Here is a 115,343-nt window from a genome sequence, read left to right as displayed (position 1 = left end):
TTCTTTAACAGCAGTCAATACTTCTTGAACTGCGTTTGCACGGCCTTCTAAGATGGCGTCAGCGATGCCACGTGCGTAGAGGGTTACAGCCTTGCTGGAGTCATCGTTACCAGGGATGATGTAATCAACACCCTCTGGCGAGTGGTTGGTATCCACAACAGCGATCACTGGAATACCAAGCTTGTTAGCTTCTGTAATGGCAATCTTGTGATAGCCAACGTCCACTACGAAAATCGCATCTGGAACGCCATTCAAATCCTTGATACCGCCAAGTGCTTTTTGCAACTTGTCGAGATCACGATCGTTTGTCAAAGCTTCTTTCTTGGAAAGCTTTTCCCAGTCGCCAGCTTCTTTAGCAACTTCCATATCTTTCAAACGCTTCAGAGAACCTTTAACAGTTTTGAAGTTGGTGAGTGTGCCCCCCAACCAACGGCTGTCGATATAAGGCATGCCAGCACGAGTTGCTTCTTCAGCAATGATCTCGCGTGATTGACGCTTAGTACCAACAAACAAAATCGTGCCACGATTAGCAGCAACTTGTTTTGCAAATTTCAGGGCATCCTGAAACATTGGCAATGTTTTTTCCAAGTTGATGATGTGGATCTTATTGCGATGACCGAAAATAAATGGGGCCATCTTTGGGGACCAGAAGCGCGTTTGGTGACCAAAATGGCAACCGGCTTCCAGCATTTGACGCATTGTTACTGACATAACTTCTCCTAAGGGTTGGTTCTAAAGTTGAGTCCTAGCTGCGCTAAAAAACGCCACCCTGGAAGGCTCAACTCGCGATTTCAAGTCCAAAACAGACCTGAGACCAAAATTATAGCTTAAATATCAAGGCTCTAGCCAGCCCAAAAAAGGCTGGACAAATAGGTAAAGGCACCAGAATCGACCTTAGGATCCCCAAAATTGATATGTTTGCCTAATTTTTAGGCAATCTAGATAAGCCAAGGTCACCCAAGTCGTTGATAATCAAGGCATGAATAGTGTATTTACCGCAGAAAAAGACATCCTTGGGATGCGCGAGGCCGGTCGCCTGGCCAGCGAAGTTTTAGATCATGTAGCACCCCACGTCAAAGCAGGGATCACCACTGGTGAGTTGGATCGCATTTGCCATGAATACATGCGTGATGTCCAAAAAACCATCCCCGCTCCATTGAACTACCAACCTCCCGGTTATCCACCCTTTCCCGCGTCGATCTGCACCTCAGTGAACGACGTGATCTGCCACGGAATTCCTGGCGACAAAGTTCTCAAGAGCGGTGATGTTGTGAACTTAGATATCACCGTCATCACTCCTGATGGTTATTACGGTGACACAAGTCGCATGTTTATGGTCGGTGAAGTTTCAGTAATGGCTAAACGACTGACCCAAATCACTTTTGAGTGCATGTGGCTTGGCATTGCTCAAGTGAAACCCGGTGCGTCGCTTGGCGATATTGGTCACGTCATTCAAACGCATGCTGAAAAAGCGGGTTACTCCGTCGTGCGTGAATATTGTGGTCATGGCATTGGCAAAGTGTTTCATCAAGACCCACAAATTCTTCACTATGGCCGCCCAGGCACTGGTGAAAAATTACAAGCTGGCATGACCTTCACGATTGAGCCCATGATTAACGCAGGTAAGCGAGATATCCGTACCATGCCAGATCAATGGACAGTCAAGACAAAAGATCGCAGCCTCTCTGCACAATGGGAGCACACTTTATTAGTCACCCAAACTGGTGTTGAAGTGCTCACTTGGTCTGAGGGTAGCAACCCTCCTCCAGACTGTGTGGAAGGTCTTGTATATAGACCAACAGCCAGCGCTTAAACCTATGAGTTCCTCGCAGACTGCAAACAAAATTACTGATGCAGCAGGTCTGCGTGCCGCCCGCGAACTAGCATATGCAGAGTTCAAAAATACTCAAGCTGTTGGTAAGCTCACCAAACAGCTAAGCAAGTTCACCGATCAATTACTCACCCAACTCTGGAATAACTGTGGCCTCAATAATGAGGCTACTCTAGTTGCTGTCGGGGGTTATGGTCGAGGAGCTTTATTTCCCTATTCTGATATTGATATCTTGATTCTTTTGCCAGCAGATGAAAAGCTAGTTCAATCGCTGTCTAAAAAAGTAGAGCAATTTGTAGCCAGTTGCTGGGATACCGGTCTTGAGATTGGATCTTCAGTCAGAACGGTTGCAGAGTGCCTGTCTGAATCCGAACAAGACATCACCGTTCGCACATCCCTACTTGAGGCACGCTTGCTCTGTGGAAAGAAGCAGCTTTTCAAAGAGTTTGCTACTGCCTATGAGGCTGCAATGGATCCAAAGGCTTTCTTTCAGGCTAAGCAGGCAGAGCAAATTCAGCGGCACTACAAATATCAAAATACACCCTACTCTCTTGAGCCTAACTGCAAAGAGAGTCCCGGTGGATTACGCGATCTCCAGGTTATCTCTTGGGTGAGTAAAGCGGCGTTGCTAGGCGATACCTTTAAAGATCTCAATGAAGCGGGTCTAGTCACCCAACGCGAACTCACAGAACTCAATCGTAATCAACGTTTTCTAGAAACACTACGAGCCAATTTGCATTTGCTAGCGGGTCGACGCCAAGACGTGATTGCATTTGACTTGCAGGCGCCGCTCGCTAAATCTATGGGTATCGAAACGGATTCTTCGCGCCAAGCGAGCGAAGCCATTATGCGTCGCTACTACTGGGCAGCAAAGGCCGTGACACAGTTAAACGACGTACTCTTGCAAAATATTGAAGCGCTGTTATTCCCACAAGAATCCAAAACCACCCACCCAATTCCCGGTGAAGGTAATGAACACTTCATTGAAAGACAAGGTGTATTGGATATTACGGATCCACAGCTCTTTCAAAAACATCCCGAGCAAATATTACGCACCTTCCTGGTGTTCGCGCAAACTGCTAACGTCAAAAGTCTCTCGGCAACGATTTTTAGAGCCCTCTATAACGCCCGCCAGAAGATGGATGCGAAGTGGCGCGCAAATCCCATCAATCGCGCCCTGTTTATCGAGATTCTCAAGCAGCCAGAAGGCGTAAGCCGTGCGTTCCACCTCATGAATCGCAGTAGCGTTTTAGGTCGATACCTGCCCGCCTTTAGAAGAATCGTCGGACAAATGCAGCATGACTTATTTCATGTATACACAGTCGATCAACATATTTTGATGGTGCTTCGTAATGTACGTCGCTTCATGGTCGTTGAACATACTCATGAATTTCCTTTCTGCAGCAGCTTGATTGCTCACTTTGAAAAACCATGGCTACTCGTTATTGCCGCACTCTTCCATGACATTGCCAAAGGGCGTGGCGGTGATCACTCGCAGCTTGGTAAAGCAGATATGCGCAAGTTTGCCAAAGAGCATGGCCTAGATAAAAAAGATACCGAACTCTTGGTATGGCTAGTTGCTGAGCATCTCAATATGAGTCAAGTCGCTCAAAAGCAAGACATCACCGACCCAGATGTGGTTCGCGCCTTTGCTAAGAAGATGGGTGATGAACGCCATCTCACAGCGTTGTACTTGCTAACAGTAGCCGATGTCCGCGGTACCAGTCCTAAAGTTTGGAATGCCTGGAAAGGCAAGCTCCTGGAAGATCTCTATCGTGCAACCTTAAGGGTGCTTGGTGGCGCCAAGCCTGATGCTTCATCAGAGCTAGCTCAACACCAAGAAGAATCCAAAGCAAAACTACGCTTGTATGGCATCAATGACGAATCTTATGAGGGACTGTGGAAGCAATTAGACGTTGCCTTTTTCCTGAGACAAGATTCATCGGATATTGCCTGGCTAACACGCCACCTCTATAACAAGGTTGATAGCGATCAACCGATTGTCAGGGCTAGACTTTCCCCAATTGGCGAGGGACTACAAGTAGCGGTCTATGTTAAAGACCAAGAAGATTTGTTTGCCAGAATCTGTGCTTATTTTGAACGCCATGGTTTCTCCATTTGGGATGCTCGCATTCACACGACTCGCCATGGTTATGCCTTAGACACCTTCCAGATATCTGGAAGCAATCTCGTGGATGAGGGTGGTAGCTACCGTGACATCATTCAGTTAGTAGAGTTTGAATTGACTGCTGCATTAACGAATGCAGCTCCGTTGCCGACTCCCAGTATGGGTCGTTTATCCAGACAATCGCGCACCTTCCCAATTAAGCCGCGCGTTCACATGGTTCCGGATGAACGCGGTCGTTATTACACCTTAGCTCTCTCCGCAAGTGACCGTACCGGCCTGCTATATACGATCTCTAGAGTACTCGCAAAGCATCAAGTCTCGATTCATACTGCGAGGATCAATACACTTGGTGAGCGAGTAGAAGATATATTGCTACTGGATGCAGCAAACTTAGGCAAGAATCCGAAACTGCAAATCCAACTAGAGACGGAATTGCTTGAGGCTTTAGGGGCCTAATTCAGCTTAGATAAAAGCCATCTCTTGATGAGAGTGCTCGTACTTCTCCATCCAAGCTAGACCAGCAGCAGTATTTTTGAGGGGCTTGTATTCACAACCAATCCAGCCCTTGTAACCAATCTTATCCAAGAAGCCAAACAGGAAGTCATAGTTAATTTCGCCGGTACCTGGCTCGTTACGCCCAGGGTTATCTGCTAATTGAATATGCCCAATTCTATGAAGATATTTTTGGATAGTATTGGCTAGCTCGCCTTCCATGCGCTGTGCATGGTAGATGTCATATTGCAAATACAGATTATCTGCACCTACCTCATCCATGATTTCAATTGCTTGCTGAGTTCTCGATAAATAGAATCCAGGGATATCGTAAGTATTGATAGGCTCAATTAAGAGATTGAGATTTGCTTTCTTTAGCTGTTCTGCTGCATAACGTAAATTACCAACAAAAGTATCGCGCAGTATTTGAGGATCAACACCAGCCGGAGCCTTGCCAGCCAAACAATTGAGCTGCTTGACGTTTAAGAAGGTAGCATATTCAATCGCTTTATCTACACCCGCGCGAAACTCTGCTACACGATCAGGGTGACATGCAATGCCCCTCTCGCCGGCATCCCAATCGCCCGCTGGTAAATTATGCAAAACCAATTTCAGCGCATAAGTATCCAAACAAGATTTGATTTCCTCTTTAGCAAAGGCATAAGGGAATAAAAACTCAACAGCCTTAAAACCACCAACTCGAGCAAGCGCAAAGCGATTTAAGAATGCATCTTCTGTAAAAAGCATGCTGAGATTGGCGGCAAAACGAGGCATCTAATACTCCCTTAATTAATCAAGCTATGATTGCAAAACTGCTACTGGTGCATCTTCGATCGATTTAGCAACAGGCTCGAATTCATTAACACTATCAATCTCTGTGCCCATGGCAATATTGGTTACTCGCTCAAGGATGACCTCAACAACGACTGGCACCTTAAATTCAGCAATCCAAGCTTCCGCCTGAGCGATAGCAGGCGCCAATTGATCTTCACGCTCTACTCGAATGGCTTTGCATCCAAGGCCTTCAACAACTTTCACGTGATCAACACCATAGCCTTTTACAATGCCAGCGCTTTCAGGAATATTGACGTTATCAAAGGCTAACTGCACACAGTAATCCATGTCAAAGCCACGCTGAGCTTGACGAATCAAACCAAGATAACTGTTGTTAACCAAAATTTGGATGAATGGCAATTTAAATTGCGCACCAACGGCGAGCTCTTCAATCATGAACTGAAAGTCATAGTCTCCTGAGAGCGCCACAATCTTGCGAGTTGGATCAGCAGCACGTACACCCAATGCAGCCGGCACTGTCCAACCCAAGGGACCAGCTTGTCCGCAGTTGATCCAATGACGTGGCTTAAATACTTTTAAGAATTGGGCGCCAGCAATCTGCGATAAACCGATAGTGCTGACATAGGTCACATCTTCACCAAAAGTTTGGACCATCTCTTGATATACGCGCTGTGGCTTCATTGGTGATTCATTGAAGTTTGTCTTGCGCTGGTAATCAATCGAATTCTTTCTGCCTAGGCACTCAGCCGCCCACTTCGTTCTATCTTTTAACTTACCGGCCTTTTTCATCTCTGCAGCCACTTCGATAAACAAGGCTAAGGCAGCTTTCGCATCGGATACGATGCCAAAGTCAGGGGTAAAGATGCGACCGATCTGGGTAGGCTCAATATCGACGTGTATAAATTTACGGCCCTTGCAATAAACCTCTGTGGAGCCCGTGTGACGATTTGCCCAACGGTTACCAATACCCAAGACAAAATCACTCGCCAACATAGTGGCGTTGCCATAACGATGCGATGTTTGCAAACCAACCATACCAGCCATCAATGGATGGCTATCTGGAATAGAACCCCAACCCATTAGTGTTGGGATCACTGGAATGCCAGTAATTTCTGCAAACTGAACTAAAAGATCTGAAGCATCAGAATTAATAACACCACCACCAGAAACAATTAATGGCTTCTCTGACTCATTGAGCATCTCGAGAGCTTTCTCAATCTGCTTGCGGGTTGCTTGAGGCTTGTAGGCAGGCAAAGGCTCATAGGTATCAATATCAAACTCGATCTCGGCCATTTGCACATCAATTGGCAAGTCAATCAATACCGGCCCTGGACGACCTGAGCGCATCAAATGGAAAGCCTGCTGAAAAACCCTAGGAACCAATGCAGGCTCGAGAACGGTTACAGCCATTTTGGTTAACGGTTTAGCGATTGACGCAATATCAACTGCCTGGAAATCTTCCTTATGCAATTTGGCGCGGGGAGCTTGGCCAGTAATACATAAAATTGGAATGCTATCTGCCTGCGCCGAATATAAGCCGGTAATCATGTCTGTGCCGCCTGGGCCTGATGTACCAATACAAACACCGATATTCCCTGGAGCGGCTCTTGTATAGCCTTCTGCCATATGGGAGGCGCCCTCTACGTGTCTAGCCAATACGTGAGCAATCGACTGACGCTCTCGCATTTGGGCATACAGAGGGTTAATTGCAGCTCCTGGTACGCCAAAGGCTTGGGTAACACCCTCCTTTTCCATCACCAACACTGCTGCCATTGCTGCCTTCATCTTTGCCATGAACTCATCTCCTCATATAGGTATGGACGAATCATCCTCAAATTCAGGACAATTGAGAACCTCACCCTATCTATATCTAGTATTCCGCCATGGAATAGTGTAAAAATTACCTATCGCCACCAGAAAACCTCTCAATGGACCGCGTACAAGGCATATCCCTCTTTATTCGAGTAGTGGAAACAGGCTCATTTAGCAAGGCTGCTGAAGACCTGGGCATCACACAGCCAACGGCTACCAAGTTTGTTGCGTCAATGGAAAAGCGCTTGGGGGTATTACTGCTGCACCGCAGCACGCGTGGAGTGACCCCAACCGAAATTGGGAAGATTTACTACGAAAAATGTAAATTAATTGCCCGTGAAATTGAAGAAGCCGATGATCTTGCCTCATTAATGCAATCAAAGGTTCGAGGCAGGCTCACCATTAGCTCTTCAGTGGCTTTTGGGCGCCGGGTTCTGACGCCTTCAATTCTTGAATTTATGTCGCAACATCCTGAGCTAGAGGTGAATCTCAATATGGATGATCGATATATCAACCTAGTCGAACAAGGCGTTGATTTAGCGATCCGCATGAGGCGACTGCCAGACTCTTCCTTAGGCTCAAGATTTTTGGGCACCAACCCCTGGGTATTGGTCGCCACACCTCAATACCTCAGCGAGCATTCTGTTCCCGAGGTTCCTGAAAATGTTCAACAACACCAAGCGCTCATCTATTCAACCGTACAGGCTGACCATCGCTGGAATTTCACCGACAATTCTGGTCATTCAGAATCGATTGAGGTTAAGGGGCCGTTTACTTCAAACAATCTTTCATCCATCCTCTCGGCAGCAAGGGCAGGAATGGGCTTAGCTGCACTACCCTGCTATGTAGCGCATCAGTCTATTAAAGATGGAGTACTAAAACCCATCCTTGAAGATTGGACATTACCAAGCCAAGAAATTCATGCCGTGTTTTCCTCCCCCAAGCATGTACCAACTAAAGTAAGTCGATGCATTGATTGGCTACAAGGTCAATTTAAAGGGGAGTGGTGGAAGGGCTTGCCCGCGGGTAAGTCTGAATAAAAAATCCCGCCATGAAGACGGGATAGAAAAAAGTACTGCAGGACTTTGGTTGAACTAATGCTCAAGGGCAAGCTCAGGCAGTGCTAATCTGCCTTGCGAGGATTGAACCTTAGTATTTAAGAGTTTGGTTAAGGCAAACACCGTACTTAAACACGGTGTCAGGGTGTTGGTAATGCGTCCAAGCTCAATCACCGAGCCCAGCAATGCATCAATCTCTAAATTATTACCAGCTTCGAGATCTTGAAGCATCGAGGTTTTATGTTTGCCAACTTTTTCTGCCCCAGAAATACGCCTCTCAACATCAACCCGAAATACAACACCCAATTTCTCAGCAATCGTCTGCGCTTCTAACATCATGCAGCGCGCCAGATCCTTAGTGAGAGGATTTCTGCAGATTCCCTCAAGGTGTTCATGGGTGAGAGCGCTAATTGGGTTAAAGGTCATATTGCCCCAGAGTTTTAACCAAATTTCGGAACGGATATCTTCCAATACAGGCGCCTTAAAGCCAGCGTCAGTCATCATCTGAGAAATCTTTTGAATACGTTCAGATTGAGAGCCATCTAGCTCACCAAGCGGAAAACGATTGCCCTCTACATGGCGAATAACGCCTGGAGACTCTGCATAAGTGGCCGGATAGACCACGCAACCGATGACATTTCGTGGATTAATTTTTTTCATAATCTGGCCACCAGCATCTACCGTCTCGATCGGAAAATCTTTGAACTCACTTTCGAGATTTTGGAAGTACCACCAAGGAATGCCATTTTGCATTGGGATCAATACAGTTTCAGGACCCATAATGCTGGCCAAATCATCAATGATTGGCTCAATTTGATGTGCTTTGACAGCCAACATAATGACATCGGGCGTATCAACATCGCGTATTTTTTCTACTGCTGCGACCCGAGCAATAATGGGGCGAGGCTCATCTTCCATGTGAAGCGTAAGGCCATCTCTTTGAATAGCCTCTAAAGTTGCGCCTCTAGCAACAACCGTTACTTGATTACCGGCTCTCGCTAATTTAGCGGCTAAATAACCGCCAATTGCTCCACCACCTCCTATGACGCAAATTTTCATACAGCCTCCTCACGATATAAAAAATTAGATTAGAGGCATCTTCCGCAAAGTATTCAGAATTGTGAATATCAGGGACGCTATATGACATATTCCTGGTGAGAATATAGAGGTTTTTTAATAACTAGGAATCACTCCATAGTTTTCCTGCTGTTGCCCAATCAGACTTTTTTACATCCTGATAGATCACATCAACAGATGCTGCACTGCAACCCATAATCTTTACAGCAGCCTCTGTGATGGCTTTAGCGTATTCACGTTTAACGTCATCGCTACGTCCTTCAAATAATTGCACCTGAATTAATGGCATTCTCTTTTCTCCCTTAGGTATCCATAAAAGCGCGTTGATATGCAGGCCATTCTAGCTGACCCTCATCATCCCCATCGCTGCAAAGTTGCCTGTAAGTTAACTCACAAACTTTTTCTTCTGGCTGAATATGATTCATATTAGGTTCAGCCATCAACTGTATTTTGCAAGCCTTATCAAGCACATCCATTAAGTAAAAAGCCTGCTGAATTGAAGAGCCACAAACAATGCTGCCATGGTTATGCAGAAGGATTGCTTTTTTATTTCCTAAGCCCTCTATTAAAGAACTTTGTTCTTGAGACGATAAGGCTAGTCCCTGATAGTGGTGGTAGGCAATATCTTGATAAAAACGCAATGCATGTTGTGAGATTGGCAACAGTCCTTTTGCTTGGGCTGATACAGCAATGACAGCGTCTACGTGAAGATGCAGAACACACTGCGCATCAGGTCGTGCAGCGTGAACTGCGCCATGGATTGCAAATCCTGACTGATTCACGGGGCCCTCGCCTGCCAATATCCGACCCTGAAGGTTAACCTTCACTAAATTTTGAGGGGTCACTTCATTAAATCGCAAACCAAACCGATTCAATAGATAGGCGCCATCCTCTCCAGGTACCGAAGCTGATATGTGGGTATATATCCCATCATCCCAATTTTTTAAATACGCCAGTTGATAAGCTGTCGCTAAATCGATGCGAACTTGTTTTTCTTGATCAGATATAGACCCAAGACTAACCCAGTCCTTTGAATCTAGCTGAAAGTTGGAATGTAATGAGTTCATTTGTAAAACCCTACTTCAATAAATCGAGCATTGCCGCTTCATCAATCACTGCGACACCGAGCTCTTCTGCCTTAGTAAGCTTGCTGCCTGCATCGACTCCAGCCACAACATAATCGGTTTTCTTTGAAACTGACCCAGCAACTTTAGCCCCTGCCTTTTCCAAAAGGTCTTTAGCCTCATCACGAGTCAATGTTGGAAAGGTTCCTGTCAAAACAAACGTTTTACCTGCTACTGCCGCACTGATCACCTTTTCCTCTACAGAAAGTTGCATACCCGAGGCAAGGAGTTGCTCGATGACCTCACGGTTATGGGCCTCTTGCATAAAACTCGTAATTGAATCTGCCACCACAGGACCAACGTCTTTAACCGTCAGCAGATCTTCCGTATCAGCATCCATCAGAGCATGCATGGATTGATAGTGATTCGCTAAATCCTTAGCAGTCGTCTCGCCCACATGACGAATACCTAGAGCGAAGATGAATCTGGCTAAAGTGGTATTTCTAGATTGATTAATCGCCTGAATCAGATTGTCGGCAGACTTATCACCCATCCGATCAAGGTTGGCTAAAGCGGTAAATCCAAGTCGATACAGATCGGCTGGTGTCCTCACCAGATTTTGATCGACTAATTGATCGACAATCTTCTCGCCCAGACCCTCAATATCAAGGGCCCTTCTATGGGCAAAATGAATAAGTGCTTGTTTACGTTGCGCACCACAAAATAAACCACCACTGCAACGTGCCACTGCTTCATCAGCTAAGCGCTCTATATGCGAATCGCAGACTGGACAATTGACTGGCATCACAAATTCTTTTGCATCGCTAGGTCTACGATCTTTAATCACAGAAACTACTTCAGGAATGACATCTCCCGCCCTGCGGACTGAGACCGTATCACCAATGCGCACATCTTTGCGCTTGACTTCATCTTCGTTATGCAAGGTTGCATTGGTAACAGTAACTCCACCAACCTCTACCGGCGCCAATCTAGCTACTGGAGTAATCGCGCCCGTACGTCCTACTTGGACATCAATACCAAGAACCGTCGTAAGAGCCTCTTGAGCGGGATACTTGTGAGCCAGGGCAAATCTTGGGGCCCGAGAGACAAAGCCCAACTTTGCTTGCTCTGCAAATGAATTGACCTTATATACAACGCCATCAATGTCATAAGGCAAAGAATCGCGCTTAAGCCCAATTTCGTCATAGAAGGCCAAAATCTCTTTTACAGAATTCAGAACGCGACGCTCTGAGCAGACCGGTAATCCAAGCTCAACATAAGCGTTGAGTAACTCTTCATGCGTTTTGGGTAACCATGGCTGTGGCTCCAATGCCCCTAAGCCATAGGCAAAGAAAGACAGTGGTCTTTTAGCTGTGATTTTGGAATCTAACTGGCGCAAACTTCCTGCAGCAGCATTGCGTGGGTTAGCAAACTCCTTTTCGCCCAACTCTGCAGCCTGTCGATTCATCTTTTCGAAGTCTTTGAGATACATAAAGACTTCACCGCGAACCTCCAAAACCTTCGGAATATTTTTACCAGTGAGCTTTAGGGGAATAGCGCGAATCGTTTTGATATTAGCAGTGACATCTTCACCGCTCGCACCATCACCACGAGTGGCCGCTCTGACTAAGGAACCATTTTCATAGCGCAGCGAGATGGCCAAGCCATCAAACTTAAGTTCACCCGCATAAGCAACATGATCTATATGCAAACCTTCACGGCAACGACGATCAAAAGCAATGAGCTCTGCCTCCTCAAACGCGTTATTGAGTGAAAGCATCGGCACTTCATGTGTCACTGAATCGAATTCTTTAAGAGCTGTGCCGCCAACCCTTTGAGAGAGGGATTCAGGTGTAATCCACTCTGGATGAGCTGCTTCAATTTCTAATAACTCACGATACAAGCGATCATATTCAATGTCAGGAAGAAGCGGATTGTCCAACACATAGTAGGCATGCTCTAAGCGAGCAAGCTCAGTCTGCAAGAATGCGTAACGCTCCGCTAAATTTGTCGGACTATTAGACGACAAGGTAATGTCCTAGCTAAAGAGTCTGCTAGCTGTGGAAGATCCAGCGGGAATGCCGGATTTCTCGAGATTGGCATAGAGGCCATCAAGATGCTGACGAATGCTAATTACTGCAGCTTCGCTCAAATTAATACCATTGTCATCAACCAAGCGGCCATGGGCTGCTTGCGCAATCTCAATGCCCTCGCCCAACATTCTCTCAAAGGCGCGCTCTTCTTGCGCAACCAATGGAACCTCAAGGAGCAAAGTCAACTGCGTTACTGGCTTGTTAGGATCCAAATCTGCACTATTGAAGACCAATGTGCCATTGCTATAGAACTCGTATCCACGTCCGTTACGAGATAATTTGAATCCACGTTGACGCATGAGTGCATCAAAATTACCCCAAGGACATGATTCATCAAAGAGCACATTGATACTGAGTTGAATATCACTTTCAGCAGCCATTGCATCAAGCTCTTTGGCGCTCTCCAGCATCGTATTGACACTAGGCATATCAATTTGAGAGCCCAATGTATCGGCAAGGGCTTGAGCACGTGAGCAAAAATCAGAGAGCTCCAATACACCGATAGCGCCACGACGACTTGCCAACTGAATAGCTAGCTGTAAGTCAGAATAGGTAGATTCTGGGTGCAATTCTTCCCAGTCTTCAGCTACATCGATATTGGCATTCAAGCCTTCACACATCCAGCGAGCAGAAGCCTGGGCTTGCAAGTCTGTCCAAGTATTGATTTCTTCAAGAATCTCAGCACCGCCAATAGCCTCATCAAAGCGTAATGTAATCACGCAGTCGATGCGAGGATCAATCGCAAACTTTTCTGGGGCGGAGCTTGCTGCCGATAGTGATGAGCCAAAACTCGGTTCGGCGCGCTCACTAGAATCAGCATCTGAAAACCCTTGACCAAAACTCGGCTCGCGGGCAAAGCGCTCATCAACAGAATATGCTGCCTGCTCTTTTGCCTTACGGCGTGCACGCGAGTATTTGAAATTAAAAATAGCTACTGATATCAAAATCAGTAGCCCAATAGCGGCCAACGCAAACTGTAAATCAGACAAACCTAACATCGTCATGATTTGTTCTACGTACACTTAGGCGGCCTCCACCATCGAAACAGCAGAAGAAATATCCACTGCAACAATACGGGATACACCTTGCTCTTGCATGGTGACACCAATCAACTGATGGGCAATTTCCATGGTGATTTTGTTATGAGAGATAAACAAAAACTGTGTCTTATCTGACATTTTGGCGACTAGATGGGCATAGCGCAAGGTATTTGCATCATCCAATGGAGCGTCAACCTCATCGAGCAAGCAGAATGGCGCTGGATTTAGCAAGAAGAGTGAGAAGACCAGAGCAATCGCAGTCAATGCCTTCTCACCACCAGAGAGCAAGTAGATACTGCTGTTCTTTTTGCCAGGAGGCTGCGCCATTACCTGAACGCCGGCATCCAGAATTTCTTCACCAGTCATCACCAATTCAGCATGACCACCGCCAAATAATTCTGGGAAGAGTTTGCCAAAGTGGCCGTTGACCTGATCGAAGGTGCCTTGCAATAAATCGCGTGTTTCAGCATCAATCTTGGCAATCGCATCGGTCAAAGTCTGCATTGCTTCGTTTAAGTCCGCAGATTGTGCATCTAAGAACTGTTTACGCTCACGTGAACTTGATAACTCATCGAGTGCAGCCATATTGACTGGACCTAGAGATTGAATCTCAGTATTTAAACGATTTACTTCAGTCTGCAATGCTCCAACTTTGAGATCAGGGCTAAAGTTTGCTTCAAGCGCGGTCAAGTCAGCTTCCGCATCAGCCAACAAAGTAGCAAATTGCTCAAAGTTCAAGCGAGCAGCCTGTTCGCGCAGCTGCAGATCGACTACTTTGTCACGCATGGGCTGCAAACTACGCTCAACCTGCATGCGTGCTTCATCAGCCTCGCGCAACTGATGCAATAAAGCATCTTGTTCAGTACGTGCATTGGCCAAAGCAGCTTCACGAGCGCTACGAGCTAGCAACAATCCTTGCAATTTGTCTTGCGCTTCTTCATCACTTAAAGACTCTAACTCTTGAGTAGCTTGATCATGCTTATCTTGAATCTCCATGATCTGTGTGCGCGCCGTGCTTTGATCACGTTGTAAGTCTGCAATGCGCTGCTGCAATGAACGAGTTGCAAAGGCAGCTTCTTGCGCAGCCATTTCAGCTACACGCAAAGATTCACGTAAATGATCGCGCTCCCGGGTAGAAATCTCGAGTTTTTCTTGAGCAGACGCCAGTGCTTCTTGCAGGCCCTGCTTTGATTCTTCAGATTGAGCTAACTCTGTAGCCGATTGTTCTTGAGTTTGACTTAATTGCACTCCTTGCTGACGCAACTCAGTCAATTCATTTTGAATTTGTGCAGCACGCTGACTGTATTGCTCTTCAGCTTGGGTTAACTGCATTCTCTCTACTTCAAAGCCATGAGCCTCTTGAACCGCCTGCTCTGCAGCAACTCGTGCTTGTTCTGCAGCCTGATGCGCTGCTTGGTAGTTAGCAACACACTGATCTAACTCGCCTTGTAATTCACTTTGCATGAGCTTTTGAGCGCGCAACTGCTTCTCAAGGCTTTCCATTTCTTGGGCACGCGCCAACATACCTGCTTGCTCAGAATCAGCTGCATACAACTGAACGCCTACGCGACTCACTAGGTGACCTTGTTGAGTAACAAATGCGCCACCAGCTGGTAATTTTTCACGGCGATGTAAAGCATCTTCAAGACTTGAAGCAATATAAATATTGTCTAACCACTCTTGTAATACGGAAGTGAGTCTTGGAGCGCCAGCGCTTTGAACCCGACTTAATAAGGGTGTGAAATCTGCTGGAGCAGAGGTATGCGCAGGGGTAATCTCTTCGGTAAGCAAAATTGCCAAACGGCTTGGAGGCGCATCATTGGCCAATGCCAAAGTTTCTTGCACACTCTTTGCAGTGACAGCAGCTAAGCGCTCACGCAATACTGATTCCAAAGCAGCCTCCCAGCCGCTCTCTACCTTGAGCTCTTGCCAAAGACGCTTACTTTCTTTGAGACCCTTACTTTCTAGCCATGGACCAATCTTGCCTTGCGCTTGCACGCTGGCTTGTAACGCAGTCAATGCGGTGAGTTTTGCTTCGGTTTGCGCTAAATCTTGATTAGCGGTCTGAATTTTTTGTTGGGCAGCATTACGTGCTTCATCCGCAGCAGGCACTCGTTGCTGTGTTTCGCCAGCGCGCTGCTTAGATTCCTCCACCTTGCGCTGAGCCATAGCATGACGATCAATCGCCATACTCAAAGCTTCAGCATCTGGCCGACGCATGCCATCAAGCTCACCTGTTAAGCGAGCTTCGCGCCCCTTGAGCTCATCGGATTGCGCAGACATTGCACGAATACGTTCACCCAAACTAGCAAGACGCTGTTCAATAGATGCCAAACTATCGCGCGCAGTATTTAAATCACGCGCAGCAGTTTGATAAGTCTCTTCACGACTTGGCATTTGTTCTTGCAAGCCAGTGAGATCCACTAATAATGTTTGTTCTTTTTCAGCCGCCAATGAAAGCTCATGTTCAGTAGTGCGTTGTGCTTGCGCAGCATCTGTCTCTTGCACAGTCCAGCGCTGTAGTTGCGCTTGCAAATCTTGAGTTTGCTGCTGCAAACGTTGACGTGCTTCTTGGACATAATGAATCTGTGACTCGACCTGACTGACATCAGAGTTTGTTTGATACAGCTCACCTTGCGCTTCAGAAACTTTATCTTGTAATGCGTACTGTTGAGTCCGCATCGTTTCAAGCTCAGCCTCGGCGTGACGTAGCTTGGCGGTCTGCTCTTCCAGGTTCACTTGGGTATCACGGATGCCATTAGCATGGCGCTCTTGCTCTTTACCAGCCTCAGTCTGACGCACAAACCACAACAACTGTTGTTGCGATTTCATCTGGGCTGAGAGCTCTGCGTGACGCTCAGCAACAGTCGCTTGTTTTTCTAAGCGAGTGAGTTGTTGATCAAGCTCACGCAGAATATCTTCAACGCGCGTTAAGTTTTCTACAGTGTCTTCTAGACGTGAAGCAGTTTCTTTGCGACGCTCTTTATATTTAGAAACACCTGCAGCCTCTTCCAAGAACACGCGCAACTCTTCAGGCTTTGCTTCTAGGATTCGATTGATCGTTCCTTGACCAATAATGGCGTAACCTCTTGGCCCCATACCAGTACCCAAGAAAATATCTTGAATATCTTTGCGGCGGACCACTTGGTTGTTGACGTAATAACTAGAATTACCGTCACGAGTCAAAACACGTTTGATACCTAATTCTGTAAAAGCACTCCACTGACCTTGAGCACGTCCTTCAGAATTATCAAAAATGAGTTCTACGCTGGCACGACCAGATGGTTTGCGTAAACCTGAGCCATTAAAAATAACGTCTTGCATGGACTCACCACGCAACTCACTGGCGCGGGATTCACCCAAAACCCAACGTACAGCGTCAATAATGTTCGACTTTCCGCAACCGTTAGGGCCTACAACACCAATTAATTGGCCAGGCATTTCAAAATGGGTTGGGTCAACGAAAGACTTAAAGCCGGAAAGTTTGATGGATTTCAGTTGCACGGCGTACTTTGCAGGGAAAAAGGGGGTTCAAATAAAGGGGTAAAAATTTACATCTAAAGTGGGAAGATGATAGCAAGCTTGAGGGTACTTAGACGTGTTTTTGCCCCATCGATATAATGATAAATCTACCTCCAGGGACAAAATCCCTTAACAATCTGATAGTTAACTGAAAAGCATGAGCCAATCACCACAAAGCATCATTGAACAAGCCTGGGAAAACCGCGCAGACCTCTCACCAAACAGCGCCCCTGGGGACGTCCGAAGCGCCGTAAATGCGGTCTTAGAAGGCCTAAATGCAGGCACCATTCGCGTCGCTGAGCGTCGCTCTGTCGGCAAGTGGGAGGTAAATCAATGGGTTAAGAAAGCTGTATTGCTTTCTTTCCGCCTAGAAGACAACATTCCCATGAGCGCTGGTGGCTACACCCAGTTCTATGACAAGGTTCCCAGCAAATTTGAAGGTTATACCGCCGCTGACTTTGCAGCTGGTGGTTTCCGCGTTGTTCCCCCGGCAGTTGCCCGTCGCGGCTCCTTTATTGGCAAAAATGCTGTTTTGATGCCTTCCTACGTCAATATTGGTGCTTATGTAGGCGAAGGTACGATGGTCGATACCTGGGCAACCGTGGGCTCTTGCGCCCAAATCGGTAAAAACGTTCACCTCTCTGGCGGTGTTGGTATTGGCGGCGTTTTAGAACCAATCCAAGCAGGCCCAGTGATTATTGAAGATAACTGCTTTATTGGCGCCCGCTCTGAAGTTGTTGAAGGTGTGGTCATTGAAGAAAACGCTGTTCTCTCTATGGGCGTCTATATTGGCCAAAGCACCAAGATTTATGACCGTGAAACCGGTGAAGTCCATTACGGTCGGGTTCCAGCAGGCTCAGTTGTCGTTCCGGGCTCATTACCTTCTGCTTGTGGCAAATACAGCCTCTATGCAGCCATCATTGTGAAAAAGGTGGATGCGCAAACGAGAGCGAAAACTGCCATCAACGAACTTCTCCGCGACTAACAATCTATGAGCGCCACCCTCGAGCTTACTGAAGCTCTGATTGCTTGCCATTCCGTAACACCGGCTGATGGTGGCTGCCAAGATTTAATTGCTAAACGTTTACAGGAGATTGGTTTTCATACTGAGAGCGTGATTAGTGGGCCAAATGATTTTCAGGTTACCAACCTATGGGCGATCAAAAAAGGAAAAGCGGGCGATCAAGGTAAGGTCTTAATGTTTGCCGGCCATACCGATGTTGTGCCCACTGGCCCCCTTGAAAAATGGACAAGCAATCCATTTACACCAACGATTCGTGATGGCAAGCTCTATGGTCGCGGCGCGGCTGATATGAAAACTTCGCTGGCGGGTTTTGTAGTGGCCACTGAAGAATTTATTACCAAGCATCCAGATCATCAAGGGTCCATTGCCTTCTTAATTACTAGTGATGAGGAAGGCCCGGCAAATGACGGCACCGTCATCATGTGTGAGCGTTTGCAAAAACAGGGTCAGCGCTTGGATTATTGCGTCATTGGTGAGCCTACTTCCGTTGATCAATTAGGTGACATGATTAAGAACGGTCGTCGCGGCTCTTTATCTGGCAAGGTAAAGATCAAAGGCATTCAGGCGCATATTGCTTACCCTCACCTAGGCGCTAACCCAATTCATTTGTCGGCTCCAGCTATCACTGCCTTAGTAGAAACAGAGTGGGACAAGGGAAATGAATATTTCCAGCCAACGAGTTTTCAGATCTCTAATATTCACGCTGGCACGGGCGCAAATAACGTCATCCCCGGCGAACTTGTGATTGACTTTAATTTTCGCTTCTCCACTGAGAGCAAACCTGAGCAATTGCGTGAACGACTTGAGAGCATCCTCAAAAAGGCTGGCTTGGATTTTGAGATTGACTGGGTACTAGGTGGCAGCCCCTTCATTACGGGCGACGGTGACCTTGCCGGTGCCTTGCGCAAAGCCATTAAAGCTGAAACCAAAGTTGACACCGAACTCTCTACTACTGGCGGTACTAGTGATGGTCGTTTTATCGCCAAGATCTGCAAAGAAGTTGTAGAGTTTGGGCCACTCAACGCGACAAGCCATAAGATTGATGAGTGCGTCATTGTTGATGATGTAGAGCCGCTCAAAAATATCTATCGCAAAACACTTGAGCAACTGATTGCTTAAGCGCACGCCTACTTTTTTCTTTTTTAATCCACATTACTTCCATCATGGACCCTGAGCCTTCACAAGCCTATTCAGTTAGTCAGTGCATTGATCAAATTGCACAAAAACTTGAAGCAGAAAATTTGCATTATGGACATGGTGCTATCGACGCACAGAGTGAAGCCCTGTGGATTACCAGCAAGCAACTCGACCTCAGCCCTGCAGATACACTTGATCATCTAGAGCAAATGCTCTCGGAAGGCCAATACCAAAATGCATTTCTTATTGCGCAACAAAGAATAGATACTCGTAAACCACTAGCCTATCTATTGGGGGAAGCTTGGTTAATGGGTATACCGTTTTTCTGTAGTGAGCAAAGCATTGTGCCGCGCTCATGGATTGCCGAACTCATTGTGGACGGATCACTCGAGCCTTGGTTGCCAGCTGGTGGCAAAGCATTGGATCTTTGTACAGGCAATGGTTCCTTAGCAATCTTGTTGGCACTTTCTTGCCCAGATATTCATGTGAGCGCCTGCGATATCAGCATGCCAGCCTTATCTGTAGCAGCGCGTAACGTGGATCGTCATGGTTTGAGTTCACAAGTAGAGCTACTAGATGGTGATCTTTGGGATGCATTGCCAGAACCCAATGAAGACAATTTGTTTGATCTGATTATTTGCAACCCGCCTTACGTCAATGCAAACTCTATGAGCGCCCTACCAGCTGAATATCAAGCTGAACCAGTATTAGCACTTGCCGGCGGTGATGACGGCATGGATCTGATTCGTAAAATTATTGCGCAGGCTCCAGATTACCTCTCAGAACGTGGCGCTCTCTTACTGGAAATTGGTAATGAGTATGAGAACTTCAAGAAAGCTTTCCCGCAAATCCCAGTCATTTGGATGGAAGTGTCTGCTGGGGAAGAACAAGTGCTTTTAATTCAAGCAGAAGATCTTCGATAAAGCAGTTATCAAATACTTAACTGAGTTCTGCTGCAGCTGCGATTGCCTGATCAATTCGCTCTACTGGTATCACCTTTAAGCCTGGGATCTTCGTCTTCGGCATATTCGCTTTTGGAATAATGGCAACAGTAAAGCCAAGCTTTGCAGCTTCTTTAAGGCGCTCCTGACCACGCGGGCATGGACGAATTTCTCCAGCTAAACCGACTTCACCAAATACGATGAGCTCTTTAGGTAAAGCGCGATTACGGATCGATGACTGTATTGCTAACAACACCGCCAAGTCAGCAGCAGGCTCTGAAATTTTGACGCCACCAACTGCATTTAAAAAGACGTCTTGATCAAAACATGCGACACCAGCATGACGATGCAATACCGCTAGCAGCATGGCCAAACGCGCTTGCTCTAAACCAACTGCTAAACGACGGGGATTGGGAACATGTGCCGTATCAACGAGTGCCTGAATTTCTACTAAGAGGGGTCTGCTGCCTTCTTGGGTAACCAATACACAAGCACCTGGCACCATTTGCTCATGTTGCGACAGGAAAATAGCAGATGGATTGGTGACGCCACGCAGCCCTTTTTCAGTCATTGCAAAAACGCCAAGCTCATTGACCGCTCCAAAACGATTTTTAATCGAGCGTACTAAACGGAATGAAGAGTGGGTATCCCCCTCAAAGTACAAAACGGTATCCACAATATGCTCAAGGACACGGGGGCCAGCTAGGTGACCATCTTTAGTGACATGACCCACCATCAATACACAAATGCCGCTGGACTTAGCAGCTCTGGTTAATTGAGCGGCACACTCACGAACTTGTGCAACAGAACCTGGAGCCGAACTCAATACTTCCGAATACAAAGTTTGAATGGAATCGACCACTAATACTTGCGGCTTCACAGTATCCATAATGGAGATCAACTTCTCCAACTGAATTTCTGCCAAGACTTCTAGTTGAGGCGCATCCAACGCAATTCGTTTTGCACGTAATGCGATTTGCGCAGCCGATTCTTCGCCACTGCTATAGAGCACATTCATGCCCGCAGAACTCATCTCCGCCAAGGCTTGCAATAACAAAGTAGATTTACCAATCCCTGGATCGCCGCCCAATAGCACCACACCACCAGGCACTAGACCGCCACCTAATACACGATCAAACTCTTCTACGCCCGTGCTAAAGCGTGGTAAATCTTCTGCAGTAATAGCAGAAAGCTTTTGCCGCGGCAGGGATTGCGCTAAGCCTTGAAACCGAGAATTTGACGTGGTCTCTGGCAAACCCTCTTCCATGGTGTTCCATGCCTGACAAGATGGACATTGACCCTGCCACTTTGCAGATGTGCCGCCACATGATTGGCAGATGTAAACCGTTTTGACTTTAGCCAAGAGATACCCAGTAAATTAATTAATCAAGCTGTGTGCCAGCTTTATTTTCTTGCGCACGCTTAGGGGCGTCCTTGCGACGCTGCTCTAGATCGGCCGCTCTTGCAGCTGCAGCTTTTTGCTTTTCCTCAAACTCACGTTGATTATCAACGCGTTCTGCAGCCTTGAGGGGCGAAGCACGCTCAGCAGCGCGCTTTAGATCTTCTTGATCTTTAATGCTCTTACGTAAATTGCGTTGCACTTCATGCAAAGCACGCTCTTGTTCGCTAATAGGATCAATCTCTTTGCGGTACTCTGCTCTAGCACTTCGCAAGCAATAGTTCACCCAGTAGTTTTGATAGCAATCAGAAGAAGCTTTACCCCAGCGATACTTGGCCCACTCTCTCTGCAGCTCCAGTTCAGACTCAATCTTGTCTAATTTAGCTAACTCAGCCTCTTCTGCTGGTGTAGCTAAAGCAATGCCGCTCAAAGAAGTAATGACCAAAAATATTCCAAGGAATACTTTAGATCGCAAAGGAAGATGCTTTCTCAAATCTCTACCTTCGCGCCCAACTCAACCAAGCGGTTTGCCGGAATCTTAAAGAAGTCTGATTGACGGCCTGCATTCTGATACATCCAGCAGAACAAGCGCTCACGCCATAGCGCCATACCTGGAATTTCAGTAGAAACAATCGTGTCACGCGACAAGAAGAAAGACGTATTCATCATGTCAAACTTCAGATCAGAGGACTTCTCAATCAATTCAATAATCTGGCCCATATCAGGAGTCTCGTTGAATCCATATACAGCGCGGACCACATAAATTCCGTTACCAAGATCACGTAAAGTAATCCGTTCTTCATCTTTGACGTAAGGCACATCCCAAATACTCACTTTGAGGAAGAAAACTCGCTCATGCAGAACATGGTTGTGCTTGAGGTTATGCAAGAAAGAAACTGGCAGATAGTCAACGTGGGCGGTCAAGAAAATCGCAGTACCCTCAACACGGTGAGGCGGATGCATCATCAGAGCCTCAATAAAGCTCTTCAATTCGATGCCGTTGCTCATCGCATTCTGACGCAAGATCCTGCGACCCTGATACCACGTCATCAAGAATATAAAGCAAACTGCGCCCAATAAAAGTGGGAACCAGCCACCTTCCATAATCTTGAGCAAGTTAGCCGTTAAGAACGCAAGGTCAACCGCCAAGAATGCGCTAATCACAAGAGTTACCAGAATAGGATTCCAGCGCCAAACCACACGCATCACAATGGCTGCTAAAAAGGTGGTCACAATCATTGTCGTTGTTACTGCAATGCCATAGGCTGCCGCCAAATTCTCAGACTTCTTAAAAGCCAACACCACAACAATCACTAAAACCAATAAAACCCAATTCACTAGCGGCATATAAATCTGGCCAATCTCTTTATCAGAGGTATGGCGCACTTTCATGCGTGGAACAAAACCTAACAAGATAGCTTGACTGGTCATTGAGAAGGCGCCAGATATCACAGCTTGCGAAGCGATCACGGTTGCAGCAGTCGCCAATAACACCAATGGAAAAACAAATCCTTCAGGCACCATTAAGAAAAAGGGATTGCTAATGGTTTCAGGGTTATTTAAAAACATTGCACCCTGACCAAAGTAGTTCAGCAGCAAACAAGGCATCACAATAAAGAACCAACCCATACGAATAGGCTTCACACCAAAGTGACCCATGTCAGCATACAAAGCTTCGGCGCCAGTCAATACCAAGAAAACAGCCCCCAATACAATAAAACCTTGCAGAGCATGCTCATGCATAAATTGAATGGCATATATCGGATTGATAGCAGCAAAGATGGCGGGGTGCTGCACCACCTGATGCAACCCCATTAAGCCAATCACCACAAACCAGACAACCATGATTGGACCAAACAACTTACCAACCACATCAGTTCCAGTTTTTTGAATCAAGAAGAGCGCCACTAAGATGGCAATAGTGATGGGCACAACGAAGCGGGTGAGATCTGGAGAGATGACTTCTAGACCCTCCACGGCAGAAAGCACTGAAATAGCGGGAGTAATAATCGCATCACCATAAAACATACAGGCACCAAATACTCCAGCCATGATGATGAGTAGAGAACGCTTTGAGCCCGTTGGAGCCGTTCTTAATGCCAAAGCCATGAGCGCCAAAATACCGCCCTCACCATGATTGTTTGCGCGCATCACAAACAACACATACTTTAGCGAAACCACAATCGTAAATGCCCAAAACACCATGGAGATCACTCCATAAACTGCCTCTGCAGAAAATGGAATGCCGTGCTCAGGACTAAAACATTCTTTCAGCGCATATAAAGGACTGGTGCCAATGTCACCAAAGACCACGCCAATGGCAGCAAACATCAAAGCAACCGATGCACCATTTTTATGATGGTGTGGCTGGCGAGATACCTCGACCGGCCTTAATAATGATGATTCTGAAAACTCCGGATTGCTTACGGACATAAATAAATCCCAAGGTGATGTTGCGTGGCAATATGTTACTCCTTCTAGAGGGTCTTCAAATTTGGAATTTCTGTCAAAAAACCGCTTTTTTATGCGTCTTTCGCAGGAATACCTCGACAGGAGGGCCCGAAAAATGGTAGAATTTCAGCTTCAGACGCGGGGTGGAGCAGTCTGGCAGCTCGTCGGGCTCATAACCCGAAGGTCGTAGGTTCAAATCCTGCCCCCGCAACCAAGAATTACGTACTAAGCCCTTAATTTTTAAGGGCTTTTTGCTTTTATAGGGCTCGAAAGCTTCGACCCAGCCTCAGCTTGGTCAATATTACGATGCCAGAGACGTCCTATATCGCGCCTTAAAAAACGGATTAAAGTCCCGGCACCCTTTGTAAAAGTCCAAATTTGCGCGCCCGTCTTTGGCGTTTGATGAAAAGGGATCTGCATACCTTCATAACGTGCAGTAACGGTCGGATGCGGATGGCCATAACGATTGCGATATCCATTTTGAGCAAAAGCAATATCCGGTCTCAATTTCGCTAATAGATCAATTGACGAAGAAGTTTTACTACCGTGGTGTGGCGCCATAAAAATCAATTCTCTTTCATCTAATGCGCTTAGTGTTTGCGAATCAAGGCGATCAGTCATTTCTGCTTCGCCCTGTTTCTCTACATCCCCAGTTAACCAGATCGAACTATTTTTATTGCGCACCTCTAATACACAACTCATTTCATTAGGCTTCATCGAATATTGATTCTCAAAAAGCGTATCTTCATTTGGATGCCAAATTAAAAACTCCACCTCATCCCAAATCCAGTACTGACCATAACGGCATGGAATACTTGGAATGCTGTTGAACTGTAAATTTTTTAGTAATGGGTTATTACCTGGCAATGACCCCATCATTGTGTCAAACCCAACCTGCTTCAGTAGCGAGGCTGCCCCGCCCACATGATCACTATCACTATGACTAATTACCATACGATCGATTCGATCTATACCCCTGCCGCGCAAGTACGGCAGCAGGACACGTTGCCCAGCATCATCTTTTTTACCCTGTATCGGACCAGTGTCATAAAGCAATCTCTTATTAGCAGTCTCAATAAAGACCGCTGTGCCCTGCCCAATATCAAATACTGTTGCCCTAAACTCTCCAGATCTAAGGGTCTGGTACTCCAAATTAGCCAACGGGATAAAAAATAATAGGGAAGGCAGTAAAGCGAGTAATCTTGATGGCCAAGAATGGGAAAGATCTCCAGGGCGGATGGCATAAATAATCCCAATCCCCGAAATGAATAACATCCACCATACTGGTTGACTCGACCAAACTACCGCCCAATTCCAATGAGCCAACCACTCTAATATCACGGCCAGGTATTCCATTGATGCATGTGCCGGCAATAAGAGCCAGCGGCCAATAAATTCTGGGAGTAAGGCGCCAGCAATTGCCAAGGGGGTCACAACATAACTCACCAAAGGAATCGCAAATGCATTGGCGATTGGCGAGAGTACCGATACCTGATAAAACCAATACAAAGTAAAAGGGAGTAGTGCAATGGTTACCACTGCCTGTACACGACAAGCTTCACGTAGTGCCTGCAAGATTCGATTTGACCAATGCACCTCCAACTCTTTTCCAGTGGGGATACCCAACAATCCAGAAGAATCTTTCATCGCAAAGAGAATGGCGGCGACCGCTCCAAATGAAAGCCAAAATCCTGGCGTATAAGGTGCCATTGGATCAATGACTAGAACAAATGCGAGCGCCCACCACCAAATATCGAATGATCTTGGATTTCTGCCAGTCCATAAAGCAAAGGCAACGACGCCGACCATATACATCGTTCTTTGCGCCGGTATCTGAAAGCCTGCTAACCATGCGTAGATGAATGCCGTGATAAAACCTGAGGCTGCTGCTACTTTACTCAACGGAATGATAAGTGGCCATGCGCGACGCCGCCAGATAAATCCAGCAATCGACGCCCCAATACCTGCCAACATCGTGACGTGTAAGCCCGAAATAGAAATGAGGTGGCCTATACCGGTTGCATTAAATACCCGCCAGTCATCTTGCTCAATGGCATTTTGATCTCCCATCACTAGCGCAATAATCACGCCGGCATAGCGCGCATCACCTGGCAAGAGTGAACGAATCTTTTCACGTAATTTCCAACGTGCTAACTCCATGCGCAACTCAAATTCGGTCAGACCAATATCAATTGTTTTCAACAATTTGCCAGATCTAACGGATCCACTAGCACCAAAATCCTGATGAAATGACCAACGCTCAAAATCAAAGGTATAAGGGTTTAAAGATCCATATGGTCTCTTGAGCTTGACCTTCAAATTCCAGCGCTGCCCTGGGATTATTTGAGGAATCTCTTCATTGCTTCTCCATGCAGGCTGCCAACTTAGATAGATTCTTTTAGGAAATACACTGATCTTTTCTTTGCCATTCAAAAGATAGCTAATCTCAAATGCAAACTTGGCGCCCGCAGAACTACTTTGTGGAAGAGCGACAACTCTTCCTTCAGCACTGAGTTCTTTGCCCTCTAAATCCTCGGCAAGAATATTTGCCAGTCGCCTATCTGCATAGTTTGCATTCCAAGCAAAGCCCACAGTGAATAAAAGAAGACAAATAAAAATATATCGAAGCCCTCTGATTTGAGGGCCTAGGTATAAAGCCAGCCAACACAAGAAGCTCACAAATAAGCATGCGGGTAGCCATAATGTTGGAACTTGTGGCAAAAATAAAAGAAATGATCCCCCGGCGATGAACGCCGTAATTGCTAAGCGCAAGGGCCTAAGAAGCTAAAGCTAAGTTTGGATTGCCAGTACAGAGAGCCGACCAATGTAGCAATATCTGCACGACATTATCCCGGCCCAAAGAAGAAAATAAATTCAGCTCAAGCAAACGTACCCGACTCACTAGCAAGATATATATCCTGAAAACTATTTACGCAAACCTAAATTTGTGCCAAGTTTTTCATAAAGAAGAACTTGCTGTTTCACAAATTGCTCCGTTTCAGATGGAGAACGAATTGCTGGAATCGCTCCCGCTGTTTTATTGGCTCCCTCCCACGCTGGGTCTTGAGCCACCTTCTTTAATACTTCAGTCCACTTATCCACTACCTCTTGGGGCAATCCTGGTGGGCCAAATAAACCACTCCATCCCGTGGCTTGCTCAAATTGATTTAATCCCAACTCGCGACTAGAGGGAATATCAGGGAAATCTTTTAGTCTATCTGGCGTAGATACCATCAAACCACGCATACTTCCGCCCTTAATTTGGCCCGCTAAAGTAGTCATCGTGTTACAAACAAAATCGACTTGATTTCCCAGTAAGGCAGCACTACTTTCACCAGCGCTTTTATATGGGATCATCGTAGCCGCTGAAGAAGGCAGGTTTGCTGCATTGAGCAGTATTTCGACGGATAAATGCTGAGAAGTGCCTGCACCAGCGGTTGCATAATTGAGCTTGCCTGGATCAGAGCGCAAAGCGTTAAGCAGATCCTTCATGTTTTTATAAGGTGAGTCGCTTTTGACAACACACACCATAGGATTTAAATCTAACAAAGTAATGAAAGTAAAATCATTCCACTTGTAGGGGGTTTTGCTGTCGAGTGCCGGCACAATAGCCTGAGAACCTACTCGTGAGATCAGCAAGGTATAGCCATCGGGCGGGCTATTACGAACCTTTAGCGAACCAATTGTTCCTGATGCGCCTACGATATTCTGAACAATCAAAGGTTGATTCATCAACTTAGTTGCTACTGCAGCCAAGTTTCTGCCTGAAAAATCGCTATCTCCGCCTGCGGTATAGGGGGCAATTAAAGTAATCGGCTTATTGGGGTAGCCTTGCGCACTAAGACCTAGCGAAACAAAATTTAAAGCTGCAAAAATGAGCCCAAAAATCGAAAGCTTAAGACTCAAAGCATTATTCATTATCTTGCGCAGATTATCGAACATATCATCACACCCCAAGTAGATTTTCAGTTTTTAAAGCGTATTGAGCTCAACACTAAGCTGAGTCCCTGGAACAATAATTCCGCCGCGATCACCCTTGGTAGTAGAGCCCCAACGGGGAACGTAATAATCAGGAAGCGACCGTGCGTTATCAGGAGCAATCCATAATCTGAGCAAATGACGATGGCGCTCAGGCTCTGGCCAATTTTCAAAATCACTTCTTGAATGAAGTATTTGATGGTTATTCAATATTTGAATGTCGCCAGGCTCAAACTCCATAGACAACACAACCTTTCGCTCCGCCAATATTTCATCCATCAAATCCATGACTTCAATCTGTTGACTCGTTAGCCTAGGAGCATCTGGAAAGTTCATTTGTGCTGCGTCGATATATTGACGTATGTAGGTACAAGTTAATTGATCTTCATACCAAGTAAAAATTGGCATGCTGTACCAAGGCTCATAACCATCGGGAATCTCGCCTCTCCTATCCGTTGGATAAGGCATAAATAAAGCCTCTACTAAATCTGGGCGCCTATGCGAAACCTCGTTATACAAGCTAATAGAACTGGCAATATAAGACTCCCCGCCCGACTTGGCCTTTTGAAGACAAAGTAAGGCCACTAAATCTGCAGAATCCGTATGAAAATCTAATTTTTTATTGGTTTGATAAAAGCGGACATCTTTATTCTTGATATCAACACCTTGATCTTTAACATGTCCCAATAAATGTCCCTTTGCATTACTACTACGCAAACTTCCAATATGAGAACCAATACCAAGATAAATGGTGGCAGACAATTTAAGCTCTAGCTGATCAACAGGCAATCCTCTGATCAACAAAAACCCGCGCCCAAACAGTAATTCATTTGAAAACTCTTTTATCTTTTTGGATAAAGAGGGTATTGGGAACAGTTTTGGAGAAATCTGCTCTAGCGGCTTATTCAGTGACAAAAAATAATTCCCCGCCTCTATAAGCTCGCGAATTTCATCTTGAGTCCACTCCAGAATCCAGGATGTATCCTTTTGTAACTCTTGCCCATTCCATGCGGCAGGCCCAACAATCGCTTTAGGTAGTTGCAACTTCGGTATCAGATCATTCATCTACATTCCCAAGGAGAATCATTTGCTAATCAATATAAACTAACTAGCAGAATACTAAAGTCTCTTTTTTTGAATTGTTAGTAGTTCCCCTTACTTTTCATGAGGAGGCAACGAAGGACAACTTAAGGATTTTGCTTTTATCTACTGAAAACATTACTGCATCGCAATAGCAAGCAAGAATGAGCGCCTGCAAACCATGACCGCACCCTAGGAATTTGAGCTCAGACTCGAGGATTGTGAGTGCCCCGCTTTAACCAGCCTAACTAATTAAAACGCTTATCTGCGCAAAGAGCCGACCAACGGGGCAATACCTCCATAGCATTGCACCAAGCTGCTGAGGCGAATTCAGCATCGCTTATGCCACGAATAGCGGCCAACTCTTTTGCAATACGAACCACAAAGGCGGGTTCATTAAATGGGATGTCCTCTTCTCTGAGCCAAGCCGGCGGTATATCCGGAGAGTCCGTCTCAGTAACGATGCTATCAAGCGGCAATTCAGTTAAGAGTCTGCGAATCTGCAATGCACGCTCATACGTGGCTGCACCACCAAAACCCAACTTAAAACCGAGTTCAATAAACTGCTCAGCTTGCTGAAAGCTGCCATTGAATGCGTGCGCAATTCCACCAGGAATTTTGCGACGTCTAAGCGCCTTTAAAATAGTGTCTTGTGATCTACGCACATGCAAGATCACTGGTAACTGATACTTCTGGGCCAAGTCTAACTGCGCATGAAAAAAAAGTTCTTGTTTATGCGGGTCTAAACCTTCTACAAAGTAATCCAAGCCAATCTCGCCAATACCTACAAACCTTCGATCTGAAAGTGATTGATTGATTTGTTCTTCCAAGAGAGCAATATCTTCTTCGCGCGCTTGATTGGTATACAGGGGATGAATGCCTAAGGTATAAACCAGTCCAGGAATCTCATAGCTAAATTGGGTAGCCAACTGTCTAACGTGCTGGCAATCAGAAGCTTTGACTGCGGGCAATAAAATAGCTTGCACGTTCTTTTCTTTAGCGGCGGCAATAATTGATGGCAACGAGCCTGAGAACTCTGGTGCATCTAGGTGACAATGAGTATCAATCCACATGGGATGCTTTACTGCGCGAATGTCTTGAGAACTCCGCGCCCTAAGTGCAAGATACGATCGCAGCGTTTAGCTCGTACAGGATCATGCGTCACGATCACAAAGGCTGTACCCTGTTCGCGAGCAATATCGAGCATCAGATCAAACACGCCATCAGCAGTTTCAGTATCTAAGTTGCCAGTGGGCTCATCTGCTAATACACAAGCAGGATTACCCACCAATGCTCTTGCTACTGCTACACGCTGACGCTCACCACCAGATAATTCACCTGGGGTATGTAATTCACGATTCGCCAAACCAACGGCTTTCAGCATCTTGCTAGCGCGCTCCATCGACTCATCGTTACTTAAACCGCGAATGCGTAATAGCAATGCAACATTCTCCACGGCGCTGAACTCATCTAAGAGATGGTGGAATTGGTAAATGAAGCCTAAACTTTGGTTACGGAGGCGATCAAGCTTGGCAACCGATAGTTGATTGATATTGGCGCCGTCTAATAAGACTGAACCAGCGCTAGGAGTATCAAGGCCACCCAAAAGATGTAACAAAGTACTCTTACCAGATCCTGAGGAGCCCACAATGGCAACCTTCTCGGAAGGCGCTACCTCTAAGTCAACAGACTTAAGCACCTCTACTGCGGTTGCGCCTTGACCATAGGTTTTAGCCAAACCTTTAGCAATCAGAACCTTATTCATATCTGAGGGCCTCCGCAGGTTGCACCTTGGCGGCGCGACGGCTTGGATACAGAGTGGCCAGTACGGATAAGCCAAAAGCCATTAATCCAACTGTCACTACATCACCTAAGCGCACATCTGAAGGCAACTCACTAATAAAGTACACCTCACGCGGCAAGAAACGCACACGGAAGATAGCCTCAATAGCGGGAACAATCACATCAATATTGAGTGCAATGAGTAAACCAAGGCCAACGCCAGCCAAAGAACCTAACAAGCCAATGGCTAAGCCTTGTACCAAGAAAATTCTTTGAATTAAACCTGGGCTCGCGCCCATTGTTCTCAGAATCGCAATATCAGCCTGCTTTTCATTAACGGTCATCACTAAGGTAGAGACCAAATTAAAGGCAGCTACAGCAATGATCAAGGTCAGAATGATGAACATCATCTTCTTTTCTGTTTGAACCGCAGTAAACCAATTTCGATTTGAACGGGACCAGTCAGTAATCCATAGTGCTTGAGGCACAACGGCAGCTAACTCATTAGCAACCTCAGGGGCACGTTGCATGTCATCAACCTTGACGCGTAGACCAGACGGGTCACGCAAGCGCAGCAAGGCTGCCGCATCCTTCCAATGCATGATAGCCAATGAACTATCGTATTCATAATGGCCGCTATCAACAATACCCACAACTTGAAGGGTTCGCATCCGAGGCATTGCACCAGCTGGCGTTAAATCACTCTCAGGAACAATCAAATTAATTCGATCTCCGACATGAGCGCCAACCAAAGATGCTAGTTGCGCCCCCAAGGCAACGCCAAAACCACCTGGCTTAAGATCATCAATACTTCCAGCAATAAATTGTTTTGGTAAATCAGAAACCTTGCCTTCTTCACTTGGCAAAATTCCGCGAATCGCAACACCACGCATCATGTTGTCTCTTGCGAGTAGACCTTGCGAACTCACCATGGGAGCAACTCCAACTACGTGAGGCTGACCTGCAACTTTTAAAGCCAGTGGCTCCCAATTCGCTAAGCCATCAGGTGCAGTAATTTCTACATGGGAGAGAACGGAGAGCATGCGGTCACGGACTTCCTTCTGGAAACCATTCATCACCGATAAAACCACAATCAGAGATGCAACGCCTAAAGCGATACCTGCAGTGGATATCCCAGAAATAAAGGAAAGGAAGCCGTCACGCTTACCAACCGTCTTACGACGCTTGGAACGGGTATAGCGTAAGCCAATTTCTAGCTCAATCGGAAGTCTCAACATAGCCACAGTTTAGACAATTGCCAGGGCAAACTGATGGAATAGTTAAATGCCACCTAAAATCAGGGAAATGACTGCAAATATGAACTCCCTCCAAAGCACCCCACGGCGCTTTACCCTGATGCTATCGGGAGAGGATGCCTTGGATACTCATGCGATTGGAAGCCAGCCGCTAAAAGGACTTCCCCACGAGTGCTTCTTACTGGGAGATTTGACTCCAATCGCACCAGTTCTTCTCCTCGGCCAGTCAACTCTGCAAGTAAATCCAAGCCAAGAAATTGTTTGCCTACAGCCCGTTCATCTGCACGCTACGCGTGACCATCTCATTTTGATGGGTCAGAATCAGATTGATCTGACCGAAGCTGAATCTTCAGAACTTCTGAAAACTGCCCTTCCCTTGATTGAAGAAGATTTTCAGAATTCCATTTTATTTCATGATAAACATTACTGGTTTATCCCAGCAGGCTCATTCGCAAGTTTGGCAAGCTATAGCGTTGATCAAGCGCATGGTCGCAATATTGATTGGTGGATGCCCCGTGATACCCATGCAGAAGGTATTGCAAAACATTGGCGCAAGTTACAAAATGAAATTCAGATGCTCTGGCATATCGACCCAGTCAATGAAGCACGAGAGCAACGCGGCCTCCCCACTATCAACTCTCTATGGATTAGTGGTATTGGCAAACTTAATGATGTTCATGTACCTCAAGTAATCAGGGGATCACAACAGATCTATGGTGAACACCCTTTGCTGGCCGGTATTGCGAAGTACTTAGGTATTTCGCATAACTCAAGCATTCAAACGGAAAGCCTAGCAGGCGCTTTTGCATGGCTAGATCGCCCAGAGACAATATGGCATGAGCTAAGTCATGCCCTTACCCATCAAAAGATTGATCAATTGCTCCTCATTGATTTTCCGAATGGAAAAGTGCGTGAGCGCATCTTGACTGCGAAAGATCTGCATAAAAAGTCTTGGGCCTTTTGGAAAAAAGTCGAACCGCTTACCTGGAAAGAAATCATTTCTTCATGAGTCTTTTTTCCCAACGTCCTTTTTCTGAGCGAACTGCCACTTGGTTACAACAAAGTGGCTTACATCCCTTGCTCGCGCGTCTATATGCTGCGCGCGGTTTGGAATCTCCAGATGAACTCTCGTTGGAACTCAAAAATCTACTTTCACCCACTGAACTGAAAAATTGCATCACTACTGCAAGTTTGCTCGCAGACATTCTTGAGAGAAAAGAGCCCATGCTCATCGTTGCAGACTATGACTGTGACGGTGCCACAGCTTGTGCAGTAGGGTTGCGGGGCTTAAAAATGCTAGGTGGAGTAGACACCCCCATTCAGTTTCTGGTACCTAATCGCTTTACGATGGGCTACGGCTTAACCCCCGAAGTTGTTGAACTCGCAGCACAGCAAAATCCCAAACCTAAATACCTTATTACCGTTGATAACGGTATTGCGAGCGAAGCGGGCGTAGAACGCGCCCGTGAACTTGGCATGGAAGTGATTGTTACTGACCATCACCTTCCTGGCGATCGCTTACCAAAAGCTACTGCAATCGTTAATCCTAATCAGCCAGGCTGTAATTTCCCCAGTAAAGCGCTTGCTGGTGTAGGTGTGATGTTTTATGTATTAGTCGCACTACGTGCAGAGCTACGCAAGCGCGGAAAATTTACCAACGAGACTCAACCTAAAGTTGAGAATCTCTTAGATCTGGTTGCACTAGGTACTGTTGCGGATGTTGCGCAACTCGATCGCAATAACCGCGTATTAGTTTCCAATGGCATCAAACGTATTCGTGCAGGCATCTCCCAACCCGGTATACAAGCTTTGTTTCAGGCAGCGGCGCGTGACCCTCGTAAGGCAAATACTTTTGATCTAGGTTTTGCGATCGGCCCCAGACTCAATGCTGCTGGGCGTCTAGCGGATATGACCTTAGGGATCCGTTTATTGTTGACTGACAATACAGATGAAGCAATGAACTTGGCGCAGGAACTTGATCGCATCAACCGTGAACGTCGCGTGATTGAAACAGGGATGCAAGAAACGGCGCTTGCTCACCTCTCAGAATACCAACTTGCAGGAACAATGGCGCAACGAACCAGTATCTGCCTATGGAATCCAGAGTGGCATCAAGGTGTCGTGGGCATTGTGGCTTCACGCCTAAAAGAACGCTTTAACCGCCCTGCCATTGTCTTTGCTCCTGATGGCAATACTGGAGAAGAATTGCGTGGCTCTGGAAGATCGTTAACGGGCTTTCATTTAAGGGATGCACTCGATATGGTTTCTAAGCTCGAGCCCGGCCTCATTCTGAAATTTGGTGGTCATGCAATGGCAGCGGGCCTTACGATTCGTAAACATGATTTTGAGAAGTTTGATGCCTGCTTTCAGGAAGTGGCAAATACCTTATTGACTGATGAAATCCTCGAGCGGCGCCACCCCCATGATGGCGCCCTGCAGCCTTCAGAATTTACTCCCGAGATAGGCGACCTCCTCGCAGAAGAAATCTGGGGTCAAGGGTTTCCACAACCGGTTTTCTATGGGGACTTTGAGATTACTCAGCAAAGCCTCATGAAAGAGAAGCATTTACGCTTGATGGTACGCCCTCTAGGATCCGATGCCTCAAAAAATACATTAGCAGCCAAGCCGTTGACAGCCGTCTGGTTCAACCGCACCCAAAGCCTGCCTGCTAAAGCCACACTTGCTTACCGTCTAGTCACCGATCGCTATCAGGGCCAAGCTCGTGTACAGCTGATGATTGAGGCTCATGACGAGAACCCTAGGACCTGAGAGTCCGATGCAATAACCCCCTTATAATTAGGGGATGGAAGCTGAACAACTAAACACTATTTCAAATACCTTGTCCGATCTGCTCACTCGCGAGCAAGCTCTTCGGGGGTATCTTTGACTTCGAAGTAAAGTCACGTCGCCTTACTGAAGTTAATTCGATTCTGGAAGATCCCACTATTTGGGATGACCAAAAGAAAGCGCAAGCGCTGGGCAAAGAGAAAAAATTACTCGACGGCGTTGTTGCCACCCTCACCGATTTAAATACCAATATCACTGGTGCCATTGAATTATTCGATATGGCTAAAGAAGAAAGTGATTTTGAGACGATTGCTGCAATCGAGCAGGACGTTGAGGGTTATAGCAAGATCATTAATGATCTCGAATTTCGCCGTATGTTCCACAACGAGATGGATTCTTGCAATTGCTTTATCGATATTCAAGCGGGTGCCGGCGGTACTGAAGCTTGCGATTGGGCCAGCATGCTCTATCGCCAATATCTTAAGTATTGCGAACGCAAAGGTTACAAAACCGAAATTTTGGAAGAGTCTGATGGTGACGTTGCTGGCATTAAGAGCGCCACGATTAAGGTTGATGGCGAATACGCCTACGGACATCTTCGCTCGGAGACTGGCGTACATCGTTTAGTGCGCAAGTCTCCGTTTGACTCTTCTAATGGACGCCACACCTCATTTGCATCGATCTATGTTTATCCGGAGATTGATGATTCGATCGAGATTGAAGTCAATCCTGCCGATATTCGCACTGATACCTATCGCGCCTCTGGTGCGGGTGGTCAGCACATTAATAAAACTGACTCTGCTGTCCGTCTGACCCATATTCCAACTGGGATTGTGGTGCAGTGCCAGAACGACCGCAGTCAACACCGTAACCGCGCTGAAGCTATGAGTATGCTCAAGTCACGCTTATATGAGCACGAGATGCAAAAGCGTCGTGCCGAACAAGATAAGTTAGAGGCTAGCAAGACCGATGTAGGCTGGGGTCATCAGATCCGCTCCTATGTTTTAGATCAAAGCCGCATTAAAGATTTACGTACTAACGTTGAGATCTCTAATACTCAAAAAGTATTAGATGGGGATCTTGATGCCTTTATTGAAGCTAGCCTGAAGCAAGGCGTTTAATTACTGACGAATATGAACGATAAAACCAACTCAGCAAATACATCAGCACCAGCCACCGAAGCTGTTGATGAGAACCATATCATTGCGGAGCGTCGTGAAAAGCTCGCCAAGTTACGTGCGAATGGGATCGCCTTCCCAAATGACTTTGTTCCAACGCACTTAGCTGCTGACTTACATGCTCACTATGACAGCCTGACGAAAGAAGAGTTAGCTGCCAAGAAAATTCATGTGAAAGTTGCTGGCCGCATGATTCTTAAGCGCGTCATGGGTAAGGCGAGTTTTGCCACCATCCAAGATCGCACTGGGCAAATCCAGTTCTACATCAATGATGAGCTGACTGGTGCGGATACCCATGGCGCCTTTAAGCACTGGGATATGGGTGACTTTATCTCCGCAGAAGGCAATCTCTTTAAGACCAATAAGGGTGAACTCTCGGTCGAGTGCAGTAACTTGCGCTTATTGAGCAAGTCTTTGCGCCCATTGCCAGATAAATTTCATGGTCTCTCAGATCTGGAGACTAAATATCGTCAGCGCTATGTCGATTTAATCGTCAACCCAGAAAGTCGCAATACATTTAAAGCCCGTAGCAATGCGATTGCATCACTCCGTCGCCATATGCTTGATGCTGACTTCATGGAAGTCGAAACACCGATGCTCCACCCTATTCCTGGTGGCGCAGCGGCTAAGCCATTTATCACCCACCACAATGCACTTGATATGCAGATGTTTTTGCGTATCGCTCCTGAGCTTTATCTCAAGCGCTTAGTCGTTGGTGGATTTGAGCGCGTCTTTGAAATCAACCGCAACTTCCGTAACGAAGGTGTCAGCCCGCGTCACAATCCTGAATTTACGATGATGGAGTTCTATGCAGCCTATACCGATTACCGTTGGTTAATGGACTTCACAGAAGGCCTGATTCGTGCGGCAGCGATTGATGCGCAAGGTACAGCAGTATTGACACACCAAGGTCGCGAGCTCGATTTAAGCAAGCCATTCCAACGCTTAACGATTAATGAAGCCATCCTCAAGTATTGCAGTCAGTCTGGCAAGGGCTACGAAGCTACACAACTGGATGATGCCAACTTCATTCGTACTGAATTGAAAAAAGGTGGCGAAAATCCAGATTCCCCAACGCTGAAGAACGCAGGCATAGGCGCTTTGCAATTAGCCTTATTTGAGTTGGTAGCTGAAGAACATCTCTGGGAGCCTACCTACATCATCGATTACCCAATTGAAGTGAGTCCACTCGCTAGAGAGTCAGATACACGCCCAGGCATTACTGAGCGATTTGAGTTGTTTATTACTGGTCGTGAAATTGCCAATGGTTTCTCTGAGCTTAATGATGCAGAAGACCAAGCCAATCGCTTCCGCAAGCAAGTAGAGCAAAAAGAAGCTGGCGATGAAGAAGCCATGTACTTTGATCATGACTTCATTCGCGCTCTCGAATACGGCATGCCACCAACGGGTGGTTGCGGTATTGGTATCGACCGTTTGGTCATGCTCCTCACTGATGCACCAAACATTCGTGATGTGATTCTCTTTCCGCACTTACGTCGCGAAGAAGAATAAGGCGAAAATCATCCCTAAATCATTAGGAATAAAAAAGGCACCCTAGGGTGCCTTTTGTTTTCAAAAAGTATCCTCAGTAAGTAGAGAACTCATCAAATTGTGTGTCATGCTTTAGCACTTGTTGAGCAATCAACAAAACGCCTGCAATGAAACTAAAACATACCAGCAGAGCAAATGCATGATATTCATTTAACCCACTTTGATTCAGGATCTCAAGATAAGTCTCAGCCTGCAATGCAAGATGAGTAGACAAGGCAATGAGTGCAATACCAATAATGACTTGTGCAGCAGTAAATAATGACGAGCTCACTTGCTTGCGGGAGCCTACTTCCTGATTTAAATGAATCAGTGGTGATTTACCGATAGTTTGTGAGTTGCCCTGAAAATGTGTCATATAAGACCCTTAATCCTGATGAACTTCGATCTTACGGATGCTCCTTATATAAGTAAAAGAATTACTTTTCATACCTTAAGTACTTTTAGGTATATAGATAACCTGGGCAGCCAAAATTAGGGCTTTTTCTTGAATAGAGTGGCTAATAAGATCAAGAAAAGTACTGAAAACCAAAATAAGGACCATTCCGGCACTTGAAGGCCCAAAATAGCGGGCAGTTGCGCAGAACAAAGCCCATCAGCCTTAAACAACCAAGAGACGCTTTGGGAAAGTTGAAATTGATTAATCCAAACCTCCAAAGGATCAATCCCACAAGAGGTTTCGGGGTGAGATAAAAGCCAAACTTGGCGCCCTGCTACTGAAACACCATATGTCGCCGATAACAGCGCTAGAACATGGAAGAATCTCCGCAATGGAGCAATGCCCACAGCCAAAAAGCAAAAAATGGTGACTCCCAAATAACCGACCCTTTGCAAAATACATAAGGGACATGGCAAAAAACTGACCCCTCGATAGCCGGTCTGTTGCAAAAGGACTGCAAAAATAACCAGTCCAAGACTAAATAGAGAGAGATATAAATAGCGTGCTGAACTCATAAAAATGATCATAGCCTGTTATCCGATCTCATATAAGCCAATCCTTATTACCAAAAATTTGATGCATATCACAACTTAGTCCTGTTTATCAGCAAATTACCGCAGATTTAGACCGTCGAGAATGGGATAATTAATCATTCTTTAAAACTTTGCCTTTTATTTACAAGCATTTATGGCCGCATACAATACTGAAACCGTTCTCACTGTTCACCACTGGAACGACACACTCTTTAGCTTCACTACTACCCGCAATAAAGGACTACGTTTTCGTAGCGGTCACTTCTTAATGATTGGCCTTGAAGTCGAAGGCAAGCCACTAGTACGCGCATACAGCGTTGCAAGCCCCAATTACGAAGAACATTTGGAATTCTTGAGCATTAAGGTTCAAGATGGTCCGCTGACATCACGTTTACAAAAGATTCAAGTTGGCGATCCTATTTTGGTTAGCGAAAAGTCTGTTGGCACATTAGTATTGGATGACTTAAATCCAGGCAAGCACCTCTATCTATTTAGCACCGGCACTGGTTTAGCTCCATTCATGAGTATTATTCGTGACCCGGAGACTTATGAAAAGTTTGAGAAAGTTGTTTTGATTCACGGGGTGCGCTTAGTGAGTGAGCTCGCTTACGGTGACTACATCAAAAATGAACTCACTCAAGATGAATACCTTGGTGAATTGATTCGTGAAAAACTCATTTACTACCCAACAGTGACTCGCGAAGCATTTAAGCACACCGGTCGCCTCACAACCGCTATTGAATCCGGTCAACTCTTTAAAGATATTGGTTTGCCGCCACTTGATCCAGCCGTTGATCGCGCCATGATTTGCGGTAGCCCATCCATGCTCAAAGAGACCGCAGAGATGTTGGATGCTAAGGGCTTCAAAGTATCTCCGAGCCTTGGCCAATTGGGTGACTACGTCTTTGAACGTGCATTTGTAGAGAAATAATCACACTCTCTGTATATACCCAAAAGTAATTTAGATATCTCTATATATTTCTTGTAGGTATATAGATGTCTTGGTAAATTCTTCTTAACAGGATATTTATCAAGGAACTTGAATGTCACCCGTACGTGAGCACTACAACCCTATTATTACCAGTCTCTTGAGAGAGCATGACCGCCTACCGCATGACCAAGTGGAAGAGCGCAAGAGTTTTCAAAGACGCATTCTCTTTTTGATGACCACCATCAAAATGGAAGAGTTCTCAGACTCTTTTGCTTAAACCATCCTCGATGTTCAACGCTCCACTGAAATAAACCCATCTCTATTTGGCATTTTTACTAAAGGTAGAGTCCTGGCATCCATCACCGCATCTTTTGCAATAATCTTATTGAGATAAAGAATATAAGCGGTGGCTGCATAAACCTGGTCATCAGTTAAAGATTGCGGTGCTTGATGTGGCATTGCTCTTTTGACATAGTCAAAAATAGTAGTTGAGTAAGGCCAAAAACTTCCCACGGTCTTTACGGGCTTATCCGTATTTAAAGCGCCGCCACCCACAAGACGATTAGCGGGTCCGCCTTGTCCTTGATCCCCATGGCAGGATGCACACTGTTGCTGATATAGCTTTTCTCCAGCAATAGCAGTGCCCGAACCAGGAGGAAGACCTGCCCCACTTGGACCAACATCAATATTCCACGCTCGAATTTGATTTTCAGAAATAGGCTTGCCAAGGCCTACTGGTCCTTGCATTTGATAACCCGATGTACAGCCAAGCATCATGCCAATGGTGACTACGACAAAGCATACGATGGAGGATCTATTAGCGACCATTAGTAACCTCCCCATTAGCGGCTACACGCCATGGTTGTATGGCGTTATTGTGATAAAAAGTATTTGCGCTCTTAGCCTTGATTACAGCATCCATCGTAGGTTGCATTTCACCACTTGAATCAACTGCCCTGCTCATTAAAGTTGCTGGCGCTCCATCCCATACCCAAGGAAAGCGAAACCGTACCAAAGATTTATCCATCACCGGCTCCTGAAGTACCGCCTCCCCCCAGGATTTGCCACCATCTGTTGAAACCTCAACACGTCGAATCTTGCCATTACCAGACCAAGCAAAACCCGAGATTTCACAAAAACCTTTGGATTTAAGCTTCATCAATCCTGAGGGTTGGGTAATGACAGACTTCACTTCCATGGCGAAAGTAAATTGCAATGCCTTACCATCAGATCGAAGGTCGGTATATGCAGAAGTCTCTTCACGGGTTTGCCAAGGCTCAGTGCCCAACTTGATTCTTCGAAGCCACTTAATACTCATATTGCCTTCATAGCCCGGCAAAAATAATCGCAAAGGATAGCCCTGTTCAGCACGCAACATCTCACCATTTTGAGCGTAGACCAATAAGGCATCATCCATCATCTTATTCATTGGAATGCTTCGAGTCATCGCGGCACCATCAGCTCCCTCCGCTAAAGCCCACTTGGCTCCAGGCTGGACGCCGCATTCTTGCAAAATAGTCGACAAGCGAACGCCGGTCCACTCGCAACAAGAGACTAATCCATGAATTTGCTGCACTGTTTGATTGCTCGCCTTTTTAAGCTCAGCGGCACTATTGCCAGAGCATTCTAGAAAATAAATTCTAGACTCGGATGGAAAGCGCGCAATTTCATCCATCGTAAAGATCATTGGGCGATCGACCATTCCATGAATTACCAATTTATGTAGATCTGGATTGATGTCAGGAACGCCAGCATGATGACGCTCAAAAACTAAGCCGTTTGGAGTAATAATTCCATGCAAACTTTGCAGAGGAGTTCTTGAGCCCGTTAGGAAGGTTGGTGCCGGCGAAGGAAGCAATCGCACCACATTCTTTTCATATTTCGATGGCAAACCATAAGGGGGATTTACAAAAGTTGATCCCTGGGTTTTAGTCCAAGGATCAATCTCTAAAAAACCACCCCCTTGGTTTTGAGCGGAGGCAGAAGAGGCACCCATTACGCCGCCAACGCCAGCGCCAGCAACAATCGATGATTTTAAGAATTGACGGCGATTAGAAAATACATCTTTCTTAGACATAAATACTTTGCCTCCATTTTGCTAACTAATTAGCGTATATTTTTTCTAGCATACAGCCAATACAAAAAGAATTGCTATTTTTAACTCTAGGATGCGTACAAAATAAATACAAGTCCAAAAATAGCAATAAATAGGGTTTCAACTACCAACATGAGTACTGGCTGCCAACCTAGTTTGGCCAATTCCTGAAAATTGGTTTTTAATCCCGCTGCTGCAATAGCAATTACCAACATCCAACGTGATAAACCACCAATTTGATGGGTAATCGAAGTTGGCAAAATCTGCATCGATGCCACAATAGATAGGGCGACAAAGCCCAATAAGAATGTGGGAATCAATCGTAAGCTACTCCACCCTAAAGTACTGGTAGTTTTTTGTGCGCCAAAGAAAATCGAGATGACTAAAACTACTGGTAGCAAAAGAGCCACTCTAAATAGCTTCACTACAGTAGCAACATCTCCCGCCTCGGGGCCAAAAAGCATTCCCGCAGCCACCACTTGTGCCACATCATGAATAGTTGCGCCGATAAAAATTCCAGCTGAAAGAGCGCCAATATCGAGCATCTGCAATGCAAAAGGATAGGTCACCATTGCAATCGTTGACAGCACAGTAACGCCAACAACCACCAATAAAGTAAATTGCTCGTTTTCTTTCGACTTGGGTAATACGGAGGCAACGGCAAGCGCAGCAGATGCACCACATATTCCAACTGATCCGCCTGCTATCAATCCAAAGTCTGGCGATAACTTTAAAAACTTTGCCAGAACAAACCCTAAGCAAACAGTTAATGCAACAGCAACAATCACCATAAATCCAGTATTCAGACCAATCGCACTAATATCTGCGAAGGTGATTCGAATACCCAAAAATGCAACCCCTAAACGCAGAATAGTTTTTGCGCAAAAATCTATCCCTGGTTTTACAGCCTCGTTTAGATAAAGAAAGTGGAGCGATAGGCCCAATAACAGCGCATATAACAGTTGGGGTCCACCATAATTTTCTGAAAGAAAACTAGTGGACATGGCGATTACCAAACAGACCAATAGCCCCGGTAAATTGCGCTTAGTAGTGCCGTACATATAACGCTAAACTACCAACTCACTAAAGTATTCGTGTTGATTGGTATTGAGTGTAGAGACTCGCCACTCCAAGGGCTCATCCTGAATGCCCAGCGCAACCCTTCTGATAATCAAAACTGGTGAATCGGGCTTTACGCCCAGCCACTCCGAAAATTGCTTACCAGCAAGGCCTGCACGTAAGCGCTCGCTACTTCGAACCACGGTCTGTCCATATTTCATTTGGTACAACTGGTAAATGCTGCCCTCGCGATTAATGTAATCAGCTCGGTTCAGTTTTTGAAAACGCTTTTTATCAAGCGTGATCTGATCAATCATGACGCATTTATCATCTAGATAAAGGCAGTTGACGAGGCGCCATACTGCGGCACCTTCTTTAATCTCGAGCTTACTAGCCTCTTCCTTGTTTGCAACGGCACTGGTCAACGAAACCAGCTCAACCCTTGGGTTAACTTTTTTGTCGGCATCATGTTTGACAACGTGGAAAAAGTAATAGAGCAAACGCTTGAGGTCATGCTCAGCAACATAGGTACCCCTGCCTTGGCGACGAACCACAATGCCTTCAGCAACCAACTCATCCACCGCTTTGCGCAGGGTTCCTATAGATACATCTAACTCTTTTGATAAATCCTTTTCGGCAGGCAATGCCTGCCCCATAGGATAACGACCCCTGACCAGATCTTCGGTGATCTTTTGCTTTACTTCTTGATAAGCAGTCAGGGATTTCATGCTTTAAGACTTACGCTGACTCGTATAAACGGGTTAATACGAATTCGCGGTGACCGAGAATTTCAGAGGCAGTCAATTCGCCATCAGCAGTGCGCAAGAGGCACTCTAATAACTTATCACCAGCCTGATCCATATTCTCTTCGCGACGCAAAAGACCTGACACATCAACGTCAATGTGCTCACCCATTGTACGAACTGTTTTTGGATTAGCGCAGATCTTGATCACCGGAAGAATCGCATTACCGATTACATTCCCTTGACCTGTTGGGAAGAAGTGAGCGGCAAATCCAGCAGCAGCACACAAAGTCACCATCTCAGCTGCAGCTGAAGAGGAGTCCATAAAGTGCAAACCTGGAATCTTTGGCTCTTCGCCCTTATCCAAGACGCTATCAACGATACATTTCTTACCGATTTTCTGAATATTACCTAAAGCTTTTTCTTCGATCGTGGTCAAACCACCAGCAATATTGCCTTTGGTTGGCTGCGAGTCAGATAAGTCACTGGTCTTATGACGCTCAATCACATCCTGATAGCGATCAAACATTTCGCGGAACTTTTTCTTCACCTCTGGAGTGCGGCAACGAGCTTCTACTAAATGCTCACCACCAGTTAACTCAGTAGTCTCACCAAATACCAAGGTAGAGCCAATTCCGTAGAGCTTGTCAAATGCATCACCAACCGTTGGGTTTGCACCGCAACCGGAGGTAGTGTCAGACTCACCACACTTCGTAGATACCCAAAGCTCGGACAACGGTGCTTTAACACGTTTCTGCTTTGACGCATGCTTCATCATTGCATATGCAGCTTTACTGGCTGAGGCAATCGTAGCAGTATCGCCATTGCCCTCAATCCAAAAACCTTCAACTAGTTTGCCTGAAGCTTTAATGCCATCAACCACAATTTTGGTCCACTGTGGCTCAATACCGATCACTACTACCGCAGCAACGTTTGGATTAGAACCAGTACCGATCAATGTACGGAAATGCAATTCCAAGTCAGCACCGAACTGCAAGCGTCCATAGGAGTGAGGAATAGCTTGGGTTCCCTTGATGTTGTTTGCCACTGCTTCACAAGCGGCATTCGACAAGTCATCCAAAGGCAAAATCAGCACGTGGTTACGAATACCCATGCGGCCGTTCTCACGGCGGTAACCCATAAAGGTCGCGTCTTTCAAATTAATCATTTTTTTCTTTCTCAATGAATGTGTGAATAAGGGCCTGGATTACCAGCGCTTAGTTTTTACGTTCTGAACGTGGAGATGCTCACCTTTTTTGATGGGAGCAACTACTTTGCCAATATCAACGCCATACTTCATGACCGTATCGCCTGGCTTAAATTCATTCAAAGAAATTTTGTGACCAATTGGAATATCACTCTCAGACTTCATATTGAGAGTTAAATCTCCATCCATCACCCAACCAATCAAATCATCTCCGGCTTTCACACCTTCAACTACTACTACGCCTACGCCATCTCCTGGCTCATGCACGACAAAATGGATCATTACCTTCTCCTCTTTAATCTTGTTTAACTACTAAACACCCCATGACTGGCGAATACCAGCCTGAATTTCTTCTATAACCACATCAGAAACGTTGACGCCCTCTTTAAAGCCTGATGCACGCTGTTTAAAACGTCTTTGTCCGGGAACTCGGGTTCCAGAGTCAGATGCCAAGGTTTTTAAGAACTCTTGCATCCTACTTGCAAACACTTGGCTACCCGCCAAACCTGGATCGATGGTTAGCAAAAGCTGTCCGATGCGAGGACGATTGCCCTTGGCATCAAAAAAAGAATCTGCTTCATAAGAGAATCGACTTCCCGATAGACCGACAACTAGCAACTCAATAATGAGAGCAAGCAAAGCCCCCTTATCGCCACCAAGCGGAACCATTAAGCCCTTGAGTCCTTCATTGGGATCAGTGGTTGGCTTGCCATCAGCAGTTAATGCCCAACCTTCTGGAATAGACTCTCCCTTTTTCGCCGCAACCAATAACTTACCCCTAGCCACAGCCGATAAGGACATATCAATCACCATCGGATCGTGATTTGCCACAGGAAACGCAGCAGCCAGAGGATTCGTACCAAAAAGGGCTTTGCTGCCACCAACCATCGGCATTGCTGCTGGTGTATTGCCAAACAATAAAGAGATATAACCGGCACGCGCTGCGGCTTCAGCAAAGTGCCCTGCAACTCCAAAGTGATGGCTGTTGGTAACTGCGACCAGTCCAACGCCCGTCTTAGATGCCAGATTCACAGATAAGTCAGTAGCAAATCGTAGCGCTGGAAAGGCAAGACCATCACAAGCGTCTACTAAAGCGGCAGAGGTTTTAAATGGGCGTACTTTAATTTTTGGTGATAACTCTATGCGGCCATTTTTAGCATGCCCCGCATATTGAGAAACACGCGCAAGTCCATGAGATGCCAAGCCATCCAGTTCAGCAAGCGCTAAAAATTGCGCAGTCTCATAAGCGGCTTTTTCTCCAATGCCTGCCGCCTGCAAACCTGATGAAGCTAACTTAACCATCTTTTGATAGGACAAATTCACCTTATGCTCCTAGAAACCGATTCACTTCATCGGCAATCATTTGACTAACGCGCTCATTACTTTCCTGAGTTACCCCTGCAACATGTGGGGTCAGGATCAGATTCTCAATCCCTGCAAAATGACTCAAATCTTTAGCCGGCTCACTCTCATATACATCAATAGCCGCACCGCCCAAACGTCCGGTCCGTAAGCGTTCTACTAGAGCCCTCTCATCAACGATGCCACCGCGAGCAGTATTAATCAGGCAAGCGCCAGACTTCATTTGATCAAGAGTGGAGGCATCAAATAGGTTCTTTGTTTCTGGCAGAAATGGGAGATGCAAGGAAACTGCATCACTATGTGCGAGCAAGTCGCTTAAAGGAAGTAACGGCACTGAAAACCCAGGAAGCTCAACAGAGCTGCCAGATAACATTGGGTCATAAGCAAGACACTGCAAACCAAATGCATTTGCCTTCTTAGCCACCACTCTTCCAATGCTTCCAAATCCAACGATACCTATCGTCTTTCCTAAAAACTCATGGTATGCAGAGAAGCGGGGGCGAGGCCATTCGCCCTTTAAGGTTGAGATAGTTGCCGGAATGAAGCCTCTTGTTAATGCAACCGCAGCGCCTACAACGTACTCAGCAACCGACTCAGCATTTGCACCGGTAGCAGGTATGACTTTGATATTACGCTTCGCGCAAGCTGGCAATTCAATATTCTCTAGGCCAACGCCTAGTCGACCAACTACTTTCAACTTGGGTGCGCCAACCAAAATGTCCTCATTGACCTGTGTGAGGTTACGAACAATCAGCGCCTCAATATTTTGCAATGCAGCAATCAAAGCTGGGCGGTCTTTATATAACTCAGGCTCATAAACGACTGCATGCTTAGAACGCAGGGTTTCTAGGGCTTGACTTGTAATGAACTCAGAGATCAAAATGGATGACATATCTAGATCATATAGATGATTTAGATATCCTGCAATACCCCCTGATTGTGCAATGCAATTACAAATTCAATTGCACAAAACAATCTCTGGAGGAGACACTAGCAGCACATAAGCTTATAACTATTAAATAGAGATCGCTTCTATTTTTGAGAGAAATCAAAGATAAGATACTAAGATTGAATTAACACCGGAGAACAAAAGAATGTTTAAGCAATTCATCGCAAGTCTCAGCACTAAAATTGCATTGGTTACTGGAGCCCTCATATTAATTAGCTCGCCAATTGCAAATGCTCAAAATTGGCCGACGAAGCCTATCAAACTCATCATTCCTTTTGCTGCAGGAGGTACCACTGATATTCTAGGGCGCCTACTAGCTCAGCAACTGACAAAAGATCTTGGTCAAAACGTGATTGTTGAAAATAAGCCTGGCGCTGGCGGCAATATCGCCGCTGAATTTGTCGCACAATCTGCAGCCGATGGATATACCATCATGCTGGCTTCTGGAAGCATGCTTACCGTCAATCCAAATCTCTATAAAAAACTGCCCGTAAATTACGCCAAGGATTTTGTTTACATTACCAATGTGGCAAGTGGGCCAATGCTTTTGTCTGTAAGCAATAAGATTCCAGTAAAGAACGTTGCTGAGTTCATTGCTTATGCAAAAACCAAAGACTTAAATTTTGGCTCAGCCGGTATTGGCAGCCAGGTACATATGGCTGAGGAAAACTTTACCTATACAGCTGGAATTCCAGCGACACACGTACCCTATAAAGGTGAATCCGCAGCACTAAATGACTTAGTAGCAGGTCAAATTGATTTCATGGTCGGCAACCTCACAGCAGCAGCAGGGTTTGCAAAGGCTGGCCAAATTAAGCCACTAGCAGTTACTAGTTTGAAGCGTTCCAAACAATTGCCGGATGTTCCAACAGTCGCCGAGTCAGGCATACCTGGATTTGAATCCACTGGCTGGTTTGGACTTGTTGCTCCAGCAAACACCCCTAAAGTTATCACCGATAAAATCTATGCCGCTACTGTTAAAGCTGTAAATTCAGAAGCACTTCGTGCTAGCCTAGATTTAAATGGCCTAACTGCAGTCGTCAATAATCAGAAAGAATTTGAAACCCAAGTAAAAGCAGAGTCGGTAGTTTGGGAAAAAGTGATTAAGGGCAGAAATATTAGCGCCCAATAAATAAAACGCCACTTTTAATAGGTGGCTTTTTATTTGCTGCAACATATTGAGGTAATCGGGATATTGTCAAATTAATGAATACAAAAAATAAAACTGGGGCGCATGCCCTTATAGAGGCATTCGAGATAGCAGGTATCAATAAAATTTTTACCTTATCAGGTAATCACATCATGCCTGTGTATGACACTATCTTTGATACAAAAATTGACCTCATCCACACCAGACATGAAGCAGCCGCAGTTCATATGGCTGACTCCTGGGCAAGATTAACGGGCGAGGTTGGGATTGCCCTTGTAACAGGCGGTCCTGGACATGCCAATGCTATTTCAGCGCTCTATACGGCATCCATGGCTGAGTCACCAGTGGTCCTTCTTTCAGGTCATGCTCCAATCGGACAACTCGGAAAAGGCGCCTTTCAGGAGATGGATCAAGCAGCTATCGCAGCGCCACTCACGAAAGCTTCATGGGTATGTCAAAAGACGGAAGATTTGGCATTGGATTTTGCAAAAGCAATTCGCATTGCTAAATCCGGCAGGCCCGGTCCTGTTCACCTCAGCCTTCCTACCGATGTGCTTGAGTCCGCTCTTCCCCTCAATACAACTATGCCCACCACCTCATCCTTTAGTGCGGAAGTATCTATAACTGATACCGCCGCCCTAGAAATACTAATGAGTGAGTTACATAAATCAAGCAAGCCGCTCATTTTGACTGGTCCTTTAATGCAGTCCAAACCAGGCAGAATGAAATTAAAGGAACTTGAAAAAGTGACTGGCATTCCTGTTGTTGGCATGGAAAGCCCCAGGGGTATTGGCGATCCAAGCTTGGGTGCTTTTGCTGAAGTATTAAGTCAAACGGATTGCATATTATTGCTTGGGAAAAAGACAGACTTCACCCTGAAGTTTGCACAAAGTCCCGGAATTCAGAAGAGCTGCAAGTTCCTCCAAATCGATCCTGATGCTAGTGAAATCGAGCGGGCTAAAAAAGTCATTGGGGAACGACTAGCGCAATCAATTCAAGCCGATGTTCCGAGTGCCATTGAAGCCATTATTAGATTAAATAATGCAAAAGCGATTCCAACTAGCCATTGGCAAAACGAAGTAGTAGATGCTATTGCATTTCGTCCTGAAGCCTGGAAGAAACTCCCACCAAAAACTGGAACGATGCACCCCGTACAAGCGCTTGCCCCACTGCAAGAAATTCTAGATAGCCATCCCGACTCCGTACTCATTAGTGATGGCGGTGAAATTGGCCAGTGGGCACAAGCCTGCCTACAGGCCCCTAATAGAGTTATCAATGGTGTGGCTGGATCGATTGGATCGGCGCTACCCTTTGCAACTGCAGCGAGAGTTGCAAAGCCTCACTCACCAATTGTTGCGGTGATGGGCGATGGTACATTCGGCTTTCATAGTGCAGAAATTGATACCGCCGTTCGCTACAAACTCCCATTTTTACTGGTAGTTGGTAATGATGCTCGCTGGAATGCTGAATACCAAATTCAAGTTCGTGAATATGGTCAAGACAGAACTATTGGTTGCGAGCTACTTCCATCCCATTATGAAAAAGTGTCCTCTGCATTTGGAGGACATGGAGAATTTGTGAATGACTCCACTGAAGTGCTACCAGCTGCTAAACGAGCTATGGAGAGTAAACTTCCTGCGTGCATGAACATCATGATTGATGGACTTGCGGCGCCAAACATCAAACGATCTTAATTTGGGCACAAAAATGCTTGCAGGCTAGGCAATCCGTCTATCTATGTGAGTTGACGTATTAGTAAAATGATTCCGGAAAAAATGAGGATTGAGCCATAAGCCACTCTCATGGCAGCATTACTTAATTTGGTATGTACATGGGTGCCAAACCAAATCCCCAGAAAGGTGGCCGGCATAAGACAAATTGCTAATCCAATCACCGGCCAACTCAAAATCAAACCAGTAACTAGCATTAAGGTGAGACGCAAAAGGGTCAGCGTAAATATTGCAAACGCCATCGTGGCGCGCAACATCTTAGGATCATTGATCCGTAAACCTAGATATGACACATAGATTGGCCCACCAGTGGCAAATAATGCCGTAAAGGTCCCACCAAAAAATCCAAATGGCGCAGCCCACCACTTACTAATGGGTTCACGTAATTCTGTATTTCTTTGCCAAAGGATGCGAGCTCCATTGATTGCCGCAAAGCAACCCAAAGTAATGAGTAGTGGCTCACTTGGAGCCATCACCAATAAATAGATTCCGAGAATCATGCCAATCAGGCTAAACGGGAACAGCCATTTCAGCTCCTTGAGATTAGCATCCTGAGAAGATTTTCTGCCGACATATAAAGAGGCGCAGATATCAATAATCACCATCATCGGGACTACCGATTTCAGCGGATACATTTGCACTAGCAAAGGCACTGCAACAATAGATGAACCAAAACCTGAGATACCAAAAATGAAATAGGCAAGAAATATAACCAGTGTTGCCAAAGCAAACTGGATAGGATCAATTAAATCAAAAATGATTACGCCTCTACCAAGATCGTTTGCCCTGGCTGTATCATCGTAAATTGCACGGGGCGATTTTCAATCTTTAGCTCTTGCTTAATAAAATTCACTGCTGTGTAATAGGAATCTTCAAGAGATCCTGGCTCCGGAAAGTCATCTCGATAGTGGGCGCCTCTGGAGTTCTCCCTGGCAATAGCCGCTTCAGTTACAGCCTGACTTACCAGAATGAGATTTTGTAAATTCATCCAATCTTGCCAAGTATTACTGTATTCACGCTGAATATTACCCACACCCATTTGATTTAACTGTGAAGCCAACTGCTTCAAGGTTTGACGTGCGCGCATTAAGCACTCTTTTGTTCTCGAAATGCCAACGTCATCCCACATACATTCGGCAAGGGCATCGCGGATTGCCTCAATATCACCAGCTGGTTTTTTCAAGGGCGCCTCGTGCGCCTCAATACTTTGTGCAACCTCATCCATATTGCACTCTTTGAACTGCTGTGAAGCAACCCAGTGAGCCATCACATCTCCTGCAATACCTCCAAAAACGGTTGAGTTAGCAACACCGTTACCACCTAAGCGATTGGCACCATGAACGCCACCCGTATCTTCACCAGCTGCAAAAAGACCCGGCAGATCGGTGCTGCAATCTTTCCTAAAAACAAGACCACCCATCATGTAGTGAGCGGTTGGCACTACCTCAACCAAATCATTCGCTAGATCAAAGCCGCTATCGGCACAACGTTCAACCATCCCTTTAAATTGCTTACGCACATTCTCTGGTCCCAAATGACTCATTTGAATGTAGACCCCACCATTCGGGGTTGCGCGTCCAGAACGAATCTCTGAATTAATAGATCGAGAAACAATATCTCTAGTAGCGCGCTCGTTACGTGGGTCATAGTTACCCATGAAGCGCTCTCGATTGCCATTGAGCAGATAACCACCAGCACCGCGTAATCCCTCTTCCAAGACGGTGCCTGTCATACGAGTCCCCGGACCAGCCAATAAACCAGTGGGGTGAAATTGCACCATTTCCATATCGCGCAATGTAAGCCCAGCTCGCAATGCCATTGCCAAGCCATCACAACTCTTATCTCCAGACGGTGTATGGTATTTGTACATAGTTGGGCCACCACCAGTTGCGAGCAGGACAGCTTTGGCGCGGACCAGAACAAATTCACCGGTCTGCATATTGAGCATCAATACCCCAGCAAGTGATTGGCCATCTTTGCTATGGATCAATTCAATAGCACGATACTCTTCTAGACGATTGATACCTCTGGCCCATACCTGTTCAGCCAGGCGATTGATAATTTCAATGCCGGTTAAGTCCCCTTTATGAACTGTTCGATCAAATGTTTGACCAGCAAATGCTTTTTGATGAACTGTGCCATCTGGATTGCGATCAAAAAAACAACCTAATTCATTTTCCAACTCATGAATACGTTCAACCGCTTTACTAACTAGCGTCCATGCTAAATCCTGGTCAGAGAGCCATTTACCACCTTCAATCGTATCCATGAAGTGGCGCTCAACAGAATCTCCTTCGGCCAAAGCCACGTTGTAACCGCCCTGCACCATACGCGTACAACCACACTTACCTAGCAAACCTTTGACAGCAATGGTGATATTTAAGTTGGGGTTTGCTTGATGGGCATGCAATGCAGCAAAAAGACCTGCGCCCCCTGAGCCCAGAATCAAGATATCAGTATCTATTGTTGGAATCGTATTCATGAGCTGATCCCAAGGCTTTTTAGTACTGCTGCTTTTTTGCTAGCGACATCACTCTTCACTTCTTGGTAGATACTGCCGCCATGACTATCCATTGCAACTAGTAATGGGCCAAAATCTTTAATCTTGAAACGCCATAAAGACTCTGGATTGAGATCATCCATATCCACATCCTCAATCTGCTCGATCCAAGTTGTTTCAAGCGCTGCAGTACCACCAATAATGGCTAAATAAACGCCACCCAATTCTTTGAAAGCCGCAGCTGAACCCTCGCGCATACCACCTTTGCCCACAATCATTCGTACACCATTCTGGGTCATTAAGGGGTGAGTGAAGCGCTCCATACGATCTGAGGTGGTTGTACCAATACAAATAGGTTCATATCCCGCAGGGAACTGGTTACTTACTGGCACTTTACGAACATTAGGTGCCGTATGAATCACTGCATGACCATTTAAATCAAAGCGCGTCTTACGGTCATGATCAAACATATGAATTTGAGTAGCATCACGAATGCCGAACAAAGTATTTTGCAAGGTCACGGTATCGTTAATTCGTAGCTTGCGGATATCCTCTTCGCTTACTGGTGTTGCAAGGTTGTAATGTGCCATCAGTCGCCTTCCTAGAATCCGTAGGTCACGCCAGAAGGCGTAAAGGTTGCACGTGCTCTACGAGCGGAATGGCATTGCATATTGACTGCAACGGGATTCAAAGTAATGTGGGTATGAGCTAGCTCAACTTGAACCGCAAAAGCAGTTCCGTCACCACCGAGTCCTTGTGGACCAATGCCAAGCTGATTAACGGCGGCGCTGAGCTCTTTCTCTAACTTAGCACCCTCTTCATCACTACATACACTGCCTAATTCACGGGTTGCTGCACGTTTTGCCATAGCAACACATTGATCTGAGGTGCCACCAATCCCAACACCGACAATCGTTGGCGGGCAAGTCTTCCCGCCAGCAGAAACAACACTTTCAATCACAAACGCTTTAACCCCATTAATACCATCTGCAGGTATTGCCATTTTTAAAAAAGAATTATTTTCTGAACCGCTACCCTTTGGCACCATTTCAATCTCAACTGATTCTGATTTATCAAAAAAATCAATATGTATAGCTGGCATATCAATGCCACAAGAGGTGTGATTATTTTTGCGAGTAATTGGATGCACCACCGAAGATCTGAGTGGATACTCTTTAGTGGCGCGCTCACATCCTTTACGAATCGCCGCCTTTAAGGCCATGCCATCAAATTGCACATTGCTGCCAATCTTTACGTTATAGATCGGCAGACCTGTATCTTGGCAAAGGAGATTATCTTCACGCTCTGCTACCGAGATATTAGTAATCATAGTCTTCAAAACTACTTGAGCACGTGAATCTGTCTCCGCTTTATCTAGCTTATCAATACCAGCCTTAATATCATCAGGCAAAACCTTGAGGGCCCTAATGTAGAGCTCTTTGCAGGCCTCTTCCACTAAATTCATTTGTAATTGCATATCAACCTAATCAATTAGCGAAATATAGAAATAAAAGTCCGCACACAATCGCGAACAGGATGGAAACTTGAATCCAGCCCTTGCGTAAGCCCTTCCATGGCCCAAACTCGATCATCAACAGACGTATTCCGCCTGCCAAATGAACTGCCAGCAAAATAACCAAGGCCCACTCACCAAACTTAAATGCCCAAAAGTCAGTTAAAGCTAAGGATTTCTCAAAGCCCTCGGCTCCTCGTAAAGACTGAGACAGCATCAGAAAGTGCAGGGGTATAAAACATGCCAACAGCAAGCCAGAAAAGCGATGGCACGCATATGCAAAATAAGATAAGTGGCTTTTTGCACGGTAATCTAACTTTGGTCTGGAGCTCATATTTGACCTCCTGTAAAAACACCAACAACTGCAGCAGTGCCAAGAACCAAAATCAGCAGTGCCAGCATCCAAGCTAGAGGTTTAGCCAATTCACTCTTTGGGAAAGTCTCTTGCAAGATATTCGCTACACCGATTGGCGCGTGTACAAAACACGCTAGTACAAAAATTTCATAAAAAATAGCAAACAGCACATTGCCCTGGGTGCGGCCTAAAATCTCTTGCGCACTTAAACCACCTCTGATAGCGTAAAAAATAATGAGCAAATGAATCGCAACACAAATCCCAAGTACCATAGCGCTAATTCTTTGCGCATACCAAAGCTTTGCTTGCAATACGCCAGTGCTCATAGCTTGCCCCACTTACTTCCACGTACGGCAGCCCTAGCAACTAACTTTTTTAAACCAGCAATACTGGCAGTAGGCTCAATAGCCTTGGGGCAACGCTCAGTACAAGAGCCTTGTGTATGGCATGCGTGACAACCAGCATCACCTGCTACGGCACGCATACGATCTAACTGCTGAACATCTCTCACATCATTCGTTAATGTCCAAGCGCGATTGAGTGCAGCAGGTCCAAGATAATTAGGTCTTGACTCAACTACCTCACAGGAGGCATAGCAAACACCACAGCCGATACACTCAATCCCAGCATTGGCTAATTGACGCTCTTCAGAATCTGGCTCAACTTTTGCAAAGTCATCATGACGCGTTTGATTGCCTTTAAAAAATCCGACTGCGCCCTTCCATTTATTAAAAAACTCTCGCATATCTGTTGCGAGATCTTTAATGACCGGCAAGTTATTTAATGGGGCTATCTCTAATGAGTCTCCCTGAAGAATCTGAGATACGTGAGTACGACAAGTCCAGCGAGCTACGCCATTAACTGTCATGGCACAAGATCCGCACATACCCACTCTGCAAGCAAAGCGGTAACTCAAGGTGGGGTCAAGCTTTCTCTGGATGTAGGTAACGACATCCAAAACTGTTTGATTGGGGTTGCGTGGCACCAAGTATTCAACAAACCCCCCTTCTTGGGAGCCGCGCCATACCCTTACTTTCAGATCTGTATTTGACATGCCCTCATTATATTGATGGATAGTAAAAAATAAATCGAATTAATTTTTCTTTGAGATAAAGAAATTATTTATAATAATGCCCATGTCTAGCATTAAAACCCTAAAAAACTTCTTGGCGATTACCCGCCACAAGAGTGTGGCAGCTGCAGCCCGAGAAATTGGCCTCACCGCAGCGGCGGCTGGACAGCAATTACAACAACTGGAAAAAGAAATTGGTCTAGAGCTATTTGATCGGACGAAGCGCTCCCTCACCTTAAATACGCATGGAAGATCGCTAATCGAACCGATACAAGAAATTGTCGCTCGCTACGAGGCCCTTGGCTCAGATCTTAAATCCGATCTTAGCGGAACGATTGTTTTAGGTGCGCTGGTATCTACTCTCATGGGTGCGTTTGGAAAAACTTTAAATGAATTAAAGCAAAGCTTTCCCAGTCTTGAAGTGAAATTGATTGCCGGCTTATCAAGTGATTTCCTTGATCAAGTTTTAGAAGGTAGCCTCGATGCAGCAATTGTCACTGAGTCCCCATATGCATTACCCCAAAACGTACAATGGACTGAGCTATACAAAGAGCCCATGATCTTGATCAGTCCAGCAACTGCATCAAAACGAAAATCAAACGTGTCGTACGCAGATTCCAAACTGCCCTTCATTCGCTTTGAGCGCAATACTTGGACGGGCCATCTAGTTGACCAAACCATTAAGGCTAATAAACTTTCTATAGAAGAAGGTATGGAGCTCAATTCTGTCGAGGCTATTATTGAACTAGTGCGCCAAGGGCTTGGCTATTCGATCGTTCCAAAGTTAGCAAACATCTCCTGGGGGAATGATCGACAGCTCAACATTCAGGATCTACCTGGAAAAACAATCTATCGTAAGGTTGGACTTCTAGAGCGTAAGAAGCACGGGAGACAGAACATCACGCTAGCTATCAAGCAGCATTTCTTATCTAGCCTATAGGGCTTCACGATATAGCGTCGCAGCATCTTTCAGAGTAATTTCTCTGGGACTATTCATCAGCAATCGAGTTTGTAGCATCGCATCTTGTGCTAGCTGATCAATATCACGTTCTGTAATTCCTACCTCAAGCAACTTTTGCGGCAATCCCAACTCACCAGCAAGGCTACCGAGATAATCGGCCAACTGGGAGGCCTGCTCAATACTTGAACCTTTTAGCCCAGGCTTTATGATTTGACCAAGCTCTGCATACATCGAGTGAGCAACATCAATATTAAATCGTATTACCGGTGCCAGCATTAATGAGTTAGATAAACCGTGAGGCACATGGAATCTTGCTCCAATTGGATAGGCTAAGGCATGCACTCCAGCAACCGGTGCATTCGTAAATGCCATACCGGCTAAACAAGCACCAAGTAACATATTTTCACGAGCAACAATATCGTTTCCAAAATTGACTGCTTGGTGAAGGTTACCAGCCAATAATCTCAAAGACTCTTTAGCAACGCAGTCCGACATTGGGTTCTTCAAGCGCTTAGTAGTGAAAGCTTCAATTGCATGAACCATTGCATCTATTCCAGTTGCGGCGGTTACATGTGATGGCAGGCCGAGAGTTAATTCTGCATCGAGTATTGCCATGTCTGGCAAAAGATGTGGTGAAAGCACACCCTTTTTCTCGCTCTCACTGACCGTAACAACAGAACTTTGAGTCACCTCTGAGCCAGTACCTGCGGTAGTCGGCACTAAGATGAGAGGCAATCTTGGGCCTTTCGCCATGCCAATCCCATAGATATCTTCCAATCTTTCTTTTCCAGACGATAGGAGTGCAACCAACTTGGCAACATCCATTGAGCTACCACCCCCAAACCCAACGATATAGTCAGCATGACATTCTTGAGCCGCCAGCACTGCCTGATTGATTACCGGGATTGGTGGGTCAGCTTCAACATCTGAGAAGATTTGAACTGATAGCTGCAGCTCTTTAAATTGAGCTAATGCTCTATTTAGCAAGCCTGCAGCCAACACTCCAGGATCAGTAACAATCAATACCGATTTGCCGCCTCGCTCCTGAATCTTGCGTGCAAGATTGACTGAACTACCTCGCGCCACCAATATTGAATGGGTTGAGTAAAAGTCAAATTGCATAGCTCAGCATCCCGAGATAGATTAAAACGGTTTTAATAAAACTTTAGCTGCAGCAGTCTTTCCTGCATGCAAGTCGCTGAATGCCTGAGGACCTTCTTCCAGCGATCTCTTTTCAACCCATACAAGGTCACCAAAGGCATTGCGTGCAAGCAAATTTACAGTGGCTTGTAGATCTACCGTCGAATAGGTATAGGTGCCCAGCAGGGTAATCTCAGCAAGCGTAAGCTTTCTCATGTCAATTTCGCTAGCCCAATCCTGTAGGCCAACATGCATCATTACTCCGCCAGGTTTAACTGCACTTAAAGCCGAGTTTCGGGTTACTACAGCGCCGACACAATCCATCACAAACTCATAAGCATTTTCTGAAATCTTTTTATCAATCGGGTTGATTGTCTTACAGTCTACGTATTTTTCTATCGCTTTTCTACGCAAGGGATTCACTTCAGCAACCGTCAAGTCATCCACACCGTAATGCTTCAAGAGTAACGCTGATAACATTCCGATTGCACCTCCACCCAATATCAAAACACGGCACTCTTGAATCGGTCTTTGAAGTGCGCGCATTGATAAGTTAATGGCATGGACGGCTGTGGCAGCAGGCTCGGTTAACGCAGCCGCATCTAAACTTAAGCTCTCTGGAATAGCAATAAGTGAACTAGCGGGAATACTCATATACTCCGCAAAGGCGCCCGGTCTTGTCATCCCAACCATCGTACGATTAGCACACAAATTATTTCGGCCTTGCAAGCAATATTCACAATTGCCACATGTAATTAAAGGGTTCCCGGTAACTCTTTGACCCTTTGAAAACAATGGAGAGCTCATCTCCTCAACCGTGCCAGCAAATTCATGCCCTAAAACTAGGCCCGGCTTTCTTCTTGGGTCATGACCATGAAATGCATGCATATCACTTCCGCAGATTCCAACAGACTCGATTTTGAGAACCACCTCACCCTCATCTAAAGAAGGGTATGGACGTTCCATAATTTGCATTTCATTGGGCTGGGTATAAACCAAGGCTTTCATTATCTCGTTCCTTATGTAGCGGTATAACCACCATCCAACATGATGGTCTGTCCAGTAATGTATGCAGAGGCATCGCTAGCCAAAAAGATCGCCAGACCATAAATATCACTCAATTCTCCGTTGCGACCAATAGCTGTTTTTTCTGAGTGCATTTTGACTAAGTCAGGATTATTAAATACTGGTGCAGTCAGTGCTGTTGGAAAAAATCCTGGGCCAATTGCATTACAAGTAATCCCAAATTTTGACCACTCTTGAGCTATTGCCCTGGTTAACTGCAAAATACCGCCTTTGGCTGCACCATAAGGAGCGCTATTTGCAAATGCCCGATAACTTTGTAACGAAGCAATATTGATCACTCTTCCCCAGTTCCGAGACTTCATTTGGGGAGCAAGCGCTTGTGTCATAAAAAACGGCGCTGCTAACTGAACATTTAATTGTTCTTGCCAGCTCTGAGGAGAAACCTCGCCGAAGGGTTCTCGTAAATTAATACCTGCAGCATTAACTAAGATGTCCACCTTGCCAGTTTTACCTAAGACTCGAGTTGAAAGATCCTTGGCAACCTCTAAATCACTTAAATTAGCAACATAAGAGGAGACATTGACTCCCTGCTCTCTCATTCGCTCTTCGGCTTGCTTTAAAGGTCCCTCTCTGCGAGCGGCAATAATCACTTCGGCGCCAGACAAACCTAAGGCCATAGCAATTGCCTCTCCTAATCCGCTGCTACCACCAGTGATCAGAGCAGTTTTACCCTGCAGATTAAAAAGTTGATTCGCTAATGAACTCATACTTCAACAGGGCTTCCAAGATCAAATGTTTCATTGGGAAAGTATTTTTCAAGACGATCATCAGCAGTACGGGCATGCGCTTCCATTCCCTCGAGGCGACTAATTCTTGCAGTTACCAATGCCATCTCTTTACTGCCTTCACGCGTCATCTTCTGCCAAGTTAAGGTTTTCATAAATTTATGAACTGATAATCCACCCGAATATCTAGCGGCTCCTTTAGTTGGCAATACATGGTTTGGTCCGCTAGTCTTGTCGCCAAAAGCAACAGTGGTTTCCTCACCCAAAAACAAGGATCCGTAACAAGTTAGATTACTTAGCCACCAATCCAAATCTGTTGCATGAACCTCAAGATGCTCGCTAGCGTATTGATCAGAAACCTTAGCAAGCTCTTCTCGAGTGCTGCATACAATGACTTCTCCGTAATCACGCCAGGCACAAGCTGCTGCATCTTTAGCCGTTGGTGGCAATACATCAATCATCTGAGGAACCAGCTCCATCACCTCTTTAGCCAATTTCTCAGATGTTGTAAATAACCAAGCCGGGGATTCATGTCCATGTTCAGCCTGCCCTACTAGGTCGCTGGCAACGATTTTAGGATCTGCAGATTCATCTGCAATTACCGCAATCTCTGATGGACCGGCAAAAACATCTATTCCAACTTTGCCAAATAATGAACGCTTTGCCTCCGCAACAAATTTATTGCCAGGCCCAACCACAACGTCTGCTGGCTTCCCTGTAAAGAGACCATAGGCCATGGATGCAATCGCCTGCACCCCGCCAAGAGTCATGATGACATCTGCACCAGCTGCCTTAAAGGCATAAAGCACATATGGATGAATGCCACCACCACGAAATGGACTAGAACAAGCAATAATATTTTTGACGCCGGCAGCTTTTGCAGTTGCCACAGTCATATATGCTGAAGCAATATGTGCATATCTTCCAGACGGCGCATAACATCCCACCACATTTACCGGTAACACCTTTTGACCTGCTGTGACACCTGGATGCAATGTCGTTGAAAAATCACTAATACTTTTTTTCTGGGCTAGAGCAAAGTCAAATACTTGTTTGACAGCGAAATCGATATCTCTTTTTACCGAATCAGGCACATCCGCTAGAATTTTATTGATCGCAGACTCTGACATCACGATATCACCAGACCATTTATCAAGCTTTACGGCATATTCCTTTACGGCTGATTCACCATTTCGCTCAATGTTGGCCAGCATTTCAGTGACCACTTGTTGAGCTGTCGATGTCTCAGTTTCTGGAGTTTTAGCCGCCTTCTTCAAATAATTTATTGACATGTTTCTAACCCTATCTTTGTAAGCGCTTACAGCTTTAATCCAAAAAATGAGGTTGCCCCCATTTTTTGGATTTCTTTGTTAACTACTTCGTGTTATTTGCAAACTCACGCAACTTCTTATCAGCATTCACCATCTTCATGAACTCATCAGTGATGTATTCGTTTGCTGGCGGAATAGTTTGAATTGCTCCAGTTGATTGCATAAAGGCTGCAATCGCATTGAACCAACCATCAACTTGTGATGGGCCTTTAGAGCCATCCATAATCTTTAACTCTGTTGCTAAATCATAATTTGGACGGGTATCAAACTCTTTCTTCATTGAGGCCTCAGAAATAGTCACACCACCTTGCTCATAAAACTTCTTCATCATTGCAATGGCTTGGGGTTTGTTGGCATTCATCCACTTCCATGCGCGCAAGTAAATTGCTAAGAATTTAGCGACGTTCTGTGGATTTTCCTTTGCATAATCACCGCGAACAATTAAAGCGCCAGGTACAAATGCTCCTCCATCTTTGCCGCTACAAATAACCTTGGCACCAGCTTTTTCTTCTAGGGTATAAATATTTGGCGCCCATAAACCACCAAAGTCCGCATTCCCAGATGACATTGCAGAAATAATTTCGCCCTGGCCCATGTTTTTAATAACGACATCGGCTTTAGTTAAACCATATTTCTTAAGGCAAGACTGAACTGCATAGTCGCCTGTGGAGTTGCCTGTTAAAACAATAGTTTGTCCCTTTAAGGACTGTGGATTTGCCGTAAATGCCTCTGCTGCTTTCGGGGTAGCTAGTAATGCATTTCCAGCAGACTCATCGTTACTAAGGCCAATCGTTTTGATTCCGAAACGGACATAACCTAAGACGGCCGGTACCGAGCCCGTACCCCCCACATCCCAAGACTTGGAGGCAGACGCTGCGATTTGAGGAACACCTGCAGGGAAGGTACTAAATTCTGGCTTAAGACCCAACTCTCCCCACCAATTTTTTTCAGTTGCGACGAAGAACGGCAAGGCCCAATACAGAGCAGGCTGATAGCTCACCTTAATCTCCGTTAAAGCAGGCTTTGCTTGTGCTTGCACATTCCCGATGCTTGCTGCAGCAAGCATCGTTGCCCCTAAGATTCCAACCAATGACTTTTTAAATTTCATATCCGTCTCCTTCGTCTATTTCAAAAGTAAATCAATGATCAACACCCAGGTTTTGCTCCCTGAGTAATTTCCAAATATGACTACGTAACTGCACAAAAGAACTTAAATCCATTACATCTTCAATACGAGTGTATTGATCCCAACCTTCTTTCTCTCTAATCGGCTTAATTTCTATAACATCTCTAATCAAACCAGGCCTTCTAGACATTACAACGACACGATCCGCAAGGTACACAGCTTCCTCAACCGCATGGGTAATAAATAAAACCGTCTTCGGATTTTTACGGGCCAGTCTCACAAGCTCTTCTTGCATTACAACTCGTGTTTGCGCATCCAATGCCCCAAATGGTTCATCCATTAATAGGACCTCCGGCTCTAATACATAGGCTCGTGCAATAGCCACACGTTGCTGCATACCCCCCGATAATTGATGAGGGTAAGCCTGCTCATAACCCTCTAGACCCATTAAGGTGATTAAGCGGGCCGTCTTCTCCCTCTTATCCTCCGCGCTCATACTCAAAGACTTGAGTCCGAACTCAATGTTCTCCTGTACTGTTTTCCATGGGAATAATGCAAATTGTTGAAATACAACTGCGCGATCCGGTCCTGGACCCTTCACTTCTTTGCCGCCAACTAAAACACGCCCCTTACTTGGCATTTCCAGGCCCGCAACCATCCGCATACACGTTGTTTTACCGCAGCCAGATGGTCCAACAATAGCAACAAACTCCCTATCTTTTACACACAAGTCAATTCCGCCAACAGCTAGAAATTCTTTTCCACCCTGTTTAAAACTACGTTCTACGGATTCAAAAACAATATCTGCCATAACTCAAATTTCTTTATAGTGAACAGCCAGCTTTTCAGCCTGCCTTAAAAGTACATCAATTAATAAACCAATTAATCCAATTGCAATCATTCCACTCATAACAATATCGGTTTGAATACTTGCTTGACCCTTTACCATCATGTAACCAACACCGCTAGAAGCCACAATTAACTCTGCACCCACTAACGATTGCCAACCCAGCCCCGCTGAAATTCTGAGGCCAGCAATAATTGAGGGGATTGCCGCAGGAAATAACACTTCAGTCATCAAGCGAAACTTGCCGGCGCCCAGCATCTTTGCCGCTTCAAGATATTTTTTATCAACATGTATGGCACCACGATAAGTATTAATTAATACGGGCGGGAATGCGCCCATAAAGATTACCAATACTGGTCCGCCTATGCCGGTACCAAACCAAAGCGCTGCAAATGGAACCCAGGCAATAGGGGCTACAAAACGAATACTCTCAAAGAAAGGGGTAATCAGCTGGTTAGCGAACCTTGATAAGGCCATCAACAAACCCAATGGAACGCCGATCATGACAGCTAAAACAAAGCCATACAAAAAACGCTGAAAGCTGGAGGCGATATGGGCAAGTAAGGTATAGCCAGAGAATGGTTCATTGAGTAGATGAATAAACTTCAACAAGACCTGATGTGGCGCAGGAAGAAATTGCTTAGGAACAAAACCAAGAGCAACCGCTAGATACCAAAAACCAATAAAGCTAGCAAGACCTAAGCCAGTCCATAATATAAATTCACCTTGGTTTAAACGGTCGCGATTAACCATCAAGCTCTCCAAGGCATCGCATAGCGCTCAGCCTTTGCTAATAATTGCGTCATTAGCCATCCGGAAATTGCTACGCTCATCATGCCAACCAGAATCATTGCCGGATTAATATCTTGAGCAGCTTGGTTGAGTATTGAACCCAATCCTAAAGTAGCACCCACCAACTCGGCAGCAACCAAAGTAGTCCACGATGCCTGGAGTGAAAGTCTTAGACCAGTAAAGATCAGTGGTAGAGCGCCAGGTATTAAAACCTCTCTGTAATAGGCAAAGCGGCTAATCCCCAACATAGCCGCTGCTTCTCTTTGCGGCACCTCAATAGAGCGGACACCCGTGAAAGTATTAATAACAGCCGGTACAAACGCTGCCACGTAAATCACCATAACCTTAGCTGAGTTGCCGAGCCCCAGCCAAACAATCGCTAGCGGGATCCAAGCTAAAGGGGGAATTGGTCTTAAGGTTAAAAATATTGGGTTAACAAATGCTTCAATTTTCTTATTTGCGCCCATCAAAATACCAAGCAGGATGCCTAGGGATGATGAGACTAAAAATCCTGAAGTTACCAGCACCACGCTCTGAAGAATATGCTGATACAACTTGCCATTGCCGTAGCCTTGCACAGCAATAATTTTGAATGAATTCCACGTTTCAGTTGGCGATGGAAATCTTGCGCCCGAAATAATACCCGTCCACTCAGTTAACCCAAACCAAGCAAACAGAAGGATTGCACAAAACAGAAGGAGGGATAAAAACTTGCTAAAAATTTCTAATTCCTTATAGAATGACAGAAAATGTAAGCGCTTTCATTCTAACCACAAAATGGAAGCAAAATAAGCGGTGCAAACTCAAATTGACTAGGACTTTCCCTAAGGCCCACATGAAAAAAACGGTAGGATCAATCACGATTGACCATGTTGCATCCGCAGCAAAAGTCTCTACTGCCACCGTTTCTAGGGCCCTAAATAATCCAGATGCAGTTAGCTCTGAACTCAAAGAAAAAATTAGTAGTGTTATAAAAAAATTAGGGTACATACCCAATGCAGGAGCTCGCGCACTAATGCTCAAACGCTCTGGAACAATTGGCGCTATTGTCCCGACTCTTGATAATGCAATCTTTGCACAAGGCCTTGCAGAATTTCAACGTCAACTGAATGAATCTGGACGCCAACTTTTGGTAGCGAGTAGTAACTACGATCCTGAGATTGAAGCAAACCAAATAACCAATTTACTAACTAGAGGCGTTGAAGGTATTGCGCTATTTGGCGTTAGCCAACAGCGAGAAGCGCTAAAGCTACTGAAAACCCGCAATATTCCATACATACACGTGGGATCATTATCAGCACCTTATAACGGCTATGCCTCAGGCTTTGATAACCGAGAGGCAATCAAGCCTGGAGTTCAGCATCTACTCTCTCTTGGGCATAAACACTTTGGAATACTGGCAGGAATTACAACGCATAACGATCGTGCTAGAGACCGTGTAGACGGGGTTCTAGAGCTTTTAGCTGAGAAAAAAATTCAGGTTAAAAGCGACGTGATTGTTGAATGTGCTTATGGTCTACATGAAGCACGTCTCGGAATGAAAAAATTACTCCTCAATAATCCTAAAATTACTGCGATCATTTGCGGTCAAGACGTATTAGCGTTAGGAGCATTACTTGAAGCACAAAAGCAAGGGCTTCGAATTCCAAATGATCTATCCATTATTGGATTTGATGATCTAGAAATTTCTCAGCATCTCACACCAAGTCTGAGTACGATTCATATAGATGCAATTGGCATGTGGGCACAGGCAGCGAACCATCTAATCTCCCAAATTAATGGGGTAGACAATCTGCCTCGAAAAATTAAAGCCAGCGTCAATTTAGTTATTCGCGAATCGAGCTCAGTGCCGCCCAAGCGCTAAAAGCGAAAAAAGAAAAAGCCACCCCGAAGGATGGCTTAAAAGAAATCTATGGAGGTACTACGTAAAACAAACTACAGAATGAACAACTTCATAGTAGTCCTATCTGCGACAGCCTTTTGGGTCTAATGCTTTAATACTGAGCCCAATGCACCAACTTAGTGCGGCTAATGGTTCTCTTTAGCGTGATTAATAGAGTATTTGGGGATTTCAATCACCAAATCTTCTCTAGCAACAATGGCTTGGCAAGATAAACGGGACTGTGGGTTAAGGCCCCAAGCACGATCCAACATATCTTCTTCGTTCTCGTCTGGAGCATTTAGGCTGTTAAAACCCTCTTTCACAATCACGTGACAAGTGGTGCAAGCACAGACCATATCGCAAGCATGCTCAATCGGAATGTCATTTTCAAGAAGAGCTTCGCAAATTGACGTGCCTGGAGCGACTTCAACTACTGCGCCTTCTGGGCAATATTCACTATGGGGAAGAACAACAATTTGGGTCATGGCGTTTACTTGGTTTCTATTTATCTATGTATTTTTAGATCTCGGCAACATTCTTACCAGATAAGGCTTTCTGAATACTCGCATTCATTCGCATTTGGGCAAACTCATCAGTTGCTTTAGCTGCATGATCTACCGCTTTGCGCACAATGGCGCTATCAGTTTCTTCATCCAAAATCTTTTGCAGTATTGCCATCTCTTGATCAATTGCTTTTTGCTCTTCAGTATTCAGAAGATTGCGATCACTAGCCAGTGCTGTCTGTACAGCATCTAATAAACGCTGCGCATTAACTTGCTCTTCACGCAATGATCTAGAGAGTAAATCTTCTTTGGCTGATGCAAACCCATCTTGCAACATACGCGTAATTTCAGCATCAGTTAAGCCATAAGAAGGCTTAATATCAATTGATGCCTGAACACCAGAGCCTTGCTCAGTTGCGCTCACAGATAACAAACCATCAGCATCTACCTGAAACGTCACCCGAATACGTGCAGCGCCTGCAGCCATTGGCGGAATGCCACGTAATTCAAATCGGCCGAGTGAGCGGCAATCTTGCACTAACTCACGCTCACCCTGAACCACTTGTATCGCCAATGCAGTTTGGCCATCCTTAAAGGTAGTGAAATCTTGTGCTCTAGCAACAGGAATAGGAGTATTGCGAGGAATGATTTTTTCTACTAAACCACCCATAGTCTCAATACCAAGTGATAGCGGAATGACATCAAGCAAGAGCCACTCATCATCTTTACTTTGGTTACCAGCCAATAAATCTGCTTGCATCGCCGCACCAAGCGCAACGACTTGATCAGGATTTAAGTTATTTAAAGGTTGTGTGCCAAATAGTTCGCCAACGGCACGTTGTACATTCGGCATGCGGGTTGAACCACCCACCATAACAACACCTTTAACATCTTCAGCTTTTAAGCCCGCATCACGGAGGGCTTTCTTGCAGGCCATCAAGGTTTTAGCAACCAAGTTTTGTGTAATCTCGAAAAACTGGGCTTGGCTTACGCCAACATTCACTACTGTGCCATCTGAAAGAGTTTCATGCACACGTGCTAAGGGGTTATGGCTAAGCTGTTCTTTGGCATGTTTGCATGCTTGTAGCAGTGTACGGTGATCATGAATTGAGAGGGGTGGCAACTTAGCTTGCTCAATCACCCAGCAATACAAACGATGATCAAAATCATCGCCACCCAAAGCAGAGTCACCGCCTGTAGAGAGCACCTCAAATACACCTCTACTCATCCGCAAGATGGATATATCAAAGGTGCCGCCGCCTAAGTCATAAACAGCATAGACACCTTCAGAGGCATTATCCAAACCATAGGCAATTGCAGCGGCGGTCGGCTCATTTAGCAAACGCAATACCTCAATGCCAGCCAACTTCGCAGCATCCTTAGTTGCTTGACGTTGTGCATCATCAAAATAGGCCGGCACGGTAATCACTGCACCCACAATGTCATCGTTTACAGAGTCTTCAGCTAACTGCCGCAATCGCGCAAGAATTTCTGCAGAAACTTCAATTGGACTTTTATCGCCAGCAACTGTTCTCAGTTTGAGCATGCCTGGCTGATCAACGAAGTCGTAAGGCGCGCTCTCAATATGCTCAACATCAGTCAAGCCACGACCCATAAAGCGCTTCACCGAAACAATCGTGTTCTTTGGATCAATCACAATGCTCTCGAGCGCTTCAAATCCTGCCTGGGTGCGACCATTCGGCAAGTAACGCACTACTGAAGGCAATAACTCGCGCCCCTGTTCATCAGGCAATACTTTAGGCAATGCATCTTTAACAATAGCCACCAAAGAATTGGTGGTCCCCAAATCAATACCTACGGCAATGCGGCGCTGATGTGGCGCAAGCGATTTACCAGGTTCAGAGATTTGTAATAGGGCCATAGAAAATAGAGTTTAGCTTGGGTAACGGCTAGATTAAGGCTGCAATAGTGTCATCCAACTCAAGAGCAAACTTATCAATAAACAATAAGCCGCGCAGAAGTTCTGCAGCACGCTGATAATTTTTAGCGCCATCGATGGCCTGAGCAATTTCAGCAAGGGTATCCGCCTTAGATTGCTCCACTTCAGCCATCAAGGCTTCAAGTGCTGGCAAATCTTCTGCCTGCTCATCCAGACTTTCACGCCATTCCATTTGTCTCATCAAGAAAGCAGCAGGCATTGCAGTATTGGTTTCTAGCTTGGCATCAACACCATGCAACTGACACAGATACAAACCACGTTGAATAGGATTTTTGAGAGTTTGAAATGCAGTATTCGCGAAAGTTGCCATCTGCATCGCGAGGCGTTGCTCAGTTTCACTGCCGCGAGCGTGTCGATCGGGATGAACTTCCTTCTGAATTGCCAAATACGCCTGATCAAGTGCAGGCAAATCGATCTTGAACTGCTGATTTAAACCAAAGAAGTGGAAGTAATCGTCAGACGCGGAAGGATTCGCCACAACCACACTCATCTTTTACGTTTGGATTTTGAAACTTAAATCCTTCATTCAAACCCTCACGTACGAAATCCAATTCGGTTCCATCCAAATAAGCCAAGCTCTTTGGATCAACAAATACTTTCACGCCATTGGACTCAAATATTTGATCTTCAGCAGCAGGTTCATCAACATACTCCAACTGATACGCCAAGCCAGAGCAGCCCGTGGTGCGAACACCCAAACGCAGCCCGCAGCCTTTACCGCGCTTTTCTAGATTGCGGTTAACGTGCTTTGCAGCTTTTTCAGTTAAGGTGATTGCCATAGCTTTCTCAAATTCTTATTTAACTGGATGCTTCTCTTTGTAATCAGCAACAGCAGCTTTGATTGCATCTTCAGCCAAGATAGAGCAGTGAATTTTCACTGGTGGCAATGCCAACTCTTCAGCAATCAAGGAATTCTTAATCTCTAGGGCTTGATCCAAAGTCTTGCCTTTAACCCACTCGGTAACTAATGAAGAGGAAGCGATAGCAGAGCCACAACCATAGGTCTTGAACTTGGCATCTTCAATCACACCTTGATCGTTCACGCGAATCTGTAACTTCATCACGTCGCCACAAGCTGGCGCACCAACCATGCCAGTACCTACGCTATCGTCGCCCTTGTCAAAGGAGCCAACGTTACGGGGGTTTTCATAATGGTCGATGACTTTTTCGCTATATGCCATGGTATTTCCTCTTTAATTTCTTTATCTAGATATATCTTTTAGTGTGCAGCCCATTGAATCGTGCTCAAGTCGATTCCGTCTTTGTACATCTCCCATAATGGGGAGAGCTCACGCAACTTTGCAATCTTTTCTTTCACTAGCTTGATCGTGAAATCCACTTCTTCTTCCGTCGTGAAACGACCCAAAGTGAAGCGAATCGAGCTATGCGCCAACTCATCATTGCGGCCCAGCGCACGTAACACATATGAAGGCTCTAAAGAGGCTGAAGTACAAGCAGAGCCAGATGAAATGGCTAAATCTTTGAGCGCCATCAACATGGACTCACCTTCAACATAGTTAAAGCTAATGTTGAGGTTATGGGGAACACGGTCATCCATATCGCCGTTTACATAGACTTCTTCAATATCCTTCAGACCAGCCAACAAGCGATCACGCAATCCGCGGATACGTTTATTTTCTTCAGCCATCTCGATACGAGCAATGCGGAATGCCTCGCCCATGCCCACAATTTGATGAACCGCCAATGTGCCAGAACGCATACCGCGCTCGTGACCGCCACCATGAATCTGGGCTTCAATACGAATACGAGGCTTGCGACGCACAAACAATGCACCGATACCTTTTGGACCATAAGTCTTATGAGCAGAAAAGCTCATCAAATCGACTTTGGTCTTTTCTAAATCAATCTCTACTTTGCCAGTGGCTTGGGCTGCATCAACGTGGAAAATAACGCCCCGTGAACGGCATAACTCACCAATTGCCGGAATATCTTGCACAACACCGATTTCATTATTGACATACATCACTGAAGCTAAAATCGTACCTGGCTTCATTGCAGTTTCTAACTGGGCAAAATCAATCAAGCCATTTGGCAAAACATCTAAGTAAGTCACTTCGAAACCTTCACGCTCCAATTCACGGCAAGTATCTAAAGTGGCTTTATGCTCGGTCTTCACTGTAATGATGTGATTACCGCGCTCTTTATAAAAATGGGCGGCACCTTTCAGTGCCAAGTTAATACTTTCAGTAGCGCCGCTAGTAAATACGATCTCTCTAGGATCGGCATGTACTAATTGGGCTACTTCTGAACGCGCCCACTCGACTGCCTCTTCTGCAGCCCAGCCATAAGCGTGACTACGGGAAGCGGCGTTACCGAACTGCTCACGCAAATACGGCAACATCTTGTCAACCACACGAGGATCAATCGGTGTTGTTGCCGAATAGTCCATGTACACCGGAAAGTGCTTTAGACTAAACATTGGAACCGGTTGCAAAGGTAGATCTTGTGGAGCGTTCATGTTGTATTTCTAATGTGTAGTACTGCTGATTAAATTCGTTTAATTCACTTAACTCTGTCGCGCCAAATTAAAGACAGAGTTGATGAGTGGCGCTTTGGGAGCGGCTTCTTTTTTTGCCGCAAGTGCTGGCGCTGGTTTCTCAGCCTTCACACTTTCAACTTTAATTTTCTTTTGACGCATGTCTTGAATCACCATGCCGCGACCTTCTTGCTGCTGAACCAAATCTTTCAGGCTCACTGAGCTGAGGTACTCCACCATTTTGGAATTGAGATTACTCCATAGATCATGAGTCATACAGCGACCATGCCCTTCCTCTTCGGTATGGCAGTTGCCTTTGCCACCACATTGAGTAGCATCCAATGGCTCATCTACCGCCACGATAATGTCAGCTACGCTAATTTCAGTAGATGGACGCGCTAGGGTGTATCCACCTCCAGGGCCACGAGTACTCTCAACGATGTTGAAGCGGCGTAATTTGCCGAACAATTGCTCGAGGTAAGAAAGGGAAATCTTTTGTCTTTGGCTGATTCCGGCCAAAGTTACAGGGCCATGCGTTTCACGCAGGGCTAAATCAATCATTGCGGTTACTGCAAAACGACCTTTAGTTGTAAGTCTCATATGTCACCTTGGTAATGGATTGTTATGGACAGCTCATGGGCGGGCGGGTAATACCCGACCATTCCACTCAACTTTACCATATTCCCCAGCAAATTGATCGGGAATTATCTCAAAAAAACCGTAACGTAAGTCAGGTATTAGTTGACTAAATCCTTAGACCGAATCCCTAGACCTGGCTCCAAAGGCCATTTCCTTGACCTTGGTGAGTCGATCCCGGGTGCTAGCGGCTTTTTCAAATTCTAAATTCTTGGCTTCAGCGTTCATCTGCTTTTCTAAGCGCTTGATTTCATTGGCTAAATCTTTTTCACCCATATCTTCATAGCGAGCCCGCTCTTGCTCTACCTGCATCTCCTGACGCTTCTCTTTGACGTCATAAACCCCATCAATAATGTCCTTAATACGCTTTTGAACCCCTTTAGGCTCAATGCCATGGAGTTTATTAAAAGCAATTTGCTTGGTTCGTCGCCTGTCGGTCTCCCCCATCGCTCGGCGCATGGAATCAGTGACTCTATCGGCATACAGAATCGCTTTACCCCGAACATTTCGGGCAGCGCGACCAATGGTCTGAATTAAGGATCGCTCTGAGCGCAAGAAGCCTTCTTTATCGGCATCCAAAATGGCCACTAAGGAAACCTCTGGAATATCCAAACCTTCGCGTAGCAAGTTAATGCCGACTAAGACATCGAATACACCCAAACGAAGGTCACGCAAAATTTCAACACGCTCAACCGTATCAATATCAGAGTGAACGTAACGCACCTTCACACCGTTATCAGAAAGATAATCTGTTAATTGCTCCGCCATCCGTTTAGTCAATACTGTGACTAAAACACGTTCACCCACCTTCACACGATCATGAATTTGACTGAGCAAATCATCGACTTGAGTGCTTGCTGGTAACACTTCAATTTCTGGGTCAACCAATCCCGTTGGTCTTGCTACTTGCTCTACTACCTGACCTTGGTGTTCTTTTTCATAATCGGCTGGTGTTGCAGAAACGAAAATGGTTTGACGCATTTTGGTTTCAAACTCAGTAAATTTCAGTGGGCGGTTATCCATTGCCGAAGGTAAACGAAAGCCAAATTCCACCAAAGTATGTTTGCGAGATTTATCGCCGTTGTACATCGCATTTAACTGACCTATTAGGACATGGCTCTCATCTAAGAACATCAATGCATCATTCGGTAGATAGTCCACTAAGGTAGGTGGCGCCTCGCCTGGAGCGGCACCTGAGAGATGGCGAGAGTAATTCTCAATTCCCTTACAGAAACCCAATTCATTGAGCATCTCCAAATCAAAACGGGTACGCTGCTCTAAACGCTGCGCCTCAACTAACTTACCATCTTTGACAAACTCGTCGAGGCGAGTACGCAACTCAGTCTTGATCGTTTCAATAGCTTTGAGAACAGTTTCACGAGGCGTCACATAGTGCGAACTTGGATACACAGTAAACCGTGGAATCTTTTGCCGAATTTTTCCGGTAAGTGGATCAAAGAATTGCAAACTTTCGACCACATCATCAAATAATTCCACGCGTACTGCTAATTCATTATGTTCAGCAGGGAAGATATCAATTGTATCGCCTCGCACTCGAAATACGCCGCGCTTGAAATCGGTTTCATTGCGGTCATACTGCATCGCGATGAGGCGCGTCAAAATATCCCGCTGACTCATCTTGTCGCCAGGACGCAATGTCATCACCATGCTGTGATAGTCACCAGGATTACCAATACCGTAAATTGCAGAGACCGTTGCCACAATGATGACGTCACGACGCTCTAACAAACTCTTGGTAGCCGACAAGCGCATTTGCTCAATATGCTCATTAATCGAGGAATCTTTCTCAATAAAGAGGTCGCGCTGCGGCACATAAGCTTCTGGCTGGTAGTAGTCGTAGTAGCTGACAAAGTATTCAACCGCATTTTTAGGGAAAAACTCCCTAAATTCGCTATAAAGCTGAGCAGCCAAGGTCTTATTTGGGGCAAAAATGATGGCTGGGCGGCCTGTTCTAGCAATGACATTGGCCATGGTGAAGGTCTTGCCTGACCCCGTTACCCCTAATAGCGTCTGATAGGTCAAACCGTCCTCTATACCCTCTACCAAGCCATCAATGGCTGCCGGCTGGTCCCCTGCTGGGGGGAAAGGCTGATAGAGCTGATAAGGGGAGTCTGGGAAGCTTACAAACTTGGCCGGATCTAGGTCGTGCCCGACTTCACCCAGGGGGTCAGCGACAGGCTTTAACTGCAGCTCTTTTACTTCAGGTTTTGATCCATTTTTGGGCAACTTAGGGGGCATCTCGGCTATCATTTCATCTGTGAGTTTTCTTCACAGCGAATTTTGTACAAACAATGATTTTGCCGTTTTTATTTAGAAATAGTTGGTTCTGACTTCAAAAACAGACAATTAAACCCAATTTAACGTCAAGCACTAGTAAAACCACCCTTAAATCACCCCTAACTGCCACTTACAAACCCAAATGACCCTGTTTGCCTCAGTTCAATTAGCCCCTAAAGATCCTATTTTTGGCCTCACAGAAGCCTACGTTGCAGATCAGCGTCCTGACAAAGTAAACCTCGGTGTTGGCGTGTATTACACGGATGAAGGCAAAGTGCCTCTCTTAAAAGCAGTGATCAAGGCTGAAGAAGCCATTGTGGCGAAGCACTCACCACGCAGCTACATTCCTATCGAAGGTCCGAACCCATACAACAGTGCAGTACAAAATTTATTGTTTGGCGCAGACTCTTCCCTTATTCAAGATGGTCGCGTAGTGACTGCCGAATGTTTGGGTGGCACTGGTGCACTGCGTGTTGGCGCTGACTTCATTAAGCGCCTCAATTTAAACGCTCCATGCGCAATCAGTAATCCAACCTGGGAAAACCACCGCGGCATTTTTGAATCTGCCGGCTTCGAAGTAGTTGAGTACGCTTACTTTGATGGCAAGACCCGTGGCGTAGATTTTGATGGCATGGTCAAGTCATTGGAATCATTCCCAAAGAACACAACTGTACTTTTGCACGCCTGCTGCCACAACCCAACTGGTGCAGACATTACTGAAGCGCAATGGCGTCAAGTAATTGATATCTGCAAGAACAAAGGCTTGATTCCTTTCTTGGACATGGCCTACCAAGGCTTTGCCGCCGGGATTGAACAGGATGGTATTGCTGTACGCCTCTTTGCGCAATCAGGTATGTCTTTCTTCGTGTCGAGCTCTTTCTCTAAGTCATTCTCACTCTATGGTGAACGTGTAGGCGCTTTGTCTATCGTGACTCAAAGCAAAGATGAATCAACTCGCGTGCTTTCACAATTAAAGCGCGTCATTCGCACTAATTACTCCAACCCACCAACACATGGTGCTGCAATTGCAGCTGCTGTTTTGAATTCACCTGAACTGCGTAAACTTTGGGAAGATGAATTAGCAGAGATGCGTGATCGCATTAAAGCTATGCGTCATGGTTTAGTTGAAAAATTAGCTGCTGCTGGTGTAAAGCAAGATTTTGCTTTTATCGAGAAGCAGCGTGGAATGTTTTCTTACTCAGGCTTGACTGCTGAGCAAGTAGATCGCTTACAGAAAGAGGATGGCATTTATGCTCTCTCTACTGGACGCATTTGTGTGGCGGCGCTCAATACCAAAAATATTGATAAAGTTGCCAAAGCAATCGCCCGCGTATTGGCTTAAAAGAGCGTAATACACGGCTAAATAGATTTACAGGGGGTACCATGCTTTATCAGTTACACGAGTTCCAAAAAGCCTTACTTCAACCCATGAGTTCATGGGCACGCGCTGCATCTGAGGCTTTTATTAATGCCTCGAATCCAGCTTCTAAGGTTCCTGGATCGGATCGATTAGCTGCTAGTTATGAACTCCTCTACCGCTTAGGCAAAGACTATAAAAAACCAGAATTTGGTATTCGCTCTGTTAAAGCGCATGGTCACGAAGTTGCGATTCATGAGAGAACAATCACTGCAAAACCATTTTGTAATCTGGTTCGTTTTAAGCGCTTTTCTGATGATGTAGAAACCATCAAGAGCCTCAAGGATGACCCTGTTGTACTGATAGTTGCTCCGATGTCTGGTCACCACGCTACTTTGTTGCGTGACACTGTACGCACCCTATTGCAAGACCATAAGGTTTACATCACCGATTGGGTCGATGCTCGCTTAGTGCCAGTTGAAGATGGTGAATTTGGTCTTGATGACTATGTTCATTACATTCAAGAATTCATTCGCACTATCGGCGCAAAAGATTTAAATGTGATTTCTGTTTGCCAACCAACAGTGCCAACATTGGGTGCAATCTCTTTAATGGCATCTGCTGGTGAAGAAACCCCATCATCGATGATTATGATGGGCGGCCCAATTGATGCCCGCAAATCACCTACTGCCGTTAATAACTTGGCAGAGCAAAAATCCCATGAGTGGTTTGAAAGCCATGTGATCTACAAAGTGCCGCCAAACTATCCAGGTGCTGGACGTCGCGTATATCCAGGCTTCTTACAGCACACTGGCTTTATTGCGATGAACCCACAGAACCACTTACAGTCTCATTGGGATTACTTCCAAAACTTAGTACGTGGTGACGAGCAAGATGCTGAATCTCATATTCGTTTCTACGATGAGTACAACGCAGTATTGGATTTAGATGCGAAGTTCTACTTAGATACGATCAAAACCGTATTCCAAGACTACTCACTACCAAATGGCACATGGGAAGTAGCTGGCCAACTCGTGAAGCCACAAGATATTCAAAAGACTGCTCTGCTAACTATTGAAGGTGAGCTCGACGATATTTCTGGAAGTGGACAAACACGTTCAGCACATGGTTTATGTACTGGTATTCAAAAAGAACATAAAGATCACTACGAAGTTGCTGGTGCAGGTCACTACGGCATCTTTGCTGGGCGTCGTTGGCGCGACAAGGTTTACCCAAAGATCAAAAACTTTATTCGTGAACACCAAGTCGTCAACAAAAAGAGTAAGGCAAGACCTCCTGAGCTAGAAGGTTCTGACTAAGTAAAAACGGTGAGGGTTACGCCCTCACCTTTTAAACTTTTCAAGGCAATGAAAACGAAACAGGCGAACGAACTCACTGATCGCCTGGAAGATCTTCTTCCTCAAACCCAATGTACAAAGTGTGGATACCCAGATTGCAGAGGGTATGCAGAAGCCCTAGCTAGTGGCGAAGCCCTACCCAATCGCTGCCCACCTGGCGGAGTAGAGGGGATTAAAAGACTCAGCCAAGTTTTAACTCCCATTTACCCAGAAGATGCATTTGATTTGCATCCCACCATCGACTCTGAGTGCGGCCTAGAGCGCCCAAGACCAGTTGCGTTTATAGACCCTCAGAAATGCATTGGTTGCACGCTCTGTATTCAGGCTTGTCCTGTCGACGCAATTGTTGGTGCCTCCAAACAAATGCATGTGGTACTAACTGAATGGTGTACTGGTTGTGATCTTTGCATCCCGCCATGCCCAGTCGATTGCATCAGTATGATTGATGTGACGGCTAATAAAACTGGCTGGAATGCTTGGTCTCAAGAATTAGCTGATCTCTCTCGTCAGCGTTATCACGATCGCGATCAGCGTCTTAAACGTGAGAAAAAAGATAATGACGAACGTCTGGCCAAGAAAGCAGCCTCTAAATTAGTAGCTGTTAATGTAGAGCACCCTACCTCAGCGGAAGAGGCAAAAGAGAAAGAGCGTAAGCGCGCCATTATTGCTGCAGCCATTGCTAGAGCACAACAACAAAAATGATGAATCCTGAGAAGCGTCGTGCTTTTTTTGAGCAACTCAAAGCCAATAATCCAAAACCTACAACTGAACTGGAGTACAGATCTCCTTTTGAATTGCTCATAGCGGTATTGTTATCTGCGCAAGCAACTGATGTATCCGTTAATAAAGGAACTCAAAAGCTATTCAAAGTAGCTAACACACCGCAGGTGCTTTTAGATCTGGGCGAAGAAGGTGTGCGCCCTTATATCCAACATATTGGCTTATTCAACTCCAAAGGCAGACATATTCAAGAGACCTGTCGACTATTAATAGAAAAACATGGCGGCAAAGTTCCTGAAACAAGGGAGGAACTCGAAGCACTTCCCGGCGTTGGCAGAAAAACAGCTAACGTGATTCTCAATACTGCTTTTGGCCAGCCAACGATTGCAGTAGATACCCACATCTTCCGGGTTTCTAACCGAACCGGTTTAGCCCCTGGAAAAGATGTCGTCAAAGTGGAAGAGCAATTGCTCAAGCGGGTTCCTAAAGAATACCTGCTAGACGCGCATCATTGGCTCATCCTACATGGTAGATACACTTGTAAGGCTCGCAGTCCCGACTGCACACAATGCATCGTTGAACCACTCTGTGGCTTTAAGCAAAAAACTGGCAAAGGAAAAGTTCGTGGCGATATTTAATCCAACTCGTGAAGAAGTGCGCCGATTTTTCTGTGACGCCTGGAAAAAGAAAACCGAGAATCAGGTTCTGGATTCCATGGAAACACTCGCTGGCGACTGGATGGCGCAACATCCTGAATACCATGCACTGCTAGTTGATCCAGAAGGTGCCCTAGCGCAGGACTACACCCCAGAGCGAGGTGAAACGAACCCCTTCTTGCATTTATCAATGCACTTATCGATTAGTGAGCAAATCTCAATTAATCAGCCGCTTGGTATTAAAGAGGTCGCAGAAAAACTAAGTAAGAAATTAGGCTCCGAACACGAAGCTCAACACCTCATGATGGAATGCTTGGGACAAGTGATGTGGGAAGCGCAACGCGAGGGTAAGCCACTGAACCCCGAGAATTATCTCGAGGCCCTGAAGAAACTGGCTTAAGCAATTACTTTTTTAGGCGGGCTCAAAGAGATGGGTTTTTTGCCCATCTTGCGTTTCCTGAAACACTACCTTTACTTTTTGCCCGACACGAATTGCATCGAAATCATAATTCGTCAGATGAGTCAGTATAGAAATGCCTTCATTTAAGCGAACATAAGCCATTGCAAACGGAACCTCCACACCACGTCTCATGACGGTATAGGAATAAATTTCTCCCAAGCCATCAGACTTGACCCAACTTGTATCGTTACTGCCGCAGTGTGGACAGATAGTGCGTGGATAGTAATGGACCTCATTGCAGGAGTTGCAATGCTTTAAAACTAGCTGCTTATTCTGGGCGGCTTCTAAAAAGGCCTTGTTTTCAGGATTAGCAATTGGACTTGGTAACCGATGCTCTTTGTTTACTTGACTCATTACAGTCTCCCTAAAATTAATACTGCTGCACCATGACGAGTTCCCAGTGCACCGCCAATACCAGAAGCAAGGGCAAACTCGAGATTAGGCACCTGAACCGCTGGATGGGCTTCACCACGCAACTGCCTCACCGCTTCAATGACTTTTGTCATGCCACCTCGATTGGCGGGATGGTTATTGCATAAGCCACCACCATCGGTATTAAAAGCCAGCTTGCCTTTGCCAGAAATAAGTTGGCCTCCTTCGACAAACTTACCACCCTCACCCTTCTTGCAAAATCCGAGATCCTCTAATTGAATCAAAACAGTAATGGTGAAGCTATCGTAAATAGATGCATATCGAATTTGTTCAGGAGTTAACTTGGCCTCTTTAAACGCTAATGGCGCGGCCCATGCCAAACCAGAATAGGTCAGATCGACTTTGCCGCCCATCTGACCTTTAGTGGTTTCGCCAGCACCCATCATGGTAACTACTGGCCTCTTCAAGGTCTTCGCAATATCGGGGTGGACCACAACCAAAGCACCGCCACTATCTGTCACCACACAGCAATCTGCACGATGCAAGGGATCGGCAATCATTGGGGAGCTCAAAACATCTTCAACAGTAAGAACATCTTTCAGTGCAGCATTGGGATTATGTTGCGCATGGTGTGAAGCGGCTACTTTAATCCATGCTAATTGTTCACTGGTGGTACCAAATTCATACATATGACGCATAGCGCACATTGCATAAGTATTTAATGGCGCTGGTGAATAAGGTTTTTCAAAAGCAAAGTCAGGAGCACTAGCCCATTGACTGCGCACTTGTGTGCCGCTAGAACCCTCAGACTTTGGTCGTCCAGCCAAAGTGATTAAAGCCACCTTGCATTGACCTGCTGCAATGGCTCGGGCCGCATGGTTTACATGCGTTAGATAAGAAGAGCCACCAGTATCTGTTGAATCTAAATACGTGAGCTTTTTTAATCCCAAATAATCGGCCATAGAAACTGGGCCCATACCAGGAGCATCGCCTGCACAGAAATAACCATCCACATCATCCAGCGTTAGGCCGGCATCTAGCAAAGCGCCACGCGCTACTTCAGCATGCAACTGAGCAACAGTGTGATCAGGCGCCACCCTAAGAGGATGCTCATATATTCCTGCGATACAGGCATTGGATGCAAATGACATGAATCTTCCTTTAGTATTTTCTTAAATTAATCAACAGTAATTTTTGATTGTGCAATCAGCTTACGCCACTTTTCAATTTCACTTTTAATAAAAGCAGAAAATTGTTCTGGGCTACCAGGCATTGGGTCTGCGCCTTGCGCAATCAACTTATCCTTAAATTTAGGATCGGCCAAAATACTCTGTAGCTCTTTATTTAATCGATTACGAATCTCTACTGGTAGATTTGCAGGCGCAACTAGACCGTACCAAGTTGCCATGTCATAGCCTGGCAAGCCAGATTCTGCAATGGTCGGTATGCCTGGCGCAGCAGCTGAGCGTTTTGCCGTTGTCACACCTAAACCTCTCAAGTTGCCGGCCTTCACCTGTGGAACCGCACTCGGTAAATTAGGGAAGCTCATATCCACCTGACCAGAGATCACATCAGGCATAGCACTTCCAGTGCCTTTATATGGCACGTGAATCATGTCAATCTTGGCCATTTTTTCAAATAGCACTGCAGATAAATGCACTGATGTTCCGCTACCACTAGATGCAAAAGTTAATTTACCGGGATTGGCTTTGGCTGCTGCAATGACTTCACCAACCGTTTTATAGGGTGAATTGACTGGGACTACCAACATATTAGGCGCTGAAAATACCCCACCTATTGCCGTGAAATCTTTCACTGGGTCATAGGGTAAATTTTTGTATAACGATGCATTTACTGCATGGCCGATAGATGGGAAGTACAAGGTATAACCATCCGGTGCAGACCGAGCAACCAGCTCAGCAGCAATATTGCCGTTAGCGCCAGCTTTGTTCTCAACAATCACTGCTTGTCCTAGACGACTAGATAAGCCCTCTGCCAAAGCACGTCCTACGGTATCAGCAGAGCCTCCAGGAGAAAACCCCACAATTAAATGAATCGGCTTTACTGGATAGACGCTTTTACTGTCAGCGTAACCCGTACGAACGCCCGCCAGGCACAAGAGCAATAACAGGAAAAATCTAAAGCGCAATTTTATTTACCAAGCTTCCGCATGGGTACGCCACTGAGTTCTTGAAGTTCTTCAAAACTCATACCGTCAACCCAATCTATGGCTACTAGACCCTCTGGTGTAACAGCAATAGTTGCCAAGTCGGTATAAATACAATCGACTGCTGCTAATGCAGTTAATGGATAAGTACACTCCTTAACCAACTTGGATTCGCCAGACTTGGTGAGGTGCTCCATCATCACAAACAATTTCTTTGCGCCTAGCGCTAGATCCATAGCGCCGCCAACTGCTGGAATAGCCTTGGGATCACCAGTACGCCAGTTGGCAATATCGCCTTTGACGGAGACTTGAAATGCACCCAAAACACAAATATCAATATGCCCGCCACGAATCATCACGAAAGAATCTGCGTGATGACACAACGAGGCACCAGGCAACATTGTGACTGGTTGTTTGCCAGCATTGACCAACTCTTCATCGATCTCATGCTCTTTTGCTAAAGGGCCCATACCAAGCAAACCATTTTCGGAATGCATCAGAATTTCTTTGTCTGCCGGCAAATGGTTACAGATCAACATGGGCTGACCAATACCCAAGTTCACATGAGCGCCGTCGGGTATATCTTGAACAATCCGTTTTGCAATATCAGCAGTAGTACGCTTTTGTACTTTAGAGAGATCAATCATGATTTACCCCCAACCAATACAACACGTTTCACAAAAATTCCAGGAGTCACAATGTTTTCAGGGTCCAAACTGCCAAGCTCAACAACTTCATTGACCTGCGCAATTGTGCAGCGGGCTGCCGTTGCCATAATCGGACCAAAGTTTCGGCCAGTACGGTGATAAGTCAGATTGCCCCAACGATCCCCTTTATCAGCCTTAATTAATGCATAGTCTGCTTTAATTGCGGTTTCAAAAATATGATTTACCCCATCAATCACACGAGTATCTTTCCCCGCTGCGAGCTCAGTACCGAAACCAGTGGGTGTATAAAAACCCCCAATACCTGCACCACCGGCACGAATACGTTCTGCAAGAGTACCCTGAGGAACTAATTCCAATTCAATCTTGCCAGCACGATAGAGATCATCAAATGCTCCAGATTCAGGTTGGCGAGGAAATGAGCAAACCATTTTCTTCACCTGCCCAGCGCCAATCAACTTAGAAATACCAATGCCAGAATTGCCAGCGTTATTACTCACAATTGTCAGATTTTTTGCGCCCTGGTCTGCTAAGGCATCTAATAAGTAAATTGGGAGCCCAGCCCCTCCAAAACCCGAAACCAAAATGGTTGAGCCATCACGAATATCCTGCACGGCATGCGCCACGCTGGGAATGATCTTATCTATCACTGCCTGTCTCCATCTATTTTTTATTATAGGTACTGCACTCAGCTCTTTACTGAATTTCTACCAATTTAATGCATTAGAGTAAAGAGCAGATTTTTCTTGCAAAATCAAGGGCTGAGGGGCCATCCCCATGAATGCAAAGTGTATCAGCCTCCAGCTTGACCAGTTTTTGATCAATCGAAAGTACCTCGCCACTTGCAGCCATCCGTAAAGCTTGCTGTGCAGCCTCATCTTCATCCTCTATTAAGGCTCTTGGTTCAGATCGCGACACTAAATAGCCTTCGGAGGTATAACGTCTGTCTGCAAAAACCTCTTGCCAAAGTATCACGCCAACAGATTTTGCAGCCTCTACATAACAACTTCCTGCTAGGCCGTACAAAATCACATCGCCCCCCAAATCTCTCACCGCTAAGGCAATTGCCTTTGCCAATTCAAGATCTTTGGCTGCCTGGTTATAAAGCGCTCCATGCGGTTTAACGTGATGCAATCGTCCATTCTTCGCATCAACAAATGCTTTGAGAGCACCCGCCTGATACATGACAAAGTTATAGGCATCATTAGGAGTGATTGCCATCTCTCTTCGCCCAAAACCCATTAAATCTGGCAGACTCGGATGAGCTCCAATAAATACATTCTTCTGAATAGCCGCGGCGACTAAATTTTTCATACGCTCTGGATCGCCAGCATGCCAGCCACAGGCAATATTGGTCGAATCTATATAGTCGAGAAGTGAAAAATCATCACCCATCTCCCATACTCCGAACCCCTCACCCATATCGCAATTGAGATCAATTTTCTTTTTCATAACTTACCCAATAGAGCAGACTCAATATTATTTAAGGTTTTTATCTGATTAGTAAAGTACAAAGTATTTGCCTCATCAGCCTTATCAAGTGTAGTCCTGATAAATTGGAACTTATCCCCTGGCTTCATTTGCGCCAATTTTGAACGCTCGGAACTTACCACCTCCAACAATCTAGGATATCCACCCGTAGTTTGATGTTCAGACAACATCAAAATGGGCTGCCCTGAAGGTGGGAGTTGAACTGTACCAAACCAAACGCCTTGTGAAGCGATACCAGAAATGGGGCTGGTAATTTTGAAGTGGCTATCCAATCTCATCCCCATTCGATTGCTTTGTGAAGAAACCGTCCACACTGTTTTCCATAGCAAGTCTTGCTCTTTTGGACTCAGTAAATCGAAATGCAAGCTTGGAATTGCATGAATAAATTGTGTTTTACGACTAGGAATGATGGGAGAAGCAATGGACCATTTGGTGGAATTCATGCCACTGTCAACCATATTTTTTAGGAGCGGTACCCGATCAGAAAGTTGGGCCTGAGATAAGCGCAGGAGCTCGCCCTTTTGTATCGGCTTTTTGCCAATGCCTGCGCTTAGATGCGAACCACCCCCACCAAGAATAGATTGCACATCAATGCCTCCAGCAATTGCCAAAAAAATTCTGTAGCCCTGCTGTATGGAAGAAAAACTCAGGGTTTGGCCCTGACAAATTCGGACAGGTCGATTACCCAAGATACGCTTGTCGTCGATTTTTGCTTCACAAGGCGCACCTACCCAAGCAACCCAAGCGTCTACATGAAATAATAATCGTGGACCAACACCAGTAATCTCCAAGCCAACGGCATTGAACGGATTACCAATTAATGCATTTGCCAGAGCTGCACTATCCAAATCTACTGGGCCACCTGAACTCAGCGCCAGATGGGCATAGCCATAGCGTGGAAGATCCTGGATCGTTGTTAAGGATCCAGCGGAAAGCACTTCAACCGTATTGTTGGCATCTGATGCAGATTCCTCGATTCGTGGAATTTTCTTTGCTAAGTCTGATTGAATTTTTTTATATTCATCTAAATTAATCTCAATGAATTCAACTCGAGCACCAGCCGTCAGTAAATTAGGAGGTACTCTTGCAGCATCAAATAAGATGTCGGGAGTTCTTCCAATCACATTCCAGCCACCAGGCGTAGACTGAGGATATAGCCCAGTCTGCAATTCAGCAATCGCAACGGAGCCAGCAGGCACTGCAGTTCGAGGAGTTTCTAGGCGAGGCAACCTCAAAGATGGGTCTAAGCCACTGCAATATGCAAAGCCAGGTACAAAACCCAGAATATCGACATAAGTTTGAGAGTTTTTATGCCGGTTGATAAATTCCCGGACTGTTAACTTGCACTGTTGCGCACTACTCAACAAGTCGGGCGCTATTTCTGGGTCATAACAAACCCGAATACGATAAACAAGCTCATTTTTTTCTGGTAATTTTTTTGAACTTGAAATTTCTTGTAATGTACTCTGTAAATAAGCCCGTGCACTTGAGCGAATCTGCTGATACTCAAGACTCTGAAAGCTTAAGCATACTAGGAGAGTATCAATACCTGGGATGACATCTAACAGCCAGGAGGGACGGCTTGTTAATAACCGATCGCATAACCGATGAACAGTACTTAGCGCGTTATCGCGACCCCGAAAATCCACCATGAGCGCTGCATCGCCTACATCTAAGATGTTGATTGCACCGGAAGGCTGTTTAGATCTCTTTAGAGCCATTCGGCATTACTTAATTTCTTTTTGTAGAAATTGATCGGGCAACCATGTCACCAGTTCAGGCCAAATGGTAATTAAAGCTACTGCCAATACCATCATGCCAAAGAAAGGCAATGAAACTTTAGCAATGTAGTTGCTATCTTTACCAGTCATACTCTGCAATACAAACAAATTAAAGCCAACTGGGGGCGTTACTTCCGCAATCTCTACCAGTAGGACGATAAAAATTCCAAACCACACCAAATCAAACCCAGCCTGCTGGACCATAGGTAGAACTGTTACGGTGGTGAGCGCAATCATCGAAATGCCATCTAATGCAGTTCCCAGCAAGATATAAATAATTGTCAAAACAAAAATGAGTGCCCATGGTGAAAGATGCATGCTTTGCACCCATTCAGCCAGCCCCCTTGGAATCCCGGTGTAACTCATCACAATCGATAAAAAAGAAGTTGCCCCCAAGACAAACATAATCATTGCAGTCAGTCTTGTAGCCGATAGAAGACTTTGCCAAAAATTATTCCAAGACAAATTTCTACCTGCGGCAGCCAAAATGAGTGACCCTACCACGCCATAAGCAGCAGCCTCAGTTGCAGTTGAGTACCCAGCTAGCATCAGCCAAGCAATAAAAATAATTAAGGCGGTACATGGCATTAATTGCCCGATAGAATGCAAGCGCTGACGCAAAGAGTACTTTTCTGCAGGAGGCGTTTTATCAGGATTGAGAAGCGCCCAAACAATGATGTATCCAGAAAACAAACCCATCAAAATAGCGCCAGGTATAAAGCCTGCCAAAAAGATGCGAATAATTGATTGATCAGCCGCTACTGCATATACCACCATCGTAATTGAGGGGGGAATCAAAATTCCCAAAGTACCCGCGCAAGATAATGAGCCGAGGGTGATCTTTTCATCGTATCCACGCTTTGTTAATTCAGGTAAGGCGGATTTTGCGATCGTTGCGCAAGTTGCAGCAGATGATCCGGAGACCGACCCAAAAATTCCACACCCCAAAATATTCACATGCATCAATCTACCTGGAAGCCAGTTTAACCATGGCGATAATCCAGTAAACATTTGCTCAGAAAGCTTTGTTCTGAATAATATTTCTCCCATCCAAACAAATAATGGGAGAGAGGCTAAGGTGTAGGATGAACTTGAATTCCACCAGACATTAGCCAAATTCATCATCGTATCTTTGTCGGAAAAGAAAGCTAATCCAAACCAAGCGGTAATGGCTACGCCTGCTGGTATCCAAATGCCTATTAGCAGTAAGAAGGACATCAATACCAGTAATATCAGGGCGATCAGCGTAATACTCAAAGCGTCTCCCCAAAATCACCTGCGCTTAAGCGTTCCTCAGCCATTTGCTGATACCGAGGCTTGCCGCCACGCAATACCCTAAAGAGCTCATCTAAAACGGATAGGAAAAAGATTAAACATCCTATAGCTGCAAAAATCTGAGGGATCCAAAGCGGCACAATAATTTGCCCTTGAGATACATCATTAAATTCCCAGCTCTGATAAACAAACAATGAAAAGGCTAAAAGCGCAAATAAACAAAATCCCGACATTACTGTAAGACCAATAATCTCTAAACGATGTTTCCAGACGGGGCTGAGTCGACTTAAAAAGATTTCGACCCTAACAATGCCGCCATGCTGAAATGTTTGCCCCAAAATTAAAAAGGCAGATGCAGCACAAAACCAAGCTATCAGATCATCGGCGCCGCGAAGATTAATGCCAAATTCTCGTGAAAGGGACATCGAGACCATCAAAACACAAATACTAAAAATGCATAAGGCCGCCAGAACGGCGGCCAAATGGATGAGGCCATCAAGCAGACGGCCGTAAGGACTTCGCAAAGCTTGCATGGATTTTATTTCTTAAACTCTTCGATGATTTTTTGACCTTCATCGCCAGCGGAACGAATCCATTCAGCAACCATAATGCGACCTACCCTATCTAAGTCATTCTTTAGTTGAGGTGAAGGCTTTTGCACAATCATGCCATTTTTTGCTAAGGTTTCGTTGTAAAGCTTAGTCTTTTCTTCGGAAACTTTAGTGCCACGTCTCTCTGCTTCAGCACATGCTTTTAACAATGCCGCTTGCGTTGGCTTATCCAAAGCATCGAAAGCTTTTTGATTCACCATCAAAATATTCTTAGGCAACCAAGCATCCACTTCATAGTAATACTTCAAGCTTTCCCACGCTTTAATATCAACACCAGTTGCGCCGGAGGTCATCATGGAATTAATGGTTCCAGTTGCCATTGCTTGAGCTAAGTCAGCAACCTGGACTGTTACTGGCTGCGCGCCAACGAGTTCAGCAATTTTAGACGTTGCAGGGTTGTAAGCCCTCCACTTCAAGCCCTTCATATCAGCGCCTGAATTAATCGGATTTTTAGAGTACAAACCCTGCGGAGGCCAAGGCACTGCATAGACCACCTTTAATCCTTGTTTTTGTAATGCAGACTCTGTGGCATTTTTCGAAAGCTTCCAGAGTTTTTCAGAATCTTTGTAACTGGTAGCCAAGAATGGAATTGAGTCAACGCCAAAAATAGGATTTTCATTGGCAAGCACGGAAATTAAAACCTCGCCCATTTGTGCTTGGCCTGTTTGAACTCCACGCTTAATTCCATTAGCCGGAAATAAAGAGCCATTAGGATGCACAACGATCTTTAAAGAGCCGCCTGTAGCTTTTTCTACATCAGCTGCCAACTGTTGCAAGTTTTCGGTATGAAAATTGCTAACCGGATAAGCGCTTGCCAAATCCCATTTAGTTTGGGCTTGCGCACCGAAGATACAAAAGCCAAATAAGGCAACAATCCAAGATCTGGAGTGTTTAATTAATCGCACGCTCATTTTTGTCTCCAATGTAATTTTATGAGGGAGGGTACTGCTTGAACTTAATACTAATATAACTGAGAAATGGCCTCTTTAATTGCTATGGGCAGTTGCTTAGCCAAAGCTCTTCTAGACTCAAGATGGGATTTTGAAGTCTCTTGTGTTCTCGCTGACCAAGCCGAACCTGGATAAAAGGCATCATCTTTGAACCTCGGGATGACATGCCAATGAATATGGGGAACCATATTACCTAGGGCGGCTAAATTAACCTTATCCGGATCCATCACGCGCCGAATTGCCTCTTCAACCGCAAAGATCAGTGACATTAAATGGTCTCGCTCTCCATAGGTGAGATCTGACATCTCTGAAACGTGTTGATTCCAAATCACCCTACAAAAACCTGGTAGGTCAGGATCATTCACCATAATGACGCGACAATAATCCCCGCGCCAAATCAACTCGCCCTCTTCAGGCTTGAGATCATCTTTACACAGTACGCAATTTGTCATGAGTGGAATATATAAGAAAAAGGCATCTAAGTCACCCTTGTGGGGTAATTTAGATGCCGTGGCAGTATTGGTTTGCTACTGCTTACTACATGCTGCTTAGGGATTCTTAATGGAACTGCTCTTCTTCAGTAGAACCAGTCAATGCGGTAACAGAAGATTTACCACCTTGAATAACGGTTGTTACATCATCAAAGTAACCTGTACCAACTTCTTGCTGATGTGAAACGAAGGTGTAACCGCGGTCACGTGCAGCAAATTCTGGTTCTTGTACCTTCTCAACATAAGCAGTCATGCCGCGCTTAGAGTAGTCTTGGGCCAAGTCGTACATGTTGTACCACATAGAGTGGATACCAGCGAGAGTAATAAATTGATATTTGTAACCCATCGCACCCAACTCACGCTGGAACTTAGCAATCGTTGCATCGTCCAAGTTTTTCTTCCAGTTGAAAGATGGTGAGCAGTTGTAAGCCAACATCTTGCCTGGGAACTTTGCACGGATCGCTTCAGCAAATTGACGAGCAAACTCAAGATCAGGAGTACCAGTCTCACACCAAACCATGTCAGCGTAAGCAGCATATGCCAAACCACGTGAGATCGCCTGATCTAAGCCCTTACGTGTTTTGTAAAAGCCTTCTGGAGTACGCTCGCCAGTTAAGAATGGCTTGTCGTTCTCATCGTAATCGGATGTCAACAAGTCAGCAGCTTCAGCATCAGTGCGAGCCAAGATAATGGTTGGAACACCCATCACATCAGCAGCCAAACGTGCAGAGATCAATTTCTGTACGGATTCAGTTGTTGGCAACAATACCTTGCCGCCCAAGTGGCCACACTTCTTCACAGAAGATAACTGGTCTTCGAAGTGAACGCCAGCGGCACCCTGTTTGATCAAAGCCTTACTTAATTCAAATGCGTTCAAGACACCGCCAAAACCTGCTTCTGCATCAGCAACGATTGGAGCAAAGTATTCGATGTAACCTGGATCACCTTTATTAATACCTTTAGCCGTTTGGATTTCATCGGCACGTTGGAATGAGTTGTTAATGCGCTCAACCATTTTTGGAACAGAATCTACTGGATATAAAGATTGGTCTGGGTACATTGCCGCATAAGAGTTACCGTCAGCAGCAACTTGCCAACCAGACAAGTAAATTGCTTGAATACCAGCTTTAACTTGTTGCATTGCTTGACCACCAGTCAAAGCACCTAAACAGTTCACGTAAGCTTCGTTGTTGACCAATTCCCAAAGACGCTCTGCGCCATGCTTCGCTAATGTGTGCTCAATCTTCAATGAGCCACGAAGACGGACAACATCTTCAGCCGTATAGCCACGAGTAATACCTTTCCAGCGTGGGTTGGTTTCCCAATCCTTTTGTAACGCTGCGATTTCTGCTTTGCGATCTGCCATGTTTTTCTCCCTAAGTTAAACAAGTAATTCAAAATTTGAGAACTTTTAAGACCCATTGAAGTCTTATGTCTTATATAAGAGTTTAGACAGTTCAAATTTCTAAGCAAGGGGAATAGAAGATTTTTTGTAAATTATTTAACTGTTTAAATACAGTTACTTAGAAAGTATATTTCGTAATGCGGAAATATGATCCATGCCACGAAATATATCTGAACCACTAATGTTGCGCTGCATTTTACGCAGTGTAATGACATTTCATATTATGAAACATCTTGGAGTGATTACTTAGCTTTCGGCAAGCGATCTGCAGAGACTTTAAATACTGTTGGAATAATCATCAACTGGAACAGAACAATGCCGAGGAATAAAGCCTTGGGCAACCCTGCATCCATGAATAAACCAAAGATAAAAGGGCCTACCGCTGCGCCCAGATCAATACCTGAATACACGATTCCATACACGCGCCCTGCAACCCCCTGAGGTGTTGCTTGCTTAACCAATAAATCTCGTGATGGCGCCACTACTCCATATCCAAAACCCAGTGCAAAGAAAATTATTGGAACGAGATCAACTGAAATGAAGCCTGTCGCTAGTAATAGGCACATAACTACTGTGATAGATAAACAAGTGGAAACGATTCGCTCGGGAGCTTGTAACTTAGCAGCCAAATATCCGCCAAACAAAACACCCCCTGCACTACCCAAGGCAAGAAGCGTAATGTAATAGCTACCCGTCGTTAATGGAATCTCATAAATACTAAAGAGTGCGCTTGGAGCAAATGATTGCAAGCTTGAAGTGGAAGCCATGCTAAAGAAAAAGAAAGCCCAACATAACCAGACTGCTGGTGATTTTAAGAATGCAAAAACACTCTCTGGGGCGCTACCAGGATTAGCAGCTTGAGCATTAGCATGGCTACTCTCGTGACGCTCTTTAACATTATCCAGCAATTGATTTTTGTTGCTCCAAAGGATCGCCAAAATGATGGCCTCCAACAAAGCTGCCGATAGGAAAGCAATCCGCCAATCAGCAAGCTGTGCAATCCCCACCATAAATGCTGGCGCAGCAGCCCAACCCAAATAACCAGTTACACCATGCATAGAATAGGCATAAGGTAAGTTTGGTGGAGAAATTTTATGATTAATCAGGGTGTAATCGACCGGGTGAAAAATGCCGTTACCACAACCAGCAATGACTGCGCCAACGATCAACATAAGATAGCCATTACTTTGAGAGTAAGTTAAAGCCGCAAGCGCGAGTAAACCAACCCCAACAAATAACACTGGTCTTGCTCCAATACGATCAACCAAGAATCCTGAAGCTGCTTGCACAATACAAGAAACCACAAAGAAGATTGACATGAGTAAGCCAAGCTCAGCATAGCTTAGGGCAAATGCGTCCTTCAACCATGGAAACATGGGAGGTAGCACTAAGTGAAAGAAATGTGAGCTGCCGTGCGCTAGGCTAATAAGACCAATAACCCGGACATCACTGGCACGCCTACTGAGCGCAACAGTCATGTACCGAGTTTACTGGGGCAGGAAGATTCCTGCAAAAAAACAGCTGGGATACTAGTGAACTTGACGAGTGAAGCTAAAGTCGCCCTTTTTATCTACATCGACAGGGACTACATCTTTAGGACCAAACTTGCCCTCCAAAATCATCTTGGAAACGGGGTTCTCGATATGCTGCTGGATGGCGCGTTTCAGCGGTCTAGCTCCAAATATCGGATCAAAACCAACTTCGGCAATCTTGCTTAAGGCCGCATCACTCACTTCGAGCTGCATATCCACTTTTGCCAAACGATCTGACAAGTTTTTCAGTAAGATCTTCGCAATATTTGCGATATTGCCTTTGTCCAAGCCATGGAACACCACAATCTCATCAATCCGATTCAAAAACTCTGGACGGAAATGATTCTTCAGTTCTTCAAAAACAGCGTCTTTGATTTCTGATTGTTTCTTGTCGGTCATTGACTGAATCAACTGAGAACCAATATTACTGGTCATCACAATCACAGTGTTCTTAAAGTCAACAGTACGACCCTGACCATCCGTCAAGCGACCATCATCCAATACTTGTAAGAGAACATTAAAGACATCAGGATGTGCTTTTTCAATTTCATCAAACAAGATAACGCTATATGGATGACGACGCACCTGCTCAGTTAAGTAACCACCCTCCTCATAACCAACATAACCTGGGGGCGCACCAATCAAGCGAGCAACGCTATGTTTCTCCATGAATTCACTCATGTCGATACGAATCAAATGGTCTTCACTATCAAACAAGAAGCCAGCCAATGCTTTGCAAAGCTCTGTCTTGCCGACACCAGTTGGGCCTAAAAATAAGAATGAGCCATAAGGGCGATTCTCTTCAGCCAAGCCAGCACGTGAACGACGAATCGCATCAGATACGGCACGAATAGCCTCCTCTTGGCCAACCACACGCTTATGTAGTAACTCTTCCATCTTGAGTAACTTATCGCGTTCGCCCTGCATCATCTTCGATACAGGAATGCCGGTTGCACGAGAGACTACTTCAGCGATTTCTTCTGCACCTACTTGTGTACGCAAGAGCTTGTTCTTTACCACACCATCTTTATCGCCTTTAGCTTCCGCAGCAGCTGCAGACTTTAGCTTGGCCTCAAGCTCGGGTAATTTACCGTATTGCAACTCAGCAACTTTCTCCAGCTTGCCCTCACGCTGCAATTTAGCGATCTCTCCACGTACTTTCTCAATTTCCTCTTTCAGATTCGCAGCACCTAATACAGCACCCTTCTCTGCTTTCCAAATCTCTTCTAAGTCAGCATATTCAGCACCAAGGCGTTTGATCTCATCTTCAATCAACGCAAGACGTTTCTGAGAAGCCTCGTCTTTCTCTTTCTTCACGGCCTCCCGCTCAATCTTGAGCTGAATTAAACGGCGATCAAGCTTATCCATTACCTCTGGCTTGGAGTCAATCTCCATTCGAATGCGTGAACCCGCCTCATCAATAAGGTCGATAGCTTTATCTGGCAGGAAACGGTCAGTAATGTAGCGATGGGATAACTCAGCAGCCGCCACAATCGCTGGGTCAGTAATCTCAATACCGTGATGAAGCTCATAACGTTCCTGCAAACCGCGCAAGATCGCAATCGTCGCCTCAACGCTTGGCTCTTCAACCATCACTTTTTGGAAGCGACGTTCAAGGGCGGGATCTTTTTCAATGTACTTGCGGTACTCATCCAAAGTCGTTGCGCCAATACAATGCAATTCACCACGGGCTAAAGCAGGCTTGAGCATATTGCCCGCGTCCATTGCACCATCACCTTTACCAGCGCCAACCATCGTATGAATCTCATCAATAAAGATGATGGTCTGACCTTCATCTTTAGCAACATCACTCAACACTGCTTTGAGGCGCTCTTCAAATTCACCGCGATACTTTGCACCAGCTAAGAGCAAGGCCATATCCAAAACCAAGACACGCTTGTCCTTGAGGGTCTCAGGGACTTCACCATTCACAATACGTTGCGCTAAGCCTTCAACGATAGCAGTCTTACCTACCCCAGGCTCGCCGATGAGTACCGGGTTGTTCTTACCACGACGTTGCAAGATTTGAATGGTGCGACGAATCTCATCATCACGACCAATCACGGGATCAAGCTTGCCCATGCGAGCACGCTCTGTTAAGTCGACTGTATATTTCTTTAAGGCCTCACGTTGACCTTCAGCATCTGCACTATTCACTGATTCTCCTCCGCGCACTAAATCAATAGCCGCCTCTAACGATTTACGATTTAAGCCATTCTCACGGGCAACCTTGCCAAGCTCACCCTTGTCATCAGCCACTACTAATAAAAATAATTCGCCAGCAATAAATTGGTCATTACGCTTATTCGCTTCTTTTTCACATAGGTTGAGCCAATTGCTCAGATCACGACCTACCTGCACTTCGCCACTTGTGCCCTGCACTTCTGGCAAATTGGAAATGATTTTCTCCAACCCTTTTTCTAGGCCTGGAACATTAACGCCAGCGCGGGTTAATAAACTCTTGGCTGCGCCATCAGAGTCACGCAACATTGCCAACAAGACATGGGCTGGCTCAATATATTGGTTATCTTTGGCTAAAGCGATACTCTGGGCCTCACTTAAAGCCTCTTGAAATTTAGTTGTTAATTTATCTATTCTCATTTTTATGCCTCATGTATTCCATGTATTTCTATCTATAGAATATAAGGGCAATATTGCTAATTTCAAGGCTATTTACGCCCTTTTTAACCGGAATTTGACCCATTTTGACCTGGCTTGTTTACCTTCTTGAGTGCTCTGATGGCAGCTACTATGCCGGCATCACCAACCGTCTTGAGCATCGCTTAGAGGCCCATAACTCAGGGCAAGGCGCTCGCTATACAAGAGCGCGAAGGCCAGTTGTCCTCCTGGCAACCCAAGAGCACCCAGATCGATCGGAGGCCTCCAAGGCAGAGGCTAAATTAAAGGGTCTACCTAGAGCTAAAAAGTTAGAATTTTTTGGGATCGAGTAAGCAATAAGCTACTCGTCTTTAAATTGCTCGGCAATTTCTTGAAAATGATCCTGCTCAGCAATAAATGCCTCAACAACAAGAGGGTCAAAATAGGTGTCCTGATGACGAATAATTTCTTGAATGGCCTCTTTGTGGGTCCAGCCTTTTTTATAAACGCGCTCACTCACTAAAGCATCATAAATATCCGCTACAGACATAATTCGCGCGGCTAGTGGAATATCAATACCGCTTAATCCCCTTGGGTAACCACTACCATCCCATTTTTCATGATGGCCGCCAGCAATTTTCAACGCCTTTGCAATCACACCATCTTCATCATGAAACTCATTGCCGGCTGAAGATAGTACCGCTTCACCAATAGTGGTGTGCGTTTTCATAATTTCCCACTCGTCTTCACTTAATCGACCAGGCTTCAATAAAATATGATCTGGTATACCTACCTTGCCAATATCATGCAATGGAGCAGCCTTATAAAGTAAGTTTATGACCTTATCGCTTAATTCACTTTCGTAATAACCCATCCTTCTTAAACGCAAAGCAAGGTTTTTTACATAAAGCTGCGTACGAATAATATGATTGCCAGTTTCATTATCTCTAGCTTTTGCTAGTGCATTAAGACTGGCGAGCATCTGAGACTCGAGTGCCTGGGCCTTGTTCTTTTCATTTAGAGAGAAGAGGCGAATGATGGAGTCAATAATCGCAATGAATAGCGCAGAATAGATCGTTAAAAAAATCCAGCGCCAGCCAACATCCATTCGGGTAAAAAGTTGCCACTCTTGCTCGCCACTAGTCTCAAAAAAGAAGGCCAAAACGATACGCAAACTTAAGAAAGCAGTCTGGGCTGCCAGCAAATAACGCAAAGTATCCACTAAAGTAGATGTCATTGAACGCGCAATATTCAGCACTTCTATGAAAGCCCAAACTGACATAGCAAAGGTAGCAAATGAAAGTGCCCACTTTTGATATGAAGATGAGTTGTAGCTCACAAATATTTCATAGCAAAAATTGAAAGCAAAAATGAGTGCCGATAGCCCAGCAATCACGCGCAATGGCAAAAGAATTTTCTGGAAATGAATATCTTTTACTAAATTCGACTTATCAAAGGAAAGATTTTTGCGCATGTGAATTAATGTATGTCTGCAATTGGCGTAGCAACTTTTAGCCATTCTTCGCCGCACCCGGGATATTCTTTGTCACACACATCCCGCCACTTCTTAAATGAGATAGCTTTGGCCTGCTGCTTGAAATAGTTCAGATCATCGCTTGGAAGATCTACAAGAATCAAGCTGTATTGCTTACCATTCTTACAAGACTCTTTTCCCAGCAGACAATTCTGGGACCCGATATATAAATCTTCCGAAATAGACCACATATTATCTATATGCTTATTAAAGGCCATTTGTAAAATTTGCTGTTGCTTTTCACTCAGCAGACTCCATTTTGATAAGGCAATCGCATAAGCATTTACTCCGGTATTAAATGAGATTGGAATGTAATACTTTGTATAGTTCAACCATCCAGCAGAGCCGGCAGAAGTGGCGCTTGTAATTGCACAATCTACGAGCTGATTTTGAAGCGCTGCCTTAGTTTCATCGAAAGGGATAATGGCTGGAACCGCTCCAAGCGAGGCGACAAAATCACCCAATAAGTCACCAGCTACACGAATCTTTAAGCCCTTTAAATCAGAGATTCTTTTAATAGGTTTGCTGCAAAAAAGTTCTTGAGGACCAAAAGTCCACAAACCCAAGAGTTTGACGCGATACTTTTCCTGCAGATGTCTATCAACTACGGGTAGATAAGCATCTGCAAGTGCACGCCCTTTTTTTAAATCTAGATTTAATCCAGTTAAATCCAGGCCATTTAGAGTGACTTCATTTTGTGAATTTTGTATCAACCTCAGGGAGGCCAAATCAAATACACCATCCCTCATCATTGGCAGCTGATAGGTATCCTTCAGACCCAGGGCATCAAGACTTTTAAAATCAACCTCGATAGGAAGCCCCGTCTCTTTTTGTAATGAAGCAAAAAAGGGTTGCTCAACTTGGGTAGCCATTGGACCTGTAGAATTTGGCTGCCCGACTACCTTAATCTTGACGACCGCAAGCATCTGCCAGGCAATTCCAAAGCAAAGCAAAATGATGACTGCAGCAATGATTCTTTTCATTGCCAGCCCAGTCTAGAGATCCGTGAGTAAATAGCAGATTTCATTGTTCAATTTTTTAAGTTGATTTGTGATAATCCTACTATTTTTTAGTAGTAATTTATTAGTAGAAAAATACTATTTCATGCACCAAGTTCAGGAATCTCAGGGACAATCGACCCTATTAGCAATCAACGAATCATGAAGCCAAGGATATTAGTTAAGGATTGGCTTCTGCAGGCATGGTGCCCAAGTAGGCCAAAACGCAAACTAGCAGAATAAGTGCTAAGCCAATAATAAGCGCCCAGGTTCTTTGATTATTTTGCATCAACACACTTCTCTTCAATAATTAAAAAGCTTCTTTTAGACGCTCGAGAGCAAAAATCTCTCTCAAGTGAAGCATTTGATAATCCACTCGCTCTTTAAGCAAGCCTGTAATAGTCTCTTGATCGTATGAGAAATTTCTCATGACATCAGACTTGAGGCTGTAGATCGGCCAATTGGCTTGGCCACTGACATTCGGATTACCATTTTTTGCAAATGCTGCCCAAGTAGCCGACATTCTCTCGGACATCGCAATATCCTGAGGATTGTTCTTATCGGTAATTGGATACCAATATTTCGACCATACCCCTTTTTGTTTGAGATCAGCGGTGGCTTTTTCTATCAACGCGCAATTGTTAGAACCAGACTCTAGCTTACTGGGTGCTTGCGGCATGAGCCCATAGCTACCAAATACATAACTGATCTCAAAAGTATGAGGCACACCTGGATAAGCAGGCCGAATATTCTTAGTCAAGTAATCAAAGTAGTAAGCATAACCAGGTGCAATCCCATTCATACTATCGGCAAGCAGCTTAGTGCTACCGCGATACAACATGTCACCCAGAACATCTGATGACTCAACGCACTTATCTTTGACTCTGGAGTAAAGCTTCTCAATATTTTTTGGGGTTTCATGAAGCTTTTTAGAAAGCGCAGCTAAAGCTGGTTGACCTGGAACCAAAAAACTCGAGTCCCAAGAATTGGTACCAATCATGAATGGAACTTTTGCCTGTTTGCCCGCTGCAAACAAGGGGATAGGATCGCCTTGAATGATTTGACCATCAATAAAAGGGCCACCAAATTCACCTTGCTCAAAATTCGCGGCCGTTAAGACTAATTTACTAGTTGGCAAACTTCTCAATTCTTTAAGCGATTTAGCGCCAACTGTTGCCATATATTTCGCATCAATTTCAACTTCTGGTGCCATGCCTAAATGTTTTTGCGTCATGCCACGAAGAGGACTCTGCTGGGCGCTCTCGGCGATCGCCCTATGGAATAAGCCTCTCGCAGCATCTGAAACCATCAACCATGTAACACTGCGACCGCCTGCAGACTCACCAAATATCGTGACGTTATTGGGATCACCGCCAAATGCAGCAATATTACTTTTTACCCATTTCAGCACAGCAATTTGATCCATGGTGCCGTAGTTACCCACTGGCTCACCCTTTGCTTTAGCTTCTGCAATCAATTCTTTGCTTGCAAAGAACCCAAAGGTGCCTAGGCGGTAGTCAAATGTCACCACGATGACACCATTTTTAATGAGATTGATTGGCGTGAACTGAGCATCTCTAGCTCCGTCAACCAACATGCCGCCACCATGAATCCAAACCATCACCGGCAAGTTCTTGGCGGGCTTGGTTGGTGTGAATACGTTTAACTTTAGGCAATCCTCGTTGCCCGGTAAGGACAGGCCTGAACTTAAATTCTTCACATAAGGCTGTGGGCAAGCATCACCAAAACTACCGGCATCACGTGTTCCATTCCAAGCCAGAGCAGGCTGTGGTGGCCTCCATCTCAGATCACCGACTGGAGGCGCTGCATAGGGGATATTTTTAAACACCAACATATTGTGCTCTGTCACACCCTGAAGTCGACCACTTTCTATTTGAATAATGGGTCGCCCGCTCTGAGCAGAGACGTGTACAGAGAAGATTCCCAACAATAGTAGGAGTGTAAAAATTTTCTTCACGGATTTTCTTTCTATGAGGGAAAGCTATTGAATGCTATTTTTGCTTCCAACGTGCCATGGCAGCATCGTCAGTCACGCGGGCATCGACCCAGCGCGCACCTTCAGGGGTATCTTCTTTTTTCCAGAATGGGGCTGCAGTCTTGAGGTAGTCCATGATGAACTCGCAAGCAGCAAAGGCTTCTCCTCTATGGGCGCTAGTCACGGCCACCAAAACAATTTGATCCTCTGGTAATAAAGCTCCAACACGATGAATCACAAGCGTGTTGTAAATATCCCAACGTGCTTTTGCCTGAGTAATGATTTCTTCTAGAGCCTTTTCAGTCATGCCGGGGTAATTCTCTAAAGTCATACCCTTTACTGGGCCGCCATCATTCATATCACGCACAGTACCCAGGAATGTCACTACCGCACCGACTCTTGGATCACCCTTGTGGAGTGCTGCAACCTCGGCAGTCAGATCAAAATCTTTTTCTTGAATTCGAATTGGCACATTAGCCTCCGGTCACTGGAGGAAAAAATGCTACTTCAGCACCTTCTTGCAAAGCAGTATTTGAATCCACCATGTGATGATTCAGGGCGCAGCGCAATGCTTTTCCCTCAGCTAGAGACTCAGCCCACACGCCACCGCGTTGAGCAAGAAAGATTCTGAGCTCAGCAATTGTTTTGACGCTGGTGGGCGTATCGATATTTTCTTGAGAAATCCCTAAGGCTTCACGCAAGGATGCAAAGAATCGCAATTCGAGTTTCATAAGGTAATCGTAAACCGATTATTTAAGCAGCGAGTCAAAAGGGATGTATTTCACTAAATCACCCCTGTGAATAGGCTGCCCTGGTGGGCAATCCAGCAGACCATCCCCCCAAGAAGCACTTGTGAGTACACCAGAACTTTGATTAGGGAATAAATCTAAGCCACCCTCTGCATTCACCTTCACCCGCAAGAACTCATTGCGACGATCTGCTTTTGTCCAATCAAAATCAGCGCGCATTAAATAAGATTGTGGCAACCTCGCTTCACGGCCTTGGAGTTTAAGAATAAAGGGGCGTACAAATAATAAGAATGTGACAAAACTAGATACTGGATTACCAGGTAAACCGATAAACCAGGCTTCACCATCTTTGGATTCATCGGATTTACGAACTGCACCGAATGCTAGTGGCTTACCAGGCTTAATCGCAATCTGCCACAGATCTAATCTACCTTCAGCGGTCACTGCCGGCTTGATGTGATCCTCTTCACCAACCGACACGCCCCCCGAAGTAATGATCAAGTCGTGATCTTTACTCGCTTTGCGTAAGGCTTGGCGAGTAGCATCCAAACGATCAGGAACAATGCCTAAATCCGTCGCCTCGCAACCCAAAGACCTCAGGCAAGCTAATAAAGTATCGCGATTAGAGTTGTAGATACCGCCTGGTTTTAGAGGCTCTCCTGGTAAAGCCAATTCATCACCAGTAAAAAAAGCAGCAACTTTCACACGGCGCTTCACATTTAAGTGGGTTAAACCAGCAGACGCAGCAACACCCAACTCTTGAGGGCGTAAAAATGTGCCAGCCGTTAGAGCTGTTTTGCCTGCGGTGAGATCTTCACCACGGCGACGGATCCATTGGCCTGGTGTTGGGACAATGTTGACTTGAACTTGGTCTGCAGCACCCTCAGGAATAGCGCAATCTTCTTGCATCACGACTGCATCAGCACCTGGTGGTACAGGGGCACCTGTAAAAATTCGGGCTGCAGTACCAGGCTCCAGTTGTATGCCAACCGAACCCGCCGGAATACGTTGTGCGATTTTCAGAGTTTTCCCAGTCGTCGTGGTGTCAGCAGTTCTCACTGCATACCCATCCATAGAAGTGTTATCGAGCGGAGGTACATCCACCAGGCTATTCACATTTTCTGCGAGTACACGACCCAACGTTGCTTGCATCGGAACGTTTTCATGTTCCTCTACTGGTTTAGCATGGGAGAGTAAATGATCTAAAGCCTGCTGCGCAGTCAACATCGGTGGCTTAGTCATAGCAATATCAATTAAGAATTTAACTAACGTGCGCCGTAATGAAATCTTTAACCTGATTTACATCAGCATCAATATTTTCAACGCGCTGTGGCTTTGATTTAATGTCTCTAAATGCAGGTGGGCATTCGGCAGGACGACCCAAAGCTTCTTGAATAGTTTCTTCAAACTTAATTGGTAAAGCAGTTTCAAGAACCAGCATCGGAATACCTGCTTGCAAATGCTCGCGAGCCACTTTGACACCATCAGCGGTATGCGTATCAATCATCACGCCATATTGCTTTTCAACATTGCGAATAGTATCCAAACGGTTAGCATGGGTGCTGCGACCAGATTGGAAACCATATTTGCCAAGATCCTTGAAGACCGCATCTTTGGAAATGTCAAAACCACCTGTCGTATCGACTTGCTTAAACATGGCTGCAGTCGCCCGACCATCCTGACCCATAAAGTCGAAGACAAAGCGCTCAAAGTTACTTGCCTTAGAAATATCCATTGAAGGACTAGAGGTATGCAAAGTTTCAGCAGACTTACGCGCACGATAAACACCGGTACGGAAGAACTCATCAAGAACATCGTTCTCATTAGTTGCCACAATGAGATGTGCAATCGGCAAACCCATCATGCGAGCAATATGGCCCGCACAAATGTTACCGAAGTTTCCTGATGGAACGGTGAACGATACTTTTTCAGCACTAGACTTGGTTGCCAGTAAATAACCTTGGAAGTAATACACGACCTGAGCAACAACGCGACCCCAATTAATAGAGTTCACGGTGCCAATTTGGTTCTTCGCTTTAAACGCATGATCGTTACTGACCGCCTTAACAATATCCTGGCAATCATCAAAAACGCCAGCGACTGCTAAGTTAAAAATATTGGGATCCTGTAAGGAATACATCTGAGCCGATTGGAAAGAGCTCATCTTGCCGCGTGGCGAGAGCATAAACACCGTTACACCCTCTTTGCCACGCATTGCATATTCAGCAGCACTACCAGTATCGCCAGAAGTTGCGCCCAAAATATTGAGCTTTTGACCTGCACGCTTTAATGCATATTCAAAAAGATTGCCCAGTAACTGCATCGCCATATCTTTAAAAGCCAAGGTTGGACCATTGGAAAGACTTAATAAGCCAATTCGGGTGCCATGCTCTTCTCCCAACCAATGTAAAGGCGTAATGTCTCTCGCATTATCTTGAGGACGCCCATTGCAATAGACTTGCTCGGTGTAGGTTTTACGCAAGAGTGCACGCAGATCTGCCTCAGGGATGTCATCGCAATAAAAACTCAAGACTTCGTAGGCTAAGTCTGCATAAGACAAGCCACGCCAAGAATCTAACTGAGCGGGAGTCACTTTTGGATATTGCATTGGCAAATACAGGCCGCCATCAGGCGCCAATCCACCCAACAAAATTTCTAAGAAGGATTGTTGCGGACTATTGCCACGAGTAGATTGGTAACGCATAGATTTAATTAAGACAGATTTTCTAAACGAATCTTCACCACTTCACCAGCAACCGTTTTGAGATTCTCAATCTCTTTAATTGCGGCGATCATGTTCTTTTCTTTAGTTTCGTGAGTTAAGGCAACCAAATCGGTTTGGCTCTCACCTTCGTCAGCTTCTTTTTGTAGGAGCGCATCAATCGATACGCCATGCGAAGCCAAGATTTTCGTGATATCCGCTAGAACGCCAGCCTGATCCGCCACGCGCATACGCAGGTAATAGCTTGTCGTAATCTCACCGATTGGCAATACAGGCGTGTTTTGGACGGACTCTGGTTGGAATGCCAAGTAAGGAACGCGATGCTCAGGATCCGCGCTCAATAACCGTGTGATATCCACTAAGTCGGCAATGACTGCGGAAGCAGTTGGCTCTGAACCAGCGCCTTTGCCATAGTAAAGAGTTGTACCAACAGCATCACCAAATACCTGAACCGCATTCATCGCACCTTCGACGTTTGCAATTAAACGCTTAGAAGGAATTAAAGTTGGATGTACACGTAATTCAACGCCAGTTGTCGTTTTCTTGGCAATACCCAATAACTTGATACGGTAACCCAATTGCTCAGCGTAACGAATATCAATCGCTGCTAATTTAGTAATACCCTCAACGTGAGCCTTTTCAAACTGCATTGGAATACCAAATGCAATTGCGCTCATGATGGTTGCTTTATGAGCAGCATCAACGCCTTCAATATCGAAGGTTGGATCCGCTTCCGCATAGCCTAAACGTTGCGCTTCTTTGAGAACGGTTGCAAAGTCCAAGCCTTTATCACGCATCTCAGAGAGAATGAAGTTGGTGGTGCCATTGATGATGCCGGCAATCCACTCAATACGGTTCGCCGTTAAACCCTCACGCAAAGCTTTAATGATCGGAATGCCACCGGCAACTGCCGCTTCGAAAGCGACCATCACGCCTTTGGCATGAGCTGCTTTAAAAATCTCATTGCCGTGAACAGCAATCAAGGCCTTGTTAGCAGTAACCACATGCTTACCTGCTGCGATCGCCTCTAAAACGAGATCCTTGGCAATACCATAGCCACCAATAAGCTCGACAACGATATCAATTTCAGGGTTATTGATCACCGCACGAGCGTCATTAACGATCTGCGCACGATCTTTAACGATCTCTTTAGCACGCTCTACATTGAGGTCAGCAACGGTATTAATACGAATGCCACGACCAGCGCGACGAGTAATCTCATCTTGGTTGCGCTCGAGCACAGTGAATACGCCACCACCAACGGTGCCAATACCTAATAGACCTACTTGAATCGGTTTCATGATGCCTTTGCTGCAGTTGAAGAAGCCTTACGGCCATGCTTATTACGATAACGCTCGAGAAAACGTGCGAGGCGACCAATCGCCTCTTTAAGCACATCTTCGTGAGGTAAGAACACTACGCGGAAGTGATCAGGCTTGGCCCAGTTAAAACCAGAGCCCTGCACTAACAATACTTTCTCTTCTTTTAAGAGATCAGCAACAAACTGTTGATCATCTTCTATAGGGTAAACATCTGGATCTAACTTTGGAAATAAATACAAAGCAGATTTTGGTTTGACACAAGTCACACCGGGAATATCCGTAATCAATTTCCAAGCAAGGTCACGTTGCTTTGCTAAGCGACCGCCCTCACCTACTAAATCATTAATACTTTGATATCCACCCAATGCCGTTTGAATCGCATATTGACCTGGCACATTTGCGCACAAGCGCATCGACGCCAACATATTAAGGCCTTCAATATAGTCACGCACCATCTCTTTGTCGCCTGAAACCACCATCCAGCCTGCTCGATAGCCGCATGAGCGGTAGTTCTTAGACAAGCCGTTAAAGGTGATGATGACAACATCATTCGATAAAGAAGCTAAAGAAATATGTTTCTCGCCGTCATACAACATCTTGTCGTAGATTTCATCAGCAAACAAAATCAAACCATGTTCGCGAGCAATATTGGTCAACTCAAGCAACACTTCTTTAGAGTAAATCGCACCTGTTGGATTATTTGGATTGATCACCACAATTGCTTTTGTACGGGGAGTAATTTTTTTGCGCAGATCATTTAAGTCTGGCGCCCAATCTTTTGACTCATCGCACAAATAGTGCACAGGGGTACCACTCGACAAACTAACTGCAGCTGTCCATAGTGGGTAGTCTGGTGTTGGCACTAAAACTTCATCGCCATCATTTAAGAGCGCGTTCATCGAAAGTACGATGAGCTCAGATACACCGTTACCGGTATAAACATCATCCAAAGCTACACCTTGAATGCCTTTTTCTTGGCAGTACTGCATGATGGCTTTACGAGCAGCAAAAATACCCTTGGAATCAGAATAAGCAGAAGCGTTACTCAAATTACGAATCATGTCCAACTGAATCTCTTCAGGAGGATCGAAACCGAAAACCCCTACGTTTCCGATGTTTAATTTGATAATTTTGTGACCCTCTTCCTCCATGCGCTGAGCTAGCTCGAGCACTGGCCCACGAATGTCGTAACAGACGTTATCGAGTTTTTGGGACTTTAGGATAGGTTTCACAATAAATTAAAGGGTAAGTTCTTGAAATCTTGGAAAAAACAGCTAGCTATAATCCACATAATTATGACAGAGAGTCCACTTGAAGCTTCAATCTGACCCCCATTCTGGAGCCAATACGATCACCGGCTATGGCGATGGCTATGTAGAGATCAACAAGGTCCCATATGCCCATGCTGTCTTATTGAGCTCTGATGGGGCCATTTCGGAGTGGTCCGCAAAGTCCTTTGATGACCTAGAAGCTAGCCATTTTGCTCAAATGGTCAATCTCAAGCCTGAATTAATTCTCATAGGCACAGGCAGTCGTCAGCGGTTTCCGAAGCCAGAACTCTTAAAAGCCCTCATCGCAGCCAAAATTGGCTTTGAAATCATGGACTCTCAGGCAGCCTGCCGTACTTACAACATCTTGGTGGGCGAGGGCCGTATCGTCCTACTCGCCTTAATAGTGGAACCCGCTTAATGCAATTTGGGCAAATTCGGCAGTCGTCTGCTTTGCATCCCGGCAAAATTTTGCTCTTACTGCTGATTTATGCCTTACTCTGGTTTGGAACCTTGAGCTATCGGCACCTCATTCCATCGGACGAAGGGCGCTATGCAGAAATGGCCAGAGAAATGTTGGTTACCGGCGATTGGGTCACTCCTCGCTATAACGGCTACAAGTATTTTGAAAAGCCCCCTCTACAAGTTTGGGCAACCGCTGCAGCATTCCAAGTCTTTGGCATTGGTGATTGGCAAGCCAGACTCTGGACAGCTCTCACTGGATTTTTAACGATTCTGGCCATTGGCTTTACTGGCGCACGTATTTACAACGCAAGAGCAGGATGGTTAGCTGCAGCAGTATTGGCTTCGAGCCCAATGTGGGTCATTAGCGGCCACTTCAATTCTTTAGATATGGGTCTGTCTGCATTTTTAGTAGCAGCTCTTTGCAGCCTCTTGCTTGCACAAACTGCTCACAATAAATTTAGCTCTCGCAACTGGATGTGGGCTTGCTGGATTTTCATGGCACTGGCAACACTTTCAAAAGGGGTTATTGGTGCCGCTATACCGGCAATGGTGTTTATTGCATATTCAATTAGCACTTGGGACTGGAAAATCTGGACGCGCTTACGTTTGTTGAGCGGACTGATCTTGTTCTTAGTGATCACTGCGCCTTGGTTTGTTTTGGTAGCACAACGTAATCCGGAGTTTTTGGAATTCTTCTTTATTCATGAGCACCTGCAACGCTTTACACAAGACGCCCATAGTAGAACTGGTCCCATCTATTACTTCATACCCCTACTACTCATAGGCATCCTCCCCTGGGTTTTACAAATCCCAGGCGCAATTGCACAAGCCTGGCAGGATCGCAGACGTGAGTTCTCCAGTGGATGGTTATTGGTCTGCTGGTTTGTGGTGATCTTTGCGTTCTTCAGTGTGTCACGCTCTAAATTACCAGGCTATATCATTCCGATTTTTCCAGCTTTAGCTTTATTAATTGGTAATCGCTTAGATCGCTTACTTGGAAATACCAACTCCATGACAATGCCATGGAAGTTACAAACACTTGGTTTTGCACTTTTAGGCTGCGTTGGATTTTTCTTCTTATCGGAAATTGGCAAGCAAGCAAGGCCAGATGAAATGGAAGCATATGCGCAATATACCTACTGGGTCATAGCTGCATTGATTGCGCTGATTGTTTTTAGTCTTTACGCAACACTGCAATCCAAACGAAATGGCTTACAAAGCATTGTTAGTTTTGCAAGTGGCTTTTTCTTATGCGCCATCATTGCTGGCACTGGTCACGAAACCTTAGGTCGGGCAGTCTCAGGAATTGATCTTGCTAATCGAGTGAAAGCAAGTATTCCTGCGAACGTGAATTTCTATTCAGTGCGCCTGCTAGATCACACCATGCCATTCTATTTAGGTAGAACCATGATCATGGTTGAAGACCCAGATGAATTACGGTTTGGCGTAAATCAGCAACCAGAATTGTGGATGCCGACTATAGAGTCGTTTATTACTCGCTGGCAGGAAGACCAAACTGCCTACGCCATCATGGTTCCAGAACAATATATAGCGCTTCAGGGCTTAAACCTGCCGATGCAGGAAGTAGATCGCGACTCTCGTAGAGTCATCGTAAAACATCCAGACACCTCAAGCGTGACCAAGTAATATAAGACACCTATGTCGAATTCCAGCCCTACTTTTATCCCCTTCACGCGCCCTAGTTTTAATCAAGAAACGATTGATGCTGTGGCTGAGGTGTTGCGTTCTGGATGGGTAACGTCGGGACCAAAATTAGCCGAGTTCGAGGCAACCCTAAGTGAATATTTAGGTGGCCGGCCTGTGCGTTGTTTTGCCAATGGCACAGCAACTATGAAGATTGCATTGCAAGTTGCAGGCATTGGCGAAGGTGATGAAGTCATCACAACACCAATTTCTTGGGTAGCCACTTCTAATGTGATTCTGAGTGTTGGCGCAAAACCCGTCTTTGTTGATATCGATCCCGTGACACGTAATATTGACCTCAATAAAGTAGCGGCGGCCATTACTCCGAAGACACGCGCCATCATGCCAGTGTATTTAGCAGGCCTGCCCGTAGATATGGATCAACTCTACGCTTTAGCCAAGCAATATAAGTTGCGCGTGATTGAAGATGCTGCGCAAGCCTTTGGCTCACAATGGAAAGGTAAGAAGATTGGCAGTTTTGGCGATCTGGTGAGCTTTAGCTTCCAAGCGAATAAGAATCTCACCACGGTTGAGGGCGGCTGCCTTGTACTAAACAACTCTGATGAAGCCAAGCTTGCGGAAAAATTTCGTCTACAAGGTTTAACGCGTCAAGGTATGGATGGGATGGATGTCGATGTTCTTGGCGGTAAAGATAATTTAACTGATGTGAATGCAGTGATTGGCTTGCAACAACTCAAACAATTGCCCGCTTATCAAACACGCCGTGCTGCACTAGCTCGTCAATATTTCGATGCCCTTCGCACTGAAATGAAATCAGCTAGCTTAGAAAATCTCAAATTAGAGTTGCCAGTTGAAAACTTTAGCGAAAGTAATTGGCACATGTTTCAGGTAGTGCTTCCACTGGATCAACTGAACTGTGATCGCGCTCAAGTCATGACTGAGCTAAGAGATCTTGGCATCGGTACTGGCGTGCACTATCCAGCAATCACAGGCTTTACCTTGTACAAAGAACAAGGTTATAAAACTAGCGATACTCCGATTGCAGAACATATCGGACGCTCCATCCTCACCCTTCCCCTATTTCCAGGTATGGCTGATGAGGATATTGGCCGTATAGCCAGCGGATTCGTCGTAATCCTCAAAAAACACCGCAAAAACTAGTCTTATTGGGTTAGATCCCCAGAATCAGGCAAAATTGCAGCATGACTGCAAACTTAGTTGCTAACCCAAAGCTCAGTATCGTTATTCCCGTATACAACGAGGAAGATGGCCTTCAAGCTTTATTTGATCGCCTCTACCCCGCATTAGATGCTGTTGCCGCCAAACGCAATATTGCTTACGAAATCGTTTTTGTAAATGACGGCAGTAAAGATCGCTCCGCTGGAATTCTGGCTAAGCAAGTCGACTTGCGCCCAGATGTGACTCGCGCAGTGTTATTTCATAGCAACTTTGGTCAGCACATGGCCATCATGGCTGGCTTTGAATACGCTCAAGGCGAATACATCATTACCTTAGATGCGGATTTACAAAATCCCCCCGAAGAAATTGATGCGCTCACCGAGCAATTATTAAAAGGTCATGATTACGTAGGCACTATTCGCGCAGAACGTCGCGATAGTTTCTTCAGAAAATTTGCCTCACGTGCCATGAACCGTTTACGTGAAAACATTACACGCATCACTATGACCGATCAAGGCTGCATGTTGCGCGGCTATAGCCGTCGGATTGTTGACCTCGTCCGCCAATGTGACGAGAACAATACTTTTATTCCTGCACTGGCTTATACCTTTGCTGCGAACCCGATTGAAATTACCGTCAAACACGAAGAGCGTTTTGCTGGTGAGTCCAAGTACAGTCTCTATCAACTCATTCGTTTGAACTTTGATTTGGTGACCGGCTTTTCTATCATGCCTTTGCAGATTTTCTCGATCCTGGGCATGCTACTCTCCCTGGCTGCGGGCAGCTTGTTTGCCTACTTGCTAGTACGCCGCTTTGTACTGGGTGCCGAGGTTGAGGGAGTCTTCACCCTCTTCGCACTGACCTTCTTCTTAATTGGCGTCATGCTCTTTGGTCTAGGTCTTCTGGGCGAATACATCGGTCGCATCTACCAACAAATCCGCAATCGCCCGCGTTATGTTGTGCAAACTATTTTAGAGAAAAAATAATTGCGCGCAGTCGTATTCGCATATCACGATGTTGGGGTCAATTGCCTTAAAGCCTTGCTCAATGCTGGTATTCAAGTTGACCTTGTAGTAACCCATGAAGATGATCCCAATGAGAATGTCTGGTTTGGCAGCGTCGCCAAACTCTGCCAAGCAAAAGGCATTTCCTTCATCACGCCAAGCGCTAGCGAGTTAAATGATTTAACTCCGAAACTTGCAGCACTATCACCAGATTACATTTTCTCTTTCTATTACCGCCATATGATTCCGGCACAAATCTTGGCTTGCTCCAAGATTGCTGCGCTCAACATGCATGGCTCACTCTTACCTAAGTTTCGTGGAAGAGCGCCAGTCAATTGGGCGATCTTGCATGGGGAAACTGAAACGGGTGCCACCTTGCATGTTATGGAAGTTAAACCTGATGCAGGTGATATTGTTGGGCAAGTCGCAGTCAGTATTGGCCCGGATGAAACCGCTACCGATGTTTTTGGAAAAGTCAGTGGTGCTGCGGTAGAGGTCATGAACCAGGCGCTACCCGAGTTAATCCAGGGCAAGGTGCCGCGCAAACCCAATGATCTTCAAAAAGGCAGCTATTTTGGAGGCAGAAAGCCTGCTGATGGACAGATTCACTGGGGTCAAACAGCTCAACAAGTCCATGACCTGGTGAGAGCGGTTGCACCCCCATATCCGGGCGCCTTTACCAATCATGAGGGCGAGACTATGATCGTCGCCAAAACCAGCCTAAAAGGTCCATTTCCCGCCAATCTGAATCTTGGCATCCAGGGTATCCAAGTGGTTGATAATCGGGTATTCGGCATTTGCGGTGACCACCAAGCAGTTGAAGTCTTGGAATGGTTCCCAGCAAGCAAATAAGCATCAAATACAAATTAGATTAAAACGAGGCAGTAAAGATGAAAAAAGTACTCATTCTTGGTGTAAACGGTTTTATTGGTCACCATCTTTCCAAACGCATTCTGGAGACAACCGATTGGGATGTCTACGGGATGGATATGCAGAATGATCGATTAGGTGATTTGATTAAGCACCCTCGTATGCATTTCTTTGAAGGTGATATCACCATCAATAAAGAATGGGTTGAGTATCACATTCGCAAATGCGATGTCATCTTGCCATTGGTTGCGATCGCAACACCAGCAACCTATGTACAACAACCGCTCAAAGTATTTGAGCTCGACTTCGAAGCCAATCTTCCCATCGTTCGCTCCGCCGTTAAATACAAAAAGCATTTAGTATTTCCATCAACCTCCGAGGTTTATGGCATGTGCGAGGACAGCGAATTTGATCCATCTCAATCCAATATGGTTTATGGTCCGATCAACAAGCCGCGCTGGATCTATGCCTGCTCTAAGCAATTAATGGATCGCGTGATTTGGGGCTATGGCATGGAAGGATTGCGCTTTACTCTCTTTCGCCCATTCAACTGGATTGGACCTGGCTTAGATAGTATCTATACGCCAAAAGAAGGCTCATCCCGTGTAGTGACGCAGTTCCTAGGTCACATTGTGCGCGGCGAACCCATTAACTTGGTAGATGGCGGTGCACAAAAACGCGCCTTCACCTATATCGATGACGGCATTGATGCCCTCATGCGTATTATCGACAATAAAGATGGTATTGCTAACGGCAAGATCTATAACATCGGCAACCCAAAGAACAATCACTCTGTTCGTGAATTGGCCAATCAAATGCTCGACATCGCTCGTAGCATCCCTGAGTACGCTAAGACAGCGAATGATGTGAAGATTGTGGAAACGACTTCTGGTGCCTATTACGGCGAAGGTTACCAAGACGTGCAAAACCGGGTGCCAGCAATTGATAACACCATGAGTGAATTGGGTTGGAAGCCAACCACAACGATGGCAGATGCTCTCAAGAATATTTTTGAGGCTTACCGTCAGGACGTTGAAAAAGCCCGCTCTTTAGTTGATAAAGAATAAGCAGAGTAACTACAAGGATTCATGGCTAAGATTGCTCTCAAGGTTGATGTTGATACCTTACGCGGTACTAAAGAAGGCGTCCCTAATCTGGCTCGAACCCTTAAGCGCTTTGGCTTAAAAGCCACCTTCCTATTTAGCCTGGGTCCTGACCACACTGGCTGGGCTCTCAAAAGAGTCTTTCGCCCGGGGTTTCTAAAAAAAGTGAGTCGCACTTCTGTCGTTGAACACTACGGCATCAAAACACTCTTGTATGGCGTTCTACTTCCTGGACCAGATATTGGCAAAAAGGCTGCGGCAGAAATGCGCGAGATTGATCAGGCTGGACATGAAACTGGCATTCATACTTGGGACCACGTTGCTTGGCAAGATGCTGTTCGCAATCAAGATTCAGCATGGACTAAGGCGATGATGCAAAAAAGCTGGGATCGCTTTCTCGAAATCTTTGGTCATGCTCCACTAACTTATGGTGCTGCAGGTTGGCAAATGAATGAAGCTGCTTTTGAGCAACTCGATCAATGGGGCATTGAATATTCATCTGATGGCAGAGCTGAACCCAACTTATTGCCCTATCGCTTAGCGCTTGCGACAGGTAAGGCAAAGCATGTGCAGTACCCAACCACACTGCCGACTTTTGATGAACTCATTGGGATTGATGGTGACGATGAATTTGGAGCGGTCAAAAAACTCCTGGCAATCACCCAAAGCAATCCGAATGACCAAGTCTTTACGCTACATGCAGAGCTAGAAGGGCAAAAACTTCTACCTGCATTTGAACGGCTATTAGCTGGATGGCTAAATCAAGGCCATGATCTCGTAACCATGGGCCAGTTGCACCAATCTTGGAAGGCCACCAATCAACTAGATAAAATAGCGGTATTACCACTGACTTGGGGTGAAATACCCAACCGTAGTGGGGAAATGATTATTCAGCACATTGAATGAAATAACTAAATCAGTAAAACCAAGAGACAAACAACAAAGGATCATCATGACAGTAGCTATCGGCCAACCTATCCCAGCATGCGCTATTCCTGCGACTTCAGGCCTGACTTTTTCTCCAGCATCTGCTAAGGGGAAAAAATTGGTGCTGTACTTTTATCCTAAAGATATGACTCCTGGTTGCACTGCTGAGTCAGGCGAATTTCGTGACAATATTGAGGCATTTACCAAAGCCAATACCTTGATCGTTGGCGTATCACGCGATAGTCTGAAGTCTCATGACAATTTCCGTAGCAAATTAGACCTGCCGTTTGAGCTCGTCGCCGATACCGAAGAAAAGCTCTGCCAACTTTTTGGCGTCATTAAGATGAAGAATATGTACGGTAAACAGGTTCGCGGTATCGAGCGTAGCACCTTCCTCTTTGACTCCTCTGGCAAGCTAGTTCAAGAGTGGCGTGGTCTCAAGGTTCCAGGCCATGTGACAGAGGTATTACAGGCCGCTAAAGCCGCTAAATAATTTTTACAACAATTTGTTCTAGGGTGCTTGCAAACCCCAAAATTTGGGGTAAAGTGAAGTCATATGCACCGTAAACGACGGGAAAGTCTGACAATCCGTTTGAATCAGAAGCCTGACTATCTCATAGCAGGTTCGGGGAGTAACCCCCTCCGTTTTTTAGAAGTTCTTGTAACCAGTTTCGTAATAAACCGTCAATGCACTCCGCTTGGCGGTTTTTTCTTTTAGGAGAGTCTGCATGCCATTGCCACCCATCCCAACTCAAATTGCTGATCAAGTGAAGCTTAGTCGGAAAGATACCCCCGACTTAAAGAAGCGTCCCGCGCCAGCAAAACCAGTGGTGGTAGAAAGTTCTGATTGGGCGAACGATGCAGAAGAGGATTTATCTGCAGCAGAAGTGGCTCTTGAAAAAATTAAAGCGGATCGTAGCTCAGCACGTAATGACAACAAAGCCGCTACACCAGAAAAACCAAAACGCGTGATTCGCACTGGGCCTCCAAGTTTGTTTGTGCTGGACACCAATGTGTTGATGCATGATCCAAGCTCCTTGTTCCGCTTCTCAGAACATGATCTTTTCTTACCAATGACCACTCTTGAGGAATTAGACAATCACAAGAAGGGTATGACTGAGGTAGCGCGCAATGCCCGTACGGTCAGCCGATCCCTTGATCAGTTGGTTGCTGGTACTAGTGGCACCTTGGATGATGGCATTCCTCTCAATAAACTTGGCAACCAAGATGTTTCTGGTCGTCTGTATTTCCAGACCAAGCTCTCAACGCAAGCATTGCCAGAAGGCCTTCCTGAAGGCAAAGGCGATAACATGATTTTGGCTGTAGTGAGTGAGTTACAAAAAACTCGCAACGGTCAAGAAGTTGTATTGGTATCCAAAGATATCAACATGCGTATTAAGGCACGCGCCTTAGGCTTGCCTGCTGAAGATTATTTCAACGACCAGGTATTAGAAGATCGTGACTTGATGTATTCAGGCGTGATGTCACTGCCAGCAGACTTTTGGCCAAAGCATGGCAAAGATATGGAAAGCTGGGCTGACTCTAAATCTGGCACCATGTTCTATCGAGTGACCGGCCCTTCTGTGCCAAGCATGCTGGTCAACCAGTTTGTTTATCAAGAAAACCCAGATGGCTCTACCCCTTTCTACGCCCACGTTCGAGAGATCAATGGCAAGACTGCTCTTCTACAAACCTTGCGCGACTTCTCTCACCAAAAGAATAATGTCTGGAGCGTCACCGCCCGTAATCGTGAGCAGAACTTCGCAATGAACTTGCTGATGAACCCTGATGTGGACTTTGTAACCCTCCTGGGGCAAGCTGGTACCGGTAAAACCCTGTTAGCCCTAGCAGCTGGCCTTGAGCAAGTATTAGATAGCAAACGTTATAACGAGATCATTATTACTCGTGCCACTGTTCCCGTGGGTGAAGATATTGGTTTCTTGCCAGGCACCGAAGAAGAAAAAATGCAACCCTGGATGGGGGCTTTTGATGACAACCTTGAAGTACTCCAACGTAATGATGATGCTGGTGAATGGGGTCGTGCCGCTACTCAAGAACTCATTCGCTCACGCATCAAAGTTAAGAGCATGAACTTTATGCGGGGCAGAACCTTTGTCAGTAAGTTTGTGATTATTGATGAAGCGCAAAACTTAACTCCAAAGCAAATGAAAACTCTGGTGACCCGTGCGGGCCCAGGAACCAAAATTGTTTGCTTAGGCAATATTGCGCAGATTGATACCCCTTACTTAACCGAAGGGTCATCTGGCCTCACTTATGTCGTGGACCGCTTTAAAGGTTGGCGTCATGGCGGCCATGTGACTCTTGCGCGTGGCGAGCGCTCACGTCTTGCGGACCATGCTGCTGACGCTCTCTAAGCAAACCCTCTCATGCCGCACTCTTCTGGGGTGCGGCATTTTTATTTGTACGATTCTGGCGATATCGGGATGCAGTACATTTGGAAGTAAGTCCAACCAAGCAAAGGTAGCTCAGTTCAAACAGGACACCAGCGTTGGTACGGAAGATATTTCAATTGCAGCGCTTGGCTTAGTGGATGTTCCGTATCGTTATGGCGGTAACACCCCCAAAGGTGGCTTTGATTGTAGTGGTCTCATTGTCTATGTGTACAACAAGGCTGCTGGTATTAAATTACCTCGCACTATTCAACTAATGAGTACCCAAGGAAGAAGCGTTGAGAATCAGCCGCCGGCTCCAGGTGATCTAGTTTTCTTCAACACTACTGGTGAAAAATATTCACATGCTGGCATCTATGTGGGCCAAGGAAGATTTGTTCATGCACCCAGCGCAGGCGGCACTGTACGTCTTGATTACATTACCTCACCCTATTGGGCGGCAAAATTTACTGAGGCAAGGCGAATAGCACCTTAGTAAATCTAGAAGCCAACTGTATAGGTCGCCAGTGCCGTAGTCGTGTTTGTGGCAATGAATGGTTGCTGTTGCCACAAGATATTGAGCCCCAAGCGTTCTCTCTTGTTAATGTCATACATCAATCCAGCAGTAGCCGTTGCCATTGAATTCACATTACCTGGCATGGCAACACTTAAACTTTCGAGCCCAACAATAGCGCTTGTCACCTGGTAATTCGACATTGAGTATTTTAGGTTCTGTTGAATACCGATCGAGGCAGTGCCAGTTAAATTCTCTGTCAATCCAACCTTAAATCCGAGGCCACCAATTGCAGAGAACGTATTTTGCGCCATCGCTCCATATGAAAGCGGTAGCGTAACACTAGCGTTACTATTTTCCGAATATGCTCCAGTATTTACACGGGTGTAACGAAGACCAATATAGGGTACAAGTGAAACAGAATCTGTGACGGGTTGATGATAATTTGTCGTTAATTGATAGCCCTGCCCATTGAATTGGGTTGATCCAGAGCCCGCCTCAGTATTGGAAAGCTGTTGGCGAGTAATATTCAATGTGCTTGCCGAGCTCACACCGGAGGCCTGTATACCCAATCCTGTTTCATCGGAATTCATATGCCATTTGGCAAATAGTCCCCACATAGGGCTTGTTTTGCTCTGACTAAATCCCGAAGGAGTGCCGATGTTAATCGACTGGTCAGCAAAAGCACCAAAACGGAAATTTTGTGACGGCTTATAACCAATAACTACCAAGCCAGCTTGCTGGTTGGCTGATGGTGATGGGCCTGCATAGGTATAGCGGCCACCAACACTAACGCAAATATTATTCTTATCGTAAATACGGCAATCATAAGTTAAGGCCGCTTGATAGGCAGCAACTTGTTGATTGTAGATATTAGCCAAACCAGCTGCACTGATCTGAACTGACTGAACTGTATTGGCAGTATCAACCTCAGTAAAAGGAGAATCAATCTCGAGATAGACTTCCTTACCTGTGTAATCGTAGCTCAAGCGATACTTGGATAGCGCAGTGTCAAAATCATTAGTAAAGCTTGAAAAAGTTCCCGATAAACTGCCTGTTGAGTTAATCAAGGTATAACGACCTGCGTTGTAATGGCCAGGAGCGGCATTGACATATAAACCCCCTGCTAAGCTGGTTGTACCAGTTACGATTAGCTTTTCGGCATTGGCAGTTGTCAGACCCATCTTTAATGTGCCCGAGCTTGATTGAGCGTAGCTACCACCCAGATTAGTGTTAACGGTCTTTTGCTGAATATCAAATGTGCCGTTATTCGTAACCAAACCTGAGTTGGCAATTGAGCCTGAATTAGCCAAAGCCAATGTGCTACCACTGCTGATAGTTGTTTGACCTGAATAAGTATTTGCTCCTGAGAGTGTCACAGCACCAGATCCCAGAATATCTACTGTGCCAGTTCCACTCATAACACCCGAATATGAGCCGCTTGTGCCTTGATTAAACTGTAGGGCTGCGTTATTGATGATATTACCCTGTAAGCTAGTGGTATCACCAATTAAAGCACCAGTAGAGACAGTTGTACCCCCACTATACGTATTGGCACCTGAGAGAGTTAAGGTGCTGGCACCTTCTTTTACTAAGACACCAGTTCCACTCATAACTCCAGCGTAAGTGCCAGCAGATGCCTGGTTAAAATCTACCGTTGAATTATTAAGAATATTTCCTTGTAAGCTGGTCGTGTTACCAGCTAGGGTTCCAGCGGAGACTGTGGTACCCCCACTATACGTATTGGCACCTGAGAGAGTTAAGGTGCTGGCACCTTCTTTTACTAAGACACCAGTTCCACTCATAACTCCAGCGTAAGTGCCAGCAGATGCCTGGTTAAAATCTACCGTTGA

At 45.5% G+C, this 115,343-nt stretch carries 106 protein-coding genes, 1 tRNA gene and 1 pseudogene (1 of these 108 only partly in view); 33 read left to right on the top strand and 75 right to left on the bottom strand.

What is annotated here, in order from left to right; genetic code table 11:
- Positions 1-711, bottom strand: the 5' portion of a protein-coding gene (gene rpsB / locus FD968_RS02875) for a 30S ribosomal protein S2 (RefSeq protein ID WP_215367282.1). It extends 39 nt beyond the left edge of the window; the window shows 711 of its 750 coding nt (coding positions 1-711); its start codon is at positions 709-711; the stop codon falls past the left edge of the window.
- Positions 712-979: 268 nt separating this feature from the next.
- Between rpsB and map the strand changes: the two genes are divergently transcribed.
- Both map and FD968_RS02865 read left to right on the top strand, forming a co-directional pair.
- Positions 980-1,813, top strand: a complete 834-nt coding sequence (gene map / locus FD968_RS02870; RefSeq protein ID WP_215367281.1) for a type I methionyl aminopeptidase — start codon at positions 980-982, stop codon at positions 1,811-1,813.
- 4 nt (positions 1,814-1,817) lie between these two features.
- Positions 1,818-4,415, top strand: coding sequence for a [protein-PII] uridylyltransferase (locus FD968_RS02865; RefSeq protein ID WP_215367280.1), 2,598 nt, complete (start codon positions 1,818-1,820; stop codon positions 4,413-4,415).
- 6 nt (positions 4,416-4,421) lie between these two features.
- Here FD968_RS02865 and hyi read toward each other — a convergent pair whose 3' ends face one another.
- Together hyi and gcl are read right to left on the bottom strand one after the other, a co-directional pair.
- Positions 4,422-5,225 (bottom strand): hydroxypyruvate isomerase, encoded by an 804-nt coding sequence (gene hyi, locus FD968_RS02860; RefSeq protein WP_215367279.1) that lies wholly within the window; start codon positions 5,223-5,225, stop codon positions 4,422-4,424.
- Positions 5,226-5,249: 24 nt separating this feature from the next.
- Entirely contained in the window at positions 5,250-7,040 is a 1,791-nt protein-coding gene (gcl, locus tag FD968_RS02855; RefSeq protein ID WP_215367278.1) for a glyoxylate carboligase, read from the bottom strand.
- Positions 7,041-7,174: 134 nt separating this feature from the next.
- Here gcl and FD968_RS02850 point away from each other — a divergent pair, with 134 nt between their 5' ends.
- Complete coding sequence (locus FD968_RS02850) at positions 7,175-8,098, top strand: LysR family transcriptional regulator (protein ID WP_215367277.1); 924 nt, start codon at positions 7,175-7,177, stop codon at positions 8,096-8,098.
- A gap of 54 nt (positions 8,099-8,152) precedes the next feature.
- Here the strand turns inward: FD968_RS02850 and FD968_RS02845 are convergent, their stop codons facing one another.
- The 6 genes from FD968_RS02845 to smc all read right to left on the bottom strand — a co-directional run bounded on the left by FD968_RS02845 (position 8,153) and on the right by smc (position 16,894).
- Positions 8,153-9,175 carry a 2-dehydropantoate 2-reductase gene (locus FD968_RS02845; RefSeq protein WP_215367276.1) on the bottom strand — a complete coding sequence of 341 codons (1,023 nt, stop codon included), beginning with the start codon at positions 9,173-9,175 and terminating at the stop codon, positions 8,153-8,155.
- 121 nt (positions 9,176-9,296) lie between these two features.
- A complete protein-coding gene (locus tag FD968_RS02840; protein ID WP_215367275.1) occupies positions 9,297-9,482 on the bottom strand; it encodes a 4-oxalocrotonate tautomerase in 186 nt (61 codons plus the stop codon).
- 13 nt (positions 9,483-9,495) lie between these two features.
- Positions 9,496-10,260: a class II aldolase/adducin family protein gene (locus tag FD968_RS02835; protein ID WP_215367274.1), complete on the bottom strand. Its 765-nt coding sequence runs from the start codon at positions 10,258-10,260 to the stop codon at positions 9,496-9,498.
- A gap of 10 nt (positions 10,261-10,270) precedes the next feature.
- Positions 10,271-12,286 (bottom strand): NAD-dependent DNA ligase LigA, encoded by a 2,016-nt coding sequence (ligA, locus tag FD968_RS02830; RefSeq protein WP_215367273.1) that lies wholly within the window; start codon positions 12,284-12,286, stop codon positions 10,271-10,273.
- Positions 12,287-12,295: 9 nt separating this feature from the next.
- On the bottom strand, positions 12,296-13,354 hold the full coding sequence (locus FD968_RS02825) for a cell division protein ZipA C-terminal FtsZ-binding domain-containing protein (protein WP_215367272.1): 1,059 nt from the start codon (positions 13,352-13,354) through the stop codon (positions 12,296-12,298).
- Between the two features lie 18 nt (positions 13,355-13,372).
- A complete protein-coding gene (smc, locus tag FD968_RS02820; protein ID WP_215367271.1) occupies positions 13,373-16,894 on the bottom strand; it encodes a chromosome segregation protein SMC in 3,522 nt (1,173 codons plus the stop codon).
- 175 nt (positions 16,895-17,069) lie between these two features.
- On the opposite strand from smc, the gene dapD reads away from it, so the two are divergent.
- Genes dapD through prmB form a run of 3 tightly spaced genes read left to right on the top strand, consistent with a single transcriptional unit; the run spans position 17,070 to position 19,996 of the window.
- Positions 17,070-17,897: a 2,3,4,5-tetrahydropyridine-2,6-dicarboxylate N-succinyltransferase gene (gene dapD / locus FD968_RS02815; RefSeq protein WP_068948111.1), complete on the top strand. Its 828-nt coding sequence runs from the start codon at positions 17,070-17,072 to the stop codon at positions 17,895-17,897.
- A gap of 6 nt (positions 17,898-17,903) precedes the next feature.
- Positions 17,904-19,055, top strand: coding sequence for a succinyl-diaminopimelate desuccinylase (gene dapE, locus FD968_RS02810; protein ID WP_215367270.1), 1,152 nt, complete (start codon positions 17,904-17,906; stop codon positions 19,053-19,055).
- A 44-nt stretch (positions 19,056-19,099) separates the two neighbouring features.
- The gene (gene prmB / locus FD968_RS02805; RefSeq protein WP_215367269.1) at positions 19,100-19,996 is read left to right on the top strand and encodes a 50S ribosomal protein L3 N(5)-glutamine methyltransferase; all 897 of its coding nucleotides are present in this window, start codon (positions 19,100-19,102) and stop codon (positions 19,994-19,996) included.
- 16 nt (positions 19,997-20,012) lie between these two features.
- Here the strand turns inward: prmB and radA are convergent, their stop codons facing one another.
- From radA to FD968_RS02790, 3 genes are read right to left on the bottom strand one after another with little or no spacing between them, the layout of a single operon-like run.
- The gene (gene radA, locus FD968_RS02800; protein WP_215367268.1) at positions 20,013-21,377 is read right to left on the bottom strand and encodes a DNA repair protein RadA; all 1,365 of its coding nucleotides are present in this window, start codon (positions 21,375-21,377) and stop codon (positions 20,013-20,015) included.
- Between the two features lie 19 nt (positions 21,378-21,396).
- The gene (locus tag FD968_RS02795; protein WP_215367267.1) at positions 21,397-21,906 is read right to left on the bottom strand and encodes a hypothetical protein; all 510 of its coding nucleotides are present in this window, start codon (positions 21,904-21,906) and stop codon (positions 21,397-21,399) included.
- Positions 21,903-23,744 carry a potassium transporter Kup gene (locus FD968_RS02790; RefSeq protein WP_215367961.1) on the bottom strand — a complete coding sequence of 614 codons (1,842 nt, stop codon included), beginning with the start codon at positions 23,742-23,744 and terminating at the stop codon, positions 21,903-21,905. The genes FD968_RS02795 and FD968_RS02790 overlap by 4 nt, the downstream gene beginning before the upstream one ends.
- 257 nt (positions 23,745-24,001) lie before the next feature.
- Between FD968_RS02790 and FD968_RS02785 the strand changes: the two genes are divergently transcribed.
- Positions 24,002-24,078, top strand: a tRNA-Met gene (locus FD968_RS02785).
- A gap of 26 nt (positions 24,079-24,104) precedes the next feature.
- On the opposite strand, the gene FD968_RS02780 is transcribed toward FD968_RS02785, so the two are convergent.
- The 6 genes from FD968_RS02780 to FD968_RS02755 form a co-directional block, all read right to left on the bottom strand.
- Positions 24,105-26,543 carry a DNA internalization-related competence protein ComEC/Rec2 gene (locus tag FD968_RS02780; RefSeq protein ID WP_251367666.1) on the bottom strand — a complete coding sequence of 813 codons (2,439 nt, stop codon included), beginning with the start codon at positions 26,541-26,543 and terminating at the stop codon, positions 24,105-24,107.
- Positions 26,544-26,789: 246 nt separating this feature from the next.
- Complete coding sequence (locus FD968_RS02775) at positions 26,790-27,782, bottom strand: tripartite tricarboxylate transporter substrate binding protein (RefSeq protein ID WP_215367265.1); 993 nt, start codon at positions 27,780-27,782, stop codon at positions 26,790-26,792.
- 54 nt (positions 27,783-27,836) lie between these two features.
- The gene (locus FD968_RS02770; protein WP_215367264.1) at positions 27,837-28,907 is read right to left on the bottom strand and encodes a TauD/TfdA family dioxygenase; all 1,071 of its coding nucleotides are present in this window, start codon (positions 28,905-28,907) and stop codon (positions 27,837-27,839) included.
- A 263-nt stretch (positions 28,908-29,170) separates the two neighbouring features.
- Positions 29,171-29,995 carry a TatD family hydrolase gene (locus FD968_RS02765; protein WP_215367263.1) on the bottom strand — a complete coding sequence of 275 codons (825 nt, stop codon included), beginning with the start codon at positions 29,993-29,995 and terminating at the stop codon, positions 29,171-29,173.
- Between the two features lie 8 nt (positions 29,996-30,003).
- Complete coding sequence (locus FD968_RS02760) at positions 30,004-30,687, bottom strand: ABC transporter ATP-binding protein (protein ID WP_215367262.1); 684 nt, start codon at positions 30,685-30,687, stop codon at positions 30,004-30,006.
- On the bottom strand, positions 30,680-31,942 hold the full coding sequence (locus tag FD968_RS02755) for a lipoprotein-releasing ABC transporter permease subunit (RefSeq protein ID WP_215367261.1): 1,263 nt from the start codon (positions 31,940-31,942) through the stop codon (positions 30,680-30,682). The genes FD968_RS02760 and FD968_RS02755 overlap by 8 nt, the downstream gene beginning before the upstream one ends.
- A 67-nt stretch (positions 31,943-32,009) precedes the next feature.
- Between FD968_RS02755 and FD968_RS02750 the strand changes: the two genes are divergently transcribed.
- The 4 genes from FD968_RS02750 (at position 32,010) to lysS (ending at position 37,437) form a co-directional block, all read left to right on the top strand.
- Positions 32,010-32,969 (top strand): hypothetical protein, encoded by a 960-nt coding sequence (locus FD968_RS02750; RefSeq protein ID WP_251367615.1) that lies wholly within the window; start codon positions 32,010-32,012, stop codon positions 32,967-32,969.
- Positions 32,966-34,729 carry a single-stranded-DNA-specific exonuclease RecJ gene (gene recJ / locus FD968_RS02745; RefSeq protein ID WP_215367259.1) on the top strand — a complete coding sequence of 588 codons (1,764 nt, stop codon included), beginning with the start codon at positions 32,966-32,968 and terminating at the stop codon, positions 34,727-34,729. The genes FD968_RS02750 and recJ overlap by 4 nt, the downstream gene beginning before the upstream one ends.
- A gap of 34 nt (positions 34,730-34,763) precedes the next feature.
- A protein-coding gene (gene prfB / locus FD968_RS02740; protein ID WP_215367258.1) for a peptide chain release factor 2 occupies positions 34,764-35,868 on the top strand; the annotation gives its coding sequence in 2 pieces (ribosomal slippage) (positions 34,764-34,844 and positions 34,846-35,868; 1,104 coding nt in all).
- A gap of 12 nt (positions 35,869-35,880) precedes the next feature.
- Positions 35,881-37,437 carry a lysine--tRNA ligase gene (gene lysS, locus FD968_RS02735; RefSeq protein WP_215367257.1) on the top strand — a complete coding sequence of 519 codons (1,557 nt, stop codon included), beginning with the start codon at positions 35,881-35,883 and terminating at the stop codon, positions 37,435-37,437.
- A 73-nt stretch (positions 37,438-37,510) separates the two neighbouring features.
- Here lysS and FD968_RS02730 read toward each other — a convergent pair whose 3' ends face one another.
- Both FD968_RS02730 and FD968_RS02725 read right to left on the bottom strand, forming a co-directional pair.
- Positions 37,511-37,831, bottom strand: a complete 321-nt coding sequence (locus tag FD968_RS02730; protein ID WP_215367256.1) for a hypothetical protein — start codon at positions 37,829-37,831, stop codon at positions 37,511-37,513.
- A 116-nt stretch (positions 37,832-37,947) separates the two neighbouring features.
- Positions 37,948-38,427, bottom strand: coding sequence for a disulfide bond formation protein B (locus FD968_RS02725; RefSeq protein ID WP_215367255.1), 480 nt, complete (start codon positions 38,425-38,427; stop codon positions 37,948-37,950).
- A 172-nt stretch (positions 38,428-38,599) separates the two neighbouring features.
- Here FD968_RS02725 and FD968_RS02720 point away from each other — a divergent pair, with 172 nt between their 5' ends.
- Together FD968_RS02720 and FD968_RS02715 are read left to right on the top strand one after the other, a co-directional pair.
- The gene (locus FD968_RS02720; protein ID WP_215367254.1) at positions 38,600-39,376 is read left to right on the top strand and encodes a ferredoxin--NADP reductase; all 777 of its coding nucleotides are present in this window, start codon (positions 38,600-38,602) and stop codon (positions 39,374-39,376) included.
- 112 nt (positions 39,377-39,488) lie between these two features.
- Positions 39,489-39,653, top strand: a complete 165-nt coding sequence (locus tag FD968_RS02715) for a hypothetical protein (protein WP_215368155.1) — start codon at positions 39,489-39,491, stop codon at positions 39,651-39,653.
- A 14-nt stretch (positions 39,654-39,667) separates the two neighbouring features.
- Here the strand turns inward: FD968_RS02715 and FD968_RS02710 are convergent, their stop codons facing one another.
- The 8 genes from FD968_RS02710 to FD968_RS02675 all read right to left on the bottom strand — a co-directional run bounded on the left by FD968_RS02710 (position 39,668) and on the right by FD968_RS02675 (position 46,734).
- Entirely contained in the window at positions 39,668-40,204 is a 537-nt protein-coding gene (locus FD968_RS02710) for a c-type cytochrome (protein ID WP_251367614.1), read from the bottom strand.
- The gene (gene soxC, locus FD968_RS02705) at positions 40,194-41,453 is read right to left on the bottom strand and encodes a sulfite dehydrogenase (RefSeq protein ID WP_215367253.1); all 1,260 of its coding nucleotides are present in this window, start codon (positions 41,451-41,453) and stop codon (positions 40,194-40,196) included. The genes FD968_RS02710 and soxC overlap by 11 nt, the downstream gene beginning before the upstream one ends.
- Before the next feature lie 86 nt (positions 41,454-41,539).
- On the bottom strand, positions 41,540-42,532 hold the full coding sequence (locus FD968_RS02700) for a YeiH family protein (protein WP_215367252.1): 993 nt from the start codon (positions 42,530-42,532) through the stop codon (positions 41,540-41,542).
- A gap of 6 nt (positions 42,533-42,538) precedes the next feature.
- A complete protein-coding gene (locus tag FD968_RS02695) occupies positions 42,539-43,258 on the bottom strand; it encodes a GntR family transcriptional regulator (RefSeq protein ID WP_215367251.1) in 720 nt (239 codons plus the stop codon).
- Positions 43,259-43,268: 10 nt separating this feature from the next.
- Positions 43,269-44,441: a UxaA family hydrolase gene (locus FD968_RS02690; RefSeq protein WP_305848944.1), complete on the bottom strand. Its 1,173-nt coding sequence runs from the start codon at positions 44,439-44,441 to the stop codon at positions 43,269-43,271.
- Positions 44,442-44,480: 39 nt separating this feature from the next.
- Positions 44,481-44,762, bottom strand: a complete 282-nt coding sequence (locus FD968_RS02685) for a flagellar biosynthesis protein FlgA (RefSeq protein ID WP_215367250.1) — start codon at positions 44,760-44,762, stop codon at positions 44,481-44,483.
- Between the two features lie 30 nt (positions 44,763-44,792).
- The gene (locus FD968_RS02680) at positions 44,793-45,803 is read right to left on the bottom strand and encodes an Ldh family oxidoreductase (protein WP_251367612.1); all 1,011 of its coding nucleotides are present in this window, start codon (positions 45,801-45,803) and stop codon (positions 44,793-44,795) included.
- A gap of 1 nt (position 45,804) precedes the next feature.
- Positions 45,805-46,734, bottom strand: coding sequence for a hydroxyacid dehydrogenase (locus FD968_RS02675; protein WP_215367249.1), 930 nt, complete (start codon positions 46,732-46,734; stop codon positions 45,805-45,807).
- A gap of 202 nt (positions 46,735-46,936) precedes the next feature.
- On the opposite strand from FD968_RS02675, the gene FD968_RS02670 reads away from it, so the two are divergent.
- A complete protein-coding gene (locus FD968_RS02670) occupies positions 46,937-47,923 on the top strand; it encodes a tripartite tricarboxylate transporter substrate binding protein (protein WP_215367248.1) in 987 nt (328 codons plus the stop codon).
- Positions 47,924-47,997: 74 nt separating this feature from the next.
- On the top strand, positions 47,998-49,635 hold the full coding sequence (locus tag FD968_RS02665; protein WP_215367247.1) for a thiamine pyrophosphate-binding protein: 1,638 nt from the start codon (positions 47,998-48,000) through the stop codon (positions 49,633-49,635).
- A 41-nt stretch (positions 49,636-49,676) separates the two neighbouring features.
- Here FD968_RS02665 and FD968_RS02660 read toward each other — a convergent pair whose 3' ends face one another.
- Genes FD968_RS02660 through FD968_RS02630 form a run of 7 tightly spaced genes read right to left on the bottom strand, consistent with a single transcriptional unit; the run spans position 49,677 to position 55,093 of the window.
- Positions 49,677-50,396 (bottom strand): sulfite exporter TauE/SafE family protein, encoded by a 720-nt coding sequence (locus FD968_RS02660; protein WP_215367246.1) that lies wholly within the window; start codon positions 50,394-50,396, stop codon positions 49,677-49,679.
- Between the two features lie 35 nt (positions 50,397-50,431).
- The gene (locus FD968_RS02655; RefSeq protein WP_215367245.1) at positions 50,432-52,153 is read right to left on the bottom strand and encodes an L-aspartate oxidase; all 1,722 of its coding nucleotides are present in this window, start codon (positions 52,151-52,153) and stop codon (positions 50,432-50,434) included.
- On the bottom strand, positions 52,150-52,761 hold the full coding sequence (locus FD968_RS02650) for a fumarate hydratase C-terminal domain-containing protein (protein WP_215367244.1): 612 nt from the start codon (positions 52,759-52,761) through the stop codon (positions 52,150-52,152). The genes FD968_RS02655 and FD968_RS02650 overlap by 4 nt, the downstream gene beginning before the upstream one ends.
- An 11-nt stretch (positions 52,762-52,772) precedes the next feature.
- Positions 52,773-53,648 (bottom strand): fumarate hydratase, encoded by an 876-nt coding sequence (locus FD968_RS02645; RefSeq protein ID WP_215367243.1) that lies wholly within the window; start codon positions 53,646-53,648, stop codon positions 52,773-52,775.
- Positions 53,649-53,658: 10 nt separating this feature from the next.
- Positions 53,659-54,018, bottom strand: a complete 360-nt coding sequence (sdhC, locus tag FD968_RS02640; RefSeq protein WP_215367242.1) for a succinate dehydrogenase, cytochrome b556 subunit — start codon at positions 54,016-54,018, stop codon at positions 53,659-53,661.
- Positions 54,015-54,365: a succinate dehydrogenase gene (locus FD968_RS02635; RefSeq protein ID WP_215367241.1), complete on the bottom strand. Its 351-nt coding sequence runs from the start codon at positions 54,363-54,365 to the stop codon at positions 54,015-54,017. Before FD968_RS02635 ends, sdhC begins: the two co-directional genes overlap by 4 nt.
- Positions 54,362-55,093, bottom strand: coding sequence for a succinate dehydrogenase/fumarate reductase iron-sulfur subunit (locus FD968_RS02630; protein ID WP_215367240.1), 732 nt, complete (start codon positions 55,091-55,093; stop codon positions 54,362-54,364). The genes FD968_RS02635 and FD968_RS02630 overlap by 4 nt, the downstream gene beginning before the upstream one ends.
- A gap of 82 nt (positions 55,094-55,175) precedes the next feature.
- On the opposite strand from FD968_RS02630, the gene FD968_RS02625 reads away from it, so the two are divergent.
- Entirely contained in the window at positions 55,176-56,051 is an 876-nt protein-coding gene (locus FD968_RS02625) for a LysR family transcriptional regulator (protein WP_215367239.1), read from the top strand.
- Here FD968_RS02625 and FD968_RS02620 read toward each other — a convergent pair.
- From FD968_RS02620 to FD968_RS02585, 8 genes are all read right to left on the bottom strand, one after another.
- Entirely contained in the window at positions 56,046-57,194 is a 1,149-nt protein-coding gene (locus FD968_RS02620) for an iron-containing alcohol dehydrogenase (RefSeq protein WP_215367238.1), read from the bottom strand. The genes FD968_RS02625 and FD968_RS02620 overlap by 6 nt on opposite strands.
- Before the next feature lie 21 nt (positions 57,195-57,215).
- Entirely contained in the window at positions 57,216-58,220 is a 1,005-nt protein-coding gene (locus tag FD968_RS02615) for a galactitol-1-phosphate 5-dehydrogenase (RefSeq protein ID WP_215367237.1), read from the bottom strand.
- Positions 58,221-58,231: 11 nt separating this feature from the next.
- Positions 58,232-59,005, bottom strand: coding sequence for an SDR family NAD(P)-dependent oxidoreductase (locus tag FD968_RS02610; protein ID WP_215367236.1), 774 nt, complete (start codon positions 59,003-59,005; stop codon positions 58,232-58,234).
- A complete protein-coding gene (gene hisD / locus FD968_RS02605; protein WP_215367235.1) occupies positions 59,002-60,315 on the bottom strand; it encodes a histidinol dehydrogenase in 1,314 nt (437 codons plus the stop codon). The genes FD968_RS02610 and hisD overlap by 4 nt, the downstream gene beginning before the upstream one ends.
- A gap of 82 nt (positions 60,316-60,397) precedes the next feature.
- Positions 60,398-61,462, bottom strand: coding sequence for an ABC transporter substrate-binding protein (locus tag FD968_RS02600; protein WP_251367611.1), 1,065 nt, complete (start codon positions 61,460-61,462; stop codon positions 60,398-60,400).
- Between the two features lie 31 nt (positions 61,463-61,493).
- A complete protein-coding gene (locus FD968_RS02595; RefSeq protein WP_215367234.1) occupies positions 61,494-62,291 on the bottom strand; it encodes an ABC transporter ATP-binding protein in 798 nt (265 codons plus the stop codon).
- A gap of 3 nt (positions 62,292-62,294) precedes the next feature.
- Positions 62,295-63,080, bottom strand: a complete 786-nt coding sequence (locus FD968_RS02590; protein WP_215367233.1) for an ABC transporter permease — start codon at positions 63,078-63,080, stop codon at positions 62,295-62,297.
- The gene (locus tag FD968_RS02585; protein ID WP_251367610.1) at positions 63,080-63,697 is read right to left on the bottom strand and encodes an ABC transporter permease; all 618 of its coding nucleotides are present in this window, start codon (positions 63,695-63,697) and stop codon (positions 63,080-63,082) included. Before FD968_RS02585 ends, FD968_RS02590 begins: the two co-directional genes overlap by 1 nt.
- 257 nt (positions 63,698-63,954) lie before the next feature.
- Between FD968_RS02585 and FD968_RS02580 the strand changes: the two genes are divergently transcribed.
- On the top strand, positions 63,955-64,983 hold the full coding sequence (locus FD968_RS02580) for a LacI family DNA-binding transcriptional regulator (protein WP_215367232.1): 1,029 nt from the start codon (positions 63,955-63,957) through the stop codon (positions 64,981-64,983).
- 164 nt (positions 64,984-65,147) lie between these two features.
- On the opposite strand, the gene fdx is transcribed toward FD968_RS02580, so the two are convergent.
- From fdx to uvrB, 8 genes are all read right to left on the bottom strand, one after another.
- Complete coding sequence (gene fdx / locus FD968_RS02575) at positions 65,148-65,486, bottom strand: ISC system 2Fe-2S type ferredoxin (RefSeq protein ID WP_215367231.1); 339 nt, start codon at positions 65,484-65,486, stop codon at positions 65,148-65,150.
- A gap of 34 nt (positions 65,487-65,520) precedes the next feature.
- The gene (gene hscA, locus FD968_RS02570; protein ID WP_215367230.1) at positions 65,521-67,386 is read right to left on the bottom strand and encodes a Fe-S protein assembly chaperone HscA; all 1,866 of its coding nucleotides are present in this window, start codon (positions 67,384-67,386) and stop codon (positions 65,521-65,523) included.
- 28 nt (positions 67,387-67,414) lie between these two features.
- Complete coding sequence (gene hscB, locus FD968_RS02565; protein ID WP_215367229.1) at positions 67,415-67,954, bottom strand: Fe-S protein assembly co-chaperone HscB; 540 nt, start codon at positions 67,952-67,954, stop codon at positions 67,415-67,417.
- Positions 67,920-68,243 carry an iron-sulfur cluster assembly protein IscA gene (iscA, locus tag FD968_RS02560; RefSeq protein WP_215367228.1) on the bottom strand — a complete coding sequence of 108 codons (324 nt, stop codon included), beginning with the start codon at positions 68,241-68,243 and terminating at the stop codon, positions 67,920-67,922. The genes hscB and iscA overlap by 35 nt, the downstream gene beginning before the upstream one ends.
- Before the next feature lie 15 nt (positions 68,244-68,258).
- Positions 68,259-68,645, bottom strand: a complete 387-nt coding sequence (iscU, locus tag FD968_RS02555) for a Fe-S cluster assembly scaffold IscU (RefSeq protein ID WP_215367227.1) — start codon at positions 68,643-68,645, stop codon at positions 68,259-68,261.
- A gap of 38 nt (positions 68,646-68,683) precedes the next feature.
- A complete protein-coding gene (locus FD968_RS02550; protein ID WP_371817739.1) occupies positions 68,684-69,943 on the bottom strand; it encodes an IscS subfamily cysteine desulfurase in 1,260 nt (419 codons plus the stop codon).
- A 48-nt stretch (positions 69,944-69,991) separates the two neighbouring features.
- The gene (locus FD968_RS02545) at positions 69,992-70,561 is read right to left on the bottom strand and encodes a Fe-S cluster assembly transcription factor (protein WP_215367226.1); all 570 of its coding nucleotides are present in this window, start codon (positions 70,559-70,561) and stop codon (positions 69,992-69,994) included.
- A gap of 153 nt (positions 70,562-70,714) precedes the next feature.
- A complete protein-coding gene (gene uvrB / locus FD968_RS02540; protein WP_251367609.1) occupies positions 70,715-72,868 on the bottom strand; it encodes an excinuclease ABC subunit UvrB in 2,154 nt (717 codons plus the stop codon).
- A gap of 169 nt (positions 72,869-73,037) precedes the next feature.
- Here uvrB and FD968_RS02535 point away from each other — a divergent pair, with 169 nt between their 5' ends.
- Genes FD968_RS02535 through FD968_RS02515 form a run of 5 tightly spaced genes read left to right on the top strand, consistent with a single transcriptional unit; the run spans position 73,038 to position 77,386 of the window.
- Entirely contained in the window at positions 73,038-74,237 is a 1,200-nt protein-coding gene (locus FD968_RS02535; RefSeq protein WP_215367225.1) for an amino acid aminotransferase, read from the top strand.
- A gap of 41 nt (positions 74,238-74,278) precedes the next feature.
- Entirely contained in the window at positions 74,279-75,571 is a 1,293-nt protein-coding gene (locus tag FD968_RS02530; RefSeq protein ID WP_215367224.1) for a polyhydroxyalkanoate depolymerase, read from the top strand.
- Positions 75,572-75,619: 48 nt separating this feature from the next.
- Entirely contained in the window at positions 75,620-76,312 is a 693-nt protein-coding gene (gene rsxB, locus FD968_RS02525; protein ID WP_215367223.1) for an electron transport complex subunit RsxB, read from the top strand.
- Positions 76,312-76,968 carry an endonuclease III gene (nth, locus tag FD968_RS02520; protein ID WP_215367943.1) on the top strand — a complete coding sequence of 219 codons (657 nt, stop codon included), beginning with the start codon at positions 76,312-76,314 and terminating at the stop codon, positions 76,966-76,968. Before rsxB ends, nth begins: the two co-directional genes overlap by 1 nt.
- Positions 76,961-77,386 (top strand): DUF1841 family protein, encoded by a 426-nt coding sequence (locus tag FD968_RS02515; RefSeq protein WP_215367945.1) that lies wholly within the window; start codon positions 76,961-76,963, stop codon positions 77,384-77,386. The genes nth and FD968_RS02515 overlap by 8 nt, the downstream gene beginning before the upstream one ends.
- Before the next feature lie 12 nt (positions 77,387-77,398).
- On the opposite strand, the gene FD968_RS02510 is transcribed toward FD968_RS02515, so the two are convergent.
- The 14 genes from FD968_RS02510 to clpB form a co-directional block, all read right to left on the bottom strand.
- A complete protein-coding gene (locus tag FD968_RS02510) occupies positions 77,399-77,800 on the bottom strand; it encodes a Zn-ribbon domain-containing OB-fold protein (protein WP_215367222.1) in 402 nt (133 codons plus the stop codon).
- Complete coding sequence (locus tag FD968_RS02505) at positions 77,800-78,969, bottom strand: thiolase domain-containing protein (protein WP_215367221.1); 1,170 nt, start codon at positions 78,967-78,969, stop codon at positions 77,800-77,802. The genes FD968_RS02510 and FD968_RS02505 overlap by 1 nt, the downstream gene beginning before the upstream one ends.
- Before the next feature lie 26 nt (positions 78,970-78,995).
- Positions 78,996-79,967, bottom strand: coding sequence for a tripartite tricarboxylate transporter substrate binding protein (locus FD968_RS02500; protein ID WP_251367608.1), 972 nt, complete (start codon positions 79,965-79,967; stop codon positions 78,996-78,998).
- A 2-nt stretch (positions 79,968-79,969) separates the two neighbouring features.
- On the bottom strand, positions 79,970-80,632 hold the full coding sequence (locus FD968_RS02495; protein WP_215367220.1) for a 3-oxoacid CoA-transferase subunit B: 663 nt from the start codon (positions 80,630-80,632) through the stop codon (positions 79,970-79,972).
- A complete protein-coding gene (locus FD968_RS02490; RefSeq protein ID WP_215367219.1) occupies positions 80,629-81,300 on the bottom strand; it encodes a 3-oxoacid CoA-transferase subunit A in 672 nt (223 codons plus the stop codon). The genes FD968_RS02495 and FD968_RS02490 overlap by 4 nt, the downstream gene beginning before the upstream one ends.
- 73 nt (positions 81,301-81,373) lie before the next feature.
- Positions 81,374-82,102, bottom strand: coding sequence for a 5-oxoprolinase subunit PxpA (locus FD968_RS02485; RefSeq protein ID WP_215367218.1), 729 nt, complete (start codon positions 82,100-82,102; stop codon positions 81,374-81,376).
- Positions 82,099-83,862 carry a 5-oxoprolinase/urea amidolyase family protein gene (locus FD968_RS02480; protein ID WP_215367217.1) on the bottom strand — a complete coding sequence of 588 codons (1,764 nt, stop codon included), beginning with the start codon at positions 83,860-83,862 and terminating at the stop codon, positions 82,099-82,101. Before FD968_RS02480 ends, FD968_RS02485 begins: the two co-directional genes overlap by 4 nt.
- Before the next feature lie 6 nt (positions 83,863-83,868).
- Positions 83,869-85,179 (bottom strand): TRAP transporter large permease, encoded by a 1,311-nt coding sequence (locus FD968_RS02475; RefSeq protein WP_215367216.1) that lies wholly within the window; start codon positions 85,177-85,179, stop codon positions 83,869-83,871.
- A complete protein-coding gene (locus tag FD968_RS02470; protein WP_215367215.1) occupies positions 85,176-85,730 on the bottom strand; it encodes a TRAP transporter small permease subunit in 555 nt (184 codons plus the stop codon). The genes FD968_RS02475 and FD968_RS02470 overlap by 4 nt, the downstream gene beginning before the upstream one ends.
- Positions 85,731-85,735: 5 nt before the next feature.
- On the bottom strand, positions 85,736-86,719 hold the full coding sequence (locus FD968_RS02465) for a TRAP transporter substrate-binding protein (RefSeq protein ID WP_215367214.1): 984 nt from the start codon (positions 86,717-86,719) through the stop codon (positions 85,736-85,738).
- Positions 86,720-86,769: 50 nt separating this feature from the next.
- Positions 86,770-87,210, bottom strand: a complete 441-nt coding sequence (locus tag FD968_RS02460; protein ID WP_215367213.1) for an HIT family protein — start codon at positions 87,208-87,210, stop codon at positions 86,770-86,772.
- A gap of 106 nt (positions 87,211-87,316) precedes the next feature.
- Complete coding sequence (gene aceA / locus FD968_RS02455; RefSeq protein WP_215367212.1) at positions 87,317-88,615, bottom strand: isocitrate lyase; 1,299 nt, start codon at positions 88,613-88,615, stop codon at positions 87,317-87,319.
- 281 nt (positions 88,616-88,896) lie between these two features.
- Complete coding sequence (locus FD968_RS02450; RefSeq protein ID WP_215367211.1) at positions 88,897-90,132, bottom strand: MFS transporter; 1,236 nt, start codon at positions 90,130-90,132, stop codon at positions 88,897-88,899.
- A 51-nt stretch (positions 90,133-90,183) separates the two neighbouring features.
- On the bottom strand, positions 90,184-92,787 hold the full coding sequence (gene clpB / locus FD968_RS02445) for an ATP-dependent chaperone ClpB (protein ID WP_215367210.1): 2,604 nt from the start codon (positions 92,785-92,787) through the stop codon (positions 90,184-90,186).
- A 104-nt stretch (positions 92,788-92,891) separates the two neighbouring features.
- On the opposite strand from clpB, the gene FD968_RS02440 reads away from it, so the two are divergent.
- A complete protein-coding gene (locus tag FD968_RS02440; protein ID WP_215367209.1) occupies positions 92,892-93,137 on the top strand; it encodes a GIY-YIG nuclease family protein in 246 nt (81 codons plus the stop codon).
- Between the two features lie 8 nt (positions 93,138-93,145).
- On the opposite strand, the gene FD968_RS02435 is transcribed toward FD968_RS02440, so the two are convergent.
- The 9 genes from FD968_RS02435 to FD968_RS02395 form a co-directional block, all read right to left on the bottom strand.
- The gene (locus FD968_RS02435; RefSeq protein ID WP_215367208.1) at positions 93,146-94,258 is read right to left on the bottom strand and encodes an HD-GYP domain-containing protein; all 1,113 of its coding nucleotides are present in this window, start codon (positions 94,256-94,258) and stop codon (positions 93,146-93,148) included.
- 5 nt (positions 94,259-94,263) lie between these two features.
- Positions 94,264-95,190, bottom strand: a complete 927-nt coding sequence (gene dctP / locus FD968_RS02430; RefSeq protein ID WP_215367207.1) for a TRAP transporter substrate-binding protein DctP — start codon at positions 95,188-95,190, stop codon at positions 94,264-94,266.
- A gap of 436 nt (positions 95,191-95,626) precedes the next feature.
- On the bottom strand, positions 95,627-97,294 hold the full coding sequence (locus tag FD968_RS02425; protein ID WP_215367206.1) for a carboxylesterase/lipase family protein: 1,668 nt from the start codon (positions 97,292-97,294) through the stop codon (positions 95,627-95,629).
- Between the two features lie 34 nt (positions 97,295-97,328).
- Positions 97,329-97,784 carry a molybdopterin synthase catalytic subunit MoaE gene (gene moaE / locus FD968_RS02420; RefSeq protein ID WP_215367205.1) on the bottom strand — a complete coding sequence of 152 codons (456 nt, stop codon included), beginning with the start codon at positions 97,782-97,784 and terminating at the stop codon, positions 97,329-97,331.
- Position 97,785: 1 nt separating this feature from the next.
- A complete protein-coding gene (gene moaD, locus FD968_RS02415) occupies positions 97,786-98,043 on the bottom strand; it encodes a molybdopterin converting factor subunit 1 (RefSeq protein ID WP_215367204.1) in 258 nt (85 codons plus the stop codon).
- An 18-nt stretch (positions 98,044-98,061) separates the two neighbouring features.
- A complete protein-coding gene (glp, locus tag FD968_RS02410; protein WP_215367939.1) occupies positions 98,062-99,288 on the bottom strand; it encodes a gephyrin-like molybdotransferase Glp in 1,227 nt (408 codons plus the stop codon).
- Between the two features lie 34 nt (positions 99,289-99,322).
- Positions 99,323-100,765, bottom strand: a complete 1,443-nt coding sequence (thrC, locus tag FD968_RS02405; RefSeq protein WP_215367203.1) for a threonine synthase — start codon at positions 100,763-100,765, stop codon at positions 99,323-99,325.
- Between the two features lie 8 nt (positions 100,766-100,773).
- Complete coding sequence (locus tag FD968_RS02400) at positions 100,774-102,084, bottom strand: homoserine dehydrogenase (RefSeq protein ID WP_215367202.1); 1,311 nt, start codon at positions 102,082-102,084, stop codon at positions 100,774-100,776.
- A complete protein-coding gene (locus FD968_RS02395) occupies positions 102,081-103,337 on the bottom strand; it encodes a pyridoxal phosphate-dependent aminotransferase (protein WP_215367201.1) in 1,257 nt (418 codons plus the stop codon). The genes FD968_RS02400 and FD968_RS02395 overlap by 4 nt, the downstream gene beginning before the upstream one ends.
- A gap of 79 nt (positions 103,338-103,416) precedes the next feature.
- Here FD968_RS02395 and FD968_RS02390 point away from each other — a divergent pair, with 79 nt between their 5' ends.
- The 10 genes and pseudogenes from FD968_RS02390 to FD968_RS02345 form a co-directional block, all read left to right on the top strand.
- Positions 103,417-103,794, top strand: coding sequence for an Mth938-like domain-containing protein (locus FD968_RS02390; RefSeq protein WP_215367200.1), 378 nt, complete (start codon positions 103,417-103,419; stop codon positions 103,792-103,794).
- A complete protein-coding gene (locus FD968_RS02385; RefSeq protein ID WP_215367199.1) occupies positions 103,794-105,485 on the top strand; it encodes a glycosyltransferase family 39 protein in 1,692 nt (563 codons plus the stop codon). The genes FD968_RS02390 and FD968_RS02385 overlap by 1 nt, the downstream gene beginning before the upstream one ends.
- Positions 105,486-105,497: 12 nt before the next feature.
- Positions 105,498-106,664: a DegT/DnrJ/EryC1/StrS aminotransferase family protein gene (locus tag FD968_RS02380; protein ID WP_215367198.1), complete on the top strand. Its 1,167-nt coding sequence runs from the start codon at positions 105,498-105,500 to the stop codon at positions 106,662-106,664.
- Between the two features lie 41 nt (positions 106,665-106,705).
- Positions 106,706-107,668, top strand: a complete 963-nt coding sequence (locus FD968_RS02375; protein ID WP_215367197.1) for a glycosyltransferase — start codon at positions 106,706-106,708, stop codon at positions 107,666-107,668.
- Positions 107,669-108,538, top strand: a complete 870-nt coding sequence (locus FD968_RS02370; protein WP_215367196.1) for a formyltransferase — start codon at positions 107,669-107,671, stop codon at positions 108,536-108,538.
- Positions 108,539-108,576: 38 nt separating this feature from the next.
- Positions 108,577-109,623, top strand: a complete 1,047-nt coding sequence (locus FD968_RS02365; protein WP_215367195.1) for a bifunctional UDP-4-keto-pentose/UDP-xylose synthase — start codon at positions 108,577-108,579, stop codon at positions 109,621-109,623.
- Positions 109,624-109,644: 21 nt separating this feature from the next.
- Positions 109,645-110,565 (top strand): polysaccharide deacetylase family protein, encoded by a 921-nt coding sequence (locus tag FD968_RS02360; protein WP_215367194.1) that lies wholly within the window; start codon positions 109,645-109,647, stop codon positions 110,563-110,565.
- 46 nt (positions 110,566-110,611) lie between these two features.
- The gene (locus FD968_RS02355) at positions 110,612-111,079 is read left to right on the top strand and encodes a peroxiredoxin (protein ID WP_215367193.1); all 468 of its coding nucleotides are present in this window, start codon (positions 110,612-110,614) and stop codon (positions 111,077-111,079) included.
- A gap of 235 nt (positions 111,080-111,314) precedes the next feature.
- Positions 111,315-112,961, top strand: a complete 1,647-nt coding sequence (locus FD968_RS02350; RefSeq protein ID WP_215367192.1) for a PhoH family protein — start codon at positions 111,315-111,317, stop codon at positions 112,959-112,961.
- Positions 112,962-113,085: 124 nt separating this feature from the next.
- Positions 113,086-113,469, top strand: a pseudogene (locus tag FD968_RS02345) (C40 family peptidase); the annotation flags it as partial.
- Between the two features lie 8 nt (positions 113,470-113,477).
- On the opposite strand, the gene FD968_RS02340 reads toward FD968_RS02345, so the two are convergent.
- Positions 113,478-115,343 (bottom strand): autotransporter-associated beta strand repeat-containing protein (locus FD968_RS02340; protein WP_215367190.1); only part of this gene is annotated, 1,866 nt, incomplete at its 5' end.

Origin of the sequence: Polynucleobacter sp. AP-Titi-500A-B4 (assembly GCF_018688095.1) — a bacterium.
Classification (GTDB): domain Bacteria; phylum Pseudomonadota; class Gammaproteobacteria; order Burkholderiales; family Burkholderiaceae; genus Polynucleobacter.
This window is presented reverse-complemented; position numbering and strand designations above follow the sequence as displayed.

Bases quoted from the DNA above. Each gene is read 5' to 3' on its own strand.
- map (WP_215367281.1), top strand. From the start codon at position 980: ATGAATAGTGTATTTACCGCAGAAAAAGACATCCTTGGGATGCGCGAG.
- FD968_RS02865 (WP_215367280.1), top strand. From the start codon at position 1,818: ATGAGTTCCTCGCAGACTGCAAACAAAATTACTGATGCAGCAGGTCTG.
- hyi (WP_215367279.1), bottom strand. From the start codon at position 5,225: ATGCCTCGTTTTGCCGCCAATCTCAGCATGCTTTTTACAGAAGATGCA.
- gcl (WP_215367278.1), bottom strand. From the start codon at position 7,040: ATGGCAAAGATGAAGGCAGCAATGGCAGCAGTGTTGGTGATGGAAAAG.
- FD968_RS02850 (WP_215367277.1), top strand. From the start codon at position 7,175: ATGGACCGCGTACAAGGCATATCCCTCTTTATTCGAGTAGTGGAAACA.
- FD968_RS02845 (WP_215367276.1), bottom strand. From the start codon at position 9,175: ATGAAAATTTGCGTCATAGGAGGTGGTGGAGCAATTGGCGGTTATTTA.
- FD968_RS02840 (WP_215367275.1), bottom strand. From the start codon at position 9,482: ATGCCATTAATTCAGGTGCAATTATTTGAAGGACGTAGCGATGACGTT.
- FD968_RS02835 (WP_215367274.1), bottom strand. From the start codon at position 10,260: ATGAACTCATTACATTCCAACTTTCAGCTAGATTCAAAGGACTGGGTT.
- FD968_RS02825 (WP_215367272.1), bottom strand. From the start codon at position 13,354: ATGACGATGTTAGGTTTGTCTGATTTACAGTTTGCGTTGGCCGCTATT.
- dapD (WP_068948111.1), top strand. From the start codon at position 17,070: ATGAGCCAATCACCACAAAGCATCATTGAACAAGCCTGGGAAAACCGC.
- dapE (WP_215367270.1), top strand. From the start codon at position 17,904: ATGAGCGCCACCCTCGAGCTTACTGAAGCTCTGATTGCTTGCCATTCC.
- prmB (WP_215367269.1), top strand. From the start codon at position 19,100: ATGGACCCTGAGCCTTCACAAGCCTATTCAGTTAGTCAGTGCATTGAT.
- FD968_RS02790 (WP_215367961.1), bottom strand. From the start codon at position 23,744: ATGTTTGCTGCCATTGGCGTGGTCTTTGGTGACATTGGCACCAGTCCT.
- FD968_RS02775 (WP_215367265.1), bottom strand. From the start codon at position 27,782: ATGAATAATGCTTTGAGTCTTAAGCTTTCGATTTTTGGGCTCATTTTT.
- FD968_RS02770 (WP_215367264.1), bottom strand. From the start codon at position 28,907: ATGAATGATCTGATACCGAAGTTGCAACTACCTAAAGCGATTGTTGGG.
- FD968_RS02765 (WP_215367263.1), bottom strand. From the start codon at position 29,995: ATGTGGATTGATACTCATTGTCACCTAGATGCACCAGAGTTCTCAGGC.
- FD968_RS02760 (WP_215367262.1), bottom strand. From the start codon at position 30,687: ATGAATAAGGTTCTGATTGCTAAAGGTTTGGCTAAAACCTATGGTCAA.
- FD968_RS02755 (WP_215367261.1), bottom strand. From the start codon at position 31,942: ATGTTGAGACTTCCGATTGAGCTAGAAATTGGCTTACGCTATACCCGT.
- FD968_RS02750 (WP_251367615.1), top strand. From the start codon at position 32,010: ATGACTGCAAATATGAACTCCCTCCAAAGCACCCCACGGCGCTTTACC.
- recJ (WP_215367259.1), top strand. From the start codon at position 32,966: ATGAGTCTTTTTTCCCAACGTCCTTTTTCTGAGCGAACTGCCACTTGG.
- lysS (WP_215367257.1), top strand. From the start codon at position 35,881: ATGAACGATAAAACCAACTCAGCAAATACATCAGCACCAGCCACCGAA.
- FD968_RS02730 (WP_215367256.1), bottom strand. From the start codon at position 37,831: ATGACACATTTTCAGGGCAACTCACAAACTATCGGTAAATCACCACTG.
- FD968_RS02725 (WP_215367255.1), bottom strand. From the start codon at position 38,427: ATGAGTTCAGCACGCTATTTATATCTCTCTCTATTTAGTCTTGGACTG.
- FD968_RS02720 (WP_215367254.1), top strand. From the start codon at position 38,600: ATGGCCGCATACAATACTGAAACCGTTCTCACTGTTCACCACTGGAAC.
- FD968_RS02715 (WP_215368155.1), top strand. From the start codon at position 39,489: ATGTCACCCGTACGTGAGCACTACAACCCTATTATTACCAGTCTCTTG.
- FD968_RS02710 (WP_251367614.1), bottom strand. From the start codon at position 40,204: ATGGTCGCTAATAGATCCTCCATCGTATGCTTTGTCGTAGTCACCATT.
- soxC (WP_215367253.1), bottom strand. From the start codon at position 41,453: ATGTCTAAGAAAGATGTATTTTCTAATCGCCGTCAATTCTTAAAATCA.
- FD968_RS02700 (WP_215367252.1), bottom strand. From the start codon at position 42,532: ATGTACGGCACTACTAAGCGCAATTTACCGGGGCTATTGGTCTGTTTG.
- FD968_RS02695 (WP_215367251.1), bottom strand. From the start codon at position 43,258: ATGAAATCCCTGACTGCTTATCAAGAAGTAAAGCAAAAGATCACCGAA.
- FD968_RS02690 (WP_305848944.1), bottom strand. From the start codon at position 44,441: ATGATTAATTTGAAAGACGCGACCTTTATGGGTTACCGCCGTGAGAAC.
- FD968_RS02685 (WP_215367250.1), bottom strand. From the start codon at position 44,762: ATGATCCATTTTGTCGTGCATGAGCCAGGAGATGGCGTAGGCGTAGTA.
- FD968_RS02675 (WP_215367249.1), bottom strand. From the start codon at position 46,734: ATGTCATCCATTTTGATCTCTGAGTTCATTACAAGTCAAGCCCTAGAA.
- FD968_RS02670 (WP_215367248.1), top strand. From the start codon at position 46,937: ATGTTTAAGCAATTCATCGCAAGTCTCAGCACTAAAATTGCATTGGTT.
- FD968_RS02665 (WP_215367247.1), top strand. From the start codon at position 47,998: ATGAATACAAAAAATAAAACTGGGGCGCATGCCCTTATAGAGGCATTC.
- FD968_RS02655 (WP_215367245.1), bottom strand. From the start codon at position 52,153: ATGAATACGATTCCAACAATAGATACTGATATCTTGATTCTGGGCTCA.
- FD968_RS02650 (WP_215367244.1), bottom strand. From the start codon at position 52,761: ATGGCACATTACAACCTTGCAACACCAGTAAGCGAAGAGGATATCCGC.
- FD968_RS02645 (WP_215367243.1), bottom strand. From the start codon at position 53,648: ATGCAATTACAAATGAATTTAGTGGAAGAGGCCTGCAAAGAGCTCTAC.
- sdhC (WP_215367242.1), bottom strand. From the start codon at position 54,018: ATGAGCTCCAGACCAAAGTTAGATTACCGTGCAAAAAGCCACTTATCT.
- FD968_RS02635 (WP_215367241.1), bottom strand. From the start codon at position 54,365: ATGAGCACTGGCGTATTGCAAGCAAAGCTTTGGTATGCGCAAAGAATT.
- FD968_RS02630 (WP_215367240.1), bottom strand. From the start codon at position 55,093: ATGTCAAATACAGATCTGAAAGTAAGGGTATGGCGCGGCTCCCAAGAA.
- FD968_RS02625 (WP_215367239.1), top strand. From the start codon at position 55,176: ATGTCTAGCATTAAAACCCTAAAAAACTTCTTGGCGATTACCCGCCAC.
- FD968_RS02620 (WP_215367238.1), bottom strand. From the start codon at position 57,194: ATGCAATTTGACTTTTACTCAACCCATTCAATATTGGTGGCGCGAGGT.
- FD968_RS02615 (WP_215367237.1), bottom strand. From the start codon at position 58,220: ATGAAAGCCTTGGTTTATACCCAGCCCAATGAAATGCAAATTATGGAA.
- FD968_RS02610 (WP_215367236.1), bottom strand. From the start codon at position 59,005: ATGAGTTCATTAGCGAATCAACTTTTTAATCTGCAGGGTAAAACTGCT.
- hisD (WP_215367235.1), bottom strand. From the start codon at position 60,315: ATGTCAATAAATTATTTGAAGAAGGCGGCTAAAACTCCAGAAACTGAG.
- FD968_RS02600 (WP_251367611.1), bottom strand. From the start codon at position 61,462: ATGAAATTTAAAAAGTCATTGGTTGGAATCTTAGGGGCAACGATGCTT.
- FD968_RS02595 (WP_215367234.1), bottom strand. From the start codon at position 62,291: ATGGCAGATATTGTTTTTGAATCCGTAGAACGTAGTTTTAAACAGGGT.
- FD968_RS02590 (WP_215367233.1), bottom strand. From the start codon at position 63,080: ATGGTTAATCGCGACCGTTTAAACCAAGGTGAATTTATATTATGGACT.
- FD968_RS02580 (WP_215367232.1), top strand. From the start codon at position 63,955: ATGAAAAAAACGGTAGGATCAATCACGATTGACCATGTTGCATCCGCA.
- fdx (WP_215367231.1), bottom strand. From the start codon at position 65,486: ATGACCCAAATTGTTGTTCTTCCCCATAGTGAATATTGCCCAGAAGGC.
- hscA (WP_215367230.1), bottom strand. From the start codon at position 67,386: ATGGCCCTATTACAAATCTCTGAACCTGGTAAATCGCTTGCGCCACAT.
- hscB (WP_215367229.1), bottom strand. From the start codon at position 67,954: ATGAGTGTGGTTGTGGCGAATCCTTCCGCGTCTGACGATTACTTCCAC.
- iscA (WP_215367228.1), bottom strand. From the start codon at position 68,243: ATGGCAATCACCTTAACTGAAAAAGCTGCAAAGCACGTTAACCGCAAT.
- iscU (WP_215367227.1), bottom strand. From the start codon at position 68,645: ATGGCATATAGCGAAAAAGTCATCGACCATTATGAAAACCCCCGTAAC.
- FD968_RS02550 (WP_371817739.1), bottom strand. From the start codon at position 69,943: ATGAACGCTCCACAAGATCTACCTTTGCAACCGGTTCCAATGTTTAGT.
- FD968_RS02545 (WP_215367226.1), bottom strand. From the start codon at position 70,561: ATGAGACTTACAACTAAAGGTCGTTTTGCAGTAACCGCAATGATTGAT.
- uvrB (WP_251367609.1), bottom strand. From the start codon at position 72,868: ATGATAGCCGAGATGCCCCCTAAGTTGCCCAAAAATGGATCAAAACCT.
- FD968_RS02535 (WP_215367225.1), top strand. From the start codon at position 73,038: ATGACCCTGTTTGCCTCAGTTCAATTAGCCCCTAAAGATCCTATTTTT.
- FD968_RS02530 (WP_215367224.1), top strand. From the start codon at position 74,279: ATGCTTTATCAGTTACACGAGTTCCAAAAAGCCTTACTTCAACCCATG.
- rsxB (WP_215367223.1), top strand. From the start codon at position 75,620: ATGAAAACGAAACAGGCGAACGAACTCACTGATCGCCTGGAAGATCTT.
- nth (WP_215367943.1), top strand. From the start codon at position 76,312: ATGAATCCTGAGAAGCGTCGTGCTTTTTTTGAGCAACTCAAAGCCAAT.
- FD968_RS02510 (WP_215367222.1), bottom strand. From the start codon at position 77,800: ATGAGTCAAGTAAACAAAGAGCATCGGTTACCAAGTCCAATTGCTAAT.
- FD968_RS02505 (WP_215367221.1), bottom strand. From the start codon at position 78,969: ATGTCATTTGCATCCAATGCCTGTATCGCAGGAATATATGAGCATCCT.
- FD968_RS02495 (WP_215367220.1), bottom strand. From the start codon at position 80,632: ATGATTGATCTCTCTAAAGTACAAAAGCGTACTACTGCTGATATTGCA.
- FD968_RS02485 (WP_215367218.1), bottom strand. From the start codon at position 82,102: ATGAAAAAGAAAATTGATCTCAATTGCGATATGGGTGAGGGGTTCGGA.
- FD968_RS02480 (WP_215367217.1), bottom strand. From the start codon at position 83,862: ATGGCTCTAAAGAGATCTAAACAGCCTTCCGGTGCAATCAACATCTTA.
- FD968_RS02470 (WP_215367215.1), bottom strand. From the start codon at position 85,730: ATGCAAGCTTTGCGAAGTCCTTACGGCCGTCTGCTTGATGGCCTCATC.
- FD968_RS02465 (WP_215367214.1), bottom strand. From the start codon at position 86,719: ATGAGCGTGCGATTAATTAAACACTCCAGATCTTGGATTGTTGCCTTA.
- FD968_RS02460 (WP_215367213.1), bottom strand. From the start codon at position 87,210: ATGACAAATTGCGTACTGTGTAAAGATGATCTCAAGCCTGAAGAGGGC.
- aceA (WP_215367212.1), bottom strand. From the start codon at position 88,615: ATGGCAGATCGCAAAGCAGAAATCGCAGCGTTACAAAAGGATTGGGAA.
- FD968_RS02450 (WP_215367211.1), bottom strand. From the start codon at position 90,132: ATGACTGTTGCGCTCAGTAGGCGTGCCAGTGATGTCCGGGTTATTGGT.
- clpB (WP_215367210.1), bottom strand. From the start codon at position 92,787: ATGAGAATAGATAAATTAACAACTAAATTTCAAGAGGCTTTAAGTGAG.
- FD968_RS02435 (WP_215367208.1), bottom strand. From the start codon at position 94,258: ATGCGCAAAAATCTTTCCTTTGATAAGTCGAATTTAGTAAAAGATATT.
- dctP (WP_215367207.1), bottom strand. From the start codon at position 95,190: ATGGCTACCCAAGTTGAGCAACCCTTTTTTGCTTCATTACAAAAAGAG.
- moaD (WP_215367204.1), bottom strand. From the start codon at position 98,043: ATGAAACTCGAATTGCGATTCTTTGCATCCTTGCGTGAAGCCTTAGGG.
- glp (WP_215367939.1), bottom strand. From the start codon at position 99,288: ATGTTGACTGCGCAGCAGGCTTTAGATCATTTACTCTCCCATGCTAAA.
- thrC (WP_215367203.1), bottom strand. From the start codon at position 100,765: ATGCGTTACCAATCTACTCGTGGCAATAGTCCGCAACAATCCTTCTTA.
- FD968_RS02400 (WP_215367202.1), bottom strand. From the start codon at position 102,084: ATGAAACCGATTCAAGTAGGTCTATTAGGTATTGGCACCGTTGGTGGT.
- FD968_RS02385 (WP_215367199.1), top strand. From the start codon at position 103,794: ATGCAATTTGGGCAAATTCGGCAGTCGTCTGCTTTGCATCCCGGCAAA.
- FD968_RS02380 (WP_215367198.1), top strand. From the start codon at position 105,498: ATGTCGAATTCCAGCCCTACTTTTATCCCCTTCACGCGCCCTAGTTTT.
- FD968_RS02375 (WP_215367197.1), top strand. From the start codon at position 106,706: ATGACTGCAAACTTAGTTGCTAACCCAAAGCTCAGTATCGTTATTCCC.
- FD968_RS02365 (WP_215367195.1), top strand. From the start codon at position 108,577: ATGAAAAAAGTACTCATTCTTGGTGTAAACGGTTTTATTGGTCACCAT.
- FD968_RS02360 (WP_215367194.1), top strand. From the start codon at position 109,645: ATGGCTAAGATTGCTCTCAAGGTTGATGTTGATACCTTACGCGGTACT.
- FD968_RS02355 (WP_215367193.1), top strand. From the start codon at position 110,612: ATGACAGTAGCTATCGGCCAACCTATCCCAGCATGCGCTATTCCTGCG.
- FD968_RS02350 (WP_215367192.1), top strand. From the start codon at position 111,315: ATGCCATTGCCACCCATCCCAACTCAAATTGCTGATCAAGTGAAGCTT.